Genomic DNA, 96,286 nt, shown 5'->3' with positions numbered 1-96,286 from the left:
CCCATCTCTCGCGCCCGCGCGGCCGGGCCCTCGCCGAAGCCGGTGACGACACCGGACCGCAGCGGCCGCCCGGCCCGCCAGTCCGCCAGCGCCGACTGCGCCACCTCGCGCGCGAGGTCCTCGATGTCCGCCACATCGTCCTCGGACACCATCGTCGACCCCGGATCGAACCGCACCGTCAGCGCCCGGTCCGCCCGGACCGGCGCCTCCCCGGCGGCGGACCTGCTGGCGGGCGGCGGGACCGGCAGCGGCGAGACCTCCGGGTTCTGCGGGTCGACGGGATCCGTGGCACGCCATTCCAGGGCGGGCCCGCCGGTGCCCTGCCCGGCGGGCGGGCTCAGGGACAGCACCGTGTGCACGGCGCCCTTGGGCTTCACCTGGCTCGGGACGGCGGCCGTCGACCAGATCTGCCGGCCGAGCCGCTGGGCCAGCTCCCGCGCCACCCCGGGAATGTGGCGGTCGAGCTCGGCGATGTCCAGCAGGACCGGAACCGTCAGCTCCTGGCTGAGCAGCGCTTCGTCGCGGGCGAGCAGTTCGACGAACTGCTCGGGGGTCAGGCTCCTGGTGACGGACCGGTAGGTGACCGTCAGCCGGTTCGGGGCCTTGGGGTCCACCGAGGCCCGCACCACATAGGGACGCTCCTTGCTCCGGCCCAGGGCGTCCTTCCCGGCCCACGGCGCGTCCTTCAGCCCCGCGGAGGTCCAGATCTTCGACATGATCGGGAACGGGTCCCCGGCCCCGGACCGGAGGTGGCGCCCGTACACCATGTTCGAAGCGTTGAGCGGGTGCAGGGCGGTCGTATCCGCCAGGGCGCCCTGGTTGGCCAGGTGGTACGCGAACAGTGCGTCCGGGTCCGATCCGTCGATCCCGGCCGCGTACGCCGTCATGACCAGCTTGCGGATGAAGACGCGGTGCGCGGTCTGCACCGCGCCGGTGGAGGGCAGTGCCAGGAGCTGAGCGGCCAGCCGGTCGATGCCGGACTCGCTCCATGCCTCCAGCATCTTGACCCGCGCCCAGAACATCCGGGACCGCTCGAGGTCGCCCACCTCGTCGGGGCCGTCCAGGAGCAGCGCCTCGACGGCCGCGTCGACGATGTCCTCGGTACTGAACCAGCGGGCGGCGCGGTCCAGCGACGCGGACAGCGTCACGAAGTCGTCGAGCCTCGTGCCCGGGGGGTTGTCCGCGGCGGCGAGCAGCACATCCCGGTAGTGCTCCTGACGCGCCTCCTCGCCGTCGGGAAGCGTCGCCGCGACCACCCGCTGGAAGAAGTCCAGCGTGAACCGGCCCGCGCCCTGGAACCGCGGGTCGGCCCGCCACATCCGGTCCAGCGCGGCGGCCCCGGCCAGCAGCTCCGCGTACTCCGCGTTCTCCTCGATCCGGACGTCGTCGTCGATCTCCTTGCCCAGCGTCAGCCGCAGCGCCCGCACCAGCCGCAGCGTCGCCGCCATGGCCTGTGGACCCGTGCCATACCCGATCGCCCGCGCCCGCCGGGCCAGCTCCTCGGCGTCCGGCTCCGGGAAGAACTGCACGTACGACCCACGCCGCCCTTGAGCGTCGGTCTCCATGTACCGGACATATTCGCCCTCGTGGTACGCCGTGGCGTCGGTGCGGATGGTGCAGTTCGTCTTGTGCCGGGTCTCGTTCGCGAAGTGCTGCCCGATGGGGATGTCCTCGAGCGGGTCGGGAACGAAGGAGCCGGGGAAGGCGTCCACCCAGCGGCCCGTCCGGTACCAGCCGGACGGCACGGCACGGTCCCGGGGCGACCCGGCCCAGCAGAGCACCAGCTCGATCCAGTCGTCCTTGCCGAGCTCCTGCACGCTCTTGCGGTGGGCGACGTACCGCGGCCCCTCGGCGCCCCAGGCCGTGTACTTCTTGCCGTCATCGAGCCGGAAGTCGATGTAACCGGGCCCGGCGTGCCCGTCCCAGTAGTACCTCTTCGCCCGCGGTGCGCCCGGTTCGGGCCGGGGGAGCTTCTTGGAAACGAGGCTGCGCGTGGCGATGTTGTAGTGGAGGTAGTTCTTGACCGTGTCGAGGTGGCGCTGCTGCGCCTCCAGCCCTCCCCTCCTGGCCACCTCCTCGGGACCGATCGCGGTGCGGCCGAACGGCCGCCCCGTCTTCGCGCCGACGAGGGTCCGGGTGACCGCCTTGGACCACCAGGACGGGGTGTCCGCGGTGCGGTCGGGCGCCAGACCGGGCCGGCTCGCGATCCAGTCCCCGGCGATGTCGCCCTTCACGCGCACCGCGCCGACGGCGAAGGTGCCCGACCCGAGGGGGCCGACCGCGACGTTGGCGCTGTGCGCCCACACCGTCCGGCCCGTCCGCTCCGCCAGCAGCCGCGGCAGCTCCAGCCCCCGGTCCCCGGCGCGGGGCACGGCCAGCACGAGGGGGCTGTCCGGGTCCAGGCGGGCCCGTTCCAGGTCGCGCGCGACCAGTTCGACGAACTCGTCGATGGTCAGGTCCCGGGTCGTACCGTCCGGCCAGGGCACCGTCACATGGTCGTGACCGCCTTCCGCCTCCACGACGTAGGGCCGCGACGCCCCCTGCCACGGGGCGTCCTGCTCACCGGTCACCTCGACGCTGCCGTCGGAACGCCGCCGCATCACCGCCACCTTGCTGGTGCGCAGCGCGCGGACCGTATCCGGGCCCCAGTTGAGGCCCGGGAAGCGCCGGCCACCCACCGTGAAGTGGCGCTTGCGCTTGCTGGAGACCACTCCCTGCTGGGCGACGTGGTACGCGCCCAGCGCGCCCAGGCTGTCCGCCCAGCCGTCCAGGTACGCGGAGGTCACCAGGTCGTAGAGCCGATCGCGGACATCGGCGTCCACCGTGGCGCCGGCGGGCAGGTGGAGGAGGAGACGGGCCATGGCGTCCACGTCCAGCGGGCCGTGCCGCAACGCGGGGTGGGACGTGCGCAGGTCGTTCAGCAGCTCCAGCGGCGGGACGACCTCGACCGTCACCGTGCGGCGCAGCGCCGCCACGTCCGTGCCCGCCGGGGTGGGCTGCCCGACGTAGCGGCCATGGCCGCGCCATTCGACGCGGAAGTCCGAGGCCTTCAGCGCGGTCGCCTGCGAGGGGGCCTTGGACTGGATGTGCTGCAGGGCGAGGTCCAGGTCCTCGGTGAACTCGTCGAGCGCGGCCGTGGCGCGCGCGTCGGCCTCCGCGTCCGCCTGCGCGTCCGTGCCCTCGCCGTACCCGGTGAGGATCACGGAAGGCGGCGGGAGCCCGCGGCCACGGTTGGCCAGGGCGTCCTGGGCCACCTGGTAGGCCAGCCGTCCGAGCGTCTTCTGGGCGTCCTTGGACAGCTCGTCGGACCGCGGCGCGAAGGACACCGTCGTCATCGGCGGCGCGGTGGCGGCGGGCGCGGCGACCGGGTTCGTGACCGGCGCGGTGTGCACCGGCAGGGTGACCTGGCCACCCACTCCGGGCATGGCCTGCCCGGACGACGCCCGCGCCACCGGCTGGTCGTCGGGCAGCGGCTTGTCGTCGGGCGGCGTCCGCGATTCCGGCGCGGCCGGCGGCATTTCGTCGAGGCCGAAGAACGACGCGGTCTCGGAGTCGAGGCCGAAGGCCGGGTCGAAGACGGACTCGGTGTCGGTAGAGGTATCGGTGTCCGGGTCGAAAACGGACTCGGTGTCGGTAGAGGTATCGCTGTCCGAGTCGAAGACGGACTCGGTGTCGGTAGAGGTATCGGTGTCCGAGTCGAAAACGGAGTCGGTGTCGGAGCCGGGTACGGACAGGGCGGTGTCCGGTCGCGGAAGGGCGGCCGCCGCGCCAGCGGCCAGGGGCAACTGCGATATGGGGCTCACCGGAGGCACCGCGCCGGCCGGATGCTTGGCGGTGAAGGCCGTGGCCGTCGGCGCTTCCGCGAGGTGCGAGGAGGACTTCAGCGCGAGGACCGGGGCCCGCTGCGGCCCGGGCTGGGACAGCCCGATGGGGTACGCGGTCGAGTGGACGACCCGGCCGAGCCGTTTGGCGAGGGTCATCGCCAGGTCGGGGGCCAGCCGGTCGAGTTCCGAGATGGCCAGCAGGACCGGGACCTTGAGCCCGGTGTTGAGCAACGGCCGGTCGTTGGCGAGGATTTCGATGAAGTCCTCGACGCGAACGCGCCGCCGCAGCCCCTCGTAATTCAGCCAGATGTAGCGAGCCGGATCCTTGGGGTCCAGCGCGGCGCGCACCGTGTACGGCGTGGTGCCGTTGGATTCCCACTCCGGTGTCACGGACCCGTCGGGCGTCATGACCTGGGTCGAGTCGATGAGCGGCGTCTTGTGCTTGAGCGAGTAGTCCCGGCCGACGATCCCCCCGCCGACCCGGCCGCGCATCTCGGTACCGGCGGAGAACGCGCCTTCGGTCTCCAGGTCGTAGGCGGCCAGCGCCACGGGGTCGGACCCGTCACGGCCCACGGCGTACGCGAAGGTGGTCAGGGACTCCAGGCTGCCGCGCCACTCGTCGTCCACCTCGGCCGGGTCCAGGTGCAGCGCACGGGCCGTGAGCGCGTCCAGGGCCGGTCCGGGCCCGGGCAGCGCCTCGTGCGCCTTGACCCGCGCCCAGAACATCCGCGAGACCTCGGCCTCCCCCGCCTGGTCCGGCCCGGACAGCCCCAGGGCCTCCACGGCCGCTTCCGCCATTCTCGCCCGGCTCGCCCCGACCGCTGCCCGGTCCACCGACGCGGGCAGCGTCACGAAGTCGCGCAGGGGCGTGCCCGGGGTGAGGCCCGCCGCCGCGGTGAGCACCGCGCGGTACGCATCCTCGTCCGGGTCCGGCCCGCCCTCCGGCCGGGCCGCGACGATCCGCTGGAACAGGTCCAAGGTGAAGAGCTTCGTACCGGCGGCCCGCGGATCGGCCCGCCACATGTGGTCCAGCGCCGCCGCGCCGCGCAGCAGCATGGCGTAGCCGGGATCGTCCGCCACGTGGACGTCGTCGTCGACCTCGTTGCCGAGCGTGAGCTTCAGTGCCCGCACCAGGCGCAACGTCCGCTCCAGCGCGGCCGGCGACGGCTCCCCCGGCCCGCTGTGGAATCCGGCCGCCCGCGCCCGGAGCGCCAGTTCCCTCTCATCGGGCTCGGGGAAGAAGTCCACCGGCGTCGACTCGTTGCCCTGGGGGTCGGTGAACAGCAGCCGGACCCATTCGGCGTCGTGGTAGGCCAGCGCCTCCAGGCGGGTGGAAGCGCTCACCTTGACACCAAGCTCGTTGGAGAAGTGCTGTCCGACGGGGACGTCCGCGAGCGGGTCGGGCACGAAGGCGTTGGGGGAGGCCGGTGAGTGGTGCCCCAGGGAGGGCAGGCCGCGGTCCGGGCCGGCCCCGGCCCAGCAGATCGGCAGGATCAGCCAGTCGTCCTTGCCCAGGTCCGAGAAGCTCTTGCGCCGCTTGAGCCAGCGCGGCCCTTCCAGTCCCTCGGCGCGATGCGTTGTCCCGTCGTCCAGCTGAAAGGTGACGTAGCCCGGGCCTCCGTGCATGACGAAGGTCCGGGTCTTCGCCCCCGGCTTGAGCTTCCCCCGCAGGCGGATCTTCCCGGAGGTGGTCTCCGTGATGAGGTTGTAGTGGGCGTACTTGTTGATCCGGTGGGCACGCCGGAGAGACTCCTCGCGGATGGCCAGGTCCTCGGGCGAGAACGAGGAACGTCCGCCCTGCTTGCCGGTGCGGCTGTCGATGGCGGGCGTGGAGATCACCTTGCGGTACCAGTCCGGAACGTTCTCGCCGGGCTCGGGCGCCATGTCGACGTCGCTGACGGCCCAGTCGCCCTCCGGGCGCCCCTCCCGGTAGGTCAGGGCGATGACGGGCCGCCCGTCGTCGCCCGGCCTGGCCGTCACCTCACCGCTGTGGGCCGCCACGAGGCGGTCGAGGCGTGCGGCGAGCTTGCGCGGCAGCTCCACGTCGCGGTCGCCGGCGTGCGGGACGACGAGCACGACCGGCGTGTCCTCCGGAAGCCTCGCCAGCTCCGGGTCGTACGTCATCAGCTCGACGAACTCGTCGATGTCCAGGTCCCGGGTGGTGCCGTCCGGCCACGGCACGGTGACCTTGTCGTGGGCACCGGCGGCGGCGATCACATAGGGGTCGCCCGGCCACGGGGCATTCACCCATTCCTCGGTCGGCGCCCCGGTCTTGGGGACCCTGGTCACCCTGATCCGGGCGGTGGACAGCGCCTTGTCGGACAGTCCCAGCCAGTCGACGCCGGTGACCTTCGGATTCTGTCCCTGGGAGCCCGGGGCCACGAAGCGGTGGCGCGAGCGGAACACGCCCTGCCGGGCGGCGTGGAACGCGCTCAGCGCCGCCACACTGGTGGCCCGGCCGGCTCGGTGGGCCTCGACGACCAGGCCGTACATCTGGGCGCGCGCCGCGTTGTCCACCGGGGTGTTCGGCGGCAGGTGCAGAATCTTGCGGGCCAGCGCGTCCGCGTCGTACGGGGCGTACCGCAGCGCGGGGTCCTGGCGGCGCAGCGTGTCCAGCAGCGCCGCGGGCGAGATGACCTCGATCGTGGTCTGCCGCCGCAGCTCGTCCCGGCTCGCCGTACCGGGCGCGGGGTGACGCCCGACATCGCGGCCGCGGACGCGGTCGGTGAAGTCGAAGTGCTCCACGGTGAGGCGGTTCGCCGCCGGTACGCCCACCTGGAGCTCGTCCAGGGCCTGGATGAGCTGGTGGATGAACTCGTCGAGCACCGACTCCGCGCGCTCCTCGCCCATCACCGCCGCCTGGTCGGCCGGGCCCTCGCCGTAGCCGGTGATCACACCGGCGGGCATCGGCAGCCGCGCGCGCTGGTTCCGGATGCCCGCCGCGGCGACCTCGTACGCCAGCTCCGCGATCTCGTCCCTGTCGTCCTCGGACAGACCGGTGGCCCCCGGTGCGAACCGGAGGGTGGTCAGCGGCGCCGGCTCGGGCCCCGGCCCGGACGCCGGGCCGGTCACCGGCGCGGTGTGCACGGGCAGCGAGAACTCCTGGCCCAGGCCGGGCATCTGCGACCCGGAGGAGGAGTTGGCCAGGCTGACGGGGTCGCGCGACGCCAGCGAGTCGCGGCCGGGCGCGTCGATGTCCGACGCGCTGTCGTAGCCGGAATCGGTGTCGGACGGGGTGTCCGATTCGGTGTCCGACGCGCTGTCGTAGCCGGAATCGGTGTCGGATGGGGTGTCCGATTCGGTGTCGGTGGCGCTGTCGTAGCCGGAATCGGTGTCCGACCCGCCCTCTCCCGGAACGGAGGACAAGTCATTCGAGATCAGCTGCCTGGGGGCCTGGGCGCCGGTCAGCCCCGGAGGCGTGGTGCGCTCCCAGTCGTTCTCCGGCTTCGACTGTGCCGGGTCCCCCCTCAGCACGAGGACGTTCCGGTTCGTCTTGGTGTCCTTGACCACCCTCACGTCGTGGGCGGGTCTCAGCACCGTCCTGGCCGTCCCCTCCCGGGCGGCCAGGGCATCCGCCATCCGGGCGCCCCCGGGGCCGTGGTCCGGTCCGATCAGGATGAGGGGGGCGTCGAGCGGGGTGGTGCGCAGGGCTCCCTCGAGGAGCGCGACGATCTCCTCGTACGGCACCTTGCGGGTGACGCCGCCGGGCCAGGGAATCTCGACGCGGTCCTGGTCGCCGTCGACGATCAGCACGCGGCCGTTCGGCGGCGCGATGGCGCGGCTCTCACCGCTCGTCGTCGTGACGTCGGGCGATATCCGGTAGGTGTCCGTGGCCAGCGCGCCGCTCAGCGGCCTGCCGGTCAGGTTGTACCCCGTCAGCTCGCCGGTGGGCGAGTGGATCCGGTTGGCCGGGGAGAGGAGCCCGCTGCGCCAGAGGTGGTACGCGGCCAGGGCGACCGGGTCGTACACGTCGACGCCGACCAGCGCGGCCCCCGCCATCGTCCACAGGGCCATCCCGCGCAGCGCGCCCAGGTTGGACGGGGTACCCACCACGTGCAGGATCCTGGCCGCCAAGGCGTCCGGGTCCGGCTGGGTCCGCAGCGCCTGCATGGCCTTCGCAAGCGCCCAGAACACCAGCGGCCGACGCTCGTCACCCGGAGCGGGGAGCGCTTGCAGCCCCATGAAACCGAGGTTCTGCCCGTTGAGGCGCCCCATCAGGGCCGCGGCCCGGTCGAGGAGGTCGAGCGGCACGAAGTCGTGCAGGGTCACGGGGCCGGAGGCGCTCTGCACCTTCCCGCGCGCGTCGTCCAGTACCCGCCGGACGGCGCCCTGGAGTTCGGCGGCGTCGGCGAAGGGAGTCGGCCTCGGCTTCGGGGCCCCCAGCTGTGCCAGCCGGGCCCGCACCACCACGTCCAGCAGATCCAGGCTGAACGGACCCGCCTCGACCAGCCCCGCATCGGCACGGCGCATCCTCTCCAGGGCGCCGATCCCGCGCAGGAGCCTCTGGTACTCCCCCGACGGAACGTCCCGGTCGGCCTCGACCTCGTGGCCGAAGACCTCGCGCAGCGCCCTCACCAGCAGCAGGGCGGTGTCCCGGTCCTCCTCCGGCACCGGGGCAGCGGCGTCCATGCCGAAAGCCACCCGCGCCAGCCGCTCCAGCACCTCCGGCTCCGGCTCCGCCCGCAGCTCCTCCCACTCCCCCAGCTCACCCCGCGACGTGGCCACGATGCCATGCACGAAGTCGGTGAAGTCGTCGTTCGCCGAGGTCGCATACACCCGGTTGAGGGCGATCAGCGGGTGGTCCTCTCCGAGCGCGTTGGCCGCTTTCTGCGCCGCGGAGATGACGGTCAGCCGGTTCGGGACGAAAGGCGCGGCAGCGCCCATCTGCACGGCGGACGAAGAGCCCTCGAAGGCGGCGTTGCTCCAGCACGCCTCCACCACGATCGGCGTCCCCTTGGCCAGCGCCCGCACACTCGGGCGACGCTTCAGATAGCCACCGAGCTGGTCACCGGTGACGTTCTTCAACTCGCCGCGCCCCGCGTTCGCCGTGGCGTCCACCGCGGAGAAGTAGCCCCCTGAGCCGTGCAGCTGGACGTGGTAGGCGTCCCGGCCCTTCCACGGCGTGTCGAACCGGGGGGTGATCGGCGCCTGGCTCACGGGGTCGAAGTGAACGTACTGCGCGTTCTGGAGGTCCTTGAAGAGCGGTTCCCTGATGATGAGATCCGCGTCGGTGAACAGGGCGCGGCCACTGGACCGGTTGGTCCAGGGATGGACGAGGGTGACGCTCTTGACGTCCCGGTCCATCAGCTTCGAACCGTCGGCCAGGACCATGAACCCGTTGCCCGGCTTGGCCCACGCACCGTCCGGGCCGAGGTCGTCGGGGCCGACGGCGACCCACTTGCCCAGTGGCTCTCCATGCGTCTTCCGACGATCGACCGTCCCGAGGTTGTACCGCTTCGTGTTCGGGTTGTAGACCATCATCGGCGTGCCGCTGTGCGCCAGCAGCCCCCGCCGGGTCCCCGCGGCGACGGCCCGCGGCATCTCCAGACCGCCGTCACCCGCGCGCGGCACCACCAGCATCACCGCGGCCTGCGGGCTCCGCTTGGTCAGCTCCTCGTCCATGGCCAGCAGTTCGGTGAGCTCGTCACCGGGGACCCGGCGCGTCGAACCGCCCGGCCACGGCACCACGATGTGGTCCCGCCCGCCGTCCGCCTCCACGAGATACGGGCTGTTGCTGCCGACCTGGTCCGGCCCCTTGACGGCCGGCGGCGGAGGCTGATTGGGCTTGAAGCTACGGCCCACCACCGAACCGTCATCCGGCGAGTACACCAGGGTCCGCTCGGAGAGCACATCGCCCCGCCGGACGAGGTGGAACGCGGCCAGCGCCGCCAGGTTCCGGTCCCGCCCCCCGGCCATCGCCTCGCCGACCAGCGCGTACAGCTCATCACGCACCGCCCCGTCCACGGGGGCGGCCGCGTCCAGGTGCAGGATCTTCCGCGCCACCGGGTCGAGAGGCCCGTCCTTCAGCGCCGGATCCGCCTGACGCAACTCCTCCAGGCGGCGTACCGCGGCCTGCTTCTGCTCCGCCGACAGAAGAGAGGCCGGCCCGGCCGCGGGGGCGGCGGAGGAGGCGCCGGTGTTCCCGGCCGAACCCGTGGTCTTCTTGCCCTTCGCGCCCGAGGAAGCCTTCTTCTTCGGGGCGTTGGTGACAAACACCTTCGAGGCGGGCGCGGCCCACACCCCGGGCGCGGTGAGCACGGGCTCGCCGGACGTGGCGGCGCCGGATGCGCCGGGGGTGGCGCTGTCGTCGGCGGAACCGGTGGCCGCCCCGCTCTCTCCCGGAACGGTGGACGAGCCCTGCGAGATCAGCTGCCTGGGGGCCTGGCCGCCGGCCAGCGCCGGAGGCCTGGTGCGCTCCCAGTCGTTCTCCGGCTTCGACTGCGCCGGGTCCCCCTTCAGTACGAGCACGTTCCGGTTCGTCTTGGTGTCCTTGACCACCGCCACGTCGTGGGCGGGCCTCAGCACCGACCTGGCCGTCCCCTCCCGGGCGGCCAGGGCATCCGCCATCCTGGTGCCCCCCGGACCCGCGCTCGGTCCGACCAGGGCGATGGGGACATCGAGCGGGGTGGTACGCAGGGCCTGCGCGAGGAACGCGACGATCTCCTCGAACGGCACCTTGCGGGTGGTACCGCCGGGCCAGGGGATCTCGACGTGGTTCCGATCGCCGTCGACCATCAGTGCGAACGCCGGGGGCGCGATGGCGCGGGACTCACCGCCCGTCGTCGTCCCGTCGGGCGATATCCGGTAGGTGTCCGTGGCCAGCGGGCCGCTCAGCGGCCTGCCGGTCAGGTTGAGCCCCACCAGCTTGCCGGCGGGCGACTTGATCAGGGTGGCCGGGGAGAGCAGCCCGTTGCGCCGGAGGTGGTACGCGGCCAGGGCGACCGGGTCGTACACGTCGACCCCGGTCAACGCGGCCCCCGCCATCAGCCACAGGGCCATCTGCCGCATCGCGTCCGGGTTGGACTGCGCGCCCTCCACATGCAGGATCCGGGCGGCTCTGGCGTCCGAATCCGGTTGGGTCATCAGTGCCTGCATGGCCTTGGCGAGCGCCCAGAACATCAGCGGGCGGCGGGGGTCGCCCTCGGCGGGAAGAGACTGCAGCCCCATGGCGGCAACGGCCTGAGGGGGGAGAACCCCCATCAAGGCCGCGGTCTGGTCGAGGTGGGTGAGCGGGACGAAGTCGTGCAGGGTGACCAGGCCGGACGCGCCCTGGAGACGGCTGTGTGCCGCGTCCAGTACCTGCCGGACGGTGTCCTGGAGTTCGGCGGCATCCGCGAAGGCGGCCGGGCGTGGCTTCGGCGTGCCCTGCTTTTCGAGGTAGGCCCGCACCACGAAGTCCAGCAGGTCCGGGCTGAACGGACCCGCCTCCGCCAGCGCCGGATCGACGCCACGCATGGTCTCCAGCACGCCGAAGCCGCGCAGCAGCTTCTGGTACTCCCCCGCCGGATCGTCCCTGTCGTTCTCGATCTCATGCCCGAAGACATCGCGCAGGCCGCGCACCAGCGTCAGGGTGTCGCCCCGTTCGGTGTCCGACACCGGATCGGAATCCGCCATGCCGAACGCCACCCGCGCCAGCCGGTCCAGCACCTCCGGCCCGGGCTCCGCCCGCAGCTCCGACCACTCCCCCAGCTCGCCCCGGGACGTGGCGTTGATCCCGTGCACGACCTCGCCCGTAGCACTGTTCCGCGCAGCGGTGTACACCCGGTTGGGGACGATCAACGGGTGGTCTTCGCCGATCTCGTTGACCGCCTTCTGCGCCGCAGAGACGACCGCCCACCGGTTGGTCACGAAAGGGGCGTCGATGCCATCGTGCACGGATAGGAGGGAGCCGCCGAAGGCGGCGTTCGCCCAGCACGCCTCCGCCACGATCGGGGTGCCCTTGGGGAGCGCCTGCACACTCGGGCGGCGCTTCAGATAGCCGCCGATCTGCTCGCCCGTGGTGGCCTTCCCCTCGCCGTGCCCCTTGTCGGCCGTGGCGTCCACCGCGAAGAAGAAGCCCGGGAGGCCGTGCAGCGAGAAGTGGTAGACGTCCCGGCCCTTCCACGGCACGTCCCGCGGTGCGCTGATCGGCGGCTTGAGCCCGTCGGAGCCGGGGACCGGGTCGAAATCGCGATACAGCGCGTCCCGCAAGTTCTTGAGGATTTCTTCCCGGTCGATCAGATCGGCATCGGTGAAGAGGGCGCGGCCGCCCGGCCGGTTGGTCCCGGGATAGGTGATGGTGACGCTCTTGACGTCCCGGTCCATCAACTGCGAACCGTCGGCCAGAACGATGAACCCGTTCCCCGTCTTCGCCCACGCACCGTCCGGGCCCAGGTCGTCGGGGCTGATGGAGATCCACTTGCCCCGCGGTATCCCCTGCGCCCGCAGGTCCGCCGACGGGACGTTGTACCGCTTCGTGTTCGGGTTGTAGATCATCAAGGGTGTACCGCTGTGCACCAGCAGCCCCCGCCGGATTCCGGCGGAGATGGCCCGCGGCATCTCCAGGCCGCCATCACCCGCGTGCGGCACCACCAGCGTCACCAGAGCCTGCGGGCCCCGCTTGGTCAGCTCCCCGTCCATGGCCAGCACCTCGGTGACCTCATCGGCCGGAATCCGACGGGTCGAACCGTCCGGCCACGACACCACGATGTGGTCCCGCCCGCCGTCCGCCTCCACGAGGTAGGGACGGTTGCTGCCGGCCTGGTCGGGGCCCTTCACGGTGGGCGGCGGCGCCTGCTGCCCCTTGAAGGTCCGGCCCACGACCGAACCGTCCTCGGGATTGAACAACAGCGTCCGCTCGGACAGCACATCGCCCCGCCGGACTGCGTGGAACGCGCCCAGAGCCCCCAGGCTCTTGTCCCGCCCCTCGGCCATCGCCTCGCCCACCAGCGCGTACAGCTCACCGCGGGTTGCCGCGTCCACCGGCGCGTCCGGGCCCAGGTGCAGAATCTTCCGCGCCAACGGAACCGGATCGAACGGCCCCTCGCTCAGCCCCGGATCCGCCTTGCGCAACTCGTCCAGCCGCTGCACCGCCGCCGTACCCGACGGCAGCTCGAACTCCACCACCACCTGCCGGGCCGAGCCCTGCACGGCGTTGTCCCCAGGCTCACGACCGGACGGCTCGACCGTGAACGTGCCTTCCGCGCCAGGACGGTTGAGTCCATTACGGTATGCGTCCGCCACCAGCGCGGCACGCCGTCCGGCATCCCCCGACTCCGACACCTGACCGTTGTCGTCATAGCCGGTCACCACCGCACGCGGCCCCGGGAGACCCGCCAGCGCATTCCGCGCGCCGGCCTCGATCAGACGCCCGACGACCTCCCGGACCCCGGCCCGCTGGTTGTTACTGAGCTTCTCGGCACCCTCGGCGAAGTTGATCAGCCTCGACACCGGCAGCACCGACTCGACGGGACCCCAACTCGACGCCGAAGCAGCCTGCTCCGACAACGAGAGCGAAGCCATCGCAGCGGTGGGAGCGGTGGCGGCGGTGCCGGCCTCCCCGCCCGGAGCCGCGTCCGGCTTGGCCTTGGCCTTCGGCTTCTTCTTCGGGGCGTTGGTGACGAACGTGTCGTAGTGCGGCGCAGCCCACACCCCGGCCTCGGTACGCACGGCGCCGGTGGCCCCGGCGACGGAAGGAGCACCCTGCGAGACGACCGACATGGGGGCATGCACCGTGGTCAGCGCCGGAGGCCTGGTGCGCTCCCAGTCGTTCTCCGGCTTCGACTGTGCCGGGTCTCCCTTCAGTACGAGCACGTTCCGGTTGGTCGCGGTGTCCTTGACCACCCCCACCTGGTGGGCGGGCCTCAGCACCGACCTGGCCGTCCCCTCCCGGGCGGCCAGGGCATCCGCCATCCCGGCGCCCCCGGGACCGTCGTCCGGTCCGATCAAAATGATCGGTCTGGTGAGCTTGGTGGTCCGCAGGGTCTGCGCGACGAACGCGGCGATGTCCTCGTACGGCACCTTGCGGGTGGCGCCGCCGGGCCAGGGGACCTCGACGTGGTCCCGATCGCCGTCCACCATCAGGACGAACGCCGGGGGCGCGATGGCGCGGGACTCACCGCCCGTCGTCGTCCCGTCGAGCGATATCCGGTAGGTGTCCGTGGCCAGCGGGCCGCTCAGCGGCCTGCCGGTCAGGTTGAGCCCCGTCAGCTCGCCGGTGGGCGAGTGGATCTGGTTGGCCGGGGAGAGGAGCCCGCTGCGCTTGAGGTGGTACGCGGCCAGGGCGACCGGGTCGTACACGTCGACGCCGATCAGCGCGGCCCCCGCCATCAGCCACAGGGCCATCCGGCGCAGCGCGCCCGGGTCGGACGGGGTACCCACCACGTGCAGGATCCTGGCCGCCCAGGCGTCCGGGTCCGGCTGGGTCCGCAGCGCCTGCATGGCCTTCGCGAGCGCCCAGAACACCAGCGGCCGACGCTCGTCACCCGGAGCGGGGAGCCCTTGCAGCCCCATGGCACCGAGGCTCTGCGCGTTGAGACGCCCCATGATGCCGCTGACCTGGTCGAGCATGGTGAGCGGCACGAAGTCGTGCAGGGTCACCGGACCGGACGCGCTTTGAAGACGGTTGTTCGCCTCGTCCAGCACTTCCCTGACAGCGTTCCGGAGCTCTGCGGCGTCGGCGAAGGGAACCGGCCTCGGCTTGGGTGTCCCCAGCTGTTCGAGCCGGGCCCGCACCACGGCATCCAGCAGATCCAGGCTGAACGGGCCCGCCTCGGCCAGCCGCGGATCGACGCTGCGCATGCTGTCCAGTGCCCAGATCCCGCGCAGCAGGTTCTGGTACTCCCCCGACGGATCGTCCCGGTCGGCCTCGACCTGGTGGCCGAAGACCTCGCGCAGCGCCCGCACCAGCAGCAGGGTGTTGTCCCGGACCTCCTCCGACACCGGATCAGAGGCGTCCATGCCGAAGACCCCGCGCGCCAGCCGCTCCAGCACCTCCGGTTCCGGCTCCGCCCGCAGCTCCTCCCACTCCCCCAGCTCACCCTGCGACGTGGCCTTGATTCCGTGCACGAAATCCGTGCCGGTGTTGTCCGCGAGCACGTGCACCCGGTTGGGGACGATCAACGGGTGGTCCTCACCGAGCGCGTTGGCCGCCTTCTGCGCCTGGGAGATGGTCGTCAACGGGTTGGGCACGAGCGGGCCGCCGACGCCGTCGTGCAGGGGGACGGGAGGCCCGGGGAAGGCGGCGTTCCCCCAGCACGACGCCACCACGATCGGAGTCCCCTTGGCCAGCGCCCGCACACTCGGGCGGCGCTTCAGGTAGCCACCGACCTGCTCACCGGAGGTGGTCTTCGGCGCGCCGTGTCCGTCATCACCCGTGGCGTCCACCATGGAGAACCAGCCCGGGAGGCCGTGCAGCACGAGGTGGTAGGCGTCCCGGCCCTTCCACGGAGCGTCCTGCGGAGCGCCGAGCGGGATCCCGCGGCCATCGTCCTCGTTGACCGGGTCGAAGTGAACGAACTGCGCGTTATGGAGGTCCCTGAGAACCGGCTCCCGTTCGATCAGGTCGGCGTCGGTGAACACCGCGCGGCCGTACGGCCGGTTGGTCCCGGGCGCGGCGAGGGTGAGGCTCTTGACGTCCCGGTCCATCAGCTTCGAACCGTCGGCCAGGAGGATGAACCCGTTCCCCTCCTTGGCCCACGCGCCGTCCGGCCCCAGATCGTCGGGGCCGACAGTGATCCACCTGCCCAGCGGCTCTCCATGCGTCTGCCGACGGTCCTCCGGCGGCAGACGGAACCGCTTGGTGGCCGGGTCGAAGAACATCTGGGGCGTACCGCTGTGCGCCATCAGATGCCGGCCGATCACGGCGGAGATGCCCCGCGGCATGTCCAGGCCGCCCTCACCCGCGTGCGGCACCACCAGCGTCACCACGGCCCGCGGACCCCGCTTGGCCAGCTCCTCGTCCATGGCGATGAGTTCGGCGACCTCGTCCCCCGGAACCCGGCGCGTCGAACCACCCGGCCACGACACCACGATGTGGTCCCGCCCGCCCTCCGCCTCCACGAGGTACGGACGGTTGCTGCCGGCCTGGTCCGGCCCCTTGACGGCCGGCGGCGGAGGCTGATTGGGCTTGAAGCTACGGCCCACCACCGAACCGTCATCCGGCGAGTACACCAGGGTCCGCTCGGAGAGCACATCGCCCCGCCGGACGAGGTGGAACGCGGCCAGCGCCGCCAGGTTCCGGTCCCGCCCCCCGGCCATCGCCTCGCCGACCAGCGCGTACAGCTCATCACGCACCGCCGCGTCCACGGGGGCGGACGGATCCAGGTGCAGGATCTTGCGCGCCAGCGGCACGGGATCGAACGGCCCGTCCTTCAGCCCCGGATCCGCCTGACGCAACTCCTCCAGGCGGTGCACCGCCGCTGACCCCGGCGGCAGCTCGAACTCGACCACCACCCGTCCGGGGGCGCCCTGCCCGGACGTCTCCCCCGGCTTCCGGCCGGACGGGGCAACGGTGAACGTACCCTCCGCACCCGGGCGCTGAAGCCCGGTGCGATACGCCTCCACCACCTCCGTCACGCGCTGCCCCGGAGTACCCGACGTCGACACCCGGCCGTCGCCGTCATAACCGGTCACCACCAGCCGCGGCCCCGGGAGGCCCGCGAGGACATTGCGGGCGCCCGCCTCCACCACACGCCCGACCAGTTCCCGGATCCGCCTGCGCTGGTTGTCGTTGGGCTTGGTGGCATCCCCGGTGAAATTGGTCGCGCTCGACACCGGCAGCACCGATGAGACAGGCCCCCAGCTTCCTACCGCGCCTCCCTGCGCCGACAACGAGAGGGACGCCATCGCGCCGGTGGGAGCGGCGGCGGTGCTGGACTCCCCGGATGGCGGCGCGGTCTGCTTCGCCTTCGCCCCCGACGGCTTCTTTTTCTTCCCGGCGGTGCTGAAGATCCTGTCGAAGCGCGGCCCGGCCCACACCCCGGTCGCGGTGCGCACGGGTTCGCGGGGCGCCGTCTGCGCCACCGGCGCCGGCTTCGGCTCGGGGCCGGGTTCCGTGGCCGGGGCGTCGGTGAAGTCGGCGAACGCCTCGCTGACAGGGTCGGGCGTGGAGGTGCCGGTGGTGGCGTCGGCCGGGCCGGACGCCGGTTCGGCGGGGAGGTCGGTGGACGTGGTGGCGGTCGGCCTCGGCGGGAGCGGAGCGGCCGGGGCGGGCGCGGCCTGCGACTCGGTGGCCGTGGTGGCCGTGGTGGTGCCACCACGGACGAGGGGGGCCTGGCCGAGGCCCTTTCGGAGCGTGTCGGCGAGCGCGAGGCCCGACGGCGCGTCAGGGCCGTGCCTCAGCAGATGGTCGGCGAGCTGCCGTACCGCGTCGCGGTACGCGGCCTCGGCGTGGCGGGAATCCGCCAGGACGGGGGCCGACACCGGCGGCAGCACCAGGGCGATCGCCTTGTCCCACGCCCGGTCGGCATCGGCCTCGGCCGGCCGTGGTGGGGTCGCGGGGCGCGGCTCCGCCGCCGGGCGCGGATCGCCGTTCGACGCCGCGTCCTTGAAGTCCGCGTACGCCCCGTCCCACAGGCGCAGCGACGCGTTGGCCGCCACGGTGTCGACCGCCGCCGGCCAGGGGGTGGGCTGGGTCATCAGCAGGCGTACCTGGTCGACGGGGTCCAGCGCGCCGACGGGGATCCGTGCGCCGGGGAACGCCGCCGCCACTTCGTGCTCGGGGCCCGGCGTGACGCCCGCCGCGCGCAGCACGGCCGGGGTGACGGTGGCGTCCGGGCCGTGCAGCTGGAGCAGGTCCTCCGCCAGGCCGTCCGGCAGGTCCTGTGGCGTGAGCTGATGCGCGATCCACTCACGCTGGGCGCCGGTGCGCTGGGGCTGGGGCGGGGTGTGGCCGGGCTCGTCCGGGTGCGCGGCGTGCGGCGGGATGCCGAGGTCGCGCAACCGGGCGGCGGCGTCGATCAGCTGGCCGTGCGCCTGCTGGGCGCGGGCCTGGGCTTCCGCGAGCGCCCCGGTGCTGTCCGCGCCGGTGCCGGGCCCGGTCTCCGCGTCGCCGCCGAGCTGATCGACGGTGCGGATGGCGTCGGCGTACCGGGTGAGCGCGTCCGTGTAGGTGCCGCGCGCCCGGACGATGTCGTCCTGCTGCTGGGCGCCCGGGGTGCCGCTTCCGGGAAGGCGCGGGGCGCCGCCGGGGTGCGGTGCGTTCTCGTCGGTGCCCGGGGCGGTGTTGGCGCGCGGCCCGCCCTGCGTGCCCTGGGCGCCCTGCTGCCCCTGGCCCTGCTGAGGGTGGGGCTGCCCGGCGGGGGTCTGGTGCGGGAGGGAGTTCGGAGCCTGGTTCTTGGCCGGTATCCCGTTCTGGGGTCCGGTGGATTGGTTCGGGGCGTCCGCGAGGTTCTCCGGGGACTCCTCGGTGGCGTCGAGGTTGCCGTCGTCGGCGAGTTCGCCGTCCGGCCGCGAGACGGTCGGGACGCTGGACGGCGGGCTGTTCAGCGCGGCGGGGTTGTTCAGCGCGGCGGGGTTGTTCAGCGCGCCGGGGCTGTTCGGGCTGGTGAGGGGGCTCGGGCTGGTCAGCGCGTCCGGCGTCTTCAGCGCGTCCGGACCGGTGAGCGGGGCCATGGGGTCCGGCGTGTCCAGCACGGACGCGATGTTCTGGAACTCCGGGGAGGTGTTGAGGGAGGTCGGATCCTTGAGGAGGTCCGGGCTCTTCAGATAGCCGCTCGCGGCCCCCGGAGCGGTCAGGCTGTTCGGCAACGTGAACGCGGAGGGCGTCGTGGCGAACGAGTCCGACGTACCGCCGACGGTGCTGCCGTCGAGCGGCGAGAGGGACGTGGTGTCCGAGAAGCCCGGGGCCGAGGCCCCGTCGAGGGCGGACGCCTCGAACGACGAGGACGACGTGTCCAACGTCTCGTAGGACGGCGGCCTGTCCGAGCTGTCGTAGGGCGGCGCCGGGTCCAGATCTTCGTAGGGCGGTGGCGTGTCGTCGACCCCGAGGACGGACTTGTCGAAGGTGTCCGGGACCGAGGAGCCCGCGGTGGCGGGAGGCGCGGGGGTGAGGTTCTTCGGGCCGAGGTCCGAGGTGACCGCGCCGTTGCCCTCGCTGAGGCGCTTGTCCAGGATATCGAGGGTGTTCTGCTGGTACTTGGTGAAGATGTTCCCGTCGGGGAACGTCTTGGCGTGCAGGGACAGAGAGGCCTGCGACGTGGGCCCCATCATGAATATTTCGGATACCGCGCTGAGACCGGAGCCGACGAGGGACGTCCAGTCCCACTTGCCCAGCACGATCGCCGTGGCGATCGTCTCACCGAAACCCTCGCTCACGAAGTGCGAGGGGATGTCGAACAGCGCGTTGTTCGCGTTTTTCTTGGTGAACGGATTATTGAACTGGATCTCGAACTTACCGAAGATGTCCTTGCCGAAATTATTTTTGAAGGTTTTCGACAGGGCGTTCTTGAGGTAGTGCGAGATCGTGCCGAAATGACTGATGAAGAATGCGGCCATGCCGCCGACCGCCGCATTGATTCCGACGTCTTTCCAGTCGATCCCGTCGGCCCTCTGAACGGGGGGATTGATGGCCATCGCCAAGAGCTGACTGGCGAGGCTCTGGATGGCCTCCTCGATCGCCTCGGACAGCGACGGGAAGAACTGGAGGTACCGCAGGAGGCGATCGACCGTCATCAGGATCGCCAGCCTGGCCCTCATCCGGGCCAGGATCATCTCCGAAGCCGACGCCCCACCGGTGAGCCAGGACACCGCCGCCAGGATCGCCAGCTCGATCATCAGGGTGATGACTTCCATGATGATGTCGAAGTGGGCTTGCTGGATCTTGAGGGAGGACTTTCCCTGGTTCGCGGCGTACTGATCCATCTGCGTGGCGAACTGCTGCATGGCGTCGCCGCCATTTCTGTTCACCAACTGGGACAGCGCCCGCTCGTAGGCCTCCGCCACGTTCGGCGGGAGGCCCCTCTTCGCCTCGTCGATGGACGCCAGCATCTGCTGACGAAGGTCGAGAATTGCCGTACCGAGATCCGTGTAGAGGTCACGACTTTCCCACGCCAAGCCGGCCTTCGCCTTCAACGGCTTTTCGCCGATGAGGACGAACAGCATCTTGCTGACGTCGTCCGGATACTCGATATCGAACATTTAGCGTTTCCCGTGGCCACCATCGGTGTAGTTCCCGGCGTTCACCTTGGCCGCGCCGATCTCGTCCTGGACCGCGTTGCTGGTCCGGTCGATGCTGTGCAGGCTCTCCAAGGTGGCCGTCTGCAGCCCCGTCAGGAAATCGGTCAGACTGCCGAGGAACTTCTTGCAGCCCTCGTTCTGCTGCAGGTACTGCGGGTTGGTCTGGCGGTAGAAATCGTCCTGGTCGTGCTCATCGCCGTTCCAGCCGTAAACCGCCTGCTCCGTCGCCTCGAACCTCTTCTGCACCTCTTTCGGCGCACCCGCGAGTGCCTTCATTCCCTCGACGGCCCGCTTCACATCAGCGGGACGCGCCTCATAGGTGTTGTAACCACTCATGACCGATCACCTTCCCCAACGCTCATTGGCTGTCTTCGTCGATCTCGTCGCGCAGCCGGTCCCTGCCCGAACGGCGGGAACGGGCTTGATCGCCGTCGAGGGCCGATCCGAAAATCCGGTTCCAGTCGAGGTCGATGCCCCGGCGGGCCGAGCCCTCGGGGCCCGGCTGGGTGAAGGGCTCGAAGGTGTCCATCACCCGGCGGGCCATCTGGGCACGCCCTTGCTGCACGGCCTCCAGGATCGAGGAGGCGAGCTGGGGGCCCGTCATGTTCTGGTGCTTGTTGTCGAGGAACTTCAGCCCCGTCAACTCGCCCTGGGCGCCGACAGTCGCCTCCACCACACGGTCACTCGAGCGCACCGTCGCGGACGCCTGGCGGAGATCCGCCTCCGCCCGCGCGACAGCCGCCTGGGTGGCCTGGAGCTCGGCCATGGCCTGGGCGATGCGCTCCTGAAGCGGTTCGGTCAACGAATACTCCTGCGTAAGGTCAGATGTCGATCATTGTGCAACATCGGAACGACAAAAGGAATTTGAGATTTGTCAGCGTCCGATCACCGCTGGTGATCCTCCCTCGTCGGTGCCCCAGACGTCGTCCTCCTCGGGCTCCCAGACCTCGCGCTCACGGTCGCTGCTCTCGGTCTCCGTCTGTCCGGGCGAGCCCGCACCGCCGCCCATCCCCGGCAGGAACGGGTTGCCGCCACTGGTGCTGACGGCCTGCCGGTCCTCGTACACACCGCCCTTGCCGCGCGCGCCGGGAGCGCCACGGCGGTTGCTGACCACGTCACCGCTGTCGATCACGTTGCGGGTGCGTTCGGAGGGGCCGCCCTCGCCGCCCTTGCCACCGCCCATGCCGCCCATACCACCCATGCCGCCCATGGGCATACCGCCCATGCCACCCATGCCACCCGCACCGGCTATGCCGGGGGGCACCGGGCCGTTGTTCAGCGGAGTGCCACGGCCCGTACCGGGGGACCCGTCGGTGGACTGGCCGGGGTTGCCCAACGACGGATCCTGATAGGCATTGTCGTCGTACAGCTCCTCCTCGTAGGAGGGGCCGCCGTAGTCGTAGGAGGGCGGGTTCAGCGCGCCCGAGTACCCACCGCCCGGGTGGGAGCTGCCTCCGGGGCCGCCGCTCTGGTAGTCGGGGAGCGCGTTGTCGGGGTCGTTCAGATAGCCCGTGGTCGTCGTGCCGTCCGGGCTGGTGATCGAGGTGGCGCCGGTGTCCGGGTCCACCCGCGAGGTGCTGCCGTCGGGGTACTCGGTGACCACCTGGCCCTGTGGGTCCAGGTGGGTGGTGCTGCCGTCGGGGTTGGTCAGCGAATCGCCGGCGTTGAGCGGCCCGGAGTAGTGGCTGCCGTCCGGCCTGGTGATGGTCGCCGTCTGGCTGTTCGGGTCGATCTCGGCCTTGCTGCCGTCCGGGAAGTCCGTCACGACGCGGCCATGGGAATCCAGGTGCGACTGGCTGCCATCGGGGTTGGTCAGCGAGTCGTCGCCGTTGACGGGTCCGGAGATGTGCGGCGAGGGCTGATTCAGGTCGCCGTTGTTCAGCTGGCTCGGATCGCCATTGAGCTGGCTCAGGTCGCCATTGTTGAGCTGGCTCAGATCGCGGTTGCCGAGCTGATTCAAGTCGCCATTGTTCAGTGAACCATTGAGCTTGAGCTGCTGCTTCTGGAACTCGTCCTGCTTCTGCTGCTGTTGCTGCTGAAGCTGTTCCTGCCGCTTCTGCTGCTCCTCCTGGAGCTTTTCCTGCTTCTGTTCCTGCTCCTGGCGGATCTGGTCCTGCTTGCGCTGCTGTTCCTCCTGCTTCTGCTCCGCCTGCTTCTGCTGCTCCTCCTGCTTCTTCTCCTGCTCCTGGCGGATCTGCTCCTGCTTGTGCTGCTGCTCTTCCTGCTTCTGCTCCGCCTGCTTCTGCTGCTCCTCCTGCTTCTTCTCCTGCTCCTGGCGGATCTGCTCCTGCTTGTGCTGCTGTTCCTCCTGCTTCTGCTCCGCCTGCTTCTGCTGCTCCTCCTGCTTCTTCTCCTGCTCCTGGCGGATCTGCTCCTGCTTCTGCTGCTGCTCCGCCTGCTTCTGCTCCGCCTCCTTCTCCTTCTGCTCCTGCTTCTTCTCCTGCTCGGCCTGCTTGGCCTCCTGCTCCTGGCGGAGCTGCTCCTGCTTGGCCTCTTGTTCGGCTTGCTTCTTCGCCTGTTCCTTGTCCCGCTTCTGCTGCTCGGCCTTCTGCTGATTCACCTGCTGGACCTGGAACGCCTGCGCCTGCTTCTGCGCCTCGTCCTGCTTGGCCTGCTGCTCGGCCTGCTTCTGCTCGGCCTGCTTCTCCTTCTGCTCCTGCTTGGCCTCCTGTTCCTGGCGGATCTGCTCCTGCTTCTTCTCCTGTTCCGCCTGCTTCTGCTCGGCCTCCTTCTCCTTCTGCGCCTGCTTGGCCTCCTGCTCCTTCTCCTTCTGTTCCTGCTTCTTCTCCTGCTCGGCCTGCTTCTGCTCGGCCTCCTTCTCCTTCTCCGCCTGCTTCTGCTCGGCCTCCTTCTCCTTCTTCTCCTGCTTGGCCTCCTGCTCCTTCTCCTTCTTCTCCGCCTCCGCCTTCTCCTTCGCGTACTTCTCCTCGGCCTCCTTCTTCTCCTTCGCGGCCTTGTCCTCCGCGTCCTTCTTCTCCTTGTACGCCTTGTCCTCGGTGTACTCTTCCTTAATGCCCTTGTCGCCCTTGGTCCGGATGGATCCCAGATCGAAGTGCGACGATCCCCAGGCCGTGGCCAGATCCTTCAGCGCCTGCTCGGCGGGGTCGATCAGATTGGTCTTGACCGACGCCTCCCAGTCGGCGATCGCCTGATCGCCGACATTCTTCCAGGTGCTCAGCTCCTTCATGTCGCCATAGGACCGCTTGGCACGAGCGGAATTCCCTTTGTCCCAGGCATTCTGCGTGAAATCCGACGTCGTGGAGTAGTTCCAGTGACCGGAGCCGCCGTAAGAGCTGTAGGTGTACTGGTAGTCGGCGTCGACCTGGGTCAGATTGTACTTCCAGGTCTCAGTGGCGATATCCGACAACAGGTCGACGAGCCACCGCAGCGGGTTGCCCATGGCCACATTCCAGTAATCCCATTTGTTGTAGATCTTCTGGGCCTGTGTCCTGAGATCCGTCCCCGCCTGCCTGAGCGCCTTGCCCTGCTTGGACACGCTGCCGACTGCCTCCATGTCGTCGGCGTAGTGGCCGTATCGCCTGCCCAGTTCATGGATGAGGTCCCAGAAGACGCCGGCGGCCTGTCCCTTCCAGGCGTCGTTCTCGTCCTTGCCCAGCTTGTTCTGCCACTCGGTCATGGTGGCGTTGCTGTCCCAGAAGAATTTGGCCACCCGGTCGAAGGCATCCCCGGCCATGTCGAAGGAAGCCAGCCGCACGCCCTTGTCGAGCGGAATGGGAGGCTTCCCGCCCCAGGAGAACCCGAGGGTTCCATTGGGCTCTTCCAGCAAAGCCTTCAGCGCCTTGCCCGTCCCATACGAGTAACTGGTCAGGTCGAAGGTGTTCCAGACCGTCCCGTTGTCACTCGGCTTGAAGTGACCGCCCTCCAGCTCCTTGCCGTACCTGCTCTTCCCCTCACCGCCGACGACCTCGCCACCCACCGGCTTGCCGTCCGCGATCTTGGCGCCGAGCAGCGTGAAACGGGCCTTGTAATAATGGACGTCGCCATCGCTGTTCGTATAGAACGGGATCACGAAGTCGGTGTTCTGGATGTCCCACCCGGCGTTCTCGACCATCCAGTTGAGGTCATCCGCGTCGATGGTTGCGACCTTGCCCTGCTTGGTGATCTCCACCTTCATCTGCTTGATGCCGGCGTTGCCGACGATCTGGTCGAACAGCGTGTTCCTCGCCGGCGCTTCATAGCCGGTGAAGAGCTTGACCGCTTTCCACCAGTAGTCGTCGTACTCTTTGTCATCGGCCATGGCGAGGCTCCATCAAGAAGGGTCGGTTACTCAAGCAGGGAAGGACTCAACGACGTCGGTGACCGGGCTATTTGTCGTCCCCGTTGCCCTCCTTCTCGTTCGCCGGCGTCGCCAGGTCGTCCTCCACATCCTCGAAGATGTCGACCAGCTTCTGACCCTCGACGGCATCAAGGCTCTCTCCCTGGGTCTTGAACAGGGAGTCAATGGTTTCCTCGATGGCGTCATCAATGTCATCGAAAAGTGTCACATGGCTCTTCAGGATCCCGTCGAGGAGCGTCACCATTTCCACCACGGCCTTGTTGATCGATTCCCCGTGCGTGCCGGGATCCGACGCCAGATTTCCGATCGCCAGCGGAACGGGCGTGCCGAACGGAAGGTTGGGGACACCGTCGTCGTCCCCCTTGAGCGCCTTCATCGAAGGAATCACAGGGTCCGTCTTGCCGTTCTCGGTTACCGTTTTGAGCGCCTTTTTGAAGTCCGCGAGATCGACTTTGCGGAAGTTCTCGAGCCACTCCTTGTTGAGCTGTGTCGTCGGCTGATTGCTTTTGCCCATGCCCTCGCCCTTTCTCTTACCTCACTGTCCGGATGACACAGCGGGCGGCCGCCCCACGTCTTTCCCTATGTGGAACGGCCGCCCGCACAGCGCTGAGGTCAGCCGCCAATCTTCACGTCCTGCCAGCTCTGCGTCTGGCTCTTCTCGTTCTGCGTGTACAGATCGCGGATGTGGTTCAGGGTCTGCGCGTTGTCACCGAGCCACTTGCGCATGTTCTCGACGGCCTGGTTCCAGGCGGCCTGCTTCTCGTCGTAGGCCTGGCGGTCGTCACCTTCCCAGGTGTTCTTCAGCGCCTGGAGTTCGTCGTTGAGACTGTTGATGATCTTCGCGATCTCCTGCGTCTGCAGTCGCATGTCATCGACGGCGTTGTCGACGTGCGCATAGCTGACGTAGATATATCCGTCAGTGAGGTTGTCGGACATCGGGGACCTCATCTCGCTCTGGGGGTATGGGGATGCGGAATACGCTCCGGCCCGCACAGACCGGAACCGGGCCGGTACGACACCGGCCGCTCAGGGTCAATTTCCGGCGGTGCTGCCCGTCAGATTGTCGAAGATGGTCTGCGACTGGGAGAACGCCTGGTTGACGGCCTCGTTCGACGACCCCTGAGTCATACCCTTGGAGCGAAGCGTGTCGTTGAGCTGGTTGATCATGTCCTGAAGGTTCTTGGAGATGATTTCCGCGTGCTCGTCCCAGGAGTCCAGAAGCTTCTGGAAGGCGCCACCGTCACTACCCTGGAGGGCCTGCATCATGCCCTGCTTGGTGTTCTCGACGTCCTGCCGACGGCTCTGAACGCCCGAGAAGGCCATCTCGAGGGCCTGGATACCGTTCCGTGTTCCCTGTTCTTCTGACCGCTGCATGCCTGCCATGACGCTGCCCTTTCCGGTGGATTTCCGCCGCCAGGCCCGATGCGCTGGCGTGGCTTGCGCAACCGGATGCAGATGCACCAACATCCAGTTGGTCCAGACAAGGATGGTAAGTGGCCGAACAAGCGATGGGCAATACTTGTCGGCCAGAAAAGCCGCAACAGACGGGTTCCAATAATCTCCCTAGTTTTGCCCGTCGTGCGCCGCTCCGACAAAAGCTCAAGCCATCCTCAAATGTCGATATGCCGATGAGGAAGACGGTCAATTACCCTCAGTGCCCGTTCCCTTTCTTGCCTTTGTCATCGCACGGCGGCGACGTCGCCTGGCCCCGGCCGGATACCGCGGCCGTGGGGGTCAGATCCGGGCCCGTCGGCAGCATCGACAGCAGCGACGACGGAAGCCGCTGCGCCTGCCCCGTGGTATAGCCCAGCGCCTCGAGTGACTTGGCCGTCGGCACCCGGTACTTCACCCCGCTGTCCGTCACCAGGTAGACGGTGCTGCCCACGTTCGAACCGTCCGCGCCGAGGGTGTGCACCAGGGCTCCGCCGCCCGGGGGCGTCACGATCCGGTTGACCGTCACACAGGCCGGGGTCAGTCCTTCCGGCGGCGCCTGTGCGGCGGGGCCGAATTGACCGCTGTCGGCCAGGGTCACGCCCACGCGCGTACCGTCGTCGCCGGACTGGATGCCCACGCACGGGGTCTCGTCCACACCGAGGTCCACCGCCTTCGGCGGGCTCGGGGGCAGGTCCTCCGTGGTGTCGGCGTCCTCCGCGCCGGGCGCCAGGTGGCCGATCACCGCGTCGGCACCCAGGGGGATGGCGCTGACCGCCCGGCCCGCGTACGCCTTCTGCTTGGTCTCCGGGTTGCCCAGGAGCAGCGCGGCGACGGTGGCGTTGACCGGGGTCAGCCCCTCCTTGCGCAGCACGTAGTACCGGGCGTCGGCACCGGGCGCGGAGACCTGGAAGACCTGTCCGATCCGGGTTCCGCCGCCGCCCAGGGACGGCCCCGCGTCGCCGCGCTGGGGAATGTCGGGGGCGGTCAGATCGGGGCCGGTGGGCAGGGAGTTGAGCAGCGCCGCGGACACCTTCACCGAGGTGCGGGAGGCGTAGCCGAGGGCTTCGCGGACGCGGCCGCCGGTGTCCATGCGGAGCTTGCTGCCCCGCCACACCAGGTAGTCGGCCTTGTCGGGCCCGGTGACCAGCAGCCCCTCGGAGTCGCCGAGGCCGGTGCCGTCGACGTCCTTGCCGACGGCCACGGCGGTGGCGGTGGAGCCGTCGGTGGTGCCCGAACACACCTGCCACGGATCGGTGGTGAGGCTGTCGCCGCCCGGCAGGTCGTCGGGGGCTCCGGTGATGCCGACGGGCGCGCCGTGCGGGGTGCCGCCGAGCGACTTGCTGCCGACGGAGGCGGTCTTCATCTTCGCGCCGAGGAGCAGCCGCGCCGAGGTGTAGTTGCGCACCGGGCGCAACCGTCCGTCGAGGTAGAGGTACCGGCCGCCGGTCTCCTTGTTGACCACCAGGGTGTCCTGGGCCCGCCAGGAGTTCTTCGCGCCGGGCTTGATCAGGCCGAAGACGAAGGATCCGGCGGCGATAAGGACCGCGATGATCACGCTGATGGCCACACCCCGGTTGGTCCGGCCCTGGGGGCTCTCCGGGGCGTCGGGGTCGGCGCGCAGCATGCCCGAGGTGAGCCGCCCCATGATGAACATGTGCGCCTGGACCTGGTCGCGCTTGGACTGCACTGTGCGTTCCTCCGGTTCGGGCGGTCAGCCGTTCAGGCCGCGCAGGGCGCCGTACACCCCGAGCACCCACAGGGCCAGCGGCAGCAGGGCGATGGCGGCGGTGGTGTGCAGGATCTCCGCCGCCCGGCCCCAGTACGGCACGAGCCGTCGCCCGGGCACGGTCCACGAGGCGATGGCGATGCCCGCGGTGGCGGCGAGCAGGCTCGCCACCAGCAGCAGCCGGCGGCCCGACGAGTAGGACAGGGCGTTGAAGAGGACCATGAGGAGGAAACCTCCGGCCCCGGGGAGGAAGAGGGAAAGCCGCTGCCATACGTTCCCCAGACCGCGTCCGTGCAGCAACAGCAGCAGGGAGAGCACGACGGACATGATGACCTCGGGGAGTCCGCCGTCGTGGGTGAGCACGGCCAGGCAGACGGCACAAACGGCGCCCACGGCCCCGTACAGCGAGCTCATCCAGCCGTCGGCGAGCACCGCGCGGGCGGCGACCACGGAGGTGGCGTGCGGCTCGATGCCCTCCTGGAGCTGCTGGGCGTTGGTCGGCAGTGGCGGCATGCGCATGCCGGACATCCGGAAGGCCAGCGAGGGAACGAACGCGCCGAGGATGACGGCCAGAAGGGCGAGGATGCCGGCCGCGTGGGCCGGTCCCAGGTCGGTGATGACCATCAGGGCCCCGGCGAGGGTGCCGAAGGCCATGACCACGGCGAGACCGAGGTAGAGCGCGGCGAAGGAGGCCACCGCGGCGAGCGCGACGATCGCGCCGCCCGCGCCCGCGGCGCAGGCGGCCAGCATCCGGGCGCCCAGGACCTCGTGGCTGTGCGGGCCTCCGAAGTCGCCGCCGGGCAGCAGCCATCCGGCGAGTGCGAGGTACGGGCCGACCATGAAGCCGAGGACCGCGCCGGCTGCGGCGTCGCCGACCGCGCGGCTGGCCGAGCCGGCCCCGGCGAGCAGCAGCACTCCGGCCGCCGCCGCGCACAGGGCGCGCAGCCAGGGGGAGCCGCCGGGCAGGGCGAGCACAGCGAGGCCCGCCACCAGGGCGGTCACCGCGAAGCCGCGCAGCAGCCGGGTGCTGGCCAGCGGGGACCAGCCGTGCGGCCGGTCCTGCATGGTGGTGGAGATGCCGTCCACCAGGTCGTCGAGGTGGACCTCGGGGAGTGCGTCCATCCGCGGCCGGAGGTAGATCGTCTCCCCGTCGCGCAGGTCGTAGGAGTCGAGAGTGCGCTCCTCGTCCATCGGTTCGCCACCGAGGCGTTGCAGCACCCAGCCCCCGTGGTCGATACCGGTCTCCGCGAGGTCGTCACCGCTGTAGCCGAGGACGGCGGGCAGCAGGTCGGCCACCGGGACGTCGGACGGGACCGCGAGGTCGATGGTCTTCGCCGGCGCGCGTACGGTCAGGCGACACAGACCGGCCACCTGGTTATCGGTCATCGGGCTGGCTCACGCTTCTTCCGGGGGTCTGCGAGGGGGTTCCCGGGTTTCCGTTGTGACGGAATGATGTGGGACGGATGATGCTGATGAGACACCAGCTTATGTGCGTACCACATGTGTCTCCGGGAGGGTGCACATTACTGGCCTCGGCCAGGTACTGGTATACCGAGTTGCACAGTTGTTGGATTCCGGTTGTCTGTGCGGACGCGACGATACGCCACCGGCCGAGAGCGTTGCCCCCACTGTTGTCCCCCCGTGAGGAGACCGTTCCTTGAGTGTGGTCCTGTTCCGCCGCCCGGCGCGTCGGCGCGGCCCCGAAATGCCCGACGGCGAGCTGAAGCTGCAGGAACCTCCCACGCTGCCCGAAGTGGTTCCGGACAGCTCCGCCATCTGGACCTATCTGCCGATGGCGCTCATGTCGGTGTCCATGATGCTGATGTTCATGCGACCGGGCATGAGCGGCGGCGGCAGCAGCCACTTCATGTACCTGGCCATGGGTCTGATGGTGCTGTCCTCGGCCGCCATGATGCTCGGCCAGATGATGCGCAAGACAAGCGAGCGCAAACAGCGTCTGAAGGGTGAGCGCCGCGACTACCTGCGCTATCTCACCCAGATCCGGCGCAAGGTCCGTACCGCCGTGACCGATCAGCAAAAGGCGCTGGCGTGGCGGCACCCCCCGCCCTCGGCCCTGTGGTCGCTGGCGGGCACCACCCGGCTGTGGGAACGCCGACCGCAGGACGAGGACTTCGGCGAGATCCGGGTGGCCGTCGGGGACCAGAAACTGGGCCTGCGGCTGACGCCCACGGCCACCACCCCGGTCGAGGACCTGGAGCCGCTGACGGCACACGCGCTGCGCAGCTTCATGCGGGCCTACTCCACCGTGCCCGAACAGCCCATCGCCATCTATCTGCGGGCCTGGGCGCGGGTGCTGTTCCGGGGCGACGAGGAGCGGATACGCTCCCTCGCCCGCGCGATCATCGCCCAGCTGGCCACCTTCCACGCCCCTGACGACGTGTGGGTGGCGTTGTGCGTGTCGGACGAGCGGCGCGCGGACTGGGAGTGGGTGAAGTGGCTCCCCCACAACCTCCACCCCCAGGAGAACGACGGCGCCGGGTCGGCCCGGATGTTCGTCTCCGCCCTCAACGAGCTGGAGGACCTGCTCGGCGCGGAGTTCATGGAACGGCCCTCGTTCGACCCCGACGCCTCGACCGGGCGCGACGAGCCGTTCACCGTGATCGTGGTGGACGGCGGCGCCGTCCCCGGCCGGCACCGACTGGACGGGGCGGGCTTCCGCAACTGCGTCGTGCTCGACCTCACCGGCGCGCTGACCTGGCGCCCGGGGCGGGTCACCCTGCGCTTCGACGTCAGCGAGGACTCCTTCGAACTGGTCCGCACCGACCGCGAGCGCAAGGAGCAGACCACCCGGCTCGGCCGCCCCGACACCTTCGGGCCGGTCGGCGCCACGGCCCTGGCCAAGCGGCTCGCCCCGTACCGGATGGGCATGGGCGGCGAGGTCGCCGAGCCGCTGTCCTCGGACGTCGAACTGACCACCCTGCTGGGCATCTCCGACCTGTACCGCCACGACCCGGACGCCCTGTGGAAGCAGGCCACCGGGTCCAACCGGCTCAAGGTGCCGATCGCGGTCGGCCCCGACGGCACCCCGGTGGAGCTGGACATCAAGGAGTCCGCGCAGGGCGGCACCGGGCCGCACGGCATGCTCATCGGGGCCACCGGCTCCGGCAAGAGCGAGCTGCTGCGCACCCTGGTGCTGGCCCTCGCGCTGACCAACTCCTCGGAAACACTCAACTTCGTCCTGGTGGACTTCAAGGGTGGCGCCACCTTCCTCGGCCTGGACGAACTGCCCCACACCTCCGCGGTGATCACCAACCTGGCCGGGGAGGCCGCGCTGGTGGGCCGCATGCAGGACGCCCTGCACGGTGAGCTGATCCGCCGCCAGGAGCTGCTGCGCTCGGCGGGCAACTACACCTCCGCCCTCGACTACGAGAAGGCACGGGCCTCGGGCACCCCGCTGGATCCGCTGCCCAGCCTGTTCGTGATCGTCGACGAGTTCAGTGAGCTGCTCGCCTCGCACCGCGAGTTCATGGAACTGTTCGTGATGATCGGACGGCTCGGGCGCAGCCTCGGCGTCCATCTGCTGCTCGCCTCGCAGCGGCTGGACGAGGGGCGGATGCACCAGCTGGAGAGCCATCTGTCGTACCGCATCGGTCTGCGCACCTTCTCCGCCATGGAGAGCCGCGGCGTGCTGGGCGTGCCCGACGCCTACCAGCTGCCGCCGCAGCCCGGCAGCGGCTACCTCAAGTCGGGTGTGGAGGCGCTGACCCGGTTCCGCGCCGCGTATGTCTCCGGCCCGTACCAGCAGCGGCGCAGCCGGGTGAACCAGGCCCGGGTGGCCAGCCAGACGGTGCCGTGGACGTCCGGCTACGTGGTGCCCCGCCAGCTCCCCGATGTCCCCGAGCCCGAGCCGGAGCCGGAGGAGGAGACCAGCGACACCCTGCTGTCGGTGGCCGTGGACCGGCTGCTGGGCGCCGGCCCCGCCGCCCACCAGGTGTGGCTGCCGCCGCTGGACCTGCCCTCGACGCTGGACCAGGTGCTGCCGCCGCTGACGCCCGATCCGCAGCTGGGGCTGACCACGGTCGGCTCGCCGCTGCGCGGGCGGCTGACGGTGCCGATCGCCATCGTGGACAAGCCCTTCGAGCAGCTGCGCGACCTGCTGACCATCGACCTGTCGGGGGTCGGCGGCCACGTCGCCATCGCGGGCGGTCCGCAGAGCGGCAAGAGCACCATGGTGCGCACCATCCTGACCGCGCTGGCCCTCACTCACACCCCGCGCGAAGTGCAGTTCTACTGTCTGGACTTCGGCGGTGGCACGCTGGCTCCGCTGGCCGAACTGCCGCACACCGCCGGTGTCGCGGCGCGGCTGGACTCCGAGCGGGTGGGCCGTACGATCTCCGAGGTCACCTCGCTGCTGGCGGACCGCGAGCGGTTCTTCCTGACCCACGGCATCGACTCGATGGCGACGTACCGCCGCCGCCGGGCCGCGGGCGAGTTCGCGGACCAGCCGCACGGCGATGTGTTCCTCGTGATCGACGGCTGGTCCACGGTGCGCCAGGACTACGACCGCAACATCCAGACGTTCGCCTCCATCGCCTCCCGCGGCCTGAACTACGGCATCCACCTCATCGTGACCACCGCCCGCTGGGTGGAGCTCACCGCGGCGGTGCGCGACCAGGCCGGCACCCATCTGGAGCTGCGGATGGGTGACGCCATGGACTCCGAGATCGACAACCGCCGCGCCGCCACCGTGCCGCGCGTCCCGGGCCGCGGCCTGACCCGGGAGGGCAAGCTGCACTACCTCACCGCGCTCCCCCGCATCGACGGGATGGAGTCGGCCGAGGACCTGTCGGACGGGGTGTCCGGTCTGGTGTCGGCGATCAAGGAGAGCTGGCCGGGCCCGGCGGCCCCGCGGGTGCGGATGCTGCCGACGGAGCTGCCCGCCGACCAGCTGCCCCCGGCCGGGGGCGACTTCCGGGTGCCGATCGGCCTGGAGGAGGAGCGGCTGTCGGTCGTCTGGCACGACTTCAGCGAGAGCCCCCACATGGTCGTGGTGGGCGACACCGAGAGCGGCAAGACCAACCTGCTGCGGCTGATGGCCAAGTCCATCATGGACCGGTACACCCCCGCCGAGGCGCAGATCGTGCTCGTGGACTACCGCCGTGACCTGGTGGAGGCCGTGCCGGAGGAGTACCGGCTGGGCCACGCGGTGTCCATGGGAGCACTGAAGGACATGATCGACGGGACCGCCCGGGCGGTACAGACCCGGGTGCCCGGTCCGGACATCGCCCCGGGCCGGATGAAGCAGGCCGACTGGTGGCCCGGGCCGCGGCTGTTCATCCTGATCGACGACTACGACATGCTGGGCGCCGGTATCGGCAACTCGCCGTTCGACCCGCTGCTCAACCACCTCGCCCTGGGCTGGGAGGTCGGGCTGCACATCATCGTCACCCGCTCCGCGTCCGGCGCCGGGCGCGGGCTGAACGAGATGCTCATGCGGCGGCTGCTGGAGGTCAACACGCCCGCCCTGCTACTGTCCTGCCCGCCCTCGGAGGGCTATCTGCTGGGCAACGTCAAGGGGCGGAGCCTGAACCCCGGCCGGGCCATCCGGGTCGCCCGGCGCAAGATCGCCCAGGTCCAGACGGCGCTGGTGGACACGTCGGCCACGTAAGCCGCTCACGAGGAGTAAAACCCGTAAACGTAAACCGCCCCCGGTGCTCGGCACCGGGGGCGGTTCCCGTTCTCGGCGGGAATTCCCGCGAGGATTCCGGCGATGGCGTCCGGCGGGTATCCGGCCGGGGTTCCGGTCCGGGTATCCGGCCGGGGTATCCGGTGGGCTCATCCGGTCGGGATCTCCGCCCGGCCGGAGGAAAATCCGGTGCGGATGTCTAGGGGAATCCCCAGAATTCGCGGCGGAGATCCGCGCGGTCCGGGTGGTCTCAGACCGCCGGCCGGTCCTCCTGGCCCGCCGGGCGCCAGCCCCGCGCCCGGCCGCGCGGGATCACCACCGCGGCGGCCGCCACCAGCAGCACCACTCCGCCGCCCGCGCCCGCGATCAGCAGCGCGCGGTGGAGCGGCTGCGGGGAGGCGGCCGGGGGGATCTTCGCGGGCGCCGGACGGGGTGTGGTGCCCTGCCGGTCGGTGAGGACGGTGGTCAGCGCCGCGTACGGGTCCAGCCGCGGCGGGACCGCCGGATAGGCCGCCGTGACCAGCTGTCGGGACACCTCGGCGGCGCTCATCTCCGGATGCCGCGCACGCACCAGCGCCGCCGCCCCGGCGACGTTCGCCGCCGCCAGCGAGGAGCCGGAGCCGATGAAGTGGCCGGAGCCGCTCGGACCGACGCTGACCACCGCGTCCCCCGCCGCCGCCAGGTCCGCCCCCTCCTTCTCCGGCGCGTTCTTCGGGCGGGTGCCGTCCGGGCCGTAGTCCATGACCGACAGCACCCCGGGCGCGTCCGCGGGCCAGTACCAGGGCGCGGGTTCGGCCGGTTCGTTGGTCTCCGGGTCGTCGGGCATCGCGTCCGGCGCGAACGGGGCGACGACCAGGGCGTCGTTCCGCGTCGCGTACGCCACGGCGGCGGTCAGCACGGCCTTGCCGGTGGGCACCGCGCGCCCCACGTAGACGACCTTCGCGCCGCCGTCGACCGCGGCCCGGATCCCGCTCGCCAGCCGCTCCGCCGTGGGGTTGCCCCGGCTGTCCGTACCGCGCACCGCGAGGATCCGCGCCGCGGGCGCCGCGCCCGCCACGCCCGAGCCCTTGCCGGGCGCGGCGGCGATCAGGCCGGCGGCGAAACTGCCGTGCCCCACGCAGTCGGTGCCCGCGCCGCCGGCCGTGGTGACCCGGCCGGCCAGGGCGGGGATGTCCTTCCCCACACCGGTGTCCACCACCCCCACGGTCACGCCGTGGCCGTCCGCCAGCCGCCAGCCGCGGCTCAGGCCCAGCGCCTGCCGCGTCCACGGTTCGTCACGGGCCGTCTCGCCCGACGCCTTGGTGCACGGCTCGTCGGGGGCCAGGACGGCCGGGATGGCGGGCAGTTCGACGGAGTCCGCGGCAGCGGGGGGAGCCTGGGCGGCCAGGGGTGCCGTGGCCAACAGGGCGGCGGCCACCGCCCGTGCCGTCGTACGGCGAGGAGAACGAGCACGTCGCATGGCGCGCACGATACGCGCAGGACATCACCACGGGGTAACGTGCACCGGGTACCAACTACCGTGGTAGGACCCGGAGCGGGTCCACGGCCGGTCCCGCGGACCGGCGCCGGAGACACCTGGATGAGGGTGCCGCGGTTCCCGTAGCCTTTCCCCGCGTGCGTCCCTCCCTCCCCGGCTTCCGGCAAGCCCGGGCTTCGGGCACCGAGGGTGGGCGGCGGCATCACAACGAGGAGGTCCCAGCGTGTCACGGCAGTTGCTCACGGTCGGTCCGGACCAGCCGGAGGGCTTCCGGACGATCGGCGAGGCCCTGGAGAAGGCGCGCGCAGGAGCGGTGATACGCGTCCGGCCCGGCCGTTACCGCGAGAACCTCACGGTCCGCACCCGCATCACCATCGCCGGTGACGGGGAGCGCGGCAGTGTGGAGATCTGCCCGCCCCGGGGCACCGCCGTGGTGCTCGTCGCGGACGCGGTGATGCTCACCGACCTGACCCTGCGCGGCGGCAACGAGGACCTGCCGGTGGTGGACGCGCCCCGGGGCCAGGTGGCCATGGACGGCTGCACCGTGGTGGGTTCGGGCTGGACGGCCGTCCTCGCCCGCGAGAACGGCTCGGTGGCCATCCGGGACTGCCGGATCTCCAACCCCGAGGGCGCCGGGGTCGTGGACACCGCGCCCACCGGCAGCGTGGTGGCCGACTCGGTCTTCGAGCACCTGGGCACCTCCGCCATCGTCCTCGGCGAGCAGGCCCGCACCACCGTCCGCGGCTGCCGGGTGCGGGACGCCCAGGGCAACGGCATCCTCGCCAACGGCGAGGCGCAGGGCCGGGTGGAGGACTGCGACGTGTCGCGCACCGAGAAGCCCTCCATCGCGCTGGAGGGCAAGTGCTCCACCCATGTGCTGCGCGCCCGCGTGCACGACACCTCGGTCGGCATCTACATCACCAGCAGCTCCCGGCCCACCCTCGAAGAGGTCACGGTCACCGACACCTCCGGCCCCGGCATCGTCCTCTCCTCCGGTGCCGACCCGGAACTGCTGCGCTGTGTCACCTCCCGCACCAAGGGCAACGGACTCGCCGTCACCGAGCGCTCCCGTGGCGCCTTCCAGGACTGCGCGTTCGAAACCGCGACCGCCCCCGCGATCCGGGTGATCGGATCGAGCGCGCCGCTGCTCACCGGCACCACCGTGCGCGACTGCGCCGACAAGACCGCGTCCGTGCTGCTGGCCGAGGGGTCCTCGGCGGAGTTCGACCGGCTGGAGGTGGCCGACGCCGCCGGGGTCGGCATCTCCATCCGTACCAACGCCAATCCGCTGCTGAGCCGGGTGCGGGTGGCCGACGCCCGCGGCCACGGCCTGGAGGTGGCCGAGGACGGCCGCGGGCGTCTTGAGGTGTGCACGATCGAGAACGCGGAGGGCGCCGGCATCCGCATCGTCGACGGCGGCGCCCCCGACATCCGCGACTGCGCGGTGCGCGGAACGGGCCAGGCCGGGATCGCGGTCGGCTCCGGGGGCCGCGGCACCCTCAGCGACTGCGAGGTCCGCTCCAGCGCCACCTCGGCCCTGCACGTGGAGGGTGGCGGCGAGGTGACCGCGCACCGCCTCAACCTGGCCGAGTCCGGCGCGCACGGCGCCCTGGTCGCCGAGGGCGCCCGGGCCACGCTGGAGGCCTGCCAGGTCACCGGCAGCACCGGCGACGGCATCCGCGTCGACAGCGCCGAGAAGGTCACCCTCACCGGCTGCAGCACCCGGGACAACCGCGGCGCGGGGCTCAAGCAGTCCCGCCCCAGCGACCGGCTCACCGTCGAGGGGCTGGACAGCAGCGGTAACGTGGCCGAGGACGCCTGGGGCGAGACCGCCGGCGGAACCGGCGCCGAAGCGGCCCCGGGCGGCGGAGCGAAGACGCCGGACGGCCCGCTGGAGGAGCTGGAGTCGCTCATCGGCCTGGCCGACGTCAAACACCAGGTCCGCACCCTGATCAACCTCAACCAGCTCGCCCAGCGCCGCGCCAGCCTCGGCATGCCCGCCCCGCCGATGAGCCGCCACCTGGTGTTCTCCGGCCCGCCCGGCACCGGTAAGACCACCGTCGCCCGGCTCTACGGCGGCATCCTCGCCGACCTCGGCGTGCTGCGCTCCGGCCATCTGGTGGAGGTCTCCCGGGCCGATCTCGTCGCCCAGATCATCGGCGGTACGGCCATCAAGACCACCGAGGCGTTCAACGAGGCGCTGGGCGGGGTGCTGTTCATCGACGAGGCGTACACTCTGCTCTCCGACAGCAAGGGCTCCGGTGCCGACTTCGGCCAGGAGGCCATCGACACCCTCCTGAAGCTCATGGAGGACCACCGCGACGACGTGGTCGTCATCGCCGCCGGATACACCGACCAGATGACCACCTTCCTCAGCTCCAACCCCGGTCTGGCCTCCCGGTTCACCCGCACCATCGAGTTCGCCAACTACTCGGTGGACGAACTGGTCACCATCACCGAGTCCATGTGCGAGGCCCACCGGTACGAACTCGACCCGAGCACCCTGGGCGCCCTCGGCCGCCTCTACGAGCGGATGCCGCGCGACTCCACGTTCGGCAACGGCCGCGCGGCGCGCCGGGTGTTCGAGGAGATGGTGGACCGGCAGGCGTTCCGCCTCGGATCGATGGCCAATCCGGCCGAGGCGGACCTCACGCTGCTGCTGCCGGAGGACGTCGCCGCCGACACGGCCACCGGCGGGGCGGACACCCCCCGCAACTCCAAGGACCTGCTGGCCGAGCTGGACGCGATGGTCGGCCTGAACGCGGTCAAGCACGAGGTGACCGACCTGGTCAACCTGCTGGAGGCCACCCGGCAGCGGCAGGCCGCGGGCCTGCCCACCCCGAAGATCAGCCACCATCTGATCTTCTCCGGCCCGCCCGGCACCGGTAAGACCACCGTCGCCCGGCTCTACGCGGACCTGCTGCACTCCCTCGGTGTGCTGAAGACCGGTCAGCTGGTGGAAGTGGCCCGCGCCGATCTCGTCGGCCGCTACGTGGGACACACCGCGCAGCTCACCAAGGAGGTGTTCGAGCGCGCCTTCGGCGGGGTGCTGTTCATCGACGAGGCGTACACCCTCACCCCCGAGGGCGCGGGTTCCGACTTCGGTCAGGAGGCCGTCGACACCCTGCTGAAGCTCATGGAGGACCACCGGGACGAGGTCGTGGTCATCGCCGCCGGATACACCGAGGAGATGAACCGCTTCCTGGCCTCCAACCCCGGTCTGGCCTCGCGCTTCAGCCGCACCGTCGAGTTCGAGCACTACGACTCGGAGGAGCTGGTCACCATCATGAGCGGCTACGCGGCCGCCTCCGGCTACGACTGCCCCGAGGAGACGCTGGCGGCGCTGCGCGCCTATGTGGACCTCATCCCGCGCGATCGTTCCTTCGGCAACGCGCGCACCGCCCGCCAGCTGCTGGAGGCGATGATGACGCGGCAGGCCCGGCGCATCGGCACCATGGCCGCGCCCGGTCTGGAGGACCTGCGGCTGCTGCTGCCCGGCGACCTGCCGGCGGGCTCCGCGCAACCCGCCGGCTGACCGGCGCCGCCGCTCCGGGGAGGCCGTCTTACGCGGAGACGGCCTCCGTGTCCTCCCCGGGGGCGGTGGCCAGGATGAACTCGTACAGGTCCTCGTGCGTCAGCCCCGGCTCACCGGCGTCGACCCTGGCGTTCCACCGCTCCGCCAGGTCCAGGTGCTCGCGCCAGGCCGCCCGGTTGCGCGTGATGTCGCGCCGGTAGGCGACCAGGTCCATGGCGGCGAGGTTCCAGGAGTCCGGGCCGCCGCACAGGGTCTTCGCACGGATGCCCACCGAGCCCTGGTCGAGCGCGGCCGGGAAGGTGGCGCACACCATCGGGCGGTGGACGTACGCGCCGCACCGGGCCTTGCCGGGGGCGATCTCCATCAGGAACACGCACCCCTTGGTATCCGGCCGGTGCCGGAGGTGGAGGTCGTACAGCGGACCGCCGGGCCGGAAGCGGAAGTCGCCGCTGCCGTCCTCCTTGCCCTCCTTCAGGTGGACGAACTCCCTGGGGTGGACGGCCATTCCGGTCGCCAGCCTGCGGACGTCCGCGATGGTCACATGGACGATGTACTCCCGGCAGCACCTGCCCCCGCAGTCGGCGCAGCCCGCCAGTCCGCCGCCGCTCACACAACCACGTCCTCGGGCCAGGGGGCGCCGGCTTCGCGCGCGGCCTGCGCCTCCAGCAGGTAGCGCTGGAAGTCCTCGGCGTCCGGCGGGGTTTCGGCCTCCCCGGCCAGTTTGTTCCAGCGGGCGACCAGCTCGAACCAGTGGTCCCTGTCGGCGGTCCACTGACGCTCGGCCTCGGCCAGCTCCTCCTCGTCGAGCCGGTGTCCGGGCCCGTCCGCGCGCTGTGCCGTCGCACCGGGCAGCGAGGGGAACATGCGGCAGGACACGGGGGCGAGTTCGCCCAGCCCGCAGCGGCCGGTGCCCTCCAGGGTGCGTACGTGGAAGACGCAGCCGTGGGCGGCGTTGGCCACCCGGAAGTTCACCCGGCGCCGCGCGTTGTCCAGCACCACCCCGGTCGGATCGTTGGCGGCGGCCGGCGCGGTCTGCGTGAAGTGCCACGGCTCAAGGGCCAGGGTGCGGGCGATTCGGACGAGGTCCGCGCCGGTGACGTAACGCGGTCCGCGGTAGCACAGCGCCTTCGCCCGGGAGGTCTGCCATTGGGCTTCGGGGCCCGCGAGGCTGTCCACAGTCAATGCATCGTCCCCTTCGTACAGGGCGGAACGAGAAGCTTTTTTCAACGTAGTCGCCAGTGAGCGTAGTCGAACGGATCCGTGAATCTCCCTGGGCATCCTTCCGCCGATCGCGGAACGATCCTGTCCGCAAGGTGCGCGAGGCTGCGCACATGACCGACCAGATGGAGACCCCCGCCCCGGTGCGGGCCGGGTCCCGCCCGTGCGGGGCGGCGGAGGGGCCGTACGCCGACCTTCCGATGGCGGCGCGCGTGCCGCACATCAACCGCGAGATGATCCACTATCTGTCCGAGGTGTGCCTGCCGCGCGACCTCCATCCGCACACCCATCGGACCCCACGGGAGGCGAGCTGAGATGGCCCGCGACGTACAGATCACCTTCGACTGCGCCGACCCGGCCGGGCTGGCCGCGTTCTGGGCCGAGGCCCTGGGCTACCGGGTGCAGGCCCCGCCCGGGGGCTTCGAGTCCTGGGATCAGGCCCTGGAGGCGATGGGTGTGCCGCCCGAGAGGCGAAACGACGCCTGCGCGCTGCTCGGCCCCGACGGCTCCGGGCCGCGGCTGTTCTTCCAGCGGGTGCCGGAGGGCAAGCGGGCCAAGAACCGGGTGCACCTCGACGTACGGGCCGCGCCCGGGCTGGAGGGCGAGGCGCGGATGGCGGCCCTGGAGGCGGAGGCCGAACGGCTGATCTCCCACGGCGCCACCCGGCTGGAGCGCCACGAGCCCGCTCCCCCGCTCGGCACCGGGCACCTGGTGATGGCCGACCCCGAGGGCAACGAGTTCTGCCTCGACTGACCGGGGACTCCTCCGGGCCCCGGCCGGACGGCTCCGGGCGGGGCGTCGGGGCGTCCGCGGCCGACGCCCCGGCACACGGCCGGTACCGCTCAGATCAGCTCCAGGACCCGCACACCGTACGGGTCCAGCCCGATCTCGGCGACGGGTTCGCCCGTCGCGAGGTCGTGCGGTTCCCCGTCGGCCACCGGCCGTACCGTCAACGCCTCCGGCGACTGGCTGACCAGCCACACGAACCGCCGCCCGTCCTCGTGCACCAGCACATCGGCGCCGACGTACGGGGTGTCGACCGTCACCGGCCGGGCCGCACCGGCGAGTTCGGCGAGCGCCGCGTACAGCCGGTGGGTCTGCTCGGGGTTGACGTGGGCGGTACGCGCCGCCATGTGCTCCAGCGGGTACGTGGCCAGCACGGTGCGGCCACGGCCGGTGTCGTGGACCAGGAGCGCGGGCCGGCCGTGGGCGTCGGTGGCCACCACCCGGGCGCCGCGGGGGACGACGGGGAGGTAGGCGCGGGAGTCCTCGTTGCCCGCGACGGGGAACCGCAGCGTCTCCCCGGCGGCCAGCGGGCCGAAGTCCTCGGTGAAGGTCATGGCGAGGGTGTCGTCCTCGATGGGCTCCGCCACCCCGTACGACAGCTGCAGCTCGACCCCGAACAGCGCGTCCAGGCCGTCGAACCAGGGGCCGCGGGTGCCCGGGTGCTCACCGGAGCAGAAGGAGAGGTACACGGTGGCGCCGTCGCGGGCCCGCCGCTCCAGCGCGCGCCGGGTGCGGGTGGTCAGCTGCCGCGTCGAGGGCAGCAGATACAGCGCGGCGTCACCGGCCAGGCCGTCCGTCTCACGGGTGAGCCCCACCGGCAGGTCGGCGGCGCGCGCGGCGGCGTACGCCTGGTGGAGCGAGGTGAAGATGAGCGGCCGGTCGGCGGGGCGGCTGTAGGGGTAGGCGCGCTCCAGGAACGCGGGCACCACCAGCGCCGCGCCCGTGTCCGAGCGGCGGCAGCGCGGAAAGTCCACGCGCCGCAGCACCTCCGCGAACGAGCGCAGTTCGAGCAGCGGGGTCTTGGGCGCGCCGGTGGAGTCGGTGATGCCGAAGTGCATCTCGAAGGGGTGGTGGTCGTACGGGGACCGGTCCCACAGGTCGTCGTAGTCGGTGTTGTTCCAGGCGATCCATCCGGTGGCCCCGCCGAGGAGGGAGTTGTGCAGCGTCTGGCGGTAGTACACGGCGGCGTTCTCGGCGGACACCGTATCGGTGGACACCCCGAACTCCTCCAGCACGACGGGCGCGCCGGTCACCGCGGCCAGCTCGCACTCGAAGGCGGCGCGGTGATGCTGTCGTACCCGGTCGGTGTCGGAGCGGTAGACGTGCGGGCCCACGAAGTCGACGTAACCAGCGGTCTCCCGCAGCGAGAAGCCGTTGTCCCGGCCGGTCACCTCGATGCCCCACGCGCCGTCCCCGAGCGACACCGGCTGGGTGCCACCGGCCGCCCGCACCGCGTTGCACATGGCCTGGGCCCAGGCGGTGACGATGTCGCTGGAGGGCGGATCGACCTGGTAGACGCGGCCGTAGCCCGGCATCTCGTTGGTGATCAGCCAGCCGGTGACCGCCGGGTGGTCGGTGAAGCGGCGGGTCATCTGCGACACGAACCACGCCTGGCGGCCGACCATCCACACGTCCTCGTACAGGTCGCGGCCGCCGCGCCAGGCCGGATCCCAGTTCTCGCCGGACATGTGGCCGACGATGAACGTCGGGATGGTGGCCATGCCCGCTTCGGTGTGCGCGTCCAGGAAGTCGCGGAAGCGCTCGCACAAGCCCTCGTCGATCCGGTGGGGTTCGGGATGGAAGTCGGGCCAGTAGAAGAAGGAGCGGGTCATGGTCAGACCGTGCTCGCGCAGCACCCCCAGCTCCTCGCGGACCGTCGTGGGGTCGTAGTCGCGCCACATCAGGGGCCCGCCGGTGCGGGACCAGAAGTTGGCGCCGAGCCAGGGCAGGACGGCGGGGTGGTGGGTGAGCTGGGCGCTGTGGCGTCGCATGGGCTCTCCATCTGTCGCGTATTCGAATCAGCGGGGCGCGGGGCCGGTGGAGTCGCGGGCGACGAGGCGGGGCCGCCCGTCGAGCCGGGCGTCCCCGGCGTCCTCGCCGCAGCGGGTCAGGAGCAGCCGCGCGGCGGCCGCGCCGACCTGCCGCACCTGCTGGTCGACGGTGGTCAGGCGCGGGTGCAGCCAGCGGCCGATCGGCAGGTTGTCGTAGCCGACGACGGACAGGTCGGCCGGGACCCGCAGGCCGGTGCGCTGTGCGGCGCCGATGCCGCACACCGCCATGGAGTCGTTGGCGTACACGATGGCCGTGGGCGGGTCCGCCGCGTCCAGCAGGGCTTCGGTGGCGGCGATGGCCGCCGCTTCGGAGAAGTCCGTGTGCAGGACGGCGAAGGGCCGCAGCCCCGCGGTGCGCAGGCCCTCCTCGAAGTGGCGGCGGCGCAGCCGGGTGTGCTGCAGTTCGGCCGGTCCCGCCACATAGGCGACGCGCCGGTGGCCGAGCCCCAGCAGATGGCCGACCACCTCGCCCACGCCCGCGCCCTGGTGTCCCAGGCCGACGCCCGGCACGGCCGCGTCCGGGTCGGGCGCGCCGAGCATGACGGCGGGCAGGCCGAGCCGGGTCAGCAGCGCGGGCCGGGGGTCGTCGGTGCGCGCGTCGGTGAGCACGGCACCGTCGACGCGGCCCTCGGCCGCCAGGCGTTCGTACAGTGTGCTCTCCTCGTCGACATCGGTGACCAGGTGGAGGAGCAGCCCGTATCCGCGCGGCGCCAGCTCCCCCTCGATGCCGGTGATCAGCTCGCTGAAGTGCGGGTCCGCGCCGAGGACATCGGTGGGGCGGCGTACGACGAGGGCGAGGGTACGGGTGCGGGCGCTGCGCAGCGCGGCGGCCGGGGCGCTCGGCGACCAGCCGAGGTCCACGGCGGCGTCCAGGATGCGGCGCCTGGTGGCTTCGGAGAGCCGCCCCTTGTTGTTGAAGGCCTGCGAGACCGCGGCGGTCGATACGCCCGCGACGGCGGCCACGGCCTTGATGGTGGGCCGCCGCCCCTGGACACCCTGGCCGGGCACCGTGCTCACATCTTCACCGCCCCGCTGATGAGCGCCCGCTGCATGCGCTTTTGCAGCACGGTGTAGACGGCCCACACCGGTACGAGGGTGAGGATCGTGCCCGCGGTGAGCACACCGTAGTCCGTTCCCGTGATGGCCTTGAGGGTGGGAAGCGCCACCTGCACGGTGCGCTGAGCGGGGTCCGGGCCGATGATGACGAGCGAGTACAGATACTCGTTCCAGAAGGTCAGGAAGTTCAGCAGCAGCACGGTCGCGATCCCCGGCAGGCACATCGGCGTGTAGACGTGGCGCAGGACGGCGAAGGTGGTGGCGCCGTCGATGCGGGCGGCCTCCTCCATCTCCGCGGGCACGGTCCGCATGAACTGCACCAGGATCACCACCGACAGCGGCATCGCCGTGGCCGGGAGGAACAGCACCATGAAGGTGCGCGTGTGGAACAGTCCGGTCGCCGCGGCCAGCAGGAACGTCGGGAAGAGCGCGGCAAAGGTGGGGATGAGGAAACCGAGCGAGAACACCTTCTCCAGCGCCGAGGCCAGCCGCCCCGTGGAGCGGGCCAGCGCGAACGCGGCGGGGATGGCCAGCGCGAGTGTGAGGACCAGCGACGCCACCGTCACCAGGCCGGAGTTGACGACCGCGAGGCCGAGGTCGGCGCGGTGGAAGGCGGTGGAGAAGTTGCCCGGATCCAGGGACGACGGCGGCGCGAACGGGCTGGCGAAGATCTCCTCGTTGGTCTTGAAGGCGGAGGCCAGGAAGTAGTAGAGCGGGACGACCAGCAGCACCACATAGGTCCACACGAGGACGTGTGCGGGCAGCCAGGACTTGCCGAGCTTCATGGTGGCGGCTCCCATCAGTAGTTCTGGCGGAAGGTGCGGCGGATGAGCAGGAGGCCGACGAGTCCGGCCAGGAAGAGGAGCACGCCCACGGTCTGGCTGTAGCCGAGGTCGGCCGCGATGAACGCCTTCTGGTAGACGAGGAAGGACAGCGTCGTGGACGAGGCGCCGGGGCCGCCCATGGTGAGCAGCAGGACGTTCTGGGCGGAGCCGAAAAGGGTCCACAGGAACTGCAGCATCGTCACCACGGCCACGTAGTCGCGGATGACGGGGAAGTGGACGCGCCACATGGTCCGCCAGTGCCCGGCGCCGTCCAGCTGCGCGGCCTCCCCGACCTCGTCCGGCACGCTGGACAGGCGGGCGGCGAACAGGACGGCCGTGAAGCCGATGCCGCTCCACAGGTCCAGGGCGATCAGACAGCCCAGCGCCGTCGACGGCGACGCCAGCCACGCGTCGGTCAGCGACTCCAGCCCCACCGCCCCCAGCGCCCCGTTGACCAGGCCGTCCGGGGAGAGGGCGGCGTAGAACACCATCGCCTTGGCGGGGGTGGAGATCAGCCCCGGGACGAACAGCAGATACCGGATGACCCGGTGCCCCGGTGGCCGCTGCGCCACGTAGTAGCCGAGCATGTACGCGCACACGATCATCACCGGGAGCGCCACGGCCAGCTGCACGGCCGTGTTGCGCACCGCCTCCCAGAACACCGGATCGTCCAGGACGGTACGGACGTTGCCGAGCCCGGCGAACGTGACCGGCTGCAGCATCCCCGGCCAGCGCAGGGCGGCGACGACGAAGATGGCGGCCATCGGGCCGATCATGAAGACCAGGTACCAGACCAGGGCCGGTACGGCGAGGATCGTGCCGCCGTCGCGCCGCACGCGGCGCGGTGCGGACGATGACGGGACCGGGCGCCGGGAGGCGGCCCCGCCCCGGGTGGGCGTCAGCGTCGTCATGGGGTGGCTCCCGGAAGGTTCGGGCAGACGGGGAGGGGGTCTCACGCGCCGCGGTAGGCGGCTTCGAGGGCGGTGCGCACCTTCGCGGCGCCGGTCCCGCGGGTGAAGGACGTGCTCGTCGCGGTGATGAGCGGCTGGGTCGCGACGGGCGGCACGTACACATCCGGCAGCAGCGCCTGGCTCACCCGGCCGCCGAGCCGCTGCGCCGCGGCCACCAGCGGGAAGCCGGTGCTCACCGTGCCGGTGCGCAGGGCCATGTCCCGGCCGCTCTCCTCGATGAACCGTGCCACGGTGCCGGGCCGGTACATGAAGCGCACGAACTTCCGCACGGCCTCGATCTTCCTGGTGCCGTTGGGGCTGATCCAGAAGCCGATCAGGGTGTAGGTACGCAGGATCGTGGGCTTGTCGTGGGCCGCTCCCGGCGCGAGCGGCCAGCCGCCCACCTCGGTCCGCCGCGCCACCTTCTCCGGCACCTCGGCCAGCGCCGAGGACATCGCGGATTCGATGGCCGCGGCGCCGGTGTTGAACTGGGTGGTCATCGAGTCCGAGGTGAGGCCCTGCGCCTTGTCGACGAAGACACCGGCGTCGCGCAGCTCCACGAAGTAGTCGATCCCCTGCCGCGCGCCACGGCTCCCGCTGAAGTCGCCCGTGGTGAACACGTGCCGGGCCTCGTCCTCGGTGAGGAAGGTCTGGATGATCTGTGCCAGCAGCTTCTGCCCGGTCCAGTCGTTGCCGCCGACGGTCACCGGGCCGATGCCCTTGGCGCGCAGCTTCCGCGCGGCACCGATCAGCGCGTCGCCGGTACGGGGTATCCCGTCCACCCCGGCCCGCTCCAGCAGCGTGGTGTTGTAGGCGATGGGCCAGTTGGTGGCGAAGTACGGGAAGGCCCGCAGCCGCCCCTTCCCGTCGGTCCAGGACGTCAGGGCCTCCGGCAGGACGCGTTCCCGCAGACCCCAGTCGTCCAAGTAGCCCATGACGTCGACCGTGGCGCCCACATCCGTCCAGGCCAGGGTCTTGTCGTACAGGTTGACCATGACCACGTCCGGCTCCTTGCGGGCCAGCCGCGAGGTCTCGTAGACCTGGGCCAGATCGTCGCCGTTGACGAGGTTCTTGACCTTCAGCCCGGGGTTCTCGGCGCGGAAGCGCCGCAGGGCGGCCAGATAGGTCGGGGAGCCCGGCGCGGTGGTGCCCAGCTGGCTGTGGACCACGAGCGTATGGGGATCGGAATCCGCGGCGGCCAGCGCGGAGCAGCCGGACAGGGCGGGCAGGGTGGTCGCGGCGGTGAATCCGGACCCGGCGGCGAGAAAGCCGCGCCGACTCAGGCGTGAGCGCACAACGGATGTCTCCAACCAGGGCGGTTAACGGATTGGTTAATCGATATACCGGCGAGGGTGCGAGGACAGTAAGGGCCGCTCCGGCACCGGTCAACCCCTTGAGCGCCTACGAGCCGGGCTTCGGCATCAGCCACCCGGCGGCCGCGGTGACCGGCTCGTCGTCCCACTGCGCCAGGCGCGGCACGAGGCTCGAACTCCCGCCCCGCGGCACACCGAACCCGGCTGGCCGGGCTCTACCGCGGGTCTGCTCCACCGGTTCCTTGGTCGCACTGCGGGCCGCGACTGGTACAGCGCGACCGCGACCGCCTTGAACTGCGGCGGGCGGATTTCATGTGCTTGCCACACCCACCGGAACGGAATGTTTTTCAGCCGCTCCGACTAGGAGTAGATGCAACCAGTGTCCCATCGACAACCAATGGGGAAATTTACTGTGATCCGTCACGGCCGACCCGAAACTACTCCCCTGCGTTTCGCTCCCGCCACTCCTTGAAACGAATCGGCAGTGGCGTATACCCGTACGACGGCAACCCGTCTCCGAATTTTCGGAGCTTTTCGTAGGCCTTCTTAAGATCACCTTCGGTTGAAAATTTTCCGAATTCGACAGCAAGCCCCAGAACGTCTTCCACGGTGATGACGTGGAGATCGCGCTCTGCCGCGAGAGCCTGGCCGCCTTGGTCATCGATGGCGACTAAGACCTCGTGACCCTGGTCCTGGTAGTGCACTCCGTGAGCTACGACGACTGCCTCACCGAGATCTTTCGACTCCCGGAGTGCATCTTCAAGTTGACGGCCTCGCACCTCCACGAAGACCTCAACCACACGGTCCGGTGCAGACTGGGCCTGGAGTGCAGGGAGGACCTCGACGCAGTCACTGCTTGTGAAGCGTGTCCACCTGAGCTTGAGCCCCTGGTACTTCCGGTCTTTGCGTACGACCTCGTCGCAGACTTCCTGCGGCACGAGGAGTACCAGGTCAGCCTTCTGCAGCACGTCCACAAGAAGGCGTTGGAGGTTTGCGCCGACGAAGTGCACGCAGATAACCGCGTCCAGAATGCAGACAGGTTCCCGTTGCTCCGGCGAAGCATCCTCGCTGGATGCTTCTATCTGCTCCTCGGACAATCCCCCACCTCTTCGACGCCTCCGCCGGGACGACTCTACTAGTCCTTCGCCATCCCGCGAGCAACAAGCCTTGAGAGGTTAGCGCGCTGGGGGTTCGGAGGGCTGGGAAGTATGCCAGCTTCCCTGAGTCTGGCTTCCGCTTCTTCCGGGCTGCGCCCTTCGAGCATGGCCAGAGCGCGGACTCCAATGATGTTCTGCCGGTACGCTTCAACAGCACGTTCAAGGATACGCCGCGGAGCCCTTACCGCTTCAGCGGCTGCCTGTTCTTGTTTATATGCCGGCCCCCAGCCATATCGCTGTGCCAGCTGAGCGCCGGTCGGACCTCGCAGCTCCTTTTTCCGCCTTTCCGTGATCAGCATCATTGCTTCGAGCTGGATGAGGATGACGATGAAGCTCACGCGGAAGTGGCGCGCCAGGAGTGCGACCGTGCGTTCGTTTATACGGGAATTTTCAGAAAGCTTCTCGGCTGCTAGCCAGGTCTTGATTCCTTCCTCTGGAGCCAAGAGGTGGCGGGCGAAGGCATCGCATCGCCGCTCTCCCGGGGTTCGTCCATCGTCCAGCTCATGCACTTGGGCGCCGTCGTTCCACAGCAGGTGCCCAAGCTCGTGAGCAAAGCTGAACCGCTGGCGTTCTGGGACGTCGCAGGCGCGGACCGCGATGAGTGTGGTCTCACGCTCTGGATCTGTGGCGGTGAATCCGTCCGTTGTCTTCGGCAGCCGCAGCACTGCTGTATCGACGCCGGTGAGCTGCTCGATCAGCTCATCCACGTCAGCGATCGGTGCACTGCCGAGCTTGAGAGCCGTCCGTACCTGCTGCGCCAGCTCTCTGGCCTGCTGCTCCCGTGGCAGCCGCTCGTCCGGCACGGATAGAAAGCCGTCCGGCTTGCGCTGATGGGCTGCGGCAGGCCCAAGCCTGTCCAGGCGGGCATCGAGCTCAAGCACCTCAAGCGTGTGCCGCAGGGCCGCTTCGCGCTCCTCATTCACCACGTCGTTGGCCCTCGCCGCAATGCGGACTCTGCTGCGGACAGGGTTCCCGCTGACCAGCAGCCGCACAGGGACATCCAGGGCAACCGCGAGGCGATCCAGCTCAGCGAGCGTAACGCTGGCGCGGGCGCCGTTTTCGATGCGAGTCAAGGTTGACTGGGAGAGGTGAGCGCGAGCAGCGAGGTCGCGCTGGCTGAGTCCAGCCCGTTCGCGCTCGCGGCGGATCCGCTCCCCCACAAGCTTGAGATCCACGTAGCACCTCCTTCTGAATCAATTCTACCGGCTTGATTCACGATGGCTAGTGGAATGTCTATCACCAGACGCTGACAAGAGCTGGTCTGTGCAGCTGAGCTGCCTGAAGAGCTGGAAGCAGGAACGACGGCCAACGGAGTGTTCAAACGCCAGCAGCCCTCGCGGAAGATCGCTAGTCGTGACCGGTGAACCCGGCTGACCCGTGGCGTCGCCTCCCCAGCAAGACCAACCCCTGCGCAGCCGTCGTCACAGACGTGTGTGGTCTGCCTGACGTGCCGGTCGGCCAGGTCGCCCTGGCGGGCTGCCTGATTGCTGGACGGGTGCACGTCCCGGCTGGTCTTGGCTGCGTTGATGGTGTCTCGCCTGCTGGTGATGCGTGCCTTTCCCGATGGGGCGGCGACTTAGGCGGGGCTCCGGCGCGGATGCCTGGCTGGTGCCGGAGTCCCGTCTCCCTGTGGCCGGCCGCCGCACATCCGGCCACAGGGGGCAGGGGGCGGGCCGCCGAGGCTCGTCCGGGACGGGGGCCCAGACGCCCGGCGGCCCGCCCGGTCTATGGGGCCGGATCGCCCGCGGCGCAGAGGTAGACCACGAGCGCCGGCAGCGCGGCGGCCGAGCTGAGCAGCAGCCCCATCCGTGCGGCGCGGAAGCCGAGCAGCGCGACCTGCTCGGCCCGTCCCTGTCGGCGGTGCTTCACGGCTCACCGTCCGCCCGGGCCTGCCGCGTGGCCTCCTCGTAGGCGCGCAGCAGTTGTTCCCCGGTCTTGCACCCGCCGCCGGGCGTCTGGCAGGCCGGGCAGCCCGCGGCGTGTTCGATGGCCGCGCGCCACGCCTCGTCGGCGCGCCGGTCGACGGTCTCCTCGGCGGCCGTCATCGGGCCCTGCCCCGGTCGAGGGCACGATGCTGGGCGGTGGCCCGGGCCATCGCGTCGCGCGGGTAGTCCCGGGCGTGGGTGGGGCAGGCGTAGACGGTCGCGCCGGCGACGCTGCCGCTGTGCTCGACGGTGACCGGGACCGGTTCGTCGGTCGGCAGCTGGCAGCGGTAGCAGAGCTGGCGGCCATCCGGGCGCGGACCGAGGACATCCGTGGCGGCCTGGGCCAGGGCCTCGCGCAGCTGCTGGGCGTCGGTCAGGCAGCGGTCGATGCGGAAGGGCACCCGCCAGTACGTGTCGTGGCCGGTCGTCCACGAGACGGGCGGGATACCGAGGAGGGTCCCTTCGCCGATGAGCGAGGTGAGGACGCGGACCTGCCGGATGCACCAGCTGCGGGCCGTGTCGACTCCGATCAGCCAGTACGTCTTGCCGTAGGTGTCGTCCTGGATCACGGCGCCGGTGTCCGGACCCAGGAGTTTCAGGGCGCGGTCCGCCACCGCTGTGGGTGCGGATACGGCGTCCCACCATGTGCCCACCGGTAACACCTCGATGTCCTCGGTGTTCGGCGGTGTCCACGGCAGGGGGCGGGTCGTCATGGTCGACTCCATGTACGGACGGTGTGCTGACCGTCACATCGTGCCGATCTGCGAAGCCGTCAGTGTTCCCAGATACGGAACAATGGCGCCCCTCAGGACTGCTACATGCCGACCCATGAGGCCAAGGAGGACAGGGATTCAGGCGCCCGCCGCTGACGGCGCACCAGGACGCCGATCGTCTCCCTCATAAGCGGGTGATACCGGGCCTGCTGCGGAGCGACCTTGCGGGCCCGGAGCAGGAACCGCTCGGCAGGCTCCGTCTTCCCCATTTGCGCGTAGGCGCGGGCCATCTCGATGTAATACCTGCCAACACGCATCCGCGGATGTGTGTCTGGGAAGTGTAATTTCTTGGACAGCTTCACCGCCTCGCCGAGTTCGCCCAGTTCCACGTTGGTCGCGATGTCGAAGTGCTGCACGCTGGTCAGGCCGAACGACGACCAGTAGACGTCCGGCACGTCCCGGCCGATCTTCTTGGCCGCTTCGCGCGCGAGGCCCATGTACCCAGTGACGGCATCAGCGTCGCGCGCTTGGGCAGCCGCGATGGCCGACGCAAGGTGCAAGCTCCCGGTCACCGCGAGAGCGTCCACGGATTCGGGCCGCTCGGCCTGGTCGATGAGGAGATGGCCACGGGTGATGACCTGTAGCGACATCTGGTTGTTGCCTCGCCGGAGCAGCATGCTCGACCGCTTGTTCAGGCGGATGGCGAGCAGCAGCGGGTCCTGTGCCTGTTCCGCCATCCAACCCATGCGCTCCAGTGCGATGGACGCCAGGTCGTGGTAGCCGACCCGATAGGCGAACTCGTAGGCGACCCAGTAGCACCAGCTCAGCGACGAGGCCGCGCGCCGGTAGTCATCGCCTGGGGACAGGAGGCTGACCATGGTGGTGAGTTCGCCGAGCAGGCCAGGCAGCTTCGAGCCGATGACCTTGTACTCGGTGGCTGAGGCCCCGTCGCAGAGCGCCCGAACGTCGCTCTCTACCTGGTCGATGGGCCTGGGGATGATGTGGGGGTCCGGCCCGAGGTCGTACATGTCGAGCGCCTCGGACAATGGGGAGATCAGACGGTCGAGATGGTCCTGCCGCAGCTCGGACATGTACGGCTGCCCGTGGAGGACGGCGATGTCGACCTGGAGTACTCGCGCGACGGCCGCTACGACAGAGGGCGTGGCCGGCGCCAGGCCCCGTTCGACCTTGGCGATCGTGCCCCGGGAGAGGAAAGCTCGTTGCGCAAGGGCGGTCTGTGTGAGCTGACGCAGCTTCCGGTAGTCCGCGATCCGTGCGCCGGTGTGTTCCTCATTGCTCTGTGGCATGCTGAACTCCGCTCTGACCTAGACACTCAGAACGGTACCCCCGGGCCCCCTGGCGGGTACGGTCGATCGGCCCCCATTTCGGTGGGGGCCGTCGCGCTTCCTTGACACGACGGATGCCCGGCCTTCGGGCCGGACGAGGGGCACCCATATCAAGGGCGCCGCCGGTCCGGGGCGAGCGCGGCCGACGGGCCACAGGCTGCGGGTCCGGGTGACGATCCAATCGGTGGTGTCGCGTCACCGCTGCCCGAGCGTAAGGCGGTCAGCGTGCCCTTCGGGTGTTCCGTCCGGGCAGCAGCCACCTGCTGGGCCAGGGGCTTCACGCTGTCGCCGGTGTGCGCGGTCCGCCCCCACTCCACGGCGGTGCCCTCGGCCTGCCCTCGGCCTGGCCGCCGCGAGCACCCGGCGTGATGTCCAGCGTCGTTCACCCGGTCACGGTGTCACCGCCGCCCACGGCCGTACCGTCTCGCCGCCTCCTGCGTACAACGAGCACGGCGGTTGCTGCTGAGGCACCGACGACAGCGGTCCCGTGTCCCTCCAGGAAGCCGCCGGCCTGCTTCAGTCGGCGGGCTCGGCAACCGCCCGCCTCGGCACGCGGCGGGCACTGGTGCCGCCCTCGCGACCTTCGTCACCTGGAAGAGGAAGCGGTTGGTCTGCGCGTCGCCGTCGACCGCCGGCACCGTGTACGTGAGGGAGTCGACACCGGCCGGCAAGCCGTTCACCGCCGCGCACACGGTGGAGCCCGGGACCACGACGGGTTCGCCGACGGGCAGCGGCTTGCCGTCCGGTCCGGCCACGGAGACCTTCGGCACGGTTCCCTTCAGCAGACTGCCGAACGTCAGCGCGATGACCCGGGTGTCGGTGCCGACCTTGGCCCCGGGGCCGGTGACGTCTCCTGAAGGGCGGTGTGGACGTAGGCCGGAGCACCGCCGGCGGACAACAGCACGCGACCGGCCGCGCAGAGCACGGCCGGTGCCCTCAGAAGTCGAAGTCCGCGCATGCGATGCGGTTGTCGAGGGCGTCGCGGGCGGCGCAGCGGGTGGGGCGCCGACGGGATGCCGGACGGGGACGGATGGGAGGCGGTGACGCCCGCCTCCCGCGCCCGGACAAGGTCCCGCAGGACGTTCTGAACACGCGGCGGCATCAGCTGTTCTCCTTGGTCGAGGTGGCGCTCACGGATGGTGCCCGCGCCGGCTCCGGGGCATGACGCGGGCGCACGCCCTCGGCTCGGCTGTCGTCCCGCGGGGCGTCTTCGCCACCGTCTGCAGCACCGCCCCGGAGACGGCAAGGCCCGCGCCGGCCAAGGCGGCCAGGACCACCCGCGGGGTCCGGAAGTTCCAGACGATCTGGTCGAGCGCCGGATCGGAGGGCGCCGCCCCCGCGCCGGTGGCGTGGTGCAGGACGATCCCCCACACGTCACCGACCGGGACGCCGACCGCGCCGATACTGATCGCCACGATCATGGAGGCGATCAGCGCGACGGGCAGGACCGTGAAGGCCAGCGGAGCTTTGAGCCTGCTCAGAGCGCGTCGGGGTGCAGCAGCCTCGCCACCTTCTCCACGGCCAGGTCGTTGCTCGGGCCGAGGTACATCGAGTCGGACAGCGTCACGGACGTGTTGTTCTTGGCGGCCGGCCACTGGGGGAACTCCTTGAGCAGTTTCTTGGCGTACGCCGCCGGGTCGGGGTCGTTGTAGCTGATGACGACGACGGCGTCGACGTCGGTGGCGGCCACCTTCTCCTTGCTCAGGTCGGCGAAGGTGGCCTTGGTGGTGTTCGAAAAGGCGTTGGTGCCACCGGACTTGGCGAGGATGTCGTTGACGATGCCGTTGGCGAAGATGGAGCTGAAGTCGTTGCCGCCCATGGACATGTTGGAGAAGAGCACCATGACCTTCGGCTTCTTCTCCGCCTTGACCTTGTTCGAGACGGCCGCGATGTGCCTCTCGGAGGCGGCGATCAGTTTCTCGGCCCGGTCACCGACGTTGAAGATCTTTGCCATGCCGCGCAGCAGCCGGTAGCTGTCGGCGATGGTCATCTTGGAGGGGTCGTCGTCGCAGCCCTGCGGGGAGACATAGCTGTGGGCGCCGACCTGTTCGAGCTGCTCGCGGGTGGCGAAGCCGTTCTTCTGGTCGAAGCCGTAGGTGGTGACGGACAGGACCAGATCGGGGCGCAGGCCGAACATAGCCTCGCGCGGGATGTCGTAGGCGTCGTTGGGCTCGACGTTCCCGGTGGGCAGCTTCTTGATGGCCGTGGCCCGGCCGGGCACCTCGGACATGCCGTAGCCCTGCTGGTTGGCGACGATCCTGTCGCCGAGTCCGAGAGCGAGGAGGGTGGAGACCTCGGCGACCGAGGCGCCGTTCATGACGACGACCCGGCTGGGCGGCTTCGTGAACGTCTCCTTCCGGCCGCAGTTGTCCAGGGTCACCGGGTAGCCGGTCTTGGAGGCGGCGGCCTGGGTCGACTCGGCGCTCGACCTGTCCCAGGATGAGGAGCCGCATGCCGCCGTGAACAGGCAGCAGGCTGCGGCCAGGGCGGTGGCGGCCGGCCGGTTGATCGGCATGCGGGCTCCTCTGCTTCCGGGATGTGCTGCTGACCTTCTGCGGGGTTCTTGGTGCAGTAGTCGGGGCGCGGTGGCCGTGAGTTCCCGCGCGTCTTCAGCAATGGCCCGACTCCGCAGGCCGGTTGGCGGGGTTGGTGCTCCCCACCAGGGAGCACCAACCGGTCGTGTCAGGCCGCCGGTGCGGCCGGTCCCTCGGCCTCCAGGAGCTGGCGTTCCAGAGCCGCACGGGCGCGGGAGACCCGCGAGCGGACGGTGCCGACGGGGCAGCCGGTGAAGGCGGCAGCCTCCTCGTAGGAGAGGCCGGCGATCTGGGTGAGGACGAACGCCTCACGGCGTTCGTCGGGCAGCGCGGCCAGCAGGTCGAGCAGGTCCACACCGTCCTCGAAGCCCGGCAGGTCGCGCGGCTGGGTGCGTTCGACGGCCGCCTGCCAGTCCGGGGTGTCGGCGAGCCGCGGCCGGGCCGCGGCGTACCGGAAACTGTCGGCCACCGCGCGACGGGCGATGGACAGCAGCCAGGTACGGGCCGAGGCCCGGCCCTCGAAACGGTGCAGGCCGGCAAACGCCCGCGCGAAGGTGTCCTGGGTGAGGTCGTGGGCGCTCTGGGGATCGCCGCTGAGGTGGACGACGTAGCACAGCACGTCGTTGTGGAGCGCGCGGACGAAGTGCTCGGCGGCGCGGGGGTCGCCGCCGCGGGCGGCCAGTGCCCAGGCGGTCGCCGCCGCGTCCGCCCGGGCACGCTTCGCCCGGGGAGTGGGCAGGACGGAAACAGTCACGTGATGTCCCTCTCGGGTGGTCCGGGGCCGGCCGCTGAAAGCGGTGGCGCGCCGGGACGTGGGGTGCGGCCGTACGCGGTGGGTACGGCGATGCCCGGGGCCCGTCAGGAGATGTGGGCGCTACGGCGGCACGCGGACGTGCCGGTGTGAAGCGCCATGACGAGAAGGAACCGCGCGCGAACGCGGCAGGACGGAAGGCCGGACGACAGGCCCCGGTGGTTCCGGCTGTCTCAGGCGACAGCGGGGCCCGTGGGCGGGGCCCGAGAGGTGAGGGAGCAGCACAGCAGGAGCCGTGCCGGAGCCAGTGCGTCGGTGGCGCGGCGCCTGCCCGTGAGCGGGCGAGGAAGTGGTGCGGGCCCGGCCAGCAGCGTCCGCAGCGGTGCCACCAGCCGGGTGGCCGCCGCCCGCAGGACCCGGAAGAACGCGCGCTCGCCGTATGCGAGCCACATCCCGCACAGGACTGCGGCCAGAAGGTGCGCGGCGAACATGCCGTACGAGGCGCTCGCGCCCATACCGGCCATACCGTGCGCGTGCTGGACACCGTTCATCGCATGCGCCAGGGAGCCCATGTCCGTCGGGTCCCTATGCATGGAGCCCATGTCCATGCCGCTCATGCCCGTGGAGCCCGGAGCGTGAGCCGCGGCGCGGTGTCCCGCAGTCGCCTCGGTGGTGAGCGTCTGCGCCAGAGAGAACGCCTCGTGGAGCACCGCCTGCGCCGCTGTCACGACCGTGACGATCAGCATGTGCCCGCGCTCACGGCCGGCCAGCAGCCAGCCGGCCGCACCGGTCCCGGCCGCACCGGCGGCCATGGCCCACCAAGGGACGGAGGTACCCGACATGATCACGTGGCCGAGGGCGGCGAGCAGCAGGCAGACGGCGGCGAACACACCGGCCCGCAGCGCACGGCACCACCCTCGGACAGTCATAGCCCGCCCATCCTCGCACCCAACGTCCGCCCGTCATCAGGGGGTACGTGTGTGCCCCCGCCCCCCGACTCACCGCCACGACAGTGACGCACGTCACCCCCGCTGCGCGGGAACTCGGCGGACAGGCGGCACGACTACTGGAACGAGACACTGCCCGCACGCACCACCACCGCACGCACCGTCACCCGCCCGCTGTGCCGGAACTCCAGGGTGAAGGGCACGAGATCGCCCGCACTCCAACTCCGTTTCCCGGCCGGGGCGGGCACCGTCAGGTCCACGCCCTGCGGCGACATCGCGAGACGGTCCCCCGCCGGTATCCCGACGGATTTGACGGCAGCACGGTAGGCCCCGTTCCCGTCGTTCATGCGGTGCTGGGACAGCGTGATGCCGCCCGGGACGTCGCGCGAAGGCACCCGTATCAGGCTGTCGGCGGAGCCGCCCCGGTTGGCGATGTGGAAGAACGCCGCGGTTTCCGCGCCCGCGGCGGACGGCAGCAGAACACGCCCCCCGGTGACGCTCGTGCGCGCTGGACCACCTGCCCTGCCGGTGCCGGTCCAGGCGGTCAGGCCCGCCAGGGCCAGGCCGCACGCGGCGACGGGTACGAGAGCGGCGAGCGCGCCGTCCTTCCATCGCCGCCGGTCTCCAAGGACCACAGTCGTATCGGCCGCCGCATCGCCTGCCGTCACTGTCCGCTCCCCTCCGGCATCCCTGACATGCCCGGCATGTCATCCATACCGCCACCGCTCCCACCGCCACCGTCGCCTCCGCCGGTCCCTCCACTTCCGGCGCTTCCGGTCCTGTGCAGGCCGGGCGCCACCGGTCCGGCGGCCGATCCGACGGCGTACGACACCGAGAACACGAGGACGAGCAGCAGCAGGAAGCCGCAGAGCGCAGGGGGTGGCAAGAGCCTGCGGACCGCCGCACCGGCGGGGAGGGACGGTTGTCGGAACTCGGCCATGCCCGACCTTCCTGGTCGCATCGAACCGTCATACGGGGGACGGCTTGAGGCCGTACCGCTGCAATGGTCGGCTCGCCGGAGCATCGAGTTCCCGCGGCCAAACGTGGCGCGTACCACTTCGTGGGCCAGCCGGCGGATGTGCTCGCGGCAGCGACGTGAGGGCCGGATGTGCGGCTCCCCGCTGAAGCTCCCCCAGAACCCCCTTGGGGGTGCGACGGAAGCGCTCCCCACTCGGTTTGACCTGGTGGGGAGCGTGGGCGGCGGACGAGTCGGCCTGTACGCCGGGTTCTGTCTCCCGTGGGCCTCACGGCCCGCGGGGAGGCGGCCATCCATCTAGGGCCGACGTCGCCGCCGGCCTCGTGCGGTCTACCCGCGGACTCGGGCGGGCAGCCCTCGATCATCCGCGCAGAGCCACCTCGCGGCGGCTCCTCTTGACCTTGCTCCGGGTGGGGTTTACCTAGCTGCCCAGGTCACCCTGGGCACTGGTGGTCTCTTACACCACCGTTTCACCCTTACCGGCGCCTTGCGGCCCCGGCGGTCTGTTTTCTGTGGCACTGTCCCGCGGGTCACCCCGGGTGGGCGTTACCCACCACCCTGCCGTGTGGAGCCCGGACGTTCCTCGGCGGGACCCTTGAAGGACCCCGACGCGACCGCCCGGCCGGCTCGTCCGCCGTAGTCACCATGGTACCGGCCCGAGCGGGGCGACTCAGACGAAGCGGGTCGTCTCCAGAGAGAAGGAGAACGGAGCGGGCAGGTCGAGCCGCTTGCCGAAGGGGACCGTGACGTGCTGGCGGTAGTCGCCGTTCTCCGGGTCACTGAAGAGCGTCACGTCGCTGTTGTCCCGGTCGACGAGGAGGTAGAGGGGGATTCCACCGCGGGCATAGCAGTGGCGCTTGGCCTTACGGTCCCGGTCCGGTTTGGTAGAGGTGACCTCGACGACCATGGACACGCCCTCACACGGCATCCAGGACTCGGCACCGGGGAAGAGATCCAGCTCGGTTGGGGCGAAGGTGCCGTCCGGAATCACATGGTTCCGGACACACAAACCGCCACGGGGAACGGTGAGGCCCTTGTTCCCGGAGAAGTCCATGTCCGATGCGGACCGTCTGATCACCTGCTTCAGGATCATGTTGATGTAACTCTCGTGGTCCCCGTCCGGCGGCGGTGTCACGACGATTTCCCCCTCGATCAGCTCGGCCCGGAAGCCTTCCGGCGTATCCAGGGCCAAGAAACCCTCCAGCAGGACGTGGTCGTGGTCCTGCGTGAGCGGTTCGTGTGCCATGGCGCTCATGCCACCCTCTTCCCTGTCTCGCCGCCAGCCTAGGTACCGAGGGAGCCGATACCCGGCGGAAAGAGTCTTCCTCACCCGATCGTGGCACAGAAGCGCGCACGCCGGGCCGGCTCCGGCGTTGACCTTGCGGTCTCGACAGACCGCGGCGCGGGCGGGGACACTTGCCTCGACGGCTGGGCCGCATACCGCACACCCCCGCGTACCGCACACCCACCACCCGCGAGGACTCCGTGAGCGACGACCCCGTGAACAGCCACTGGTGGCGGCAGGCCGTCATCTACCAGGTCTATCCCCGCAGCTTCGCCGACTCCGACGGCGACGGGATCGGTGATCTGCCCGGGGTCACCAGCCGGCTGCCCTACCTCGCCCGGCTCGGCGTGGACGCCGTGTGGCTGAGCCCCTTCTATCCGTCCGCGCTCGCCGACGGCGGCTATGACGTGGCCGACTACCGCGACGTCGATCCGCGGCTCGGCACCCTGGAGGACTTCGACCGGATGGTCGCGGAGGCGGACCGGCTCGGGCTCAAGGTGATGGTGGACATCGTCCCCAACCACACCTCCAACGACCATGCCTGGTTCCGGGAGGCCCTGCGCGCGGGCCCCGGCGGTCCGGCCCGGGAGCGGTACGTCTTCCGGGAGGGGCGGGGGCCGGGCGGGGGGCTGCCGCCCACCGACTGGGTCTCGTGCTTCGGCGGTCCCGCGTGGACCCGGGTGCCCGACGGGCAGTGGTACCTGCACCTCTTCGCCCCCGAGCAGCCCGATCTCAACTGGGACCACCCGGAGGTGCGCGCCGACTTCCTCACCACGCTGCGCTTCTGGTCCGACCGGGGCGTGGCCGGTTTCCGGGTGGACGTCGCGCACGGGCTGGCCAAGGACCTGGCCGAGCCGCTGCGCGACATCGGGGAGGTGCCCGGCTACGAGCCGGAGGACCTGCCGGAGGACGGCAGCCATCCGCTGTGGGACCGCGACGAGGTGCACGGGATCTTCCGCGAGTGGCGCACGGTGTTCAACGAGTACGACCCGCCGCGCATCGCGGTCGCCGAGGCGTGGGTGCGCAATGCGCGCCGGGTGTCGTACGCCCGCGCGGACGAGCTGGGCCAGGCGTTCAACTTCGACTTCCTCAGTGCCCCGCTCAACGCCCCCGCCCTGCACTCGGTCATCGACGGCGCGCTGTCCGCCGCCCGGGAGGCGGGGGCCTCGGCCACCTGGGTGCTCTCCAACCACGATGTGATCCGGCACCGCACCCGGCTCGCCCTGCCGGACGATCTGACGGGCGCGGGCCGGGACGCCTGGCTGCTGGCCGACGGCCGGGAGCCGGAGGCCGACCTCGCGCTGGGGCTGCGGCGGGCCCGTGCCGCGACGCTGCTGATGCTGGCCCTGCCCGGTTCGTCGTATCTCTACCAGGGCGAGGAGCTGGGGCTTCCCGAGGTCGCCGACCTGCCCGTGGACGTGCTGCAGGACCCGACCTGGGAGCGCAGCGGCCACCGGGTCAAGGGCCGGGACGGCTGCCGGGTGCCCCTGCCGTGGACACGCACCGGCCCGTCCTACGGCTTCGGCGCGGGCGGGGCGTGGCTGCCGCAGCCGGAGGGGTTCGGGGAGCTGTCGGTCGAGGCGCAGGAGGGGGACGCCGGTTCGACGCTGGAGCTGTACCGGGAGGCGCTGCGGCTGCGGCGGGAACTGCTGCGCGAGGGGACGGACGAGACGGTGGAGTGGCTGGGTTCGGTCGCCGAACTGAGCGCCGGGGTGCTGCGCTTCCGCCGCGCCGGCGGCTGGCACAGCGTCACCAACCTGTCGGCGGCCGCCGTGCCGCTGCCCGCCGTGGGCGAGGTGGTGCTGAGCAGCGGGCCGCTGACGGACGGCGGGGCCGGGCTGCCGCCGGACACCACGGTGTGGCTGCGGGCGGCGGGCGCGTAGGCCGTAGGCTGCGGGCCGGGTCGGCGTCCAACGGCACCGGCCCGCGCCGTACCGCCGAAGCTTTCGAGGAGAGACCGTGCTCGTCCTGCTGCCGCCGTCCGAGGGAAAGGCCACGGGAGGCTCCGGATCCCCGCTGGACCTGGGGTCGCTGTCGCTTCCGGGGCTGGGCGAGGCCCGGACCCGGGTGCTGGAGGAGCTGGTCACGCTGTGCTCGGGCGACGAGGCGAAGGCGGCCGAGGTGCTGGGGCTGAGCGCGGGGCTGAGCGGCGAGGTCGCCAAGAACGCGGCGCTCCGGTCGGCCGGGACCCGGCCCGCCGGGGAGATCTACACCGGTGTGCTGTACGACGCGCTCGGCCTCGCCACCCTCCCCGCCCCCGCCCGGCGGCGGGCGGCACGCTCGCTGCTGGTCTTCTCGGGGCTGTGGGGCGCGGTACGGATCGGGGACCGCATCCCGTCGTACCGCTGCTCGATGGGGGTCAAGCTGCCGGGCCTCGGCGCGCTCGGCGCCTTCTGGCGTACGCCGATGGCCACCGTCCTGCCGGAGGCCGCCGGGAACGGGCTGGTCCTCGACCTGCGGTCGGCGGCGTACGCGACGGCGTGGAAGCCGAAGGGGGAGGTCGCGGAGCGCACGGCCACGGTGCGGGTGCTGCAGTCGAAGATCGTGGACGGGGTGGAGAAGCGGGCCGTGGTCAGCCACTTCAACAAGGCGACGAAGGGCCGGATGGTGCGGGACCTGCTGACCGCGGGGGCCGAGCCGAAGGGTCCCGGGGAGCTGGTGGAGGCGCTGCGGGGGTTCGGGTACGTGGTGGAGGCGGCGGCTCCGGAGCGGGCGGGACGGCCGTGGGCGCTGGACGTGGTGGTGACGGAGCTGTAGCCCTCGTACGGAGCTGCGTTCCTCTTACGGAGCTGCGTTCCTCTTACGGAGCTGCGTTCCTCGTACGGAGCCGTAGCCTCGTACGACCATACGGCCCTTCCGGCGCCCACAGCAGGATGGCATTGCACTCTCCGCAACGAGCGTTGCGAGTCATGACACCCGCCCTCAGAATGGTCCCGTGACAGACACCGCGCCCTCCCCCTCCTCCCTGCTCGACCTCGCCCCCGTCATCCCCGTCGTCGTCATCGACGACGCGGCCGACGCGGTGCCGATGGCCCGCGCGCTGGTCGCCGGTGGCCTTCCGGCGATCGAGGTCACCTTCCGCACCCCGGCCGCCGCCGACGCCATCCGGGCGATCGTGGCGGAGGTGCCGGAGGCGATCGTCGGCGCGGGCACGGTGCTGACGCCAGGGCACGTGGACACCGCCGTCGCGGCCGGCTCCCGCTTCCTGGTCAGCCCGGGGTGGACGGACCGGCTGCTGGGCGCCATGCGGGATTCGGGGATTCCGTCGCTGCCGGGGGTCTCGACCACGTCGGAGGTCGTGGCGCTGCTGGAGCGCGGGGTGACCGAGATGAAGTTCTTCCCGGCGGAGGCGGCAGGCGGTACGGCCTACCTCGGCGCCCTCGCCTCCCCGCTCCCGGACGCCCGCTTCTGCCCCACCGGCGGCGTCAACGCCGCCCGCGCCCCAGGCTATCTGGCGCTCCCCAACGTCGGCTGCGTGGGCGGCACCTGGATGCTCCCGGCGGAGGCGGTGGCGGCGGGCGACTGGGCGCGCGTCGAGTCCCTGGCCCGGGAGGCCGCCGCCCTGCGGTAGGGCGCGCGGCCAGGGGCGCCTACCGCAGGTGGGACGTGTCGTTCAGCAGGCGGACGGAGGCGTTGCCGTCGCCGTAGTACGCCACCGCCGACAGGGACGCGGCCGAGAGTTCCATGCGGAACAGGGACTCCGGCGGGGCACCGAGGGCCAGCCGGGTCAGGGTCTTGATCGGCGTGACATGGCTGACGAGCAGCACCGTGCGGCCCGCGTAGCGGGCGATCAGCTTGTCGCGGGAGAGGGCGACGCGGCGGGCGACCGTGGCGAAGGACTCGCCGCCGCCCGTGGGGGCGGCCTTGGAGGAGCCGAGCCAGGTGTCGAGGTCGTCCGGGTAGCGGTCGCGCACCTCCGCGAAGGTCAGCCCCTCCCAGGCGCCGAAGTCCGTCTCGCGCAGCCCCTCGTCGACACGGACGTCGAGGCCGAGGCGCGCGGCCACCGCGTGGGCGGTCTCCCGGCAGCGCTTCAGGGGCGAGGTGACGACGGCCTGGATGGTGCCGCGCGCGGCGAGTGACGCAGCGACCAGTTCGGCCTGGCGGTGGCCGATGTCCGAGAGGCCGGGGTCGCTGCCGCCACTGCCGGAGAAGCGCTTCTCCGGGGTGAGCGGCGTCTCGCCGTGCCGGAGCAGGACGAACGTGGTGGGCGCGCCGAGATCGGCGGAACCCCAGCCCACGGGGGGAGCGGCCGGGGTCGTGGCGGGCTCGGCGAGGGCGTCGTCGGCCGGGGCCTCGGGGGCGGCCGTCGCGAGGGTGCCGCCCGGCGGCACCTTCGGCTGCCACCGCTCGCCCCGCTTGCCCGCGTCCATCGCCTCGTTGGCGAGCCGGTCCGCGTGGCTGTTCTGCTCGCGCGGGATCCAGCCGTACGTCACCTGGCCGGGCGGCAGGAGCCCCTTGGCCTCGGTGGCGAGCGGCCGCATGTCCGGGTGCTTGATCTTCCAGCGGCCGGACATCTGCTCGATGACCAGCTTGGAGTCCATCCGGACCTGGACGTCCGCCTCCGGGTCGAGGGCGTGGGCGGCCCGCAGACCGGCGATCAGGCCCTTGTACTCGGCGACGTTGTTGGTCGCGGTGCCGATGTACTCGGCGACCTCGGCGAGCGGTTCGCCCGTCACCGCGTCCAGGACGACGGCGCCGTAGCCGGCGGGCCCCGGGTTGCCCCGGGAGCCGCCGTCGGCCTCGACGATGAAGCGGCGCCGCGCCATCGGCTACAGCCCGGACTCGGGCGTACGGACCAGGATCCGGCGGCAGTTCTCGCACCGCACCACGGTGTCGGGGGCGGCGGACCGGACCTCGTTCAGCTCGGTGATGGCCAGCTCCTGGCGGCAGCCGTCGCAGCGCCGCTGGTAGAGCCGGGCGGCGCCGACGCCGCCCTGCTGCTCGCGCAGCTTGTCGTAGAGCTTCAGCAGATCGGCGGGGATGGTCCCGGCGATGACCTCGCGCTCCTTGGTGATGGTCGCGATCTCTTTGTCGATCTCCTCGGCCGCCGCGTCGCGCCGCGCCGTGGCGTCGATGATCTTGGCCTGGAGGGATTCCACCCGGCCGGTCAGCTCGGTGGCCCGCTCCTGGGCGGCCTCCCGGCGCTCCATGACCTCCAGGACGACGTCCTCCAGGTCGCTCTGGCGGCGGGCGAGGGAGGCGATCTCGTGCTGGAGGTTCTCCAGGTCCTTGGGCGAGGTGACGGCACCGGAGTCGAGACGCTTCTGGTCGCGGGCGGCACGCTGGCGCACCTGGTCCACGTCCTGCTCCGCCTTCGTCTGCTCGCGGGCGGTGTCGCTCTCCTCGGTCTGGGACGCGACGAGGAGGTCACGCAGCTGGGTGTGGTCGGCGTTCAGGGTCTCGAGCTCGGCGTGCTCGGGCAGCGTCCGGCGCTTGTGCGCGAGCTGCGAGAGCCGTACGTCGAGGCCCTGGACGTCGAGCAGGCGGATCTGGTCTGCGGGCGCGGCGTTCAGCGGGGGGCTCCAGAGGGGTGCGTAGGGGACGGAGAGAGGCGGGGCCTCAGGCGGGTGAGGCCGAGGCGGTGTCGGGCACGAAGGCCCGGAACGGGGCGGTGGCCGCGGCGTGGGCCGTCCACGGGTCGGTGACCCTGCGCGAGACATGGGTGCGCAGGTCCCAGCCGTGCCGGTCGGAGATCTCGTCGAGCTGCGCCGCGGCCTGCTCGGTCCAGGGCCATTCGGTGGCCCAGTGCGCGGCGTCCACCAGCGCGAGGTCGCTGTGTTCGCGCGCCTCGGAGGCCGGGTGGTGGCGCAGGTCGGCGGTGAGGTACGCGTCCACCCCGGCCGCGCGCGCCTCGGCGAACAGGCCGTCCCCGGAACCGCCGCAGACGGCGACGGTACGGATCGTACGGTCCGGGTCGCCCGAGGCGCGGATGCCCTGCGCGGTGGCGGGCAGCCGGGCGGCGGCGCGCTCGGTGAACTCGCGCAGCGACTCGGGGCGGTCGAGTTCGCAGATCCGGCCGAGCCCCTGCCGTCCGGTGGGGTCGGCCGGGTCCGGCACCAGCGGGCCGACGGTCCGCAGGTCGAGCGCGCCGGCGAGGGCGTCGGAGACGCCGGGGTCGGCGCGGTCGGCGTTGGTGTGCGCGACGTGCAGCGCGATGTCGTGCTTGATCAGGGTGTGCACCACCCGCCCCTTGAAGGTGGAGGCGGCGACCGTGGTCGTGCCCCGCAGATAGAGCGGGTGGTGGGTGATCAGCAGATCGGCGCCGAGCGCCACCGCCTCGTCGGCGACCTCCTGGACGGGGTCGACGGCGAACAGCACGCGGCTGACCTGGGCATCGGGGTCCCCGCAGACCGTCCCGACGGCGTCCCACTGCTCCGCCCGCTCGGGCGGCCAGAGGGCGTCGAGGGCGGCGAGGACATCGGTGAGAGCGGGCACGGGGCAAGGCTACCTCCCGGATCACCGGGAAGCCTTGCCCCTGCCTTCACCCAGCGCGACGGCCGACGGCGGTGGACAGCTGAAAGGCGATCAGCGGACCAGGTAGCCGCGGAGGTCGTCCAGCACCCGGTCGGCGGCGGTGACGCCGAGGCCCAGGTACCAGGTCTCGTCCTCGACGTTCTTGGCGTGCCCCGCCTTGACCGCCTTGAGCTTCTTCCACAGCGGGTTGGACTCCGCCTGGTCCCGCTTGGTGGCCTTGGGGTCGCCGTAGACGCCGGTGAAGATCCAGTCGGCGTCGGCCTCCTTGATCCGCTCCGGGCCGATCTCCGTGGCCAGGTCGTCGACCTGCTGGTTCTTGGGCCGGGGCAGGCCGACGTCCTGGAGGATCGTGCCGATGAAGGACGCCTTGGCGTAGAGCCGGGTGAACTCCGGCATGAAGCGCAGCATGGTGACGGTCGGCTTCTTCGGGCCGATGTCCTCGCCCAGCTTCCTCGCCTTCGTCTCGTACGCGTCGAGTTCGCGCTTCGCCTCGGCGGTGCGGTCCAGGGCCGCCGCGTTGAGGAGGTAGTTCTCCTTCCAGGTGAAGCCGGGGCGGATGGAGAAGACGGTCGGGGCGATCTGCTTCAGCTCGTCGTACAGCGGCTCGGCGCGCAGCTTGCTGCCCAGGATCAGATCGGGGTGGAGGGCGTTGATGGCCTCCAGGTTGAGGTTGTTGATGGTGCCGACGTTCTTCGGGTTCCCGGCGGCCTTCCTGAGGTAGCCGGGGAGGGCCTGGTCGCCCTCGGAGGGCGCGAAGCCGACCGGTTTGACGCCCAGCGAGACGACGTTGTCCAGCTCGCCGACGTCGAGCACCACGACCCGCTTCGGCCTGCTCTTGATCTCCGTCTTGCCCATGGCCTGCGTGATGGTGCGCGGGAACTGGCCGGGCTTGGCAGCGGTGCCCATCTTCGCGGTCTGCTCGGCGGCCTCGCCGAAGTCCTTGCCGCCCTGCGCGACGGACTTCCCACCGCCGCCGTTGCCCTTGGCGCCGTCCTTGCCGCTGCCGGACGCGCCGCAGGCGGCGAGGGAGAGCGCCCCGGCCAGGGCGAGGGCGAGGGCGGCGCTGCCGCGGCGGTGTACGGACATGGTGCGCTCCAGGATCGAGGTATGCAGGCACTTAGGCGTGCCTTACTTTAATCGCACCGCAGAAGCCTCTCCTTACAGCACATTCATCCACGACCTCTCAGGCGAATCGGTCAACAGCCACACGTAAGGGTGGAGCCGAACCCTTATCGACCACCGGGAGGGAGCAGGAAACCTACGTTCAGTGGCCGGAGGTGACTGAACGATGACCGCCTGTGCCTTCGACGCCGCCCTCGCCACGGGAGTCAGCGCCCGGCCACGAGAAAGGTCCACGGATTTCACCATCACCCCGGACCGTTCGTACGGTGCGCGGCTCGCCCTCGGCGGCGACACCGGCTGCTGGTACCCCGAGCGCTGGACGCTCGACGGGCCCGAGCCGTATGCCGTGCCGCTGCCGGGCGTCCAGCCCGAGGAGCCGGACAGCGAGGTGCTGCCGCTTTCCGACGGGCAGGTGCTGATCCACCGCCGGGTGGCCGGGCACCACGCCTTCTCGCTCCTCTACCCCACCGGCCCGGGCACGGGCGAGCGGGTCCTCGGCGGCATCGACCGCGCCGACGTCTCGCTGCTGCCGCCCGCGCCCGGCGGCACCTGCGCCTACGCCCTGGGACGCGGCCCCCGCTCCACCTCCGTCTGGCTGATCCACGGCGGCACCCGCGGGCTCCAGCACCTGACCGAAGTGCCCGGGCGCTGCACGGGCGGCGCCTGGCTGGACCGCATGGGCCGACTGCTCGCCCTCGACCGCGAACTGGAGGGCCGCACCAAGACCATCGTGGTGGACCTCGGGCGGGGCGGTGAGACCAGCCCGCTGCTCCAGATCACCGAGCGCAGCAACGACCGGCTGCTCCTCGCCGACCCCGACAGCGGTCTGCTGCTCGTACGGTCCGACGCGCCCGGCGACGAGCGTCTGGGGTGGGGCGTCCTGGGCAGCACCCTCCCGGTCCGCTTCCCGGACTGCCTCCGCCCGCCCGCCCAGGCGACGGCCGCGCCCTTCGCGATCCAGCCGGGGCAGATGCTGACGCCGGAGGCGTGCGCGGTCGCCTTCCGCATCGACGCCGCGGCGGGTGGGCGGCCGTGGGTGGGCGTCTGGCGGCCGTCCGAGCGGCGGTTGCGCCAGTTCTCGGCCCCGGAGGGCTGGCTGCCCGGGGCCGGTCTGTGGAGCCGGGACGGCGAGCTGTGGCTGCCGTACGCGACGCGTCAGGTGCCGTGCGGGCTGGCGCGGGTGTGGCTGCCGGAGGCAGCGGCGCCGCGCCCGCCCGCCGGACCGCGGATGATCCGGCGGGCGCCCCGCCCCACCGCCCGCCCGGTGGAGGCGACCGGGATCACGCCGTGGCGAAAGGTGAGCGGCGGCGGCGCGGCTTCGGAGGCCGTCACGCACGCGGGCGCGGGCCCGCGCGTGGGCGCGAGCGCGGGTGCGAGCGCGGGTGCGGGCGCGCGCGGGGATGGCTCGGATGGAGAGGCGAGCGCGGGTGCGGGTGCGGGCGCGGGCCTGAGCGCGGGCGCCGGCTTGAGCGCGGGCGGGCACATGGGCGCGGGCCTGAGCATGGACACGGAGCCGGGCGTGGGCACGGAGCCGGGCGTGGGCACCGGCCCGGGCGTGGGCACCGGCCCGGGCGCGGGTTTGCGCGCGGGCGGGCGCTTGGGGGTGGGCCCGGGCACGGACCCCCGTGCGGCCTGGAGCGTCCGAGTGCGCCTGGGCACGGACGTGAGCGCGGGCGCGAGCCTGATCACGCGCGCGGGCGCGGGCGGCGCGCGCGGGGAGTCCGGGGTGGAGCCGTGGGCCGGGACGGGGTCCTGGCCCGGAGTCGAGCAGGAGACCGGGCAGGAGCCCGAGCTGACCGTGGTCGCCCCGCGGCCCGTACCGCTCCAGCAGGCGCCTCTCGCCAGGTCACAGGAGCCCCGGCCACCCCGCTGGGTTCGCGATCAACGCCCTGGTTAGACTCGGTCGCTCGGGGCTGCGCAGCCGATTGGCATGGCGCATATCCACGTTGTGGCGGGCCCCTCGCGCAGAGTACGGAGCGAACTTACCGGGGTGACTTCCCACATGTCCGATACCCGAACCGACATGCCCCAGGCGCGCCCGCAGGAGGCTGCCAAAGCCGATGCCGCCGCAGGCCAGGGCAAACACCGGGGGCGGCAAGCCGCGTCCGAGGAGCCGCAGGCTCCGGTACACGGCCGCCACCGCCGGCCGAGCGGGCACGCCTCGTAAGGCGGCCGGGAGCGCACCATCCCACCCCGCCCCTCCCCGCAGCACTCGCCGAAGGCTGTGGGGAAGGGCGGGGTGGGCTCGTTCACCCCCGCTTCAGGCTCAGCACCTCCAGCGCCGCGAACCCCTCACCGCGCCGCTCGCCGAAGTACGGCGTGAGCAGGCCGTCCAGCTCCTCGAAGCCGAAGACGTCCCCCGCCGCGTCCAGCTTCGCGGCCACCCTCGGCCGTTCCACGATCGCCACCATGCCCCCGTGGACCACGAACACCTGGCCGTTCACCCCCGTCGCCCGCGGCGAGGCGAGGTAGCCGACGAGCGGGGCCACATGGTCCGGGGACAGCGCGTCGGGGCGGCCGTCCTGGGCGAGCCCGGCGTCGGGGAAGACGTCCTCGGTCATCCGGGTGCGCGCCCGTGGGCAGATGACGTTCGCCGTCACACCGTATTTGGCGAGCGCGCCCGCCGTGGAGAGCGTCAGGCCGACGATGCCGCCTTTCGCGGCCGCGTAGTTGGGCTGGCCGGGCGACCCGGCGAGGAAGGCCTCGGAGGAGGTGTTCACGATGCGGCCGTGCACCGGCCCGCCCCCGGCGGCCTTGGAGCGGTCACGCCAGTGGGCGGCCGCGAAACGGGTGGTGTTGAAGTGGCCCTTGAGATGGACGCGGATGACCGAGTCCCATTCGTCCTCGCTCATCGAGAAGACCATCCGGTCGCGGAGGATGCCCGCGTTGTTGACGAGGATGTCCAGCGCGCCGTACGTGTCGACCGCGAGCCCCACCAGCCCGCGCGCCGTGTCGAAGTCGGCCACGTCGCCCCCGTGGGCCGTAGCCCGGCCGCCCGCCGCGCGGATCTCCTCGGCCACCTCCTCGGCGGGGCCGGAGGACGCCTCGCCCGAACCGTCGCGGCCGCCCTGCCCGTAGTCGTTGACGACGACGGCGGCGCCGAGCCGGCCCAGCTCCAGGGCCTCGGCGCGGCCGAGCCCGCGTCCGGCGCCGGTGACGATCGCGGTCTTCCCCGCCAGCGGCCGCTTCCCCTCCCGGCTCAGATCTCGATGCATGTGCGCAGCGCCTCCCCCGTCCGCATCTGGTCGAGCGCGTCGTTGATCTCGCCGAGCCGCACCCGGTGGGTGATGAGCCCGGCGAGGTCGATGCGGCCCGCCCGCCACAGCGCGATGGTCCGTTCGTACGAGCGCAGCACATCGCCCCCGCCGTACAGGGACGGCAGGATCCGCTTCTCGTCGAAGAACAGCTCGAACATGCTGAGTTGGAGGAAGTCGTCCACCGCGCCCGCGCCGACGACGCACAGGGTGCCGCCGCGCCGGGTGGTCTCGTACGCGCGGCGGGCGGTGGCGGACTTGCCGACGACCTCGAAGACGTAGTCGAAGCCCTCGCCCGCCGTGACGCTGTTCTTGACGTCGTCCAGCCCCTCCGGGGCGACCGCCTCGGAGGCGCCGAAGCGCAGCGCCGCCTCGCGCCGCGAGGTGACGGGGTCGACGGCGACGATGTGCGCCGCGCCCGCCGCGCGGGCGCCCTGCACGACGCTGATGCCCACCCCGCCGCAGCCGATGACGGCGACCGACGAACCGGCCTCCACCCGCGCCGTGTTGAGGGCCGCGCCGAGCCCGGTGGTCACCCCGCAGCCGATGAGGGCGGCGATGTCGTACGGGACGTCGTCGGGGATCGGCACGGCGCAGGACGCCGGGAGGACGACCTCCTCGGCGAAGGTGCCGGTCCCGGCCATGCCGAAGACCTGGTCGGCGCCGTCGCCCGCGCGCTTGAAGTTGGCCGTTCCGGCGTTCATGAACCCGGTCAGACACAGCTGGGTCTGACCGCGCTTGCAGGACGGGCAGCCGCCGCAGGCGGGCAGCCAGCACACCAGAACGCGGTCGCCGGGGTTCAGCCCGGTCACCCCGTCGCCGATCTCCACGATCTCCCCCGCGCCCTCGTGGCCGGGGACGAAGGGCACGGGCTGCGGCAGGACGCCGCTCATCGCGGAGAGGTCGGAGTGGCACAGTCCGGTGGCCCGGATGCGCAGCCGGACCTTGCCGGGGCCGAAGCCCACGGCCTCGATGTCGTCGAGGACTTCGAGCTTGTCCTGTCCCGTCTCGTGCAGTACGGCTGCGCGCACAGCGGCTCCTCTCGGATCAGGGAAGATCAGGGGTACGGATGTGTCGGATCACGGGGTCAGGCGTGCTCCACGACCGTGTCGCCGAGGACGGGCGCGTCGTCCCGCTCGACGGCGCTCGCCGTCACCTGGACGCGCCCCTCGTCCCGCCACATCCGGATGCGCAGGGTCTCGCCCGGGTACACCACCCCGGCGAAGCGCGTGGTGTACGAGCGCACCCGGGCGACGTCGCCGCCCAGTTCGGTGTCCACGACGGCCTTGAGGACCATGCCGTACGAGCACAGCCCGTGCAGGATCGGCTTGTCGAACCCCGCGACCTTGGCGAACCCGGGGTCGGCGTGCAACGGGTTCCAGTCCCCGGAGAGCCGGTAGAGCAGCGCCTGGTCCTCCCGGATGGCCCGCTCCACGGTGCGGTCGGGTTCGCGGTCGGGGGTCTCCAGCCGCTCGGAGGGGCCGCGCTCGCCGCCGAAGCCGCCCTCGCCGCGCACGAAGATGCGGCTGTCGCAGGTCCACAGCGGGCCGTCCGCGTCGGCCGCCTCGGTGCGCAGCACGATGACCGCGGCCTTGCCCTTGTCGTACACCGCCGCGACCCGGGACGTCTGGGTGGCGTCGCCGGTCACCGGGATCGGCCGGTGCACCTCGACGGTCTGGCCGCCGTGCAGGACGGCCGCGAGGTCGACGTCGATCCCCGGGCCGTTCAGCCCCCCGGCGAGCGCCATGCGGCCGCCCGCGACGGTGGCGAAGCTGGGCAGGACGTGCAGCTCGCTCTCCAGGGTGTAGCGCAGCTCATCGGGGTCGGTGGCCGGGATTCCGGCGCCGATGCCCAGGTGGTAGAGCTGGATGTCCTTGTGTCCCCAGGCGAGGGCGGTGTTCCGGGGCTCGGCCGAGACGGCCGTGGCGGCGTCGATGGGCATAGGCGGCAGCACTCCTTGGCGGGAGGGCGGGGAGGCCCCCGGGCTGGCGGGAGAACCCCCGGCTGGCGGGAAGACCCCGGCCCGCCCGTCCGCACCGTCGGCCGCGCCGGGGTCGTCACTGGTCGGCAGGGCCGCGCCGCGTTTAGAACGCGTTCTAGCCGATGGCACCCATGTATAGCCCAATCCCCCTGATGGGGGAAGACTGCTGACGGCCCGTCAGCTCTGCGCGGCACGGGTCCGCCCGCCGGAACGGCTGGTTATGAATCCGCGGGAGGCGCGGCGGGCGTACGCGGCAGGGCCACGGCCATCAGCAGCACCGCCGCCGCGATGATCCCCGTGGCCACGACGAACGCGTGGCCGTACCCGGCCGCCAGCGCCTCCGGCCCGTCCCCGCCACGGGCCGCGATCCGCTCGGCCGCGACCGTCGCCAGCACGGTCAGGCCCAGCGCGCCGCCGATCTGCCGCGAGGTGTTGACCAGCCCCGACACCAGTCCCGCTTCCGACGGGCCCGCGCCCGAGGTGGCGGAGGCGGCGAGCGGGGTCGTCATCAGCCCGGCCCCGAGCGACATGATGATCGCGGGGCCCAGCACCGTACCGACGTAGGTGCCGTCCGCGTCCATCCGGCTCTGCCACGCGTAGCCGACGACGGCCAGCGATCCGCCCGCGATGGCCAGCAGCTTCCCGTCCAGCCGGGCCATCAGCCGGGGCGCGACCTTGGAGCCGAGGACGATCGACAGGCTGTGCGGGAGGAAGGCGAGACCGGCCTTGACCGGGCTGTAGTGCAACACGTTCTGCAAATAGAGCGTCATGAGGTACCACATGGCGAACATGCCGCCGCCGCACACCACCATCACCGCGTTCGCCGCCGTGACCGCCCGGATCCGGAACAGCCGCAGCGGCATCAGTGGTTCCGCCGTACGCGCCTCGACGGCGACGAAGACCGCGAGCAGCGCCACCCCGGCGAGCAGCGGCCCGAGCGAGGCGGCGGCACCCCAGCCGTGCGGCTCGGTCTGCACGATGCCGTACGCGAGCGCGGTGACGCCCGCCGTGACCAGCACCGCGCCGGGGACGTCGAGCCGTCGTACCGTCCCGGAGCGGCTCTCGGTCAGCCACACCACCGCGGCCACCAGCACCAGCGCGCCCACCGGCACGTTGACCAGCAGCACCCAGCGCCACGACAGATACTCGGTGAGCACCCCGCCGACCAGCCCGCCCGCCGCTCCCCCGCCCGCGCCGACCGCCGCCCAGGTGCCGATGGCGCGGGTGCGGGCCGCGCCGTGCGGGAAGGCGGTGGTGAGGATGGTGAGCGTGGCCGGTGAGAGCACGGCCGCGCCGAGGCCCTGGAGGGCGCGGGCCGCGACCAGTTGCCAGGGCTGCTGGGCGACGCCGCCCGCCAGGCTGGCGGCGGTGAACAGCCCGAGCCCGGTGAGGAAGACCCGCTTGCGTCCGAAGAGGTCGGCCGCGCGGCCTCCGAGCAGCATGAACCCGGCGAAGGTCAGCGCGTAGGCGTTGACCACCCACTGCAGCGCGGTCTCGCCGAGCCCCAGGTCGGTGCGTATGGACGGCAGGGCGACGTTGACCACCGATATGTCGAGGACCACCACGAACTGTCCGGAGCAGGCGGCCAGCAGCACCGCCCAGGCCGGCGGCGAGGCACGGGGCGGGCGCGGGGCGGGATCGGTGGCGGAGGGAATGGCACGCGAAGGGGGAGTCGGGCTGGGCATGGCGGTGATGCTCGCACCCCGGGCCCGCCCCCCGCATCGGCATTTCGGCGCATTCGCGCGGGCCGATGGGCTTAGTGCCGCGTCAGCCAAGGTTCACCCCGCTCGCCGCCCTGGCACGGCCATCTGCGGCGTTGCCGAATCGACCGAGTAGGCCCACTACGAGGCCGATCCGGCGCCTTGCATCTGACCGCACCAGGACGCCTCGCTACCGGGCAAACCTTGACTGACGCGGCACTATGTACCGTCGCGGCCTCCATCGCGGGGCAGGCCGAGCAGCCGTTCCGCGACGACGTTCAGCTGCACCTGGGTCGTACCGCCCGCGATGGTCAGGCAGCGCGACATCAGGAAGCCGTGCAGGGCCCGTTCGCCCGCGCCCTCGCGCACCGCGCCGCCGGGGCCCAGCAGCTCCAGGGCCAGTTCGGCGACCTTCTGCTGATGGGCGGTCTGGATGAGCTTGCGGACGCTCGCGCCCGGGCCCGGCTCCACCCCGGACACCTGGCGCAGGGTGGTGCGCAGCCCGATGCAGGCGAGGGCGTGGGCCTCGGCCATCAGCCCGCCGACGCGCTCGTACAGCACGCCGTCCGGGGCGGCCGCGGAGTGGTCGATCAGCGCCTCCAGGCCGGTGTCGAAGGTCAGCTGGTCGGCCATGTGGACGCGTTCGTTGCCGAGGGTGTTGCGGGCGACCGCCCAGCCCGCGTCCACCTCGCCCACCACCGCGTCCGGTGGGAGCAGCACATCGTCCAGGAACACCTCGTTGAAGAGGGAGTCCCCGGTGATCTCCCGCAGCGGGCGGATGGTGATCCCGGCCGTCCGCTTCATGTCGATCAGGAAGTAGCCGAGCCCCTTGTGCTTGGGTGCCTTCGGGTTCGTACGGGCCAGCAGGATGCCGTAGTCCGCCGACCGGGCCCCCGATGTCCACACCTTCTGCCCGCTGACCCGCCACCAGCCCTCCGCCGTGCGCTCGGCCCGGGTGCGCAAGCCGGCGAGGTCGGAGCCGGCTTCGGGCTCGGAGAACAGCTGGCACCAGCGCAGTTCGCCGCGGAGCGTGGGCAGCAGGAAGCGCTCGCGCTGGGCGTCCGTGCCGTACGCGATGAGCGAGGGCACCACCCAGGTGGCGACGCCCAGATCACTGAGGGCCACGCCCGCGTCGCGCAGCTCGCGCGCGATGGCGAGCTGGTGCAGCGGGCTCGCGCCGAGGCCGTACGGGCGTGGCAGATGCGGTGCGGCGTACCCGGTGGGCGCGAGGGCGCGCCGGGCGGCGCCCGGGTCCAGCCCGCGCGCCGTGGCGATGACGGCCCGGGCCTCACGGCGGTGGGCCTCGGCCTCGGGCGGGAGGTCGAGCCGCAGTTCACGGCGGGCCCCGGTGGCGGCGAGGCGCGCGGCGCGCGACCGGTGGTGGGCGCCGGTGCCGAGCAGCGCGCGGGCCACCGTGGCGCGGCGCAGATGGAGGTGGGCGTCGTGTTCCCAGGTGAAGCCGAGGCCGCCGAGGATCTGGACGCAGTCCTTGGCACAGCCGTACGCGGCGTCGAGCGCGGTGGCCGCGGCGAGCGCGGCCGTGAGCCCGCGTGTGTCGGGTGCCTCGTCCGCCGCGCGGGCCGCGTCCCAGGTGAGGGCGCGGGCCTGCTCGACGCGGACGAGCATGTCGGCACACAGGTGCTTCACCGCCTGGAACTGCCCGATCGGCCGCCCGAACTGCTCCCGCACCCGGGCGTGTCCGACCGCCGTCTCCAGCGCCCGGCCCGCGGTGCCGCACGCCTCGGCAGCGAGCAGGACGGACGCCAGGTCCGTCACCAGCGCGGGGTCGACGTCCAGCGCCCGGGCCCGGGGTACGGCCACGCCCGTGGCGCGTACCTCGGCGGTCGGGCGGGTGGGGTCGGCGCCGTCGTGGACGCGGAGGGTGAGGTCGGCGCCGTCCACGGCCAGCCAGACGGTCGACGTGCCCCGGGCCGCGGCGAGGACGATCACATCGGCGTCCGCCGCGCCCAGGACCGGCGGCGCGCAGCCGTCGAGGACCAGTCCGCCGTCCGGGCCGGGCGCGGCGGTGAGCGATCCGGCGCCGAACGCGACGGCTCCGGCGCGGCTGCCGTCGGCGAGGCCCGCGACCAGTTCGTCCCGGCCGGCCCGGTGCAGCACGGCGGAGGCCAGTACGGTGGGCAGATACGGCCCGGGCAGCACCGCCCGTCCGGTCTCCTCCAGGACGACGGCGAGGTCGACCAGTCCCCCGCCGCCTCCGCCCCGCTCCTCCGGCAGATGCGGCCCGAGCAGGCCCTGCGCGGCCAGGCCGGGCCAGTAGGCGGTCCGTTCGCCGCCGCCGGGCGCGGCGTCGAGCGCCTTGCGCACCGCCTCCGGCGGCACCGCCCGCCCCAGCCAGCCCCGCACCGCGCGCGCCAGTTCCTCGTGGTCTTCCGTGACGGCGATGCCCATGGGCGGATGGTAGAACCTGTTTCAATCTGACGGAAGGTCAGGTGCGCGCCCGGGGCCATTCCCCCGCCCCGCCGGTTTGTGGGCGATCGCCCCGCGGGGCTGGACGGGTGGGCACGGACCGGCCACCGGACCGCACCCGGCAATGGAACCGCCGGCCCCATACGGCAGGATGACCGCGTGACCCGACCCGCGACCGCGACCCTCAACGCCTTCGAGGCAGCCAAGGGCTTCATGCCCACGGACGAGGGCCTGGCCCTGTACGCGGCCGCCACCGAAGCCGCACATCGCCTGGGCCTCCCCCTGCTGGAGGTGGGCACGTACTGCGGCCGCTCCACGATCCTGCTCGCCGACGCCGCGCGCGCGACCGGCACGGTCGCCGTCACCGTCGACCACCACCGCGGCTCCGAGGAGCAGCAGCCCGGCTGGGAGTACCACGACCCGGAGGTCGTCGACCCCGAGGTCGGCCGGATGGACACGCTGCCCACCTTCCGCCGCACCCTGCACGCCGCGGGCCTCGAAGACCACGTCATCGCCGCCGTCGGCCGGTCCCCGCAGGTCGCCGCGGTGTGGGGGAAGCCGCTGGGGTTCGTGTTCATCGACGGCGGGCACACCGACGAGCACGCCGCCGCCGACTACGAGGGCTGGGCGCCCCACGTGGCGCCCGACGGGCTCCTGGTCATCCACGACGTGTTCCCCGACCCGGCCGACGGCGGACGGGCCCCGTACCGGATCTACCGCCGCGCCCTCGCCTCCGGCGCGTTCACCGAGGTCTCCGCGACCCGCTCGCTGCGCGTGCTGCGCCGTACCGGTACCGGTACCACCCCGCCCGCCTGACCCGCAGCCGCTACCATCGCCGACGTGTCGAAAGGCAGCTTTCCCTCCGCGTCCGGCCGCCGCGGCGGCACCCTCGCCCTCGTGCTGGCCGCCCTGGCACCCGTCTGCCTCGGCGGCTGGCTGGTGTGGGACACCATGGGGTCGGGGCAGAACGACGGCGGCGGCGCACCGGCCTCCTCCCTTCCGACCGTCTCGTCCACCTCCTCCCCGCCGCCTCCCCGGCCGCCGTCGGCCTCGCCCAAGAACGAGATCGACGGCAAGCCGCTCACCGGCAAGGTCGTGGTGCTCGACCCCGGCCACAATCCGGACAACCGCGATCACACCTCCGAGATCGCCCGCCGCGTCGACATCGGCACCGGCGAGAAGGAGTGCGACACCACCGGGACGGCCACCGACGCCGGATACTCCGAGGCGGCCTTCACGCTCGACGTCTCCCGCCGCGCCCGCGCCCTGCTCGAAGCGCGCGGCGCGACGGTGAAGTTCACGCAGGACGGCGACCGCTCGTACGGGCCGTGCGTGGACGAGCGGGCGCGGATCGGGAACAACGCGCACGCCGATGCCGTGGTGTCGGTCCACGCGGACGGCGCCCCCGCCGGGGATCGCGGCTTCCACGTCATCCTCCCCAAGTCCGTACGCGGCGGCGCCGCCGACACCTCGGACATCGCCGCGCCCTCCCGGCTGCTCGGCGAACGGGTGCGCGGTGAATTCATGGAAGCCACCGGCAGTGCGCCCGCCGACTACATCGGCGACGGCAGCGGGTTGAATGTCCGCGGCGATCTCGGCGGTCTCAATCTCTCCACCGTTCCGAAAGTGTTCATCGAGTGCGGCAATATGCGCGATCCGAAAGACGCGTCGGAACTGACCGATCCGAAGTGGCGTGAGCGCGCGGCCCTCGGCATCGCGCAGGGCATTACGGACTTCTTGAACCGCTAAGTCTCCAACAACCGAACGCGAGGTCACGACCGGGATACCGATGCCCCACCCCCGGTCTCAGCAGCTTGATTCCCCCGTACGATGGGTCCACCCCCGACGCCTTCGCGCCACCGCGCCTGGCGGCAGCGTCCGTATACGAGAAAACAACAAAGGACTCACGTTGAACATCCGCTCGCTCACTCGAGGCGACGGCGTGGTGATCGGAGCAGCGGTGTTGCTCTTCATCGCCTCCTTCCTCGACTTCTACTCGGCCGATTGTGACGGCCCGTACTGCACCGACATGCCGAATGGCTGGGACACGGACTTGCTCCTGGTCGTCCTCCCGTCGGTGTTCCTCATCGGGCTGATCGGCGCGGGGCTGGTCATCGCGGGGCGGTTCCAGCCCGAGAGCCGTAAGGTCAGCGGGCTCACCCTCGACCAGTGGGGCGCCGGTTTCGCCGTGGCCGCCGCCTGGGACTCGCTGTGGTCGCTCATGGTCACGCCGGACAAGCTCAGCCCCGGTGTCGGCGCCATTCTCGCGCTGGTGGCGACGCTCGCCAGCGCCGCGGCGGTCATCGCGACCCCGCGCGTCCCGGCCCTCAAGGCGCCGCTGATGAACGCCTCCGGTCCGGCGGGCCCCTCCCCGTACGGCGCTCCGTCCCCGTACGGCGCGCAGGCCCCGCAGCCGGGCTACGGCTACCCGGGCCCGGGCGGCGCCCAGCCCGGTCAGCCGCAGGGCGGCCCGGGCCAGCCCTCCTTCGGCGGTCAGCCGGGCCAGCCGGCCCCGGCCCCGGCGGCGGGCGGCTCCGACTTCGCGCCGTTCTGGTTCGCGGTGCCGGTGACCCGGCCGCTGTACGCCGAGGACGGCTCGTCCGGCACGATCGCCGAACTGGCCCCGGGCACCTGGTACCTGGCCGTCGAGCAGCGCGGGCAGGCGCTCGTCGCGCAGACCCAGGACGGGCGGCGCGGCGTGCTCCAGGACACCACGGGGATCCAGCGCGGCTGACCTCCCCATGACACGGCCCCTCACCCGGCACCGGGCGAGGGGCCGTCTCCTTTGCCCCCGTTGCCATGTGCGCACCCGAGCCGTACAGTCCAGGCGGCAGGCGACCTGACGCGACGTCAGAGAGGGGTTGTCATGCGGCTCGGCCTGGCGCTCGGCTACTGGGGCCGCGGCCCCGACCCCCGCCATCTTCAGCTCGCCCGGCAGGCCGAGCGGCTGGGCTACCACTCCGTCTGGACCGCCGAGTCCTGGGGCTCGGACGCCTTCACCCCGCTCACCTGGATCGCCGCCCACACCTCCCGTATCAAACTCGGCACGGCGATCGCGCAGATGGCCGCGCGCACCCCCACCGCCACCGCGATGCAGGCGCTCACCCTCGACCACCTCTCCGGCGGGCGCGTGATGCTCGGCCTCGGCCTGTCGGGGCCGCAGGTCGTGGAGGGCTGGTACGGGCGGCCGTTCCCCGCGAGCCCGCTCACCGCCACCCGGGAGTACGTCGACGTCATCCGGCAGGTGTTGCGCCGCGAGGCGCCCGTGACGCTCGACGGGCGCTATCACGCGCTTCCGTACGCCGGGCCGGACGCCACCGGCCTCGGCAAGCCGCTGAGGCCCATCGTCCACCCGCTGCGCCCCGGCCTTCCGGTGCTGCTCGGCGCCGAGGGGCCGAAGAACATCGCCCAGACCGTGCGCATCGCCGACGGCTGGCTGCCGCTGTACTGGTCGCCGCGGCGGACCCCGCTGTACGAGGCGGCCCTCGCGGATGCGCCCGAGGGCTTCATGGTGGCGCCGATGGCCCAGGCACGGGTGTGCGACGACATCGCGGAGGGGCTGCTGCCGGTGAAGGCGATGCTCGGGTTCTACATCGGCGGCATGGGCCACGCGGCCCGCAACTTCCACGCCGGTCTGATGGCCCGCATGGGATACGAGGACGAGGCGCGCCGGATCCAGGAGCTGTTCCTCGCGGGCCGCCGCGACGAGGCGATCGCGGCGGTGCCGGACGCCTTCGCCGACGAGGTGTCCCTGATCGGCCCCCGCGAACGCATCGCGGAACGGCTGGAGCTGTGGCGTGCGGGGCCGGTGACGGATCTGCTGGTGATCGCGCCGGACGAACGGACGCTGCGGGTGCTGGCGGAACTGGCCGGGTAGGTGGTTTGGCTCCGCACGGCGGGGCAACACGTCCGGTCATGTCCAGAAGTTATCGCTACGGAAACAATCAGGCGGCGACCGTCGTGGTGGTCGTCGCGGACATCACCGCCGTGATCCTCGGCCTGTGGATCCTGTTCGCCCTGCTGGACGCCAACCCCGCCAACGACCTCGTGACCGTGGTCCGCGACGCGGCGGGCTGGCTCGCGGGCTGGTCCCACGACCTGTTCACGATGGACACGGACTGGCTGCGGACGGTCCTCAACTACGGGCTGCCCGCCGTGGTGTACCTGTTCGTCGGGCACGCCGTGGCCGGCCGCATCCGCCGCGGCTGAGGACCGTACACCACCTACGCGCAGCAGTCCGAGTCCAGCCCCCGCGGCAGGTGCTCGCCGCTGAAGACGGCCGTGGTCGCCTCGTCCCCGCCCAGCGCGGCCACGGCCAGCAGCAGGGAGCCCGCGGTCCAGGTGGTGCGCTCCTCGGGCCACACCGCGTCGTCCTCGTAGACGTACCCCGTCCAGTACATCCCGTCGTCCGCGCGCAGCCGCCGCTGGATCCAGCGCAGGATCTCCACCGCGCGGTCGGATTCGCCCATCACCCACAGGGCCAGGGCCAGTTCGCAGCTCTCGCCGCCGGTGACCCAGGGGTTGGGCCAGACGCAGCGGACGCCCTGGCCGGGGACGACGAAGCGGTCCCAGCCCGCCTCGATCCGGGCGGTGGCGGCGGGGCCGGTGAGGGCCCCGGCGAGGACCGGGTAGTACCAGTCCATCGAGTAGCGGTTCTTGTCCAGGAAGCGCTCGGGGTGGTGGCGTATCGCGTGCCCGAGCAGCCCCGCGGACAGCTCCCAGTCCGGCTGCGGGTCCTCGCGGTGCTCGGCGATGGCGAGCGCGCAGCGCAGGGCCTGGTAGATGGAGGACGAGCCGGTGAGCAGGGCGTCCGGGTCGACGGTGCCGTCGGCCTTGCGCCGCCAGCCGATCTGGCCGCCGCTCTGCCGCAGCCCCAGCACGAACTCCACGGCGGCCACGACGGTCGGCCACAGCCGGTCGAGGAACGTGTCGTCGCCGGTGGCCAGGTAGTGGTGCCAGACGCCGACGGCCACGTAGGCGCAGAAGTTGGTCTCGCGCGCGCGGTCGGTGGGGGCGTCGGCGGCCACCCCGGCCGGGGTGTCGGGGTAGGCGGCGTACCAGGAGCCGTCGGGGTTCTGGTGGTCGGCCAGCCAGCGGTAGGCGGCCTCGGCGCGCTGGTGCTCACCCGCCGCGTCCAGCGCCATCGCCGCCTCGACGTGGTCCCACGGGTCGAGGTGGTGGCCGCGGAACCACGGTATGGCGCCGTCCGCGCGCTGCACGGCGGCGATGCCCTCGACCGTGCGCAGGGCCTCCTCGACGGTGAGGACGCCCGGCAGGGCCAGCCGTTCGGTACGGGGGCCGGGGCGCGGGCCGCGCGCCGTCACGCCTGGGTCCCGCGGGAGGTGCGGGGCTTGGTCGCGTAGGCCACGAAGCTCTTGCCGATCAGCGGGTTCAGCGCCTGTTCGGCGAGCCGCGTGGCCAGCGGCTTCTTCATGATGTCCCAGACCAGCAGCTTGTGGTACGCGCGCACCGGCAGCGGAGCCTCCTGACCGTCCTTGTCGACTCCGAAGGCGCACTTGAGCCACCAGTACGGGCTGTGCAGGCCGTGCGCGTGGTGGGTGCCGTACGGCCGCAGTCCGGCCTCGCGCATCCGCTCCAGGAGTTCGTCGCCGCGGTAGATGCGGATGTGGCCGCCCTCCACCTCGTGGTACGCGTCGGACAGCGCCCAGCACACCTTCTCGGGCCCGTAGCGCGGCACGGTGACGGCGATCCGGCCGCCGGGGCGCAGCACCCGCACCATCTCGGCGAGCACGCCCTTGTCGTCGGGTATGTGCTCCATGACCTCGGAGATGATGACGACATCGAAGCTGTCGTCCGGGAACGGCAGGGCCAGCGCGTCGCCCTCCATGGCGGTGGCGGTGGCTCCGGCGGGGGCCTCACCGGCCTCCTTCATGGCGGCGAACCACTTCGCGACCTCGCGTATCTCATCGCCGTTGCGGTCGAGCGCGACGACCCGCGCACCGCGCCGGTAGCACTCGAAGGCATGGCGCCCCGCGCCACAGCCCAGGTCGAGGACGCGATCGCCGGGGGCGAGGGGGAAGCGGGAGAAATCGACGGTCAGCACGGGGGTCTGCTTTCGTCAGGCGGGGTCGTCGGATCGGATCGGGGCCGGGGGCGGCGGTCAGCGCGCGGCGCGGGTCCGTGCGGCGCGGGCCTGGGCGCCGATCGCCGCGCGGTAGTGCTCGACGGTGCCGCGGGCGGCCTGCTCCCAGGTGAAGCGGCGCAGCACCCGCTCGCGTCCGGCGGCGCCGAGGCGCCCGCGCAGATCCGCGTCGCCCAGCAGCCGTTTGAGGGCCGTGGCGAGCGCTCCCGCGTCGCCGGGCGGTACGGCCAGGCAGGTCTCGCCGTCCGTGCCCGCGACCTCGGGGATCGCGCCGCCGGTGGTGGCGACCAGCGGGGTGCCGGTGGCCATGGCCTCGGCGGCGGGCAGCGAGAACCCCTCGTACAGGGAGGGCACACAGGCGATCTGGGCGCCGCGGATGAGGTCGACCAGTTCGGGGTCGCTGATGCCCTTGACGAACTCGACGGCGCCCTGGAGCCCGTAGCGGGCGACGGCGGCGGCCACCGGCCCCGTCTCGGGGCGCTTGCCGACGACCACGAGGTGGGCGTCGGGGTTGTCGGCGCGGACCTGTCCCAGCGCCTCGACCAGGTGGACCAGGCCCTTGAGCGGCACATCGGCGCTGGATGTGGTGACGATCCGGCCGGGGACCACCGGCACGGCCGGGTCGGGCGAGAAGAGCCCGGTGTCCGCGCCGATGGGGACGACGTGCACGCGTCCGGGCCGTACGCCGAGGTGTTCGACGATCTCCCGGCGCGAGGAGCCGGAGACGGTGAGCACCGAGGGCAGCCGCCGGGCCACCCGCTTCTGCATGCGCGTGAAGCCGTACCAGCGGTGGACGGACAGACGGCGCTTCCAGCCGTCCGCGGCGTCCAGCTCCAACTGGCGGTCCACGGTGATCGGGTGGTGGATGGTGGTCACCAGCGGGAAGCCGGTCCGCTCCATGCCCAGCAGCCCGTAGCCGAGGGTCTGGTTGTCGTGGACGACGTCGAACGCGCCGCGCCGGGCGCCCAGGTGGCGGCGGGCGCGCAGGCTGAACGTGAGCGGTTCGGGGAAGCCGCCGGTCCACATGGTGGCGACCTCCAGGGCGTCCACCCAGTCCCGGTACTCCTCGATCCCGGGCGTGCGGAACGGGTCGGGCTGACGGTAGAGGTCGAGGCTGGGCAGCCGGGTGAGGGTCACACCGTCCTCGGCGTCGAGCACCGGGTAGGGCTGGGCGCCGATGACCTCGACGGTGTGGCCGAGCCGGGCCAGTTCACGGGAGAGATGACGTACGTAGACGCCCTGGCCTCCGCAGAACGGGTTCCCCTTGTAGCTCAGCAGCGCGATGCGCAGCGGCCGGTCGCCGCCCCGGTCCCGGTCCTCCGCGGCGGCCGTGGGGGGCGCCGTCCGAAGTGGGTCGACTCCGGTCTCCTGCGCGGCCTCTGCGGTCACTCGCGCCCCTCCCTTGTTGCACGTCAGCGGGAGCGTAGCCGCTCACGATTATCTAGAACAAGTTTCACTAACGGATAGCCCGAGAAGTCTCGAAGATACCTGGCGAACCGAGCGCTCCCGGCGCCGGGACGGGTGATCCCTACCACTCGGTAGCCCCTTGCGTGCGACGGCCGTTCACGGGGACGGGGTCATATCGGCGCGAGCTGGGCAAACGCGGCGGACGGCGGGTTCGAGCGATACGCGACCCTAGAACGAGTTTCACTGACTCGCGCCCCTAGGCCGACCCTGCCATCATGCACGGTGTCCGTTTGTCAACCGCAGCGCAGACACTATGCACCCGAAGTGAGACAAATGACCGCAGAAGTCAAGCCGGCCTCCCTGCAGCTGACCGAGCGGCAGGAGGCGCGCCGCCGGCGCATCCTGCACGCCAGTGCCCGGCTGGCCAGCCGCGGCGGCTTCGACGCGGTCCAGATGCGCGAGGTGGCCGAGCACTCCAGCGTGGCGCTCGGCACCCTCTACCGTTACTTTCCGTCCAAGGTCCATCTGCTGGTCGCCACCATGCAGGACCAGCTGCAGCACATGCACGAGACGCTGCGCAAGCGCCCGCCGACCGAGGAGGATCCGGCCACCCGGGTCGCCCAGACCCTGATGCGCGCCTTCCGCGCGCTGCAGCGCGAACCCCATCTGGCGGACGCGATGGTCCGGGCCCTCACCTTCGCCGACCGCTCGGTGAGCCCCGAGGTGGACACGGTCTCCCGGCTCACCACCGCGATCATCCTCGACGCGATGGGGCTGGAGGGCCCGCCGACGGCCGAGCAGCTGTCCGCCGTGCGGGTCATTGAGCACACCTGGCACTCGGCGCTGATCACCTGGCTGTCGGGGCGGGCCTCGATCGCCCAGGTCAAAATCGATATCGAAACGGTCTGCCGACTGATCGATCTGACGGCGCCGACAGAGCACCCCTGACCCCCCTCGCCCCTATCGCCCATCGCCCTGCGGGGGGCGTGAAAGGGGCGCGAAACAGCGCGCGTTGCGTACTCATGGCGCACAGTGACAGCACTGCGTGCGCCCGCGCGCCCCCCTATGGCGCAAATATCGTGTTAACGGGGTGGGCAATCCCGGTATTCATGAACGGCGCGCGACATAGCGACGACGGCGTGCGACGGATCGATGTCTACAGGGGGGTGAAGAACTCCGTGATACGGGTTCTTCTGGTACATGATTCATACCTGCTGCGGTCCGCGTTGGCCGCACTGATACAAGCCGAACCTGGGTTCGAGGTGATTTCCGCCGCATGGCGTGACGCGCGTAGCAGAGCACGCTCCTTACGACCGCACGTCTGCGTGGTCGACACGGACTGCCCCGGCTCCGACAGGGCCGCGCGCAAGGGCGAGCTGGCCAAGCTCACGGCGGAGGCCCCGGCGGAGGAGAGCGGCCCCGAGTCCGGGCTGCTCGTGCTGGCCAACGCCGGGCGCCCCGGTCAGCTGCGCCGCGCGCACAAGGCCCGGGCCCTCGGGTACATCGACAAGAACGCCCCGCCCCAGCGGCTGCTGGACGGCATCCGGCACGTGGCGAAGCGGGAGCGGTTCATCGATGACTCGCTGGGCTACGGCTTCCTCAAGGCGGCGGAGATCCCGCTGACCGAGCGCGAGTTGGGCGTGCTGTCCCTGGCGGCCGACGGCGCCTCCATCGCGGAGATCGCCCGGACCCTGCACCTGTCCAACGGGACGATTCGCAACTACCTGGCCGCGATCACCCGTAAGACCGGGGCACGCAACCGGGTGGACGCCATTCGCATCTCACAGTGTGAGGGCTGGGTCTGACGTCCGGTCCGGGGTGGCCTTGACGGCGGTGCCGGTCTCCGTACCGGCTCCGTCGTAGCCACCGCCGGGGGCCGGCTCGTACCGATGGCGGAGGGCGTCGCGGACGCCGTCGCAGAAGGCGTACGCGTGTCGCGGGGCCGACGTCTACCGAAACGGACCGGCCGCTCCCGGAGGGCACGCGCCCTCGCTCACCCCGCTACTCATCCGGTGGGAAGACCTGTTCACCGCTTTCGAGCAGCCGGATCGCGATGGCCTCGACCGGGCACCCCTCGGCCGCCACGAGCACCGCCTCGGAGGCGTCCGCCTCCGGCTCGACCGGATGCGACCGCCGCTCCGCGTCCAACCGGAACCCGCCGGGCGCGCTGCTGGCGCAGAACCCCGAGCCGACGCAGACACCGCGGTCGACCTCGACCCGCCAGCGGTCCCCCATCAGCCCTGCTCCCCGTCCCACCCCTGCGGCAGGTGGATCATCTTGTGCTCCAGATACTCCGACAGCCCCTCGGGGCCGAACTCCCGCCCCAGGCCGGAGTTCTTGTAGCCGCCGAACGGCCCGAGCATGTCCAGGCTGAAGGTGTTCACCGAGTACGTACCGGTGCGGATGCGCCGCGCGAAGTCGATGCCGTGCGCCACGTCCGCCGTCCAGACGCTGCCCGACAGCCCGTAGTCGGAGTCGTCGGCGATCCGGGCCGCCTCCTCCTCATCCCCGTACGGCAGCAGACAGATGACCGGGCCGAAGATCTCCTCCCGGGCGACGCGCATCGTGTTGGCGACGTCCCCGAAGAGCGTCGGCTCCACGTACCACCCCGTCTCCTGGGCCTCGGGACGCCCGCCGCCCGCCAGCACCTTGGCGCCCTCGCGCTGTCCGAGCGCGATGTAGTCCAGCGAGCGCCGCTGCTGGCGCCGCGCCACCAGCGGGCCCACCTGGGTCGCCGGGTCCAGCGGATCGCCCACCACCAGGGCCGACGCGGCGGCCGCGAAGCGCTCGGCCAGCTCGTCGTAGTGGCTGCGCGGGGCGAGGATGCGGGTCTGGGCGACGCACGCCTGCCCGTTGTTCATCCACGCGTTGGGCACGATCCCGGCGACCGCCGCCTCCAGGTCCGCGTCCGGCAGGATCACCGCGGCCGACTTCCCGCCCAGCTCCAGTGTCACCCGGGTCAGCCGGCGCGAGGCCACCTCCATCACGCGCTTGCCCGCCGTCACCGACCCCGTGAACGACACCTTGTCGACCCCCGGGTGCCCGACCAGGTACTCGCTGACCTCCCGGTCCGCCGGAAGGATCGACAGCACCCCCTCCGGCAGCCCCGCCTCGGTCGCGATCTCCGCCAGCAGATACGCGTCCAGCGGCGTCTCCGGCGACGGCTTGAGGATCACCGAGCATCCCGCCAGCAGCGCCGGGGCCAGCTTCGCCGCCGCCACGAACTGCGGCACGTTCCACGGCACGACGGCCGCCACCACCCCGGCCGGCTCCCGCCGCACCAGCAGCGGCCCGAGCACCCCGGCCCGCCGCTCCTCGAAGGTGAAGCCGCGCGCCACCGTGATCGCCGCGTCCCACACCATCATCGCGCCGAGCGCCTGGGCGAGGACGCTCCAGGAGTACGGCGAGCCGTTCTGCGCGCTGATGACCTTCGCGATCTCCTCATGCCGTACGGCGACCGCGTCCTTGATCCGCGTGACGACGGCGATCCGCTCCTCCAGGGAGGTACGCGGCCACTCCCCCTCGTCGAACGCCCGCCGCGCCGCCGCGACCGCCCGGTCCACATCGGCCCGCGCGGCGTGCGGCACCCGCCCGATGACCTGTTCCGTATGCGGCGAGACGACCTCGATGGTCTCCGCCCCGGCCGGATCGACCAGCGCCCCGCCGATGAAGAGCTGCCCGTACTCGATGAGGTCGCCCATCGCTGATGCCTCCTGCCGAAGACTGCCCGCACCACGCGGACCTGACGATGCATCAGAACTGATACCAGTTCCCGTTATAGTCAGCAATGCACGCGCTGCCGCGGCTCGGCCGCACTCGCGGAAAGGGGCACCCGTGCCAGAGGCGACCGACGTCACCGACCACGGCGGCGGGGTGTGGAGCATCCCCGTCCCCATCCCCGACAACCCGCTCGGCCACACCCTCGTCCACCTCCTGGACACCGACCGCGGCCCGGTCCTCATCGACACCGGCTGGGACGATCCGACCGCCTGGGACGCCCTCACCGCCGGGCTGGCCGCCTGCGGCACCGACGTCTCCGCGATCCACGGCATCCTCGTCACCCACCACCACCCCGACCACCACGGCCTCTCCGGCCAGGTGCGGGAGGCCTCCGGGGCATGGATAGCGATGCACGGCGCCGACGCCCACGTCGTACGCCGCACCCGCGAGGCCGACCCCACCCTCTGGCTCGACTACCTGGCCGAAAAGCTGGCCGCGGCCGGCGCCCCCGAGGACCACCTCGCCCCGCTGCGCGCCGCCCGCGCCGAGGGCCGTACGGACCTGCCGGGAGGGCGGGCCGCCCTCCCCGACCGCGAGATCGCCCCCGGCCGGCTCCTCGACCTCCCCGGCCGCCGGCTCCGCGCCATCTGGACCCCCGGCCACACCCCCGGCCACGTCTGCCTCCACCTGGAAGAGGCCCACCCCCGGGAAGACGCCGCCGCGCGCGGCCACGGCCGCCTCTTCTCCGGCGACCATCTGCTCCCCGGGATCAGCCCGCACATCGGCCTGTACGAGGACCCGGCCGACGCCCACCGCACCGACCCCCTCGGCGACTACCTCGCCTCACTGGAGCGCGTCGCCGCCCTCGGCCCGGCCGAAGTCCTCCCGGCCCACCAGCACGCCTTCACCGACGCCCCCGCCCGCGTCCGGGCCCTCCTCGACCACCACCAGGCCCGGCTCGAAAACCTGCGCGCCCTCCTCGCCGCGCCGCTCACCCCCTGGCAGCTCGCCGAGCGCATGGAGTGGAACCGTCCCTGGCCCGACATCCCCTACGGCTCCCGTAACATCGCCGTGTCCGAGGCCGAGGCCCACCTCCGCCGCCTGGTCAACCTGGGCCGGGCCGAGCCCGTCCCCGGTACCGACCCGGTCGCCTACCAGGCGCGCTGAGGCGCTTCCCCGACCGACGAACGAGAGGGCCAAGGATGTCCCGCCGCCACGAGCTCAAGCACCGCGTCGTCACGGCCTTCCAGCGGCGCGTCGCCAACCCGGTCGCCTCCCGGCTGCCGTTCCAGACCCTCCTGGAGACCACCGGCCGTAACTCCGGTCTGCCCCGGCGCACCCCGGTCGGCGGACGCCGCGTCGGCGACGCGTTCTGGTTCGTCTCGGAGTTCGGCGACAGGTCGCAGTACGTACGGAACCTCCGGGCCGACCCCAGGGTCCGGGTCCGCATCGGGGGCATCTGGCACACCGGCACCGCCCATCCCCTCCCCGAGGACGACGCCCGCGCCCGCCTCAAGACCCTCCCCCGCTACAACAGGGCCGCGGTCCGCACCCTGGGCAACGACCTGCTGACCGTGCGCGTCGACCTCACCGGCTGACGGCTCGGGGGCGTCTCAGGGGCTGTCGCTGACGGTGACCGGCTCGCCGTTGTTGAGCTGCTCCACGAGCTGCTTGACCTTGGCCCGGTCCCACTGGAGGTTGCCGCCGACGCTGCCGGAGGTCGGCATGTTCAGGGACGTGCCGCCGTCGCTGGTGACGTCCTTCATGGCGAGGAACATCGTGGCCAGGTAGTACGGGTTCATGTCCTTGTCGACGATCAGGGTGTCCAGACCGGCGCCCATGGCGGGGTAGAGCTTGAAGGGGTTCAGCACCGTGCCGGGCGCCGCGGTCTGGGACGCGAGGGCGGACAGGAACTTCTGCTGGTTCTTCGTGCGCTCCAGGTCACTGGCGGCGAACGCGTGGCGGCTGCGGACGAACGCGAGCGCCTGCCGCCCGTTCATCGTCTGCTCACCCGCCTGGAAGTCGGCCCCGGCCTGCTTGTCCTTGAAGCCCATGCCGAGGTTCATGTCGACACCGCCGATGGCGTCCACGATGTTGGCGAAGCCGGAGAACCCCACCTCCGCGTAGTGGTCGATGTGCAGACCGGTGTTGGCCTCGACGGTGCGGACGAGCAGCTGCGGGCCGTCCATGGCGTACGCGGCGTTCAGCTTGGTGGCGCCCATCGGGCCCTTGATCCGGCCGGACTCCGAGCCGCGGAACTTCGGGATGGTCACGTTCGAGTCGCGCGGCAGGGATATGAGCGTCGGACCGGCGGAGCCGTCGTGCAGGATCATCATGGAGTCCGTGCGCTTGCCGTCGGCGGAGCCCGTGTGCAGGTCCTTCTTCTGCTGGTCCGACATGCCCTCGCGGCTGTCGGACCCGACGATGAGGTAGTTGGTGCCGTCCCCCGCCTCGGGGCGGTCGATCACCTGGCTGAGGTCGACCTCCTTGCGCAGCTTGGAGTCGGCCCAGAAGTACGTGGCGACCGAGGCGACCAGCAGGACGACGACCAGGGTGATCAGGGCCCGTTTCACCGTCCGGCCGCGGCGGCGTGGCCGGTACGGCTCATCGGCGGCGTAGTAGTCGTCGTACTGGGACGGAACGCCGTACTGGGGCTGGTCGCCGGGCCCCCCGCCCTGCGGCATCGCACGCGCGGCGGCGTTCTGGTAACCATCGTTTCTGCTGTCATATGGGCGCATGCCCGGCAGTCTGCATTACTCATGGGGAGTAAATGCAAGTCGACGAGAAAAGCATCTTCATCAGCGCATGGAAAATACCGCCGCATCGCCAGAGACATCATCTCCGAGTTGCGGTCTGATTTCCTTTCGTGACTACCCACGGAAGAAAGCAGCGTGATCTTCACACATCGCGAGCACGCCTGCGTTCTTCCGTTCTTCCGCGCGTTCGGTGACCCTCCGGTGGTCATGTGCTTACGCTGCCCGATTCTCGCTGAGGCAGCCTCATCGTCGTCAGCGCCGACCGGTCGGAAAGTGTTACCCGGGGGCTACGGGAGACGACGGGGCACCCCCGGCGGGCGGGGGATGCCCCGGCGGTCGCGAGGTCAGAGCCGCCGCACCCACGCCGCGGCGCCGTGGCCGATAGCGAGGTAAATCACCGCAGGCAGGGCGTAGTTGAAGAAGACGCGCACACCTTCGGGCTCCATCGTGAAGATGTCCTGCGACCATCCGGCGAGCCAGTCCGCCACGCCGTGCACGAAGTCGACAAAGACATTCGCCTGGTTGGCGTCGAGGAAGTACAGCAGGAGCCACAACGCCAGGAAAACGGCGGCGATGTCCGCGAGGCTGTGAATGATCAAGGCCGTCCGATCCGCCCCGCGACCACTCGAATTGCCTGCTCGGCGCCGGGGGGCGGGGGGACCGGGATCTCCCTGGTAGGGAGGATTCGGGTTGTGCTGGTACGGAGAAGCGTTATCCGCTATGTGGCCATGGGGGTTGCTCATGGGCCTCTCTTTGCCGGGTCGAACCTGCCGAAACCGCCTTCACGGTCGTTTCACAACGATGTTTTCGACGCGTTACCAATTCCGTTAGCGGGAAGGGCGGACGGATTTTTCAACTTGGCTATTCCGCATTGGAGTTGCCGGGACGAGGCCGGGCGGGCCGGACGGGACCGCGGCGTCGTCAGCGGGTGAGGCGTCCGGTTAAAGTGGGCGGGAGAACTTCATCCGCGTTCGATCAGGGGAAGTCGGTGGAAGTCCGGCGCTGACCCGCAACCGTGAGCACGCGCCCCCGCGGGCCGTGCGAGCCGGAGCACCTGGGCGGGCGCGGCGCGGGAGGCTCCCGCCGTCCGGGTGTCCGGCGGCGGCACCGTCGTGGGATGCGGAGCTGAGCCCGGCGCCACCGGCGCGGCGGAGTGTTCCGTACGCGGGTGGGCGGCCGTGCGCGGCCGCGTAACGCCCCTGATCGAGAGGCACCCCAGCCATGAACGTACGTCGCAGCGTCGCGGCCCTGGCCGTCTCCGCCGCCCTGTGCGCGACCGCGGCGGCCACCGCGCCTGTCGCGTCCGCCGATGACGCCAAGCGTCCGGAGGGGCTGTACGGCACGAAGGACCCCACGTTCGACGGGGTGTGGCGGCAGTCGCTCGCGCTGCTCGCCCAGCACGCGACGGGGGTGAAACCGGCCACATCGGCCATCGACTGGCTCGCCGGGCAGCAGTGCGCGGACGGCGGCTTCGCCGCGTACCGGGCGGACACGGGGAAGGCCTGCGACCCGAAGAAGGGCGAGTTCACGGACGCGACCGGGGCCGCGATACAGGCGCTGGCCGCGGTGGGCGGCCGCTCCGCGGCGGTGGAGAAGGGCATCGGCTGGCTCAAGCGGAGCCAGAACGAGGACGGCGGCTGGGGCATGAACCCCGGCGGCCCGAGCGACGCCAACTCCACCTCGGTCGCGGTCGGCGCGTTCGCCGCGACCGGTCTGGACCCGGTGGAGGTCGCGCACCGGACGAGCGGCAAGGCTCCGTACGACGCGCTGCTCGGGCTGCAGCTGGGCTGTTCGGCGAAGGCGGCGCAGCGCGGCGCGTTCGCGTACACCTCCGGCAAGGGCGAGGCCGCCGCCAACGATCTGGCCACCGTGAGCGCGGCGCTGGCCACCCGCGGTTCGGGCTTCGTCTTCGATCCCGTAGGCAAGGACGACGGCAAGAAGCCCAAGCCGCTGGCCTGCGAGGGCAAGGGCGGCGCGGACCGTACGCCCGAGGACGCCTCCGAGGCGGCGCTCGCCTACCTCTCCACCACCATGTCCGGCAACGGCATGCACCTGAAGTCCGCGACGCCCGGCGCGAAGGCCCAGCCCGACTTCGGCGCCACCGCCGACGCGGTCATGGCGCTCGCCGCGGGCGAGCACAGCGCGGCCGCCGCCAGGCCGCTGCAGTGGCTGCAGGGCAAGGACAGCGGCGCGGCGGCCTGGGCGAAGGGCGACCCGGGCGCGCTCGCCAAGCTGGTGCTCGCGGCGCACGCGGCCGGTGCGGATCCGCGGCACTTCGGCGACGTCGACCTCGTACAGCGGCTGAACGCCACCGGCCCCGAGCCCGCCGCGCAGCGGACTTCGGAGACGTCGGAGAAGGAGGACGAGAAGTCCGGCAGCGGCACGGGCGGCCTCTGGTGGATCGTGGGAAGCTGCGCGGTGGCCGGCATGGGCATAGGTTTCCTGTTCAGCGGCCGTAGGAAGCAGCGGCTTTGATGGCCGGCCGCTCGGCGATCCGGCTGCTTCCTGTCGTCCTTCTGCCCCTCGTGGCCGTGCTCGCCGGTGCCGCGCCCGCGCAGGCCGAGGGGTACCGCTACTGGTCGTTCTGGCAGCGGGGCGGGGACGGTGGCTGGACGTACGCGACGCGGGGCCCCTCCGCCGTCCGTCCCGGCGACGGCGACATGATCGGCTTCCGCTTCGCCGTCAGCGAGGACTCGCAGAACGCCTCCCGGCCCCGTGGCACGGCCCGTTTCGGCACGGTCTGCGACGCGGATGCGCCCGCCGAGGGCGGCACGAAGCGGATCGCGGTCGTCCTCGACTTCGGCACCGGGCGGGACGCGCCGGACGGCCGTACGCCGCCGAGGTCCCGTACCGCGTGCGCGCGGGTGGGTGAGAACGCGACGGCCGGTGAGGCGCTGGCGGCGGTCGCGAAGCCGCTGCGCTACAACTCCTCGGCCCTGCTGTGCGCCATCGCCGGCTACCCGAGGTCGGGCTGCGGGGAGCCGGTGGCCTCGGGCAAGGACACCGGCGGCGGCGATACGGGCGAGGGCGGCGGCCCGTCGGCCGGGCTGATGGGCGGCGTGGCCGTCGTGCTCGGCCTGGCCGCCGCGGCGGTGTGGCAGACACGCCGCCGCCGGACATGACCGCGGTGGGCGCGCGGGACGCCCTGAGCCGCACGGCGCTCCGGGGTGCCCCCGCCCCGCGTCGTGGGGGCGCGCTGCACGCCGGGGCGTGGTGGGTGTGGGCGCTGGGGCTGGGCACGGCCGCGTCACGGACCACCAATCCGCTGCTGCTCGGGCTGATCGTCGCCGTCGCGGGCTATGTCGTGGCCGTGCGCCGCACCGACGCGCCCTGGGCCCGCAGTTACGCCGCGTTCCTGAGGCTCGGGCTGGCCGTGCTGGCGATCCGGCTCCTCTTCGCGCTGTTCTTCGGCTCGCCGATCCCGAGCACGCGGGTGCTGTTCACGCTGCCCGAAGTGCCGCTGCCCGACTGGGCGCGGGGGGTGCGGATCGGGGGGCGGGTCACGGCCGAGGGGCTGGTGTTCGCGCTGTACGAGGGGCTGCGGCTGGCCACGCTGCTGGTCTGCGTCGGCGCGGCGAACGCGCTGGCCAGCCCGGCGCGGCTGCTCAAGTCGCTGCCGGGCGCGCTGTACGAGGCGGGGGTGGCGGTGGTCGTGGCGATGACTTTCGCGCCGCATCTGGTGGCGGACGTCCAGCGGCTGCGCGCGGCGCGACGGCTGCGGGGCCGCCCCGACCGTGGGGTGAAGGCGCTGCTCCAGGTGGGGCTTCCGGTGCTGGAGGGCGCGTTGGAGCGGTCCGTGGCGCTGGCGGCGGCGATGGACGCGCGCGGTTACGGCCGGACCGCGCGGGTCCCGCCCGCGGTGCGCCGTACGACGGCCGCGCTGACGCTGGGCGGACTGCTCGGGGTCTGCTGCGGTACGTACGGGCTGCTGTCCTCGCAGGGCGCGGCGTACGGTCTGCCGCTGCTGCTGGCCGGGCTCCTCGCCGCGCTGAGCGGGCTGTGGCTGGGCGGGCGCCGGTCGGTCCGCAGCCGCTACCGGCCGGACCGGTGGGGGACGCGGGCGTGGCTGGTGTCGGGGTCGGGGGTGGCGGTCGCCGCGGTCATGGTCTGGGCCGCCTCGTCCGCACCGGGCTCCCTGAATCCGCCCGCCGTTCCGCTCACCGCGCCGGACCTGCCGCTGTGGCCCGCGGCGGGGGTCCTGCTGGGGCTGCTCCCGGCGTTCGTCGCCCCCGCTCCCCCACCCGACCCCGAGGAGGTCCCGCAGTGATCCGCTTCGAGCAGGTGTCCGTCACCTACGACGGCGCCGCCCGGCCCGCCCTCCACGGGGTGGACCTCACCGTTGCGGAAGGTGAGCTGGCCCTGCTGATCGGCCCCTCCGGAGTCGGCAAGTCGACACTTCTGAACGCCGTCTCCGGGCTGGTGCCGCACTTCAGCGGGGGCACCCTGCGCGGCCGGGTCACGGTCGCGGGCCGGGACACCCGCACCCACAAGCCCCGCGAACTGGCCGATGCCGTCGGCACCGTGGGCCAGGACCCCCTCGCGCACTTCGTCACCGACACCGTCGAGGACGAGCTGGCCTACGGGATGGAGTCACTGGGCCTGCCGCCCGACACGATGCGCCGCCGCGTGGAGGAGACCCTCGACCTCCTCGGCCTGGCCGAGCTGCGCGACCGGCCCATCGCGACGCTCTCCGGCGGGCAGCGGCAGCGGGTCGCGATCGGCTCGGTGCTCACCACGCACCCGCAGGTCCTGGTCCTGGACGAGCCCACCTCGGCCCTCGACCCCGCCGCCGCGGAAGAGGTGCTGGCCGTGCTGCAGCGGCTGGTGCACGACCTGGGCACGACGGTGCTGATGGCCGAACACCGGCTGGAGCGGGTCGTGCAGTACGCGGACCAGGTGATCCTGCTGCCCGCCCCCGGCGCGCCCCCGGTCGTCGGCGCACCGGCCGAGATCATGCCGGTCTCGCCCGTGCAGCCGCCGGTCGTGGCGCTGGGCGGCCTCGCGGGGTGGACGGCCCCGGTACCGCTGTCCGTACGGGACGCGCGCCGCAGGGCGGGGGCGCTGCGGGAGCGGCTGGCGCCGCTCGCCCCGCCCGTGCCGCACGACCCGCCGGACGGGACGCCCGCGGGACGGGCCGAGCGGCTGTCCGTACGGCACGGGCGCGTCGAGGCGCTGCGTGAGGTCACCCTGTCGGTGCGGCCCGGTGAGACGGTGGCGCTGATGGGCCGTAACGGGGCCGGGAAGTCCACGCTCCTGGCCGCGCTCGTCGGGATGCGCGAACCGGCCGCCGGAACGCTGCGCGTCGGGGCGGAACGCCTCGTACCGCACCGCACCCGACCCGCCGAACTCCTGCGTCACGTGGGGCTCGTACCGCAGGAGCCGCGCGATCTGCTGTACGCGGACACGGTGGCGGCCGAGTGCGCGGCCGCCGACGAGGACGCGGGCGCGGCGCCCGGCACCTGCCGTGAGCTGGTCCGGGGCCTGCTGCCCGAGGTGGCGGACGGCACCCATCCGCGCGATCTGTCCGAGGGACAGCGGCTCGCCCTCGCGCTGTCGGTCATCCTCACCGCCCGCCCGCCGCTCCTGCTGCTGGACGAGCCGACGCGCGGTCTGGACTACGCGGCGAAGGCGCGGCTGACGCGGGGCTTGCGCGGGCTGGCGGCGGACGGCCACGCCATCGTGCTGGCCACGCACGACGTGGAGCTGGCGGCCGACCTCGCCCACCGGGTCGTCATCCTGGCCGACGGCGAGGTGGTCGCCGACGGGCCGACGGCGGAGGTCGTGATGTCCTCCCCCGCCTTCGCCCCGCAGGTCGCGAAGATCCTCGCGCCGCTGCCGTGGCTGACCGTGCCGCAGGTGCGCGAGGCGCTGGAGCGGACACGATGACCCCGAACCCCGCCCACCGGGTACGGGCCGTCCGGCTCGGGCCGCGCTCGCTCCTCGCCCTCGCCCTCGTCTCCGCGACCGGCGCCGCCGCGTTCGCCTGGCCCCTCTTCGCGCCCGCCCACTCCGGTGTCGCCGCCCACGCCGCCGACGCGCCCTGGCTGTTCGCCGCGCTGCTGCCGCTGCTGCTGGCGGTGGTCGTGGCGACGATCGCCGACACCGGTCTGGACGCGAAGGCCATCGCGATGATCGGGGTGCTGGCGGCCGCGGGCGCGGCGCTGCGGCCGCTGGGCGCGGGCACGGCGGGCATCGAGCCGATGTTCTTCCTGATGGTGCTCTCGGGGCGGGTGCTCGGCCCCGGTTTCGGGTTCGTGCTCGGCGCGGTGACGATGTTCGCCTCCGCGCTGCTCACCGGCGGTGTCGGGCCGTGGATGCCGTACCAGATGCTGGCGATGGGGTGGGTCGCGCTGGGCGCGGGGGCGCTGCCCGGCGCCGGGCGGCTGCGCGGCCGCCGCGAGCTGGTGCTGCTCGCGGTGTACGGGGCGGTCGCGTCCGTGGCGTACGGGACGGCGATGAACCTCCAGGGCTGGACCCTGACGCAGGGGATGTCCTCGGGGATCAGCTATGTGCCGGGCGACGCGGTCGGCGCGAACCTGGCCCGTTTCGTGGCGTACTGCCTGGCGACCTCGCTCGGCTGGGATCTGCCGCGCGCGGTGGTGACGGTGGCGCTGACCCTCACCCTCGGCGGGCCGGTCCTGGGGGCGTTGCGGCGCGCCACGCGCCGGGCGGCGTTCGAGGCGCCGGTGGCGTTCGAGCGCCCATGACGAGGCGGGCCCGGTGCGCCCCGTCGCGCACCGGGCCCGCCCGTCGCGGGTCCGTTTACTGGTGGAAGATCCTGGCCCCCCACTGGGCGGCCCACCTGCCGTCACCGAACTGGAGGTTGGCCGTGCACAGGCCGGTGTCGCCGTCACAGTTCAGGGCCGTCACCGGGACGGGCGCGGCCTCGCCCCGCGGCGCCTTCATCGCCTGCGCCCCCGCCTGGTGGAAGACCCGCGCGTCCCACTGGGCGACCCACCTGCCGTCGCCGAACCGCAGACCGGCCGTGCACTTATAGGTGTCACCGTCGCAATTGAGGGTCGTCACCGGGACGGGCGCCCGCACCGACTCGGCGGACTGGGCGGACTCGGCGGACTGGGCGGACGCGCTCCGGGCCGCGCTCTGGTGGAAGACGTTCGCATTCCAGTCCGCGAACCACCTGCCGTCGCCGAACCGCAGACCGGCCGTGCACTTATAGGTGTCACCGTCGCAATTGAGGGTGGTCACGGGGACGGGCGCCGCGGTGGCCGCCGGAGCGACCGCGGTCGAGACCATGAGCAGGGCTCCCAGCCCCAGGAACGTACCGGTGAGCATTCGGCGAGCTGACATGTCGTCGCTTCCCTTTCGACTCCGGCCACGCGAAAGGTGATAACAGCACACATCACCTCAAGCGGCCGATCCGATGAGATGCCAGAGGCTAGCCACCCACCGGTCGA

General features: G+C 71.7%; 69 protein-coding genes, 1 other RNA gene, 1 pseudogene and 1 riboswitch. Of the genes and pseudogenes, 23 read left to right on the top strand and 48 right to left on the bottom strand.

The window, feature by feature from the left end:
• Positions 1 to 19,013 (bottom strand): lonely Cys domain-containing protein (locus ASC60_RS41680; RefSeq protein ID WP_159043267.1); only part of this gene is annotated, 19,013 nt, incomplete at its 3' end.
• Between the two features lie 391 nt (positions 19,014 to 19,404).
• Between ASC60_RS41680 and ASC60_RS41675 the strand changes: the two genes are divergently transcribed.
• Positions 19,405 to 19,659, top strand: a complete 255-nt coding sequence (locus ASC60_RS41675) for a hypothetical protein (protein WP_159043266.1) — start codon at positions 19,405 to 19,407, stop codon at positions 19,657 to 19,659.
• 281 nt (positions 19,660 to 19,940) lie between these two features.
• Here ASC60_RS41675 and ASC60_RS14740 read toward each other — a convergent pair whose 3' ends face one another.
• The 8 genes from ASC60_RS14740 to eccD form a co-directional block, all read right to left on the bottom strand.
• Positions 19,941 to 20,315 carry a hypothetical protein gene (locus ASC60_RS14740; protein ID WP_159043265.1) on the bottom strand — a complete coding sequence of 125 codons (375 nt, stop codon included), beginning with the start codon at positions 20,313 to 20,315 and terminating at the stop codon, positions 19,941 to 19,943.
• 22 nt (positions 20,316 to 20,337) lie between these two features.
• On the bottom strand, positions 20,338 to 20,781 hold the full coding sequence (locus ASC60_RS14735; protein ID WP_199830957.1) for a YbaB/EbfC family nucleoid-associated protein: 444 nt from the start codon (positions 20,779 to 20,781) through the stop codon (positions 20,338 to 20,340).
• Between the two features lie 72 nt (positions 20,782 to 20,853).
• Positions 20,854 to 24,237, bottom strand: a complete 3,384-nt coding sequence (locus ASC60_RS41670) for an AAWKG family protein (protein WP_055550824.1) — start codon at positions 24,235 to 24,237, stop codon at positions 20,854 to 20,856.
• Positions 24,238 to 24,304: 67 nt separating this feature from the next.
• Positions 24,305 to 24,790, bottom strand: a complete 486-nt coding sequence (locus ASC60_RS14725; protein ID WP_055550822.1) for a type VII secretion system-associated protein — start codon at positions 24,788 to 24,790, stop codon at positions 24,305 to 24,307.
• 98 nt (positions 24,791 to 24,888) lie between these two features.
• A complete protein-coding gene (locus tag ASC60_RS14720) occupies positions 24,889 to 25,212 on the bottom strand; it encodes a WXG100 family type VII secretion target (protein ID WP_063787132.1) in 324 nt (107 codons plus the stop codon).
• A gap of 96 nt (positions 25,213 to 25,308) precedes the next feature.
• The gene (locus ASC60_RS14715) at positions 25,309 to 25,743 is read right to left on the bottom strand and encodes a hypothetical protein (protein WP_370592914.1); all 435 of its coding nucleotides are present in this window, start codon (positions 25,741 to 25,743) and stop codon (positions 25,309 to 25,311) included.
• A 184-nt stretch (positions 25,744 to 25,927) separates the two neighbouring features.
• Positions 25,928 to 27,397, bottom strand: a complete 1,470-nt coding sequence (gene eccB / locus ASC60_RS14710) for a type VII secretion protein EccB (RefSeq protein WP_055550815.1) — start codon at positions 27,395 to 27,397, stop codon at positions 25,928 to 25,930.
• 24 nt (positions 27,398 to 27,421) lie between these two features.
• Entirely contained in the window at positions 27,422 to 28,822 is a 1,401-nt protein-coding gene (gene eccD, locus ASC60_RS14705; protein ID WP_055550813.1) for a type VII secretion integral membrane protein EccD, read from the bottom strand.
• 277 nt (positions 28,823 to 29,099) lie between these two features.
• Here eccD and eccCa point away from each other — a divergent pair, with 277 nt between their 5' ends.
• Positions 29,100 to 33,065, top strand: coding sequence for a type VII secretion protein EccCa (gene eccCa, locus ASC60_RS14700; protein ID WP_079038399.1), 3,966 nt, complete (start codon positions 29,100 to 29,102; stop codon positions 33,063 to 33,065).
• Between the two features lie 268 nt (positions 33,066 to 33,333).
• Here the strand turns inward: eccCa and ASC60_RS14695 are convergent, their stop codons facing one another.
• Complete coding sequence (locus ASC60_RS14695; protein WP_079038398.1) at positions 33,334 to 34,542, bottom strand: S8 family serine peptidase; 1,209 nt, start codon at positions 34,540 to 34,542, stop codon at positions 33,334 to 33,336.
• A gap of 241 nt (positions 34,543 to 34,783) precedes the next feature.
• On the opposite strand from ASC60_RS14695, the gene ASC60_RS14690 reads away from it, so the two are divergent.
• Positions 34,784 to 38,095, top strand: coding sequence for a right-handed parallel beta-helix repeat-containing protein (locus ASC60_RS14690; RefSeq protein WP_055550809.1), 3,312 nt, complete (start codon positions 34,784 to 34,786; stop codon positions 38,093 to 38,095).
• Positions 38,096 to 38,123: 28 nt separating this feature from the next.
• On the opposite strand, the gene ASC60_RS14685 is transcribed toward ASC60_RS14690, so the two are convergent.
• The gene (locus ASC60_RS14685; RefSeq protein WP_055550807.1) at positions 38,124 to 38,705 is read right to left on the bottom strand and encodes a YkgJ family cysteine cluster protein; all 582 of its coding nucleotides are present in this window, start codon (positions 38,703 to 38,705) and stop codon (positions 38,124 to 38,126) included.
• Entirely contained in the window at positions 38,702 to 39,271 is a 570-nt protein-coding gene (locus tag ASC60_RS14680) for a hypothetical protein (protein ID WP_234356956.1), read from the bottom strand. Before ASC60_RS14680 ends, ASC60_RS14685 begins: the two co-directional genes overlap by 4 nt.
• A gap of 155 nt (positions 39,272 to 39,426) precedes the next feature.
• Here ASC60_RS14680 and ASC60_RS14675 point away from each other — a divergent pair, with 155 nt between their 5' ends.
• Positions 39,427 to 39,627: a hypothetical protein gene (locus ASC60_RS14675; protein ID WP_055550803.1), complete on the top strand. Its 201-nt coding sequence runs from the start codon at positions 39,427 to 39,429 to the stop codon at positions 39,625 to 39,627.
• A gap of 1 nt (position 39,628) precedes the next feature.
• On the top strand, positions 39,629 to 40,066 hold the full coding sequence (locus tag ASC60_RS14670; protein ID WP_055550800.1) for a VOC family protein: 438 nt from the start codon (positions 39,629 to 39,631) through the stop codon (positions 40,064 to 40,066).
• A gap of 89 nt (positions 40,067 to 40,155) precedes the next feature.
• Here ASC60_RS14670 and ASC60_RS14665 read toward each other — a convergent pair whose 3' ends face one another.
• From ASC60_RS14665 to ASC60_RS14580, 19 genes and pseudogenes are all read right to left on the bottom strand, one after another.
• Positions 40,156 to 42,090, bottom strand: coding sequence for a cellulase family glycosylhydrolase (locus ASC60_RS14665; RefSeq protein WP_055550798.1), 1,935 nt, complete (start codon positions 42,088 to 42,090; stop codon positions 40,156 to 40,158).
• A gap of 27 nt (positions 42,091 to 42,117) precedes the next feature.
• Positions 42,118 to 43,158: a LacI family DNA-binding transcriptional regulator gene (locus ASC60_RS14660; RefSeq protein WP_055551122.1), complete on the bottom strand. Its 1,041-nt coding sequence runs from the start codon at positions 43,156 to 43,158 to the stop codon at positions 42,118 to 42,120.
• 5 nt (positions 43,159 to 43,163) lie between these two features.
• Positions 43,164 to 43,991 carry a carbohydrate ABC transporter permease gene (locus ASC60_RS14655; protein ID WP_055551120.1) on the bottom strand — a complete coding sequence of 276 codons (828 nt, stop codon included), beginning with the start codon at positions 43,989 to 43,991 and terminating at the stop codon, positions 43,164 to 43,166.
• A gap of 14 nt (positions 43,992 to 44,005) precedes the next feature.
• On the bottom strand, positions 44,006 to 44,941 hold the full coding sequence (locus ASC60_RS14650) for a carbohydrate ABC transporter permease (RefSeq protein ID WP_055550796.1): 936 nt from the start codon (positions 44,939 to 44,941) through the stop codon (positions 44,006 to 44,008).
• Positions 44,942 to 44,982: 41 nt separating this feature from the next.
• Complete coding sequence (locus ASC60_RS14645) at positions 44,983 to 46,275, bottom strand: ABC transporter substrate-binding protein (RefSeq protein ID WP_055550795.1); 1,293 nt, start codon at positions 46,273 to 46,275, stop codon at positions 44,983 to 44,985.
• Positions 46,276 to 46,730: 455 nt separating this feature from the next.
• Positions 46,731 to 47,390: a hypothetical protein gene (locus ASC60_RS41665; RefSeq protein ID WP_159043264.1), complete on the bottom strand. Its 660-nt coding sequence runs from the start codon at positions 47,388 to 47,390 to the stop codon at positions 46,731 to 46,733.
• Positions 47,391 to 47,428: 38 nt separating this feature from the next.
• Entirely contained in the window at positions 47,429 to 48,625 is a 1,197-nt protein-coding gene (locus ASC60_RS39180) for an XRE family transcriptional regulator (RefSeq protein ID WP_079038396.1), read from the bottom strand.
• 550 nt (positions 48,626 to 49,175) lie between these two features.
• Complete coding sequence (locus tag ASC60_RS42210; protein ID WP_199830956.1) at positions 49,176 to 49,319, bottom strand: hypothetical protein; 144 nt, start codon at positions 49,317 to 49,319, stop codon at positions 49,176 to 49,178.
• Positions 49,316 to 49,495 carry a hypothetical protein gene (locus ASC60_RS14625; protein WP_055550787.1) on the bottom strand — a complete coding sequence of 60 codons (180 nt, stop codon included), beginning with the start codon at positions 49,493 to 49,495 and terminating at the stop codon, positions 49,316 to 49,318. Before ASC60_RS14625 ends, ASC60_RS42210 begins: the two co-directional genes overlap by 4 nt.
• Positions 49,492 to 50,088 (bottom strand): hypothetical protein, encoded by a 597-nt coding sequence (locus ASC60_RS14620; protein WP_055550785.1) that lies wholly within the window; start codon positions 50,086 to 50,088, stop codon positions 49,492 to 49,494. The genes ASC60_RS14625 and ASC60_RS14620 overlap by 4 nt, the downstream gene beginning before the upstream one ends.
• A 101-nt stretch (positions 50,089 to 50,189) precedes the next feature.
• Positions 50,190 to 51,395: a helix-turn-helix domain-containing protein gene (locus tag ASC60_RS14615; protein WP_055550783.1), complete on the bottom strand. Its 1,206-nt coding sequence runs from the start codon at positions 51,393 to 51,395 to the stop codon at positions 50,190 to 50,192.
• Between the two features lie 1,241 nt (positions 51,396 to 52,636).
• Positions 52,637 to 52,855, bottom strand: a pseudogene (locus ASC60_RS14610) (iron chelate uptake ABC transporter family permease subunit); the annotation flags it as partial.
• A 56-nt stretch (positions 52,856 to 52,911) separates the two neighbouring features.
• Complete coding sequence (locus ASC60_RS14605; RefSeq protein WP_055550779.1) at positions 52,912 to 53,949, bottom strand: ABC transporter substrate-binding protein; 1,038 nt, start codon at positions 53,947 to 53,949, stop codon at positions 52,912 to 52,914.
• A gap of 167 nt (positions 53,950 to 54,116) precedes the next feature.
• Positions 54,117 to 54,722, bottom strand: a complete 606-nt coding sequence (locus ASC60_RS14600) for a sigma-70 family RNA polymerase sigma factor (protein WP_055550777.1) — start codon at positions 54,720 to 54,722, stop codon at positions 54,117 to 54,119.
• A 230-nt stretch (positions 54,723 to 54,952) separates the two neighbouring features.
• Positions 54,953 to 55,648: a hypothetical protein gene (locus tag ASC60_RS14595; RefSeq protein ID WP_055550775.1), complete on the bottom strand. Its 696-nt coding sequence runs from the start codon at positions 55,646 to 55,648 to the stop codon at positions 54,953 to 54,955.
• Positions 55,649 to 55,782: 134 nt separating this feature from the next.
• Complete coding sequence (locus ASC60_RS14590) at positions 55,783 to 56,334, bottom strand: copper chaperone PCu(A)C (protein ID WP_234356946.1); 552 nt, start codon at positions 56,332 to 56,334, stop codon at positions 55,783 to 55,785.
• Complete coding sequence (locus ASC60_RS42870) at positions 56,331 to 56,606, bottom strand: hypothetical protein (protein ID WP_055550772.1); 276 nt, start codon at positions 56,604 to 56,606, stop codon at positions 56,331 to 56,333. Before ASC60_RS42870 ends, ASC60_RS14590 begins: the two co-directional genes overlap by 4 nt.
• Positions 56,607 to 56,867: 261 nt before the next feature.
• Positions 56,868 to 57,272, bottom strand: an RNA gene (gene rnpB, locus ASC60_RS15355) — RNase P RNA component class A.
• Between the two features lie 40 nt (positions 57,273 to 57,312).
• Positions 57,313 to 57,888 carry a Uma2 family endonuclease gene (locus tag ASC60_RS14580; protein WP_055551118.1) on the bottom strand — a complete coding sequence of 192 codons (576 nt, stop codon included), beginning with the start codon at positions 57,886 to 57,888 and terminating at the stop codon, positions 57,313 to 57,315.
• 239 nt (positions 57,889 to 58,127) lie between these two features.
• Here ASC60_RS14580 and ASC60_RS14575 point away from each other — a divergent pair, with 239 nt between their 5' ends.
• From ASC60_RS14575 to ASC60_RS14565, 3 genes are all read left to right on the top strand, one after another.
• On the top strand, positions 58,128 to 59,810 hold the full coding sequence (locus ASC60_RS14575; RefSeq protein ID WP_107097078.1) for a glycoside hydrolase family 13 protein: 1,683 nt from the start codon (positions 58,128 to 58,130) through the stop codon (positions 59,808 to 59,810).
• Positions 59,811 to 59,886: 76 nt separating this feature from the next.
• Positions 59,887 to 60,684, top strand: coding sequence for a peroxide stress protein YaaA (gene yaaA / locus ASC60_RS14570; RefSeq protein ID WP_055550770.1), 798 nt, complete (start codon positions 59,887 to 59,889; stop codon positions 60,682 to 60,684).
• 178 nt (positions 60,685 to 60,862) lie between these two features.
• Positions 60,863 to 61,498 carry a bifunctional 4-hydroxy-2-oxoglutarate aldolase/2-dehydro-3-deoxy-phosphogluconate aldolase gene (locus ASC60_RS14565; RefSeq protein ID WP_055550767.1) on the top strand — a complete coding sequence of 212 codons (636 nt, stop codon included), beginning with the start codon at positions 60,863 to 60,865 and terminating at the stop codon, positions 61,496 to 61,498.
• Between the two features lie 19 nt (positions 61,499 to 61,517).
• Here ASC60_RS14565 and ASC60_RS14560 read toward each other — a convergent pair whose 3' ends face one another.
• The 4 genes from ASC60_RS14560 to ASC60_RS14545 all read right to left on the bottom strand — a co-directional run bounded on the left by ASC60_RS14560 (position 61,518) and on the right by ASC60_RS14545 (position 65,487).
• Complete coding sequence (locus ASC60_RS14560; RefSeq protein ID WP_055550765.1) at positions 61,518 to 62,693, bottom strand: bifunctional RNase H/acid phosphatase; 1,176 nt, start codon at positions 62,691 to 62,693, stop codon at positions 61,518 to 61,520.
• A 3-nt stretch (positions 62,694 to 62,696) separates the two neighbouring features.
• On the bottom strand, positions 62,697 to 63,440 hold the full coding sequence (locus tag ASC60_RS14555) for a zinc ribbon domain-containing protein (RefSeq protein ID WP_055551114.1): 744 nt from the start codon (positions 63,438 to 63,440) through the stop codon (positions 62,697 to 62,699).
• A 46-nt stretch (positions 63,441 to 63,486) separates the two neighbouring features.
• Positions 63,487 to 64,362: a Nif3-like dinuclear metal center hexameric protein gene (locus ASC60_RS14550; protein WP_055550763.1), complete on the bottom strand. Its 876-nt coding sequence runs from the start codon at positions 64,360 to 64,362 to the stop codon at positions 63,487 to 63,489.
• Between the two features lie 90 nt (positions 64,363 to 64,452).
• On the bottom strand, positions 64,453 to 65,487 hold the full coding sequence (locus ASC60_RS14545) for an ABC transporter substrate-binding protein (RefSeq protein ID WP_055550761.1): 1,035 nt from the start codon (positions 65,485 to 65,487) through the stop codon (positions 64,453 to 64,455).
• A gap of 202 nt (positions 65,488 to 65,689) precedes the next feature.
• On the opposite strand from ASC60_RS14545, the gene ASC60_RS44075 reads away from it, so the two are divergent.
• Positions 65,690 to 67,420 carry a hypothetical protein gene (locus ASC60_RS44075; RefSeq protein ID WP_370592913.1) on the top strand — a complete coding sequence of 577 codons (1,731 nt, stop codon included), beginning with the start codon at positions 65,690 to 65,692 and terminating at the stop codon, positions 67,418 to 67,420.
• 352 nt (positions 67,421 to 67,772) lie between these two features.
• Here the strand turns inward: ASC60_RS44075 and ASC60_RS14535 are convergent, their stop codons facing one another.
• From ASC60_RS14535 to ASC60_RS14515, 5 genes are all read right to left on the bottom strand, one after another.
• Positions 67,773 to 68,738 (bottom strand): 3-oxoacyl-ACP reductase, encoded by a 966-nt coding sequence (locus ASC60_RS14535; protein WP_055550759.1) that lies wholly within the window; start codon positions 68,736 to 68,738, stop codon positions 67,773 to 67,775.
• Positions 68,723 to 69,808 carry a Zn-dependent alcohol dehydrogenase gene (locus tag ASC60_RS14530; protein ID WP_055550757.1) on the bottom strand — a complete coding sequence of 362 codons (1,086 nt, stop codon included), beginning with the start codon at positions 69,806 to 69,808 and terminating at the stop codon, positions 68,723 to 68,725. Before ASC60_RS14530 ends, ASC60_RS14535 begins: the two co-directional genes overlap by 16 nt.
• Before the next feature lie 56 nt (positions 69,809 to 69,864).
• The gene (locus ASC60_RS14525) at positions 69,865 to 70,719 is read right to left on the bottom strand and encodes a MaoC/PaaZ C-terminal domain-containing protein (protein ID WP_055550755.1); all 855 of its coding nucleotides are present in this window, start codon (positions 70,717 to 70,719) and stop codon (positions 69,865 to 69,867) included.
• 257 nt (positions 70,720 to 70,976) lie between these two features.
• Positions 70,977 to 72,443: an MFS transporter gene (locus ASC60_RS14520; protein ID WP_234356945.1), complete on the bottom strand. Its 1,467-nt coding sequence runs from the start codon at positions 72,441 to 72,443 to the stop codon at positions 70,977 to 70,979.
• A 234-nt stretch (positions 72,444 to 72,677) separates the two neighbouring features.
• A complete protein-coding gene (locus ASC60_RS14515) occupies positions 72,678 to 74,867 on the bottom strand; it encodes an acyl-CoA dehydrogenase (RefSeq protein ID WP_055550753.1) in 2,190 nt (729 codons plus the stop codon).
• A 231-nt stretch (positions 74,868 to 75,098) separates the two neighbouring features.
• Between ASC60_RS14515 and ASC60_RS14510 the strand changes: the two genes are divergently transcribed.
• The 5 genes from ASC60_RS14510 to ASC60_RS14490 all read left to right on the top strand — a co-directional run bounded on the left by ASC60_RS14510 (position 75,099) and on the right by ASC60_RS14490 (position 79,094).
• Positions 75,099 to 75,701 carry a class I SAM-dependent methyltransferase gene (locus ASC60_RS14510; protein WP_055551110.1) on the top strand — a complete coding sequence of 201 codons (603 nt, stop codon included), beginning with the start codon at positions 75,099 to 75,101 and terminating at the stop codon, positions 75,699 to 75,701.
• A 24-nt stretch (positions 75,702 to 75,725) separates the two neighbouring features.
• Positions 75,726 to 76,634 (top strand): N-acetylmuramoyl-L-alanine amidase, encoded by a 909-nt coding sequence (locus ASC60_RS14505; RefSeq protein ID WP_055550751.1) that lies wholly within the window; start codon positions 75,726 to 75,728, stop codon positions 76,632 to 76,634.
• A 160-nt stretch (positions 76,635 to 76,794) separates the two neighbouring features.
• Complete coding sequence (locus ASC60_RS14500) at positions 76,795 to 77,619, top strand: DUF5336 domain-containing protein (protein WP_055550749.1); 825 nt, start codon at positions 76,795 to 76,797, stop codon at positions 77,617 to 77,619.
• A 132-nt stretch (positions 77,620 to 77,751) separates the two neighbouring features.
• Complete coding sequence (locus ASC60_RS14495) at positions 77,752 to 78,762, top strand: LLM class F420-dependent oxidoreductase (protein ID WP_055550747.1); 1,011 nt, start codon at positions 77,752 to 77,754, stop codon at positions 78,760 to 78,762.
• A 38-nt stretch (positions 78,763 to 78,800) separates the two neighbouring features.
• Positions 78,801 to 79,094, top strand: coding sequence for a hypothetical protein (locus ASC60_RS14490; RefSeq protein ID WP_055550745.1), 294 nt, complete (start codon positions 78,801 to 78,803; stop codon positions 79,092 to 79,094).
• Positions 79,095 to 79,108: 14 nt separating this feature from the next.
• Here the strand turns inward: ASC60_RS14490 and ASC60_RS14485 are convergent, their stop codons facing one another.
• The 3 genes from ASC60_RS14485 to ASC60_RS14475 are packed head-to-tail and all read right to left on the bottom strand — an operon-like array spanning position 79,109 to position 82,377.
• On the bottom strand, positions 79,109 to 80,209 hold the full coding sequence (locus ASC60_RS14485) for a prenyltransferase (protein WP_055550743.1): 1,101 nt from the start codon (positions 80,207 to 80,209) through the stop codon (positions 79,109 to 79,111).
• The gene (locus ASC60_RS14480) at positions 80,206 to 80,949 is read right to left on the bottom strand and encodes a class I SAM-dependent methyltransferase (RefSeq protein ID WP_055550741.1); all 744 of its coding nucleotides are present in this window, start codon (positions 80,947 to 80,949) and stop codon (positions 80,206 to 80,208) included. The genes ASC60_RS14485 and ASC60_RS14480 overlap by 4 nt, the downstream gene beginning before the upstream one ends.
• A gap of 57 nt (positions 80,950 to 81,006) precedes the next feature.
• Positions 81,007 to 82,377 (bottom strand): glycosyltransferase family 4 protein, encoded by a 1,371-nt coding sequence (locus ASC60_RS14475; RefSeq protein WP_055550739.1) that lies wholly within the window; start codon positions 82,375 to 82,377, stop codon positions 81,007 to 81,009.
• Positions 82,378 to 82,728: 351 nt separating this feature from the next.
• Here ASC60_RS14475 and ASC60_RS14470 point away from each other — a divergent pair, with 351 nt between their 5' ends.
• Entirely contained in the window at positions 82,729 to 83,343 is a 615-nt protein-coding gene (locus ASC60_RS14470; protein WP_055550737.1) for a TetR family transcriptional regulator, read from the top strand.
• Positions 83,344 to 83,573: 230 nt separating this feature from the next.
• Positions 83,574 to 84,200, top strand: coding sequence for a response regulator transcription factor (locus ASC60_RS14465; RefSeq protein ID WP_079038419.1), 627 nt, complete (start codon positions 83,574 to 83,576; stop codon positions 84,198 to 84,200).
• Positions 84,201 to 84,396: 196 nt separating this feature from the next.
• Here ASC60_RS14465 and ASC60_RS14460 read toward each other — a convergent pair whose 3' ends face one another.
• Positions 84,397 to 84,630, bottom strand: coding sequence for a ferredoxin (locus tag ASC60_RS14460; protein ID WP_055550735.1), 234 nt, complete (start codon positions 84,628 to 84,630; stop codon positions 84,397 to 84,399).
• On the bottom strand, positions 84,630 to 86,096 hold the full coding sequence (locus ASC60_RS14455; RefSeq protein ID WP_055550733.1) for an aldehyde dehydrogenase: 1,467 nt from the start codon (positions 86,094 to 86,096) through the stop codon (positions 84,630 to 84,632). Before ASC60_RS14455 ends, ASC60_RS14460 begins: the two co-directional genes overlap by 1 nt.
• A gap of 133 nt (positions 86,097 to 86,229) precedes the next feature.
• On the opposite strand from ASC60_RS14455, the gene ASC60_RS14450 reads away from it, so the two are divergent.
• On the top strand, positions 86,230 to 87,282 hold the full coding sequence (locus tag ASC60_RS14450; protein ID WP_055550731.1) for an MBL fold metallo-hydrolase: 1,053 nt from the start codon (positions 86,230 to 86,232) through the stop codon (positions 87,280 to 87,282).
• Between the two features lie 35 nt (positions 87,283 to 87,317).
• The gene (locus ASC60_RS14445; RefSeq protein ID WP_055550729.1) at positions 87,318 to 87,713 is read left to right on the top strand and encodes a nitroreductase/quinone reductase family protein; all 396 of its coding nucleotides are present in this window, start codon (positions 87,318 to 87,320) and stop codon (positions 87,711 to 87,713) included.
• Positions 87,714 to 87,728: 15 nt separating this feature from the next.
• Here ASC60_RS14445 and ASC60_RS14440 read toward each other — a convergent pair whose 3' ends face one another.
• Both ASC60_RS14440 and ASC60_RS14435 read right to left on the bottom strand, forming a co-directional pair.
• Complete coding sequence (locus ASC60_RS14440; protein ID WP_079038394.1) at positions 87,729 to 88,853, bottom strand: LCP family protein; 1,125 nt, start codon at positions 88,851 to 88,853, stop codon at positions 87,729 to 87,731.
• 362 nt (positions 88,854 to 89,215) lie between these two features.
• Entirely contained in the window at positions 89,216 to 89,614 is a 399-nt protein-coding gene (locus ASC60_RS14435) for a hypothetical protein (RefSeq protein WP_370592912.1), read from the bottom strand.
• Positions 89,615 to 89,848: 234 nt separating this feature from the next.
• Positions 89,849 to 89,927: riboswitch (cobalamin riboswitch) on the top strand.
• A gap of 165 nt (positions 89,928 to 90,092) precedes the next feature.
• Here ASC60_RS14435 and ASC60_RS14430 point away from each other — a divergent pair.
• Genes ASC60_RS14430 through ASC60_RS14410 form a run of 5 tightly spaced genes read left to right on the top strand, consistent with a single transcriptional unit; the run spans position 90,093 to position 95,578 of the window.
• Positions 90,093 to 91,346 (top strand): prenyltransferase/squalene oxidase repeat-containing protein, encoded by a 1,254-nt coding sequence (locus ASC60_RS14430; RefSeq protein ID WP_055550726.1) that lies wholly within the window; start codon positions 90,093 to 90,095, stop codon positions 91,344 to 91,346.
• Positions 91,346 to 91,993, top strand: coding sequence for an SCO2322 family protein (locus ASC60_RS14425; protein WP_055550723.1), 648 nt, complete (start codon positions 91,346 to 91,348; stop codon positions 91,991 to 91,993). Before ASC60_RS14430 ends, ASC60_RS14425 begins: the two co-directional genes overlap by 1 nt.
• Positions 91,990 to 93,138, top strand: coding sequence for a CbiQ family ECF transporter T component (locus ASC60_RS14420; protein ID WP_055550721.1), 1,149 nt, complete (start codon positions 91,990 to 91,992; stop codon positions 93,136 to 93,138). Before ASC60_RS14425 ends, ASC60_RS14420 begins: the two co-directional genes overlap by 4 nt.
• Positions 93,135 to 94,757, top strand: coding sequence for an ABC transporter ATP-binding protein (locus tag ASC60_RS14415; RefSeq protein WP_055550719.1), 1,623 nt, complete (start codon positions 93,135 to 93,137; stop codon positions 94,755 to 94,757). Before ASC60_RS14420 ends, ASC60_RS14415 begins: the two co-directional genes overlap by 4 nt.
• Positions 94,754 to 95,578, top strand: coding sequence for an ECF transporter S component (locus ASC60_RS14410; protein ID WP_055550717.1), 825 nt, complete (start codon positions 94,754 to 94,756; stop codon positions 95,576 to 95,578). Before ASC60_RS14415 ends, ASC60_RS14410 begins: the two co-directional genes overlap by 4 nt.
• Positions 95,579 to 95,633: 55 nt before the next feature.
• Here the strand turns inward: ASC60_RS14410 and ASC60_RS14405 are convergent, their stop codons facing one another.
• The gene (locus tag ASC60_RS14405; protein ID WP_055550715.1) at positions 95,634 to 96,179 is read right to left on the bottom strand and encodes a hypothetical protein; all 546 of its coding nucleotides are present in this window, start codon (positions 96,177 to 96,179) and stop codon (positions 95,634 to 95,636) included.
• Between the last annotated feature and the right edge of the window lie 107 nt (positions 96,180 to 96,286).

Source organism: Streptomyces sp. NBRC 110028 (assembly GCF_001417735.1).
Lineage (GTDB): Bacteria > Actinomycetota > Actinomycetes > Streptomycetales > Streptomycetaceae > Streptomyces.
The sequence above is the reverse complement of the archived record's forward strand: the minus strand, read 5'-3'. Positions and strand labels throughout refer to the sequence as shown.

Coding starts and splice junctions, on each gene's coding strand:
- ASC60_RS41675 (WP_159043266.1), top strand. CDS start 19,405: ATGGCCTCCTCGATCGCCTCGGACAGCGACGGGAAGAACTGGAGGTAC.
- ASC60_RS14740 (WP_159043265.1), bottom strand. CDS start 20,315: ATGAGTGGTTACAACACCTATGAGGCGCGTCCCGCTGATGTGAAGCGG.
- ASC60_RS41670 (WP_055550824.1), bottom strand. CDS start 24,237: ATGGCCGATGACAAAGAGTACGACGACTACTGGTGGAAAGCGGTCAAG.
- ASC60_RS14725 (WP_055550822.1), bottom strand. CDS start 24,790: ATGGGCAAAAGCAATCAGCCGACGACACAGCTCAACAAGGAGTGGCTC.
- ASC60_RS14720 (WP_063787132.1), bottom strand. CDS start 25,212: ATGTCCGACAACCTCACTGACGGATATATCTACGTCAGCTATGCGCAC.
- ASC60_RS14715 (WP_370592914.1), bottom strand. CDS start 25,743: ATGTTGGTGCATCTGCATCCGGTTGCGCAAGCCACGCCAGCGCATCGG.
- eccD (WP_055550813.1), bottom strand. CDS start 28,822: ATGACCGATAACCAGGTGGCCGGTCTGTGTCGCCTGACCGTACGCGCG.
- ASC60_RS14695 (WP_079038398.1), bottom strand. CDS start 34,542: ATGCGACGTGCTCGTTCTCCTCGCCGTACGACGGCACGGGCGGTGGCC.
- ASC60_RS14675 (WP_055550803.1), top strand. CDS start 39,427: ATGACCGACCAGATGGAGACCCCCGCCCCGGTGCGGGCCGGGTCCCGC.
- ASC60_RS14670 (WP_055550800.1), top strand. CDS start 39,629: ATGGCCCGCGACGTACAGATCACCTTCGACTGCGCCGACCCGGCCGGG.
- ASC60_RS14665 (WP_055550798.1), bottom strand. CDS start 42,090: ATGCGACGCCACAGCGCCCAGCTCACCCACCACCCCGCCGTCCTGCCC.
- ASC60_RS14655 (WP_055551120.1), bottom strand. CDS start 43,991: ATGAAGCTCGGCAAGTCCTGGCTGCCCGCACACGTCCTCGTGTGGACC.
- ASC60_RS14650 (WP_055550796.1), bottom strand. CDS start 44,941: ATGACGACGCTGACGCCCACCCGGGGCGGGGCCGCCTCCCGGCGCCCG.
- ASC60_RS14625 (WP_055550787.1), bottom strand. CDS start 49,495: ATGACGGCCGCCGAGGAGACCGTCGACCGGCGCGCCGACGAGGCGTGG.
- ASC60_RS14620 (WP_055550785.1), bottom strand. CDS start 50,088: ATGACGACCCGCCCCCTGCCGTGGACACCGCCGAACACCGAGGACATC.
- ASC60_RS14615 (WP_055550783.1), bottom strand. CDS start 51,395: ATGCCACAGAGCAATGAGGAACACACCGGCGCACGGATCGCGGACTAC.
- ASC60_RS14605 (WP_055550779.1), bottom strand. CDS start 53,949: ATGCCGATCAACCGGCCGGCCGCCACCGCCCTGGCCGCAGCCTGCTGC.
- ASC60_RS14595 (WP_055550775.1), bottom strand. CDS start 55,648: ATGACTGTCCGAGGGTGGTGCCGTGCGCTGCGGGCCGGTGTGTTCGCC.
- ASC60_RS42870 (WP_055550772.1), bottom strand. CDS start 56,606: ATGGCCGAGTTCCGACAACCGTCCCTCCCCGCCGGTGCGGCGGTCCGC.
- ASC60_RS14580 (WP_055551118.1), bottom strand. CDS start 57,888: ATGGCACACGAACCGCTCACGCAGGACCACGACCACGTCCTGCTGGAG.
- ASC60_RS14560 (WP_055550765.1), bottom strand. CDS start 62,693: ATGGCGCGGCGCCGCTTCATCGTCGAGGCCGACGGCGGCTCCCGGGGC.
- ASC60_RS14545 (WP_055550761.1), bottom strand. CDS start 65,487: ATGTCCGTACACCGCCGCGGCAGCGCCGCCCTCGCCCTCGCCCTGGCC.
- ASC60_RS44075 (WP_370592913.1), top strand. CDS start 65,690: ATGACCGCCTGTGCCTTCGACGCCGCCCTCGCCACGGGAGTCAGCGCC.
- ASC60_RS14535 (WP_055550759.1), bottom strand. CDS start 68,738: ATGCATCGAGATCTGAGCCGGGAGGGGAAGCGGCCGCTGGCGGGGAAG.
- ASC60_RS14525 (WP_055550755.1), bottom strand. CDS start 70,719: ATGCCCATCGACGCCGCCACGGCCGTCTCGGCCGAGCCCCGGAACACC.
- ASC60_RS14520 (WP_234356945.1), bottom strand. CDS start 72,443: ATGCCCAGCCCGACTCCCCCTTCGCGTGCCATTCCCTCCGCCACCGAT.
- ASC60_RS14515 (WP_055550753.1), bottom strand. CDS start 74,867: ATGGGCATCGCCGTCACGGAAGACCACGAGGAACTGGCGCGCGCGGTG.
- ASC60_RS14510 (WP_055551110.1), top strand. CDS start 75,099: ATGCCCACGGACGAGGGCCTGGCCCTGTACGCGGCCGCCACCGAAGCC.
- ASC60_RS14495 (WP_055550747.1), top strand. CDS start 77,752: ATGCGGCTCGGCCTGGCGCTCGGCTACTGGGGCCGCGGCCCCGACCCC.
- ASC60_RS14490 (WP_055550745.1), top strand. CDS start 78,801: ATGTCCAGAAGTTATCGCTACGGAAACAATCAGGCGGCGACCGTCGTG.
- ASC60_RS14470 (WP_055550737.1), top strand. CDS start 82,729: ATGACCGCAGAAGTCAAGCCGGCCTCCCTGCAGCTGACCGAGCGGCAG.
- ASC60_RS14460 (WP_055550735.1), bottom strand. CDS start 84,630: ATGGGGGACCGCTGGCGGGTCGAGGTCGACCGCGGTGTCTGCGTCGGC.
- ASC60_RS14455 (WP_055550733.1), bottom strand. CDS start 86,096: ATGGGCGACCTCATCGAGTACGGGCAGCTCTTCATCGGCGGGGCGCTG.
- ASC60_RS14445 (WP_055550729.1), top strand. CDS start 87,318: ATGTCCCGCCGCCACGAGCTCAAGCACCGCGTCGTCACGGCCTTCCAG.
- ASC60_RS14440 (WP_079038394.1), bottom strand. CDS start 88,853: ATGCGCCCATATGACAGCAGAAACGATGGTTACCAGAACGCCGCCGCG.
- ASC60_RS14435 (WP_370592912.1), bottom strand. CDS start 89,614: ATGAGCAACCCCCATGGCCACATAGCGGATAACGCTTCTCCGTACCAG.
- ASC60_RS14430 (WP_055550726.1), top strand. CDS start 90,093: ATGAACGTACGTCGCAGCGTCGCGGCCCTGGCCGTCTCCGCCGCCCTG.
- ASC60_RS14425 (WP_055550723.1), top strand. CDS start 91,346: ATGGCCGGCCGCTCGGCGATCCGGCTGCTTCCTGTCGTCCTTCTGCCC.
- ASC60_RS14420 (WP_055550721.1), top strand. CDS start 91,990: ATGACCGCGGTGGGCGCGCGGGACGCCCTGAGCCGCACGGCGCTCCGG.
- ASC60_RS14410 (WP_055550717.1), top strand. CDS start 94,754: ATGACCCCGAACCCCGCCCACCGGGTACGGGCCGTCCGGCTCGGGCCG.
- ASC60_RS14405 (WP_055550715.1), bottom strand. CDS start 96,179: ATGTCAGCTCGCCGAATGCTCACCGGTACGTTCCTGGGGCTGGGAGCC.